The 111,972-nt window shown below is 69.2% G+C and carries 115 protein-coding genes, 1 tRNA gene, 3 pseudogenes and 1 riboswitch (2 of these 120 running past the window's edge); of the genes and pseudogenes, 69 read left to right on the top strand and 50 right to left on the bottom strand.

Going from position 1 to position 111,972, the window contains the following annotated elements:
- A protein-coding gene (locus PV396_RS26010) for a response regulator transcription factor (protein ID WP_319208558.1) crosses the window boundary here: on the bottom strand, positions 1–20 show its beginning. It extends 781 nt beyond the left edge of the window; only the first 20 of its 801 coding nucleotides appear in the window; its start codon is at positions 18–20; its stop codon lies beyond the left edge, outside the window.
- 260 nt (positions 21–280) lie between these two features.
- Between PV396_RS26010 and PV396_RS26015 the strand changes: the two genes are divergently transcribed.
- From PV396_RS26015 to PV396_RS26050, 9 genes are all read left to right on the top strand, one after another.
- Positions 281–1,183, top strand: a complete 903-nt coding sequence (locus PV396_RS26015) for an alpha/beta hydrolase (RefSeq protein ID WP_319208559.1) — start codon at positions 281–283, stop codon at positions 1,181–1,183.
- A gap of 72 nt (positions 1,184–1,255) precedes the next feature.
- A complete protein-coding gene (locus PV396_RS26020) occupies positions 1,256–1,510 on the top strand; it encodes a MoaD/ThiS family protein (protein WP_319208560.1) in 255 nt (84 codons plus the stop codon).
- 10 nt (positions 1,511–1,520) lie between these two features.
- On the top strand, positions 1,521–2,588 hold the full coding sequence (locus PV396_RS26025) for a hypothetical protein (protein ID WP_319208562.1): 1,068 nt from the start codon (positions 1,521–1,523) through the stop codon (positions 2,586–2,588).
- Positions 2,589–2,750: 162 nt separating this feature from the next.
- A complete protein-coding gene (locus PV396_RS26030; RefSeq protein ID WP_319208563.1) occupies positions 2,751–3,494 on the top strand; it encodes a DUF2993 domain-containing protein in 744 nt (247 codons plus the stop codon).
- 230 nt (positions 3,495–3,724) lie between these two features.
- The gene (locus tag PV396_RS45190) at positions 3,725–3,805 is read left to right on the top strand and encodes an Ms5788A family Cys-rich leader peptide (RefSeq protein ID WP_351335063.1); all 81 of its coding nucleotides are present in this window, start codon (positions 3,725–3,727) and stop codon (positions 3,803–3,805) included.
- A gap of 185 nt (positions 3,806–3,990) precedes the next feature.
- On the top strand, positions 3,991–4,830 hold the full coding sequence (locus tag PV396_RS26035) for a sulfurtransferase (protein WP_319208565.1): 840 nt from the start codon (positions 3,991–3,993) through the stop codon (positions 4,828–4,830).
- Between the two features lie 63 nt (positions 4,831–4,893).
- Positions 4,894–5,181, top strand: coding sequence for a DUF1416 domain-containing protein (locus PV396_RS26040; protein WP_319208566.1), 288 nt, complete (start codon positions 4,894–4,896; stop codon positions 5,179–5,181).
- Between the two features lie 95 nt (positions 5,182–5,276).
- Positions 5,277–5,534: a DUF3099 domain-containing protein gene (locus PV396_RS26045; RefSeq protein WP_319208567.1), complete on the top strand. Its 258-nt coding sequence runs from the start codon at positions 5,277–5,279 to the stop codon at positions 5,532–5,534.
- Positions 5,535–5,551: 17 nt separating this feature from the next.
- Positions 5,552–5,935: a VOC family protein gene (locus PV396_RS26050; RefSeq protein ID WP_319208569.1), complete on the top strand. Its 384-nt coding sequence runs from the start codon at positions 5,552–5,554 to the stop codon at positions 5,933–5,935.
- Between the two features lie 28 nt (positions 5,936–5,963).
- Here PV396_RS26050 and PV396_RS26055 read toward each other — a convergent pair whose 3' ends face one another.
- Entirely contained in the window at positions 5,964–6,359 is a 396-nt protein-coding gene (locus PV396_RS26055; RefSeq protein ID WP_319208570.1) for a hypothetical protein, read from the bottom strand.
- A 168-nt stretch (positions 6,360–6,527) separates the two neighbouring features.
- Here PV396_RS26055 and PV396_RS26060 point away from each other — a divergent pair, with 168 nt between their 5' ends.
- Both PV396_RS26060 and PV396_RS26065 read left to right on the top strand, forming a co-directional pair.
- Entirely contained in the window at positions 6,528–7,370 is an 843-nt protein-coding gene (locus tag PV396_RS26060; protein ID WP_319209302.1) for a helix-turn-helix transcriptional regulator, read from the top strand.
- Positions 7,352–7,633 (top strand): DUF397 domain-containing protein, encoded by a 282-nt coding sequence (locus PV396_RS26065; RefSeq protein ID WP_319208571.1) that lies wholly within the window; start codon positions 7,352–7,354, stop codon positions 7,631–7,633. The genes PV396_RS26060 and PV396_RS26065 overlap by 19 nt, the downstream gene beginning before the upstream one ends.
- Here PV396_RS26065 and PV396_RS26070 read toward each other — a convergent pair.
- Positions 7,630–7,992: a DsrE family protein gene (locus tag PV396_RS26070; RefSeq protein ID WP_319208573.1), complete on the bottom strand. Its 363-nt coding sequence runs from the start codon at positions 7,990–7,992 to the stop codon at positions 7,630–7,632. The two genes, PV396_RS26065 and PV396_RS26070, sit on opposite strands and share 4 nt — an antisense overlap.
- A gap of 113 nt (positions 7,993–8,105) precedes the next feature.
- Between PV396_RS26070 and PV396_RS26075 the strand changes: the two genes are divergently transcribed.
- The 6 genes from PV396_RS26075 (at position 8,106) to PV396_RS26100 (ending at position 13,213) form a co-directional block, all read left to right on the top strand.
- Complete coding sequence (locus tag PV396_RS26075) at positions 8,106–8,864, top strand: hypothetical protein (protein ID WP_319208574.1); 759 nt, start codon at positions 8,106–8,108, stop codon at positions 8,862–8,864.
- Positions 8,861–9,700, top strand: a complete 840-nt coding sequence (locus PV396_RS26080) for a hypothetical protein (protein ID WP_319208576.1) — start codon at positions 8,861–8,863, stop codon at positions 9,698–9,700. The genes PV396_RS26075 and PV396_RS26080 overlap by 4 nt, the downstream gene beginning before the upstream one ends.
- Positions 9,697–10,584: a hypothetical protein gene (locus PV396_RS26085; RefSeq protein WP_319208577.1), complete on the top strand. Its 888-nt coding sequence runs from the start codon at positions 9,697–9,699 to the stop codon at positions 10,582–10,584. Before PV396_RS26080 ends, PV396_RS26085 begins: the two co-directional genes overlap by 4 nt.
- 328 nt (positions 10,585–10,912) lie before the next feature.
- Positions 10,913–11,488, top strand: coding sequence for an FABP family protein (locus PV396_RS26090; protein WP_319208578.1), 576 nt, complete (start codon positions 10,913–10,915; stop codon positions 11,486–11,488).
- A 272-nt stretch (positions 11,489–11,760) separates the two neighbouring features.
- Positions 11,761–12,225 carry a Fur family transcriptional regulator gene (locus tag PV396_RS26095; protein WP_319208579.1) on the top strand — a complete coding sequence of 155 codons (465 nt, stop codon included), beginning with the start codon at positions 11,761–11,763 and terminating at the stop codon, positions 12,223–12,225.
- A gap of 22 nt (positions 12,226–12,247) precedes the next feature.
- Positions 12,248–13,213 carry a folate-binding protein gene (locus tag PV396_RS26100; RefSeq protein ID WP_319208580.1) on the top strand — a complete coding sequence of 322 codons (966 nt, stop codon included), beginning with the start codon at positions 12,248–12,250 and terminating at the stop codon, positions 13,211–13,213.
- Positions 13,214–13,262: 49 nt separating this feature from the next.
- On the opposite strand, the gene dtd is transcribed toward PV396_RS26100, so the two are convergent.
- On the bottom strand, positions 13,263–13,688 hold the full coding sequence (gene dtd, locus PV396_RS26105) for a D-aminoacyl-tRNA deacylase (protein ID WP_319208582.1): 426 nt from the start codon (positions 13,686–13,688) through the stop codon (positions 13,263–13,265).
- 147 nt (positions 13,689–13,835) lie between these two features.
- Here dtd and PV396_RS26110 point away from each other — a divergent pair, with 147 nt between their 5' ends.
- The 3 genes from PV396_RS26110 to PV396_RS26120 all read left to right on the top strand — a co-directional run bounded on the left by PV396_RS26110 (position 13,836) and on the right by PV396_RS26120 (position 16,882).
- Positions 13,836–14,447 carry an aerial mycelium formation protein gene (locus tag PV396_RS26110; RefSeq protein ID WP_319208583.1) on the top strand — a complete coding sequence of 204 codons (612 nt, stop codon included), beginning with the start codon at positions 13,836–13,838 and terminating at the stop codon, positions 14,445–14,447.
- 53 nt (positions 14,448–14,500) lie between these two features.
- Entirely contained in the window at positions 14,501–15,772 is a 1,272-nt protein-coding gene (locus PV396_RS26115; RefSeq protein WP_319208584.1) for a GNAT family N-acetyltransferase, read from the top strand.
- Positions 15,773–15,997: 225 nt separating this feature from the next.
- A complete protein-coding gene (locus tag PV396_RS26120) occupies positions 15,998–16,882 on the top strand; it encodes a winged helix-turn-helix domain-containing protein (RefSeq protein ID WP_319208586.1) in 885 nt (294 codons plus the stop codon).
- A gap of 31 nt (positions 16,883–16,913) precedes the next feature.
- On the opposite strand, the gene PV396_RS26125 is transcribed toward PV396_RS26120, so the two are convergent.
- Positions 16,914–17,102: a hypothetical protein gene (locus PV396_RS26125; protein ID WP_319208588.1), complete on the bottom strand. Its 189-nt coding sequence runs from the start codon at positions 17,100–17,102 to the stop codon at positions 16,914–16,916.
- Between the two features lie 178 nt (positions 17,103–17,280).
- Between PV396_RS26125 and PV396_RS26130 the strand changes: the two genes are divergently transcribed.
- Both PV396_RS26130 and PV396_RS26135 read left to right on the top strand, forming a co-directional pair.
- Positions 17,281–18,162, top strand: a complete 882-nt coding sequence (locus PV396_RS26130) for a FadR/GntR family transcriptional regulator (protein ID WP_319208589.1) — start codon at positions 17,281–17,283, stop codon at positions 18,160–18,162.
- Complete coding sequence (locus PV396_RS26135) at positions 18,162–18,938, top strand: HAD family hydrolase (RefSeq protein WP_319208590.1); 777 nt, start codon at positions 18,162–18,164, stop codon at positions 18,936–18,938. Before PV396_RS26130 ends, PV396_RS26135 begins: the two co-directional genes overlap by 1 nt.
- On the opposite strand, the gene PV396_RS26140 is transcribed toward PV396_RS26135, so the two are convergent.
- The gene (locus tag PV396_RS26140) at positions 18,929–19,111 is read right to left on the bottom strand and encodes a hypothetical protein (RefSeq protein ID WP_319208591.1); all 183 of its coding nucleotides are present in this window, start codon (positions 19,109–19,111) and stop codon (positions 18,929–18,931) included. The genes PV396_RS26135 and PV396_RS26140 overlap by 10 nt on opposite strands.
- Positions 19,112–19,285: 174 nt before the next feature.
- Here PV396_RS26140 and PV396_RS26145 point away from each other — a divergent pair, with 174 nt between their 5' ends.
- The 6 genes and pseudogenes from PV396_RS26145 (at position 19,286) to PV396_RS45195 (ending at position 26,520) form a co-directional block, all read left to right on the top strand.
- Positions 19,286–20,191 (top strand): winged helix-turn-helix domain-containing protein, encoded by a 906-nt coding sequence (locus tag PV396_RS26145; protein ID WP_319208592.1) that lies wholly within the window; start codon positions 19,286–19,288, stop codon positions 20,189–20,191.
- Between the two features lie 210 nt (positions 20,192–20,401).
- Positions 20,402–22,606: an aminoglycoside phosphotransferase family protein gene (locus PV396_RS26150; RefSeq protein WP_319208593.1), complete on the top strand. Its 2,205-nt coding sequence runs from the start codon at positions 20,402–20,404 to the stop codon at positions 22,604–22,606.
- Between the two features lie 50 nt (positions 22,607–22,656).
- The gene (locus PV396_RS26155) at positions 22,657–23,298 is read left to right on the top strand and encodes a TetR family transcriptional regulator (RefSeq protein ID WP_319208594.1); all 642 of its coding nucleotides are present in this window, start codon (positions 22,657–22,659) and stop codon (positions 23,296–23,298) included.
- Between the two features lie 40 nt (positions 23,299–23,338).
- The gene (locus tag PV396_RS26160; protein WP_319208595.1) at positions 23,339–25,435 is read left to right on the top strand and encodes an AAA family ATPase; all 2,097 of its coding nucleotides are present in this window, start codon (positions 23,339–23,341) and stop codon (positions 25,433–25,435) included.
- Positions 25,432–25,755, top strand: a pseudogene (locus tag PV396_RS26165) (hypothetical protein); the annotation flags it as partial. The gene PV396_RS26160 and the pseudogene PV396_RS26165, both read left to right, overlap by 4 nt.
- 321 nt (positions 25,756–26,076) lie before the next feature.
- Entirely contained in the window at positions 26,077–26,520 is a 444-nt protein-coding gene (locus tag PV396_RS45195) for a hypothetical protein (protein ID WP_416071492.1), read from the top strand.
- A 210-nt stretch (positions 26,521–26,730) separates the two neighbouring features.
- On the opposite strand, the gene PV396_RS26175 is transcribed toward PV396_RS45195, so the two are convergent.
- From PV396_RS26175 to PV396_RS26185, 3 genes are all read right to left on the bottom strand, one after another.
- Positions 26,731–29,139, bottom strand: coding sequence for an excinuclease ABC subunit UvrA (locus PV396_RS26175; RefSeq protein WP_319208597.1), 2,409 nt, complete (start codon positions 29,137–29,139; stop codon positions 26,731–26,733).
- Positions 29,140–29,214: 75 nt separating this feature from the next.
- A complete protein-coding gene (locus PV396_RS26180) occupies positions 29,215–29,625 on the bottom strand; it encodes a VOC family protein (protein ID WP_319208598.1) in 411 nt (136 codons plus the stop codon).
- A gap of 10 nt (positions 29,626–29,635) precedes the next feature.
- Positions 29,636–30,169 carry a helix-turn-helix transcriptional regulator gene (locus PV396_RS26185; protein ID WP_319208600.1) on the bottom strand — a complete coding sequence of 178 codons (534 nt, stop codon included), beginning with the start codon at positions 30,167–30,169 and terminating at the stop codon, positions 29,636–29,638.
- Between the two features lie 130 nt (positions 30,170–30,299).
- On the opposite strand from PV396_RS26185, the gene PV396_RS26190 reads away from it, so the two are divergent.
- Together PV396_RS26190 and PV396_RS26195 are read left to right on the top strand one after the other, a co-directional pair.
- Entirely contained in the window at positions 30,300–31,238 is a 939-nt protein-coding gene (locus tag PV396_RS26190) for a sigma-70 family RNA polymerase sigma factor (RefSeq protein WP_319208602.1), read from the top strand.
- A gap of 191 nt (positions 31,239–31,429) precedes the next feature.
- Positions 31,430–32,929, top strand: a complete 1,500-nt coding sequence (locus PV396_RS26195; RefSeq protein WP_319208603.1) for an FAD-dependent monooxygenase — start codon at positions 31,430–31,432, stop codon at positions 32,927–32,929.
- 15 nt (positions 32,930–32,944) lie between these two features.
- On the opposite strand, the gene PV396_RS26200 is transcribed toward PV396_RS26195, so the two are convergent.
- Positions 32,945–33,535: a TetR/AcrR family transcriptional regulator gene (locus PV396_RS26200; RefSeq protein ID WP_319208604.1), complete on the bottom strand. Its 591-nt coding sequence runs from the start codon at positions 33,533–33,535 to the stop codon at positions 32,945–32,947.
- 32 nt (positions 33,536–33,567) lie between these two features.
- Positions 33,568–34,008, bottom strand: a complete 441-nt coding sequence (locus PV396_RS26205) for a nuclear transport factor 2 family protein (RefSeq protein WP_319208605.1) — start codon at positions 34,006–34,008, stop codon at positions 33,568–33,570.
- A gap of 100 nt (positions 34,009–34,108) precedes the next feature.
- On the opposite strand from PV396_RS26205, the gene PV396_RS26210 reads away from it, so the two are divergent.
- Entirely contained in the window at positions 34,109–34,915 is an 807-nt protein-coding gene (locus PV396_RS26210) for an aminoglycoside phosphotransferase family protein (protein ID WP_319208607.1), read from the top strand.
- Positions 34,916–34,940: 25 nt separating this feature from the next.
- Here the strand turns inward: PV396_RS26210 and PV396_RS26215 are convergent, their stop codons facing one another.
- From PV396_RS26215 to PV396_RS26230, 4 genes are all read right to left on the bottom strand, one after another.
- Positions 34,941–35,429: an NUDIX hydrolase gene (locus tag PV396_RS26215; RefSeq protein ID WP_416071473.1), complete on the bottom strand. Its 489-nt coding sequence runs from the start codon at positions 35,427–35,429 to the stop codon at positions 34,941–34,943.
- A 23-nt stretch (positions 35,430–35,452) separates the two neighbouring features.
- Positions 35,453–35,671 (bottom strand): hypothetical protein, encoded by a 219-nt coding sequence (locus PV396_RS26220; RefSeq protein ID WP_319208608.1) that lies wholly within the window; start codon positions 35,669–35,671, stop codon positions 35,453–35,455.
- A gap of 72 nt (positions 35,672–35,743) precedes the next feature.
- On the bottom strand, positions 35,744–36,370 hold the full coding sequence (locus tag PV396_RS26225) for a histidine phosphatase family protein (protein ID WP_319208609.1): 627 nt from the start codon (positions 36,368–36,370) through the stop codon (positions 35,744–35,746).
- Positions 36,371–36,649: 279 nt separating this feature from the next.
- Positions 36,650–37,504 carry an alpha/beta fold hydrolase gene (locus PV396_RS26230; protein ID WP_319208611.1) on the bottom strand — a complete coding sequence of 285 codons (855 nt, stop codon included), beginning with the start codon at positions 37,502–37,504 and terminating at the stop codon, positions 36,650–36,652.
- Positions 37,505–38,061: 557 nt separating this feature from the next.
- On the opposite strand from PV396_RS26230, the gene PV396_RS26235 reads away from it, so the two are divergent.
- From PV396_RS26235 to PV396_RS26255, 5 genes are all read left to right on the top strand, one after another.
- On the top strand, positions 38,062–38,622 hold the full coding sequence (locus tag PV396_RS26235) for a hypothetical protein (protein WP_319208612.1): 561 nt from the start codon (positions 38,062–38,064) through the stop codon (positions 38,620–38,622).
- Positions 38,623–38,690: 68 nt separating this feature from the next.
- A complete protein-coding gene (locus tag PV396_RS26240; protein WP_319208614.1) occupies positions 38,691–38,963 on the top strand; it encodes a PQQ-binding-like beta-propeller repeat protein in 273 nt (90 codons plus the stop codon).
- Between the two features lie 272 nt (positions 38,964–39,235).
- On the top strand, positions 39,236–39,748 hold the full coding sequence (locus PV396_RS26245) for a helix-turn-helix transcriptional regulator (protein WP_319208615.1): 513 nt from the start codon (positions 39,236–39,238) through the stop codon (positions 39,746–39,748).
- A gap of 122 nt (positions 39,749–39,870) precedes the next feature.
- Positions 39,871–40,563 carry a hypothetical protein gene (locus PV396_RS26250; RefSeq protein ID WP_319208617.1) on the top strand — a complete coding sequence of 231 codons (693 nt, stop codon included), beginning with the start codon at positions 39,871–39,873 and terminating at the stop codon, positions 40,561–40,563.
- Between the two features lie 145 nt (positions 40,564–40,708).
- Positions 40,709–41,047: a DUF2516 family protein gene (locus tag PV396_RS26255; protein ID WP_189145653.1), complete on the top strand. Its 339-nt coding sequence runs from the start codon at positions 40,709–40,711 to the stop codon at positions 41,045–41,047.
- A gap of 90 nt (positions 41,048–41,137) precedes the next feature.
- Here the strand turns inward: PV396_RS26255 and PV396_RS26260 are convergent, their stop codons facing one another.
- The 3 genes from PV396_RS26260 to PV396_RS26270 form a co-directional block, all read right to left on the bottom strand.
- Complete coding sequence (locus PV396_RS26260; RefSeq protein WP_319208619.1) at positions 41,138–42,613, bottom strand: PP2C family protein-serine/threonine phosphatase; 1,476 nt, start codon at positions 42,611–42,613, stop codon at positions 41,138–41,140.
- A gap of 265 nt (positions 42,614–42,878) precedes the next feature.
- Positions 42,879–43,976, bottom strand: a complete 1,098-nt coding sequence (locus PV396_RS26265; RefSeq protein ID WP_319208620.1) for an NlpC/P60 family protein — start codon at positions 43,974–43,976, stop codon at positions 42,879–42,881.
- Positions 43,977–44,192: 216 nt separating this feature from the next.
- The gene (locus PV396_RS26270; RefSeq protein ID WP_319208622.1) at positions 44,193–45,005 is read right to left on the bottom strand and encodes a class I SAM-dependent methyltransferase; all 813 of its coding nucleotides are present in this window, start codon (positions 45,003–45,005) and stop codon (positions 44,193–44,195) included.
- Between the two features lie 146 nt (positions 45,006–45,151).
- Here PV396_RS26270 and mshA point away from each other — a divergent pair, with 146 nt between their 5' ends.
- Both mshA and PV396_RS26280 read left to right on the top strand, forming a co-directional pair.
- A complete protein-coding gene (gene mshA, locus PV396_RS26275; RefSeq protein WP_416071474.1) occupies positions 45,152–46,456 on the top strand; it encodes a D-inositol-3-phosphate glycosyltransferase in 1,305 nt (434 codons plus the stop codon).
- Complete coding sequence (locus tag PV396_RS26280; RefSeq protein WP_319208624.1) at positions 46,449–46,967, top strand: YbjN domain-containing protein; 519 nt, start codon at positions 46,449–46,451, stop codon at positions 46,965–46,967. Before mshA ends, PV396_RS26280 begins: the two co-directional genes overlap by 8 nt.
- On the opposite strand, the gene PV396_RS26285 is transcribed toward PV396_RS26280, so the two are convergent.
- Positions 46,942–47,817 carry an AraC family transcriptional regulator gene (locus PV396_RS26285; RefSeq protein WP_319209307.1) on the bottom strand — a complete coding sequence of 292 codons (876 nt, stop codon included), beginning with the start codon at positions 47,815–47,817 and terminating at the stop codon, positions 46,942–46,944. The two genes, PV396_RS26280 and PV396_RS26285, sit on opposite strands and share 26 nt — an antisense overlap.
- On the opposite strand from PV396_RS26285, the gene PV396_RS26290 reads away from it, so the two are divergent.
- Positions 47,816–48,250, top strand: coding sequence for a DUF2000 domain-containing protein (locus PV396_RS26290; protein WP_319208626.1), 435 nt, complete (start codon positions 47,816–47,818; stop codon positions 48,248–48,250). The two genes, PV396_RS26285 and PV396_RS26290, sit on opposite strands and share 2 nt — an antisense overlap.
- Here the strand turns inward: PV396_RS26290 and PV396_RS26295 are convergent.
- Entirely contained in the window at positions 48,225–49,538 is a 1,314-nt protein-coding gene (locus tag PV396_RS26295; RefSeq protein ID WP_319208628.1) for an MFS transporter, read from the bottom strand. The genes PV396_RS26290 and PV396_RS26295 overlap by 26 nt on opposite strands.
- Positions 49,539–49,699: 161 nt before the next feature.
- Between PV396_RS26295 and PV396_RS26300 the strand changes: the two genes are divergently transcribed.
- Positions 49,700–50,461 carry a phosphoglyceromutase gene (locus PV396_RS26300; RefSeq protein WP_319208630.1) on the top strand — a complete coding sequence of 254 codons (762 nt, stop codon included), beginning with the start codon at positions 49,700–49,702 and terminating at the stop codon, positions 50,459–50,461.
- A gap of 159 nt (positions 50,462–50,620) precedes the next feature.
- Here the strand turns inward: PV396_RS26300 and PV396_RS26305 are convergent.
- Positions 50,621–50,719 (bottom strand): annotated as a pseudogene (locus PV396_RS26305) (DNA-binding protein); the annotation flags it as partial.
- A gap of 287 nt (positions 50,720–51,006) precedes the next feature.
- On the opposite strand from PV396_RS26305, the gene PV396_RS26310 reads away from it, so the two are divergent.
- Complete coding sequence (locus PV396_RS26310) at positions 51,007–51,333, top strand: GYD domain-containing protein (protein WP_319209309.1); 327 nt, start codon at positions 51,007–51,009, stop codon at positions 51,331–51,333.
- Positions 51,334–51,362: 29 nt separating this feature from the next.
- Positions 51,363–52,088 carry a PIG-L deacetylase family protein gene (locus PV396_RS26315; protein WP_319208631.1) on the top strand — a complete coding sequence of 242 codons (726 nt, stop codon included), beginning with the start codon at positions 51,363–51,365 and terminating at the stop codon, positions 52,086–52,088.
- On the opposite strand, the gene PV396_RS26320 is transcribed toward PV396_RS26315, so the two are convergent.
- The 5 genes from PV396_RS26320 to phoU all read right to left on the bottom strand — a co-directional run bounded on the left by PV396_RS26320 (position 52,042) and on the right by phoU (position 56,198).
- Positions 52,042–52,809, bottom strand: coding sequence for a DUF2637 domain-containing protein (locus PV396_RS26320; protein ID WP_319208632.1), 768 nt, complete (start codon positions 52,807–52,809; stop codon positions 52,042–52,044). The genes PV396_RS26315 and PV396_RS26320 overlap by 47 nt on opposite strands.
- Before the next feature lie 623 nt (positions 52,810–53,432).
- The gene (locus PV396_RS26325) at positions 53,433–53,681 is read right to left on the bottom strand and encodes an SCO4226 family nickel-binding protein (protein ID WP_319208634.1); all 249 of its coding nucleotides are present in this window, start codon (positions 53,679–53,681) and stop codon (positions 53,433–53,435) included.
- 100 nt (positions 53,682–53,781) lie between these two features.
- A complete protein-coding gene (locus PV396_RS26330; protein WP_319208636.1) occupies positions 53,782–54,918 on the bottom strand; it encodes a sugar ABC transporter substrate-binding protein in 1,137 nt (378 codons plus the stop codon).
- A 313-nt stretch (positions 54,919–55,231) separates the two neighbouring features.
- Positions 55,232–55,384, bottom strand: coding sequence for a hypothetical protein (locus PV396_RS26335; RefSeq protein WP_319208637.1), 153 nt, complete (start codon positions 55,382–55,384; stop codon positions 55,232–55,234).
- A 124-nt stretch (positions 55,385–55,508) separates the two neighbouring features.
- Positions 55,509–56,198 carry a phosphate signaling complex protein PhoU gene (phoU, locus tag PV396_RS26340; protein WP_319208638.1) on the bottom strand — a complete coding sequence of 230 codons (690 nt, stop codon included), beginning with the start codon at positions 56,196–56,198 and terminating at the stop codon, positions 55,509–55,511.
- Between the two features lie 202 nt (positions 56,199–56,400).
- Here phoU and PV396_RS26345 point away from each other — a divergent pair, with 202 nt between their 5' ends.
- Together PV396_RS26345 and PV396_RS26350 are read left to right on the top strand one after the other, a co-directional pair.
- Positions 56,401–57,732, top strand: a complete 1,332-nt coding sequence (locus PV396_RS26345; RefSeq protein ID WP_319208639.1) for a sensor histidine kinase — start codon at positions 56,401–56,403, stop codon at positions 57,730–57,732.
- Entirely contained in the window at positions 57,729–58,409 is a 681-nt protein-coding gene (locus tag PV396_RS26350) for a response regulator transcription factor (RefSeq protein WP_319208640.1), read from the top strand. Before PV396_RS26345 ends, PV396_RS26350 begins: the two co-directional genes overlap by 4 nt.
- A 129-nt stretch (positions 58,410–58,538) precedes the next feature.
- Here the strand turns inward: PV396_RS26350 and PV396_RS26355 are convergent, their stop codons facing one another.
- A complete protein-coding gene (locus PV396_RS26355) occupies positions 58,539–59,231 on the bottom strand; it encodes a DUF461 domain-containing protein (RefSeq protein WP_319208641.1) in 693 nt (230 codons plus the stop codon).
- A gap of 657 nt (positions 59,232–59,888) precedes the next feature.
- On the opposite strand from PV396_RS26355, the gene PV396_RS26360 reads away from it, so the two are divergent.
- The 6 genes from PV396_RS26360 to PV396_RS26385 all read left to right on the top strand — a co-directional run bounded on the left by PV396_RS26360 (position 59,889) and on the right by PV396_RS26385 (position 66,373).
- Complete coding sequence (locus PV396_RS26360) at positions 59,889–60,371, top strand: CarD family transcriptional regulator (RefSeq protein WP_003953493.1); 483 nt, start codon at positions 59,889–59,891, stop codon at positions 60,369–60,371.
- A 357-nt stretch (positions 60,372–60,728) separates the two neighbouring features.
- Complete coding sequence (gene ispD / locus PV396_RS26365) at positions 60,729–61,481, top strand: 2-C-methyl-D-erythritol 4-phosphate cytidylyltransferase (RefSeq protein ID WP_319208643.1); 753 nt, start codon at positions 60,729–60,731, stop codon at positions 61,479–61,481.
- Positions 61,471–61,977, top strand: a complete 507-nt coding sequence (ispF, locus tag PV396_RS26370) for a 2-C-methyl-D-erythritol 2,4-cyclodiphosphate synthase (RefSeq protein ID WP_319208644.1) — start codon at positions 61,471–61,473, stop codon at positions 61,975–61,977. Before ispD ends, ispF begins: the two co-directional genes overlap by 11 nt.
- A 100-nt stretch (positions 61,978–62,077) precedes the next feature.
- The gene (gene cysS / locus PV396_RS26375) at positions 62,078–63,481 is read left to right on the top strand and encodes a cysteine--tRNA ligase (protein WP_319208645.1); all 1,404 of its coding nucleotides are present in this window, start codon (positions 62,078–62,080) and stop codon (positions 63,479–63,481) included.
- Positions 63,482–63,590: 109 nt separating this feature from the next.
- Complete coding sequence (gene rlmB / locus PV396_RS26380) at positions 63,591–64,532, top strand: 23S rRNA (guanosine(2251)-2'-O)-methyltransferase RlmB (protein ID WP_319208646.1); 942 nt, start codon at positions 63,591–63,593, stop codon at positions 64,530–64,532.
- A gap of 125 nt (positions 64,533–64,657) precedes the next feature.
- Positions 64,658–66,373 (top strand): DoxX family membrane protein, encoded by a 1,716-nt coding sequence (locus PV396_RS26385; protein ID WP_319209311.1) that lies wholly within the window; start codon positions 64,658–64,660, stop codon positions 66,371–66,373.
- A gap of 164 nt (positions 66,374–66,537) precedes the next feature.
- On the opposite strand, the gene PV396_RS26390 is transcribed toward PV396_RS26385, so the two are convergent.
- From PV396_RS26390 to PV396_RS26405, 4 genes are all read right to left on the bottom strand, one after another.
- Positions 66,538–67,269 (bottom strand): nucleotidyltransferase family protein, encoded by a 732-nt coding sequence (locus PV396_RS26390; RefSeq protein WP_319208648.1) that lies wholly within the window; start codon positions 67,267–67,269, stop codon positions 66,538–66,540.
- Between the two features lie 153 nt (positions 67,270–67,422).
- Positions 67,423–67,872, bottom strand: a complete 450-nt coding sequence (locus tag PV396_RS26395) for a hypothetical protein (protein ID WP_319208649.1) — start codon at positions 67,870–67,872, stop codon at positions 67,423–67,425.
- A 189-nt stretch (positions 67,873–68,061) separates the two neighbouring features.
- Positions 68,062–69,198 (bottom strand): sn-glycerol-3-phosphate ABC transporter ATP-binding protein UgpC, encoded by a 1,137-nt coding sequence (locus PV396_RS26400; protein ID WP_319208651.1) that lies wholly within the window; start codon positions 69,196–69,198, stop codon positions 68,062–68,064.
- 327 nt (positions 69,199–69,525) lie between these two features.
- Positions 69,526–70,941, bottom strand: coding sequence for an RNA-guided endonuclease TnpB family protein (locus PV396_RS26405; protein ID WP_319208652.1), 1,416 nt, complete (start codon positions 70,939–70,941; stop codon positions 69,526–69,528).
- A 179-nt stretch (positions 70,942–71,120) separates the two neighbouring features.
- Between PV396_RS26405 and PV396_RS26410 the strand changes: the two genes are divergently transcribed.
- Positions 71,121–71,194: transfer RNA gene (locus PV396_RS26410), tRNA-Thr, on the top strand.
- Positions 71,195–71,206: 12 nt separating this feature from the next.
- Here PV396_RS26410 and PV396_RS26415 read toward each other — a convergent pair.
- On the bottom strand, positions 71,207–72,127 hold the full coding sequence (locus tag PV396_RS26415) for an aminoglycoside phosphotransferase family protein (RefSeq protein WP_319208653.1): 921 nt from the start codon (positions 72,125–72,127) through the stop codon (positions 71,207–71,209).
- Between the two features lie 33 nt (positions 72,128–72,160).
- Between PV396_RS26415 and PV396_RS26420 the strand changes: the two genes are divergently transcribed.
- Positions 72,161–72,814: a rhomboid-like protein gene (locus PV396_RS26420; protein ID WP_319208654.1), complete on the top strand. Its 654-nt coding sequence runs from the start codon at positions 72,161–72,163 to the stop codon at positions 72,812–72,814.
- Positions 72,815–73,014: 200 nt separating this feature from the next.
- Here the strand turns inward: PV396_RS26420 and PV396_RS26430 are convergent, their stop codons facing one another.
- From PV396_RS26430 to PV396_RS26440, 3 genes are all read right to left on the bottom strand, one after another.
- A complete protein-coding gene (locus tag PV396_RS26430; protein ID WP_319208655.1) occupies positions 73,015–74,253 on the bottom strand; it encodes a transposase in 1,239 nt (412 codons plus the stop codon).
- Positions 74,254–74,564: 311 nt separating this feature from the next.
- Positions 74,565–75,545, bottom strand: coding sequence for a zinc-binding dehydrogenase (locus PV396_RS26435; protein WP_319208656.1), 981 nt, complete (start codon positions 75,543–75,545; stop codon positions 74,565–74,567).
- 101 nt (positions 75,546–75,646) lie between these two features.
- Complete coding sequence (locus PV396_RS26440; protein WP_319208658.1) at positions 75,647–76,858, bottom strand: NAD(P)-binding protein; 1,212 nt, start codon at positions 76,856–76,858, stop codon at positions 75,647–75,649.
- Positions 76,859–77,001: 143 nt separating this feature from the next.
- Between PV396_RS26440 and PV396_RS26445 the strand changes: the two genes are divergently transcribed.
- On the top strand, positions 77,002–77,700 hold the full coding sequence (locus PV396_RS26445; protein WP_319208660.1) for a pentapeptide repeat-containing protein: 699 nt from the start codon (positions 77,002–77,004) through the stop codon (positions 77,698–77,700).
- A gap of 150 nt (positions 77,701–77,850) precedes the next feature.
- On the opposite strand, the gene PV396_RS26450 is transcribed toward PV396_RS26445, so the two are convergent.
- The gene (locus PV396_RS26450) at positions 77,851–78,354 is read right to left on the bottom strand and encodes a hypothetical protein (RefSeq protein WP_319208661.1); all 504 of its coding nucleotides are present in this window, start codon (positions 78,352–78,354) and stop codon (positions 77,851–77,853) included.
- 259 nt (positions 78,355–78,613) lie between these two features.
- On the bottom strand, positions 78,614–79,189 hold the full coding sequence (locus PV396_RS26455) for a TerD family protein (protein WP_319208663.1): 576 nt from the start codon (positions 79,187–79,189) through the stop codon (positions 78,614–78,616).
- 186 nt (positions 79,190–79,375) lie between these two features.
- Between PV396_RS26455 and arfB the strand changes: the two genes are divergently transcribed.
- Positions 79,376–79,813 carry an alternative ribosome rescue aminoacyl-tRNA hydrolase ArfB gene (gene arfB / locus PV396_RS26460; protein ID WP_319208665.1) on the top strand — a complete coding sequence of 146 codons (438 nt, stop codon included), beginning with the start codon at positions 79,376–79,378 and terminating at the stop codon, positions 79,811–79,813.
- A 208-nt stretch (positions 79,814–80,021) separates the two neighbouring features.
- On the opposite strand, the gene PV396_RS26465 is transcribed toward arfB, so the two are convergent.
- Together PV396_RS26465 and PV396_RS26470 are read right to left on the bottom strand one after the other, a co-directional pair.
- On the bottom strand, positions 80,022–80,492 hold the full coding sequence (locus tag PV396_RS26465; protein ID WP_319208666.1) for a GNAT family N-acetyltransferase: 471 nt from the start codon (positions 80,490–80,492) through the stop codon (positions 80,022–80,024).
- Positions 80,493–80,553: 61 nt separating this feature from the next.
- Positions 80,554–81,051, bottom strand: a complete 498-nt coding sequence (locus tag PV396_RS26470; RefSeq protein WP_416071493.1) for a flavin reductase family protein — start codon at positions 81,049–81,051, stop codon at positions 80,554–80,556.
- A gap of 461 nt (positions 81,052–81,512) precedes the next feature.
- Here PV396_RS26470 and cdgB point away from each other — a divergent pair, with 461 nt between their 5' ends.
- From cdgB to PV396_RS26490, 4 genes are all read left to right on the top strand, one after another.
- Positions 81,513–83,243 carry a diguanylate cyclase CdgB gene (gene cdgB, locus PV396_RS26475; RefSeq protein WP_319208669.1) on the top strand — a complete coding sequence of 577 codons (1,731 nt, stop codon included), beginning with the start codon at positions 81,513–81,515 and terminating at the stop codon, positions 83,241–83,243.
- A 533-nt stretch (positions 83,244–83,776) separates the two neighbouring features.
- Positions 83,777–85,165, top strand: a complete 1,389-nt coding sequence (iscB, locus tag PV396_RS26480) for an RNA-guided endonuclease IscB (RefSeq protein ID WP_319208670.1) — start codon at positions 83,777–83,779, stop codon at positions 85,163–85,165.
- Positions 85,162–86,163 (top strand): CBM35 domain-containing protein, encoded by a 1,002-nt coding sequence (locus tag PV396_RS26485; protein ID WP_319208672.1) that lies wholly within the window; start codon positions 85,162–85,164, stop codon positions 86,161–86,163. Before iscB ends, PV396_RS26485 begins: the two co-directional genes overlap by 4 nt.
- Positions 86,164–87,016: 853 nt before the next feature.
- On the top strand, positions 87,017–87,154 hold the full coding sequence (locus tag PV396_RS26490) for a hypothetical protein (protein WP_319208673.1): 138 nt from the start codon (positions 87,017–87,019) through the stop codon (positions 87,152–87,154).
- 126 nt (positions 87,155–87,280) lie between these two features.
- Here the strand turns inward: PV396_RS26490 and PV396_RS26495 are convergent, their stop codons facing one another.
- The 5 genes from PV396_RS26495 to PV396_RS26510 form a co-directional block, all read right to left on the bottom strand.
- Positions 87,281–87,775 carry a hypothetical protein gene (locus tag PV396_RS26495; RefSeq protein ID WP_319208674.1) on the bottom strand — a complete coding sequence of 165 codons (495 nt, stop codon included), beginning with the start codon at positions 87,773–87,775 and terminating at the stop codon, positions 87,281–87,283.
- 214 nt (positions 87,776–87,989) lie between these two features.
- Positions 87,990–88,487: a lactococcin 972 family bacteriocin gene (locus tag PV396_RS45200; RefSeq protein WP_416071475.1), complete on the bottom strand. Its 498-nt coding sequence runs from the start codon at positions 88,485–88,487 to the stop codon at positions 87,990–87,992.
- Between the two features lie 877 nt (positions 88,488–89,364).
- The gene (locus PV396_RS26500) at positions 89,365–90,309 is read right to left on the bottom strand and encodes a 1-phosphofructokinase family hexose kinase (RefSeq protein ID WP_319208675.1); all 945 of its coding nucleotides are present in this window, start codon (positions 90,307–90,309) and stop codon (positions 89,365–89,367) included.
- Between the two features lie 31 nt (positions 90,310–90,340).
- A complete protein-coding gene (nagA, locus tag PV396_RS26505) occupies positions 90,341–91,471 on the bottom strand; it encodes an N-acetylglucosamine-6-phosphate deacetylase (RefSeq protein ID WP_319208676.1) in 1,131 nt (376 codons plus the stop codon).
- 119 nt (positions 91,472–91,590) lie between these two features.
- Entirely contained in the window at positions 91,591–92,532 is a 942-nt protein-coding gene (locus tag PV396_RS26510; RefSeq protein ID WP_319208677.1) for an ROK family protein, read from the bottom strand.
- A 354-nt stretch (positions 92,533–92,886) separates the two neighbouring features.
- Here PV396_RS26510 and PV396_RS26515 point away from each other — a divergent pair, with 354 nt between their 5' ends.
- The 4 genes and pseudogenes from PV396_RS26515 (at position 92,887) to otsB (ending at position 96,857) form a co-directional block, all read left to right on the top strand.
- Positions 92,887–94,518, top strand: coding sequence for an IS200/IS605 family accessory protein TnpB-related protein (locus PV396_RS26515; protein WP_319208678.1), 1,632 nt, complete (start codon positions 92,887–92,889; stop codon positions 94,516–94,518).
- 36 nt (positions 94,519–94,554) lie between these two features.
- Positions 94,555–95,630, top strand: a pseudogene (locus PV396_RS26520) (extracellular solute-binding protein).
- Between the two features lie 31 nt (positions 95,631–95,661).
- Entirely contained in the window at positions 95,662–95,910 is a 249-nt protein-coding gene (locus tag PV396_RS26525) for a DUF3263 domain-containing protein (protein ID WP_319208679.1), read from the top strand.
- A gap of 101 nt (positions 95,911–96,011) precedes the next feature.
- Positions 96,012–96,857 carry a trehalose-phosphatase gene (gene otsB / locus PV396_RS26530; protein WP_319208680.1) on the top strand — a complete coding sequence of 282 codons (846 nt, stop codon included), beginning with the start codon at positions 96,012–96,014 and terminating at the stop codon, positions 96,855–96,857.
- Here otsB and PV396_RS26535 read toward each other — a convergent pair.
- Together PV396_RS26535 and PV396_RS26540 are read right to left on the bottom strand one after the other, a co-directional pair.
- The gene (locus PV396_RS26535) at positions 96,847–98,298 is read right to left on the bottom strand and encodes an alpha,alpha-trehalose-phosphate synthase (UDP-forming) (RefSeq protein ID WP_416071476.1); all 1,452 of its coding nucleotides are present in this window, start codon (positions 98,296–98,298) and stop codon (positions 96,847–96,849) included. The two genes, otsB and PV396_RS26535, sit on opposite strands and share 11 nt — an antisense overlap.
- A 90-nt stretch (positions 98,299–98,388) precedes the next feature.
- Positions 98,389–99,360 carry a glucosyl-3-phosphoglycerate synthase gene (locus PV396_RS26540; RefSeq protein ID WP_319208682.1) on the bottom strand — a complete coding sequence of 324 codons (972 nt, stop codon included), beginning with the start codon at positions 99,358–99,360 and terminating at the stop codon, positions 98,389–98,391.
- 168 nt (positions 99,361–99,528) lie between these two features.
- Positions 99,529–99,680, top strand: a riboswitch (SAM riboswitch).
- Positions 99,681–99,694: 14 nt separating this feature from the next.
- On the opposite strand from PV396_RS26540, the gene thrC reads away from it, so the two are divergent.
- The 6 genes from thrC (at position 99,695) to PV396_RS26570 (ending at position 106,080) form a co-directional block, all read left to right on the top strand.
- On the top strand, positions 99,695–101,011 hold the full coding sequence (gene thrC, locus PV396_RS26545; RefSeq protein WP_319208684.1) for a threonine synthase: 1,317 nt from the start codon (positions 99,695–99,697) through the stop codon (positions 101,009–101,011).
- Positions 101,012–101,122: 111 nt separating this feature from the next.
- Positions 101,123–101,398 (top strand): MoaD/ThiS family protein, encoded by a 276-nt coding sequence (locus PV396_RS26550; RefSeq protein ID WP_175433254.1) that lies wholly within the window; start codon positions 101,123–101,125, stop codon positions 101,396–101,398.
- Positions 101,399–101,856: 458 nt separating this feature from the next.
- The gene (locus tag PV396_RS26555; protein WP_019057200.1) at positions 101,857–102,063 is read left to right on the top strand and encodes a cold-shock protein; all 207 of its coding nucleotides are present in this window, start codon (positions 101,857–101,859) and stop codon (positions 102,061–102,063) included.
- A 379-nt stretch (positions 102,064–102,442) separates the two neighbouring features.
- Positions 102,443–104,065 carry a chaperonin GroEL gene (gene groL / locus PV396_RS26560; protein ID WP_319208686.1) on the top strand — a complete coding sequence of 541 codons (1,623 nt, stop codon included), beginning with the start codon at positions 102,443–102,445 and terminating at the stop codon, positions 104,063–104,065.
- A 235-nt stretch (positions 104,066–104,300) separates the two neighbouring features.
- A complete protein-coding gene (locus PV396_RS26565) occupies positions 104,301–104,855 on the top strand; it encodes a hypothetical protein (RefSeq protein WP_319208687.1) in 555 nt (184 codons plus the stop codon).
- Positions 104,856–104,907: 52 nt separating this feature from the next.
- Positions 104,908–106,080, top strand: a complete 1,173-nt coding sequence (locus PV396_RS26570; RefSeq protein WP_416071477.1) for an NADH:flavin oxidoreductase — start codon at positions 104,908–104,910, stop codon at positions 106,078–106,080.
- A gap of 126 nt (positions 106,081–106,206) precedes the next feature.
- Here the strand turns inward: PV396_RS26570 and PV396_RS26575 are convergent, their stop codons facing one another.
- The 4 genes from PV396_RS26575 to PV396_RS26590 all read right to left on the bottom strand — a co-directional run bounded on the left by PV396_RS26575 (position 106,207) and on the right by PV396_RS26590 (position 109,744).
- Positions 106,207–107,394, bottom strand: coding sequence for an OmpA family protein (locus PV396_RS26575; RefSeq protein WP_319208689.1), 1,188 nt, complete (start codon positions 107,392–107,394; stop codon positions 106,207–106,209).
- Between the two features lie 291 nt (positions 107,395–107,685).
- Positions 107,686–108,534: a hypothetical protein gene (locus PV396_RS26580; protein WP_319208691.1), complete on the bottom strand. Its 849-nt coding sequence runs from the start codon at positions 108,532–108,534 to the stop codon at positions 107,686–107,688.
- A complete protein-coding gene (locus PV396_RS26585) occupies positions 108,531–108,977 on the bottom strand; it encodes a hypothetical protein (protein ID WP_319208692.1) in 447 nt (148 codons plus the stop codon). Before PV396_RS26585 ends, PV396_RS26580 begins: the two co-directional genes overlap by 4 nt.
- 62 nt (positions 108,978–109,039) lie before the next feature.
- Positions 109,040–109,744 carry a hypothetical protein gene (locus PV396_RS26590; protein WP_319208694.1) on the bottom strand — a complete coding sequence of 235 codons (705 nt, stop codon included), beginning with the start codon at positions 109,742–109,744 and terminating at the stop codon, positions 109,040–109,042.
- A 262-nt stretch (positions 109,745–110,006) separates the two neighbouring features.
- Between PV396_RS26590 and PV396_RS26595 the strand changes: the two genes are divergently transcribed.
- Positions 110,007–111,972 carry the 5' portion of a hypothetical protein gene (locus PV396_RS26595; RefSeq protein WP_319208696.1) on the top strand. It continues 92 nt past the right edge of the window, so 1,966 of the gene's 2,058 nt are visible here — the first part of the coding sequence; its start codon is at positions 110,007–110,009; the stop codon falls past the right edge of the window.

Consider the following 111,972-nt stretch of genomic DNA (forward strand, 5'->3'; position numbering starts at 1 on the left):
AGCAGGAGAAGTGAACTCATCGCGTCCCACCTACCCGGATCGTCGTCGCCACACGGTCGTGCATAGGGTCGTTCTCGGTTCGCTCGCCCATAACGTCTGGTTCCTCCTCGGTCCCTGCGAGGACGTCTGCGGCACTGCTGTGCGCTCCGGCCCGGCGTACACCTGCGGTTTCCCACAGCGTTCGGCTGCGTGTAACCCGCTTCGTATACAGCGGCCCCGAAAGCACAAAAGGACTCGGGGGCTGCGCTGCCCGAGTCCTCTGCCCAGCACAATAGCCCACATGAGCACTGGTCCGGCAGGTCATGTGACGCGATCTTTGACCGTCCCGAACTCTGAGACGGCCCGTCGAGCCCCTCTGCGCAGGTTTCTGACCACCGACGACGGGGTGACGATCGATGCCGTATACGAGCCGGGAGGCGTTGTATACGACGGATCCGGCGACGGATCCGACGCCTCGACGCCATCTTCCGATCATCTCCTGTTCGTCGTCGCCCACGGCTTCACCGGGGACGCGGACCGGCCGCACGTTCGACGGGTGGCGGAGGTGTTCGCGCAGTACGGGGCCGTGCTGACGTTCTCCTTCCGGGGGCACGGGGCGTCGGGCGGACGCTCGACGGTCGGCGACCGCGAGGTCCTCGATCTGGCCGCCGCCGTCCGCTGGGCACGTGAGCTCGGGCACACGCGGGTGGCGACGGTCGGATTCTCGATGGGCGGCTCGGTGGTCCTGCGCCATGCCGCGCTCCACGGCGGTCCCGGTCGGCGGGAGCGCAGGGGGCGCACGGAGGCGGCGTCGGACGTGGACGCGGTGGTCTCGGTGAGCGCGCCGGCCCGCTGGTACTACCGGGGTACGGCCCCCATGCGGCGCGTGCACTGGCTGGTGACCCGCCCCGAGGGCCGACTGGTGGGCCGCTACGGTCTCCGGACGCGGATCCACCACCGGGACTGGAACCCGGTGCCGCTGTCTCCCGTGGAAGCCGCGGCGCGGATAGCGCCGACCCCGCTGCTGATCGTGCACGGCGACCGGGACGGCTACTTCCCGGTGGACCACCCCCGGATGCTCGCCGCAGCGGCCGGGGACGCGGGCGAACTGTGGCTCGAGCCGGGAATGGGCCACGCGGAGCACGCGGCGGAGGACGGGCTGTTGCGCCGGATCGGGGACTGGGCGGTCTCCCGGGCGGGCTAGCCTTGGGCGGTGTCACAGGCAGTTGACTGCCGGTTGACGCCGATTGACCGCCGACCGATCGAGGAAGCAGAGATGGCAAAGGTCACGGTGCGCTACTGGGCCGCCGCGAAGGCCGCGGCCGGGACCGCCGAGGAGCCGTACGACGCGGCCACCCTCGCCGAGGCGCTCGATCAGGTCCGCGAGCGACACCCCGGCGAACTCGACCGCGTCCTGCGCCGATGCTCGTTCCTCATCGACGGTGACCCCGTGGGCACCCGCGAACATGAGACGGTACGGCTGGCCGAGGGCGGCACGGTCGAGGTGCTCCCACCGTTCGCAGGAGGGTGAGCGCAGCACTATGAGCAACCAGCAGCCGTATGGGCAGCAGTACGGCGGTCCGTACGAGGGCCAGGGGTACGACCCGTACCAGCAACAGCAACCCCCTGCCCAGCCGTGGCCGGGTCAGCAGCAGGCGCAGCCGTACGAGGACCCGCAGGAGCAGCAGCAGTACACGCAGCAGTGGCAGGGCCAGACCTGGGAGACCCAGATGCAGGCCCCGGTGACCACACCCCCGCCGGCCCCGGAGCCCCCGTACCTACCGCCCCAGGGAAGCCCTGCGGAGTCCCCGGACGCCGGATACGGTCCCGCCACCATCGCCGGCAACTCCCGGGTCACCGACGCGCAGCGGGCCCGGCTGGAGGGACGCTCGCCGATCATCGAGCCCGGCATCCAGCCCGCCGCCCTCACCGCGGTCCTGGGACTCCTGCTCTCCGGTACGGCGGCCATCGGGTCGTACACCCTTGTCGTGCCGCTGGTGATCCTGCAGGCGGTCACGGCGGCCGGCTGGTTCCGGCTGAACGGGATGTGGCCCGCCCGCCAGGGCATCGCCCTCGCCTTCGCGGGCGCGGTGACGGCCGACATCGCCCTGCTGGCGGCGGGCCGCGAGAACGCGCCGGCGGCGATACTGGGCACGCTCGGGGTCTGGGTACTGCTCACCCTCGTCCTGCAACTCCGCTCGCACGCGGACGCGGACACCCGGATGTCGGGCCTGATGGCGACGGTCGCCTCGGCGGCACTGGCGATCATCGCGACCGGCTACCTCGCGGCGGACCCGGACGCGGTGACGGTCGGGGCGGCGGCGGTCGCCGCGGCGGTCCTGGCCCGCGCACTCCCCTTGCCGACCCCGGCCTCGGTGGTGGTCGCCCTGCTGGCGGCGGCGGGGGCCGGAATCGCGACAGGCGGAATGACGGACCTGGGCACAGGGGGCGCGCTGCTCGGAGCGGCGGCTGGAGTCTGCGCCCTGATCGGACACCGGGTGGCGAGCTACGACTACCCGTCAAGGTTCGTCCACTTCACAGCGGGAGTGGCCCTACCGTTGGCGGCGGCGGCCCCGGCGGTGTACTTGGTGGGCCGGGCCCTGATCTGAGGGCGACACTTCTCAACCCCGGCCGGCACTCGCAGCCCGTCCGGCGTTTGAGGACAAGGCCCGTTCAGGGCCGTAGGGGGGTCTGGGGGCGCAGCCCCCAGGGATGGGACGGGTAGGGGCGGCGGGGGCGAGAACACAGCGACCCCGGGTACCGTCACGAACATGCGTGCACTCCGGATACTCCTCATAGTCGCCGTGACCCTCGGCGGCCTCTTCGTGATCGCCGACCGCCTCGCCGTCGGCTTCGCGGAGGACGAGGTCGCGGACCGCCTGAAGACCAGCGAGGGCCTGACGACCACCCCGGACGTCTCGATCAACGGCTTCCCCTTCCTCACCCAGGTCGCCGGCGGCGAACTGGACGACGTCAAGGTCGGCATCAAGGGCTACGAGGCCACCACGGGCACCTCCGGCCAGGGCATCCGCATCGACGACCTGAACGCCCAGATGCGCGACGTCGCGTTCACCGGCGACTACAGCTCCGCCACCGCGGCCACGGCCACCGGCAGCGCGACCATCACGTACCCCGAGCTGCTGAAGGCGGCCAAGTCGGCCGAGTCGGGGCCCGTGGAGGTGGTCCCCGGTGTGACCGCGTCGGTCGTGGGACTGTCGGACGGCGGCAACGGCAAGATCAAGGTGACCGTCGAGGCGACGGTGAACGGCGAGAAGCTGGCCCAGCCGGTGTCCGTCCTCGGCACGGTCTCGGTCGCGGGTGACACAGTGAAGGTGAGTGCGGACACACCGCCCAACTTCGGTGTTGAACTCGCCGACGGCACGACGCGGGTGGTGACGGATTTCGAACAGAAGATCGACGGCCTGCCGGGCGGTATCAAGCTGGACGCGGTAGAGGTGGCGAAGTCCGGCGTGGACATCCAGGTGAAGGGTTCGAACGTCGGCCTCGCGGGGTAGCTGGGAGCGGGGGACGGCCGGGCAGGCACCCGGGGGCGAGCAGGGCGTCCAACTGGCGAGACGGCATCGTCCGTACCGCAGATGGACCGCCGAACACACCCCGCCTTCCGGCCCACCGCCCCCCGCGCGCAACCACCTCCCCACCCCCCGATCTCACATCGCGGACGATCGCATCTCAGCATGCGACACGCCGGTGACATCCCCGGCGATCCGTCCCTACGATCGACGCTATGCAGCGACAGGCGGACCTCACGAAGCGGCGGGCAGTAGACCTGTGCCGCGTCGCCGCCATGCTCTGTCGCCCTTTCTGAGCGGGAGCGCGCGGCGTCCAGCAGCGCATCCCTCCCGCGTCCCCCCGGCGCCCTGTCCCCAGGGCCCTCGTGCGCGCGTCGTAGCAGGCCTGACCGCACACGACCGGGTACGACCGACACGTACGTACCCCTCTGCTCACGCACCACGCAGTACCCCGCCGCAACTGCCCCGGAGGAGAAACAGCATGAGCCGCAGCGACGTCCTGGTAGACGCCGACTGGGTCGAGGCCAACCTCGACAACGCCGACATCGCCATCGTCGAGGTGGACGAGGACACGTCCGCCTACGAGAAGAACCACATCCGCAACGCCATCCGGATCGACTGGACCAAGGACCTCCAGGACCCGGTCCGCCGTGACTTCATCGACCAGGAGGGCTTCGAGAAGCTCCTCTCGGCGAAGGGCATCGGCAACGACACCCTCGTGGTCCTGTACGGCGGCAACAACAACTGGTTCGCCTCGTACGCCTACTGGTACTTCAAGCTGTACGGCCACGACAGCGTCAAGCTGCTCGACGGCGGCCGCAAGAAGTGGGAGCTGGACGCCCGCGAGCTGGTGGAAGAGGTTCCCTCGCGTCCCGCCACCGACTACAAGGCCAAGCCGCAGAACAAGTCGATCCGCGCCTTCCGCGACGACGTCGTGGCGGCCATCGGCACGCAGAACCTGGTCGACGTGCGCTCGCCCGACGAGTTCAGCGGCAAGCTGCTCGCCCCTGCCCACCTCCCGCAGGAGCAGTCGCAGCGCCCGGGCCACGTCCCGTCCGCCCGCAACATCCCGTGGTCGAAGAACGCCAACGACGACGGCACGTTCAAGTCGGACGACGAGCTCAAGGAGCTCTACGCCGACGAGCAGGTCGACCTCGCCAAGGACACCATCGCGTACTGCCGCATCGGTGAGCGTTCCGCGCTCACCTGGTTCGTCCTGCACGAGCTGCTCGGTGTGGAGAACGTCAAGAACTACGACGGCTCCTGGACCGAGTACGGCAGCCTCGTCGGCGTTCCGATCGAGCTCGGCGCCAACAAGTAAGAGACCCCAGCCCAACCCGACCGGCCTTCCTTCCGGTCAGACCCTCTGAATCTGGAGAAAGACATGTGTGGAGCGAAGGCCGGCGGCCCGGACGCCTCGACGATCAAGCCCGGTGAGACCACGATCCAGGGTCAGGTGACCCGCGACGGCGAGCCGGTGGTCGGATACGTCCGCCTCCTCGACTCGACCGGCGAGTTCACCGCCGAGGTCCCGACCTCGGCGACCGGACAGTTCCGCTTCTACGCGGCCGAGGGCACCTGGACCGTCCGCGCCCTGGTCCCGGGCGGCACGGCGGACCGCACGGTCGTCGCGGAGACGGGCGGCCTCGCGGAGGTCGCGATCGCCGTCTGACGACGGGCACAGCTCGACGAAGGGCCGTGCTCCTGGGGTCACCTCAGGAGCACGGCCCTTCGCCGTGTGCGCACCTACGGATTTATCCTGGACGTATGTACGCACGTCGCCGGCACGTGTATTTCGCCATGATGGGCACCTGCATCACGCTCTTCGTCCTGGCCTGGGGAGTCGTACGCCTCTGGTCGATGCCGGTGGCGGTCGGGATGTGCGTGGTGGCGATGGTGATCCCGCCCCTGGCGGCGATCGTCGCCAACCGTCGAGGCCCGGACGACCGCTGGTGGGACGACCCGTCGGGCGACGCCAAGTCGGACGAGTGGTGGGACGAACTGGACGGCAAGAAGCGGCGGTAGCGGCAGAGGGGGTCCCCGTGGGACGTACGAGAGTGTCCGCCGTCACGGTGGACGCGCATGACGCGCACGAACTGGCCGGCTTCTTCCTCCGCCTCCTCGGCTACGAGATCCGCCGCGAGGAGCCCGACTGGGTCCTCATCGGCCCCCCGCCCGGCACGGAGGGCATCTCCCTCGCCTTCGAGACGGAACGGGCGTACGTCCCGCCGGTCTGGTTCACCCGGAACCCCGGGGACCAGCAGATGATGCTCCACCTGGACATCGAGGTCGACGACCTGGAGGGCGAGACGGCGAGGGCGGTGTCGGAAGGCGCACATCTCCACGAACACCAGCCGCAGGACGACGTACGAGTCCTGCTGGACCCGGCGGGCCACCCGTTCTGCCTGTGGACGGAAACGCACTGAACTCTCATCGCGCGGGCGGGGTCGCAGATCACGCTCCGTGCGCCGCCCGGTGGTGCCTGCGCATCAGGACGTCGGCGTCGGTCTCCGCGCTGGCGTCCGATGCCGCTTGCGCGGCCCTCCGCAGCGCGGCCACTTCGGCGCACGTCTCGCAGTCGGCCACTGGTACGGGTGGGCGGTCCAGCTCCGCGTAGCCCCAAGTGGCCCGCCCCGCACGTTCGTTGGCCGCGCGTACGCCGGCGCTGAGCCGCTGCTCGGGCGTGGCCACGCGGAGTGACGTCGGGGCCGCCTGCCACTCGCGGCCGCCGCCGACGGGGCGCAGCAGCGCGTACGGGCCGACGGTGGCCTGGTACTCGCCCACTCTGTCCGTCTCCGGGTCGTGGAGCAGCGCGCCGGGCTCGAAGGATGTCGTGGGCTCGGTTGTCATGAGACCCGTTCCTTTCATCCAACTTCTATACGGAATGCGGTGTTTGTACTACTCTGCGTATTCGGGTTCAGGGTGAGCATGGTCCATCCGCGCGGCCAAAACGCCGCTGACCGGCGGTTGTTCGGCGGCTGGAGGCGCAAGTTCCACAAATTCCACAGAAGGAGTGCGATGCCGTCGAGAAGGGTGATCACAGGGCGAAGCCAGGAGCCCAGGCGACGGTTCGCGGAGGAGCTGCGGTTACTCCGCCAGGAGCGGGGGGAGAGCCTGCGGCAGCTCGCGGAAACGCTGGGCTGGGACGCGTCGCTGTTCGGCAAGCTGGAGAGCGGGGCGACGCTGGGGAGTCCGGAGGTGGCTCAGGCGTTGGATCAGCATTATGGGACGGGCGGGTTGCTGCTCACCTTGTGGGAACTGGCGGTTGGGGACCCGACGCAGTTCAAGGAGCAGTATCGGCGGTACATGATGCTGGAGAGCGAGGCGGTGAGCCTGTGGCATTACGCCGTGAGCAGGCCGCCGGGCTTTCTCCAGACGGACGCATACGCCCGTGAGGCGCTCGCGGCAGGCGGCATCAAGGGGGAGGAGCTGGATCAGCAGGTCGAAGCGCGCGCAGGGCGACGGAAGTTGCTGGAAGGAGATGACTCTCCGCCGTTCCGCGTTGTTCTCTCCGAGGCGGTGCTGCGCACGTCACTGCGTGACTCACGTGAATGGCGGGAGCAGCTGGGGTTCCTGGCGGAGGCTGTGGATCATCCGAACATCACGCTTCATGTATTGCCGTTCAGCGCCGGTCCACACGGTCTGGTGAGCACAGACGTGATGTTTCTGCGGCTGTTGGACGGCCGTACCGTGGCCTACGCCGAGAACGACGTACGAGGTGAACTGATCGAGGAAACCAGCCGGGTTGAGCGTCTGCAACGGACATATGATGCGGTACGTGACCTGGCGCTGTCCCTGGCCGAGTCGCGGATATTCGTCCTGCGGATGTTGGAGGAAGTGCCGTGCGAGCCATCGACCTGAGCAGCGTGACATGGCGTAAGAGCAGCTACAGCAACTCGGACGGCGGCCAGTGCATCGAGGTCTCCGACGACTTCCTCAGCGCTGCCGCCTGGCGTAAGAGCAGCTACAGCAACTCAAACGGCGGCAACTGCATCGAGGTCGCCTCCAACCTCCCCGCCATCGTCCCCGTCCGGGACAGTAAGGACCCCGACCGTGGCGCCCTCCTCATCGAGGCCGGCGCCTGGTCGGTCTTCGTAGGTGGGGTCAAGGGCGGCCGGCTCTAGTAGACGAGCGCCTGCGTCCCCTCCGTCATCGCCTCCTGTACGAACACCTGCGCGCCGGCGATCCGTACGCCCTCGATGACGTCCTTCTCGGTGATGTCACGCCGGGCCGCGCACTGCGTGCACAGGGTGAGGCGCCCCGCGGCCAGCACCGAGTCGATCAGGTCGGGCAGCGGCGCCGCGTGCGGCAGCTCGAACTCGGCGGCCCGTCCGGGCAGCGCGAACCACGCCGACTCCCCGGTCAGCCACAACGACACCTCGACCCCGCTGGCCACGGCCACCGCCGCCACCGTGAACGCCTGCGAGCAGCGCTCGGGGGCGTCGGCCCCCGCGGTCACCTTGATCACGAGCTTCTTCGCCATGGCCGCATGGTAGGCCGGACGGTAGTCCGAATCGTAATCAACTCCCCTACAACTCTGTGTGTTGACCATGGGTCTCCTGTGCGCGCGGATACGGAATCCGTGCGTTGCGTTGTGTGGGGGACATCTTGGAAGTACCGCAGTTATCAGACGTACCCGCGCGTCGGCGTCGGCGCGGTGGTCGCACCGCTCTGCTGATCGCCTCGGCGGCCGTACTCGGCCTTATCGCCGGCATCTGTGCCGGTTACCTCGTACAGGCTGACCGCGAGCCCACCGCGCTGCCCCCGATCTCGCAGGACGTGCTCGCGCAGGCCGAGGGGGACGGGCCGGAGCCGTTGTCCGCGGCGCAGGACCGGCGGGTGAGGACCGACGGTGACCTGCGGAAGCTGCTGCTGAGGAAGCCGGCTGGGGCGAAGGAGTCCGACCGGCTGGAAGGCACCGACGGCTGGCTGGACATCGCCGCGTACTCCGAGGACTTCACCGAGCCAGGCGAGAAGTTCATCGACCTCGTCAACAAGGAGTTCCGCCGGGCGGCCGTCGTCGGTTGGGAGACCGGCGGCTCGCACAGAGTGGAGATCCGGCTGGTTCAGTTTCGGCAGGAGGACAGCAAGGCTGCCGCCGAGTCCAGCTCCAGCCATCAGGACTGGGCCGAAAGCGGTACCAGCACCGACAGTTGGGCCATCCCCGGCACCGGTGACGGAATGGCCTACGTCCACACCCGGCCGTACACCGAGCCCGGATACGTCACGCAGTACGCGGCCGAGGCACATGCCCGGCGCGGGGATGTCGCGATGGAGATCTGGGTCCACGACACCAAGCCGATCGCCGGGAAGACGATCCTGGATCTGGCGGAACGGCAGATGGAGCGGCTGTGAGCGACCACGAGATACAGGAGCACGACAAGCGCGAGGCCGATCCTCAAGCAGCGGAACCAGTCGCGCCGGTCGTCGTGCGGGCGGGGAAGCCGGCGCGTCGCGGGCGCGTCGCCGCCGTCACAGCCTGCGTGCTGCTGGCCGGGGCACTGGTCGCCGGGGTGGCCCACACGGTGGTGACCGTGCGGGGCGCAGACCGAGACGCGGGTGCTCCGACCTGGAAGTTCCCGCAGGTCAAGGCCGAGGAGGAGAAGGTGACCGCCCGGCCGGGGCTCGCGGGCGTGCTCGTGCCGTACAGCGGCGACAGCTGGTCCGAGGGCCCCGACCTCGCGGAGTTCGGCTCCGACGCGCAACTCGGCGGCGCCCAGGCCACCGCTCTGCGGAAGGAGGCGGTGAGCGGCCTGCCCCGAGCTCAGCGCAAGCAGTTGGAGAAGGCGATCGACCGCCAGCGCATCAAGGGCATGGCAATGCGCAGCTACTACAGCCAGGAGTCGAACGGGTACCGGAGCGACGGCATGTACTCCGTGAGCATCGTGCTCGCCCAGATGGAGAACAGGGCCGCCGTACGCGCGAGCTCGACAGCCCAGAACAGGTTCCTCGCCTCGCTGGACGTCTTCAGCGATGTCCCGAAGATCAAGGGCTACGAGAAGAACGCCGGATGCTACCGGCTGCCGGGGGACGACGAGGAAGCCCTCGACATGATGCTCTGCTCCGCCTACGTGGGCGACGTTCTGGTCACCGCCACGGCGTACGGTCCGAACCCCATGGTCACCGAGGGCGTCACGACACTGCTGCGCACTCAACTCGACCGCATCACTGAGCCGGGGGAAGCGGTATGACCGAGCAGCCGAACGTCATGGACATGGACAACCCGGGGCACGCTGAAAATGCTCCGGCCGTCGGCGAAGGACCACCCCTCGGCGCGGCACAGCCTGCCCCCGAGGCGCCGCCGGTGGGCAAGGACCGGCGGGTTCTGTCCGCCGTCCTGCGCTGGACCCTGGCTCTCGGCGTCTTCGCCGTGACCGCGACGGCGACGGCGTACGGGATCACCGGACTGGAACGTACGGACCTGCCGGGACTGGCCACCAAGTCCGACGGCCGCTGGATATTCCCCCGGCTCACCAAGCCGCCGCTGCCCTCCGGCAGCCCAGGGCCCTTCGCCGAGGGCAACGCCGTGGGCGCGCACTACGCCGATCTGCGAGCCCTCGTCGTGCCCGCGCCCGAGGGGGCGAAGGAGGACAAGGCACTGCGAGGCTCGGACGGCTGGCTGACGGCAAAGGAGTACCTGGCGGAATACCCGGTGAAGGAGGAGCGGGACGAGCTCGGGCAGAAACTCGTCGACACCGGTCTGCGGCACATCGCGGCCCGCGGCTGGACCACTCCGGACGGTACTCGGACCCGCGTCTATCTGCTCCAGTTCGATACGGCGAACGTCGTGGAGACGGAGTTCGCCAGCGACGCCGTCGCGTACACCAGCCCGCGCTACCAGGTGAAGGGTGCCACCGAAACCCTCTACGACGAGGACTTCCCCGAGGCGGCCTCCGTCGCGCAGGTCTCTCGCACGGCCTACGTCGAGGCGAAGCCGTACGGCGCCGAGCAGGACCGCCAGGCCTACCTCTCCGCGGGGGACGTCTACGCGGTGATCCTCCAGTCCAGGAAGGGCACGGCCGAGGCGGTCCCGTTCCAGCAGACGGTGGTCCTGCAGGGCCAGCTGCTCGGCTAGGCCGTCAAGGCCTCCGCCGAGGCCTCCGCCAGGTCCTTCACCAGGACCGCTGCCGGTCCGTCCCGACCTGGGCGAGAGCTCCGGGCCCCACCCGACTAGAGTGGGGCCCGGTCCCCGTACACAACCGGGCCCCGCGCCCACCCGATCGTCTCGTCCGAGGAGCACCCCGTGCTTGAGGCATTCTTCGAAGCCCTGCTTGTTCTGGTCGCCGTCGGCGTTCTCGCCTTTGCCGGTCTGACGGTCAAGAAGCTGTACCAGGGCCAGCGCTGACCACTGTCTCCAGGAATCAGCCGACCCCCGTCTCCAGGAATCACAGGAACCGTCGCTCATGATCGAGATCCCGTCCGACCTTCACAAGGACCTCGTGCCCCTCGTCTTCCTGCTCGGCAACTGGGCAGGCGCGGGTGTGCACGACTTCCCCGGGTCCGAGAAGTGCAACTTCGGGCAGGAGGTCAGCTTCACGCACGACGGACGCGACTTCCTGGAGTACCACTCCCACACGTGGGTGCTGGACGCCGAGGGCAACAAGGTCAGGCCGCTGGAGTCGGAGTCCGGCTACTGGCGGATCGACGCCGACCGCAAGGTCAAGGTCGTCATGGTCCGCCAGGACGGTGTCGTCGAGGTCTGGTACGGCGAGCTGGCCGCCAAGAAGCCGCAGATCGACATCGTGACCGACGCCGTGGCGCGGACGGCGGCCTCGGGGCCGTACAGCGGCGGCAAGCGCCTGTACGGGTACGTGAACAGCGACCTGATGTGGGTCGGCGAGAAGCAGACCCCGGACGTCGAGCTGCGCCCGTACATGTCGGCGCAGCTGAAGAAGGTCGTCACCCCGGAGGACGTCGAACGCTGGGCGAAGGCCCTGCCGGACGACATGCCGGACGACGGGATCGCGTTCTTCAAGTAGGCGTTGCTGGTTCACTTCTTCGATTGGCCCCGGCATCCCGATGCCGGGGCCAATCGCGTGCCGCGATGCGTGAAACGCAAAACCCCCGGCAGCACGTGAGTGCGGCCGGGGGTTTGAAAAGCTGTGCCCCGGGTGGCGTGCAACAGAGGCGAGCCCAGGGCGTTCGGTCTCTTTGTATCACGGTCAGTGACCGATCAGGGTGCACGAGGAGATCGCCCGGACTGGCTGCCGCGCTGTCCGTGATGGACGCCGACACTCCTACACTGGGGACTGTGGTGAGCACCGACTGGAAAAGTGATCTGCGGCAGCGCGGTTACCGGCTGACCCCGCAGCGACAGCTTGTCCTCGAAGCCGTGGACACCCTTGAGCACGCGACCCCCGACGATCTCCTCGTGGAAGTGCGGAAGACGGCCTCGGGGGTCAATATTTCCACGGTCTACAGGACCCTGGAGCTGCTGGAGGAGCTGGGGCTGGTCAGCCACGCCCATCTCGGCCACGGCGCCCCGACCTACCATCTCGCCGACCGGCATCATCACATCCATCTCGTCTGCCGCGACTGCGACAACGTGATCGAGACGGATGTGTCCGTCGCCGCGGACTTCACCGCCAAGCTTCGCGAGGACTTCGGGTTCGAGACCGACATGAAGCACTTCGCGATCTTCGGCCGCTGCAAGGACTGCTCGCTCAAGGCGCCCAGGGCCCTCAAGGAACTCAAGGGTTCAACTACCGACTCGTAGGCGTCGTCGTAGGCTTGTGTGCATGAAGAGCCCCCTGCTGTCCCTGCCCGGCGCCGTTCCCGCCGAGGGGGTGGACGAAGGCGTCGCCGCGCACTACGGCGAACTGTTCCGCGAACAGCGTGCCCTCGCCGAGGGTGTCGGCTTCGTCGACCTCTCCCACCGGGGCGTACTCACCGTCACCGGCGACGACCGGCTGAGCTGGCTGCACCTGCTGCTCACCCAGCACGTCAGCGACCTGCCCGTGGGCCAGGCCACCGAGGCGCTGGTGCTGTCCGCGCACGGTCACATCGAGCACGCGCTGTATCTCGTCGACGACGGCACGACCACCTGGGCCCATGTGGAGCCCGGAACCCAGGAGGCGCTGATCGCCTACCTGGAGTCGATGAAGTTCTTCTACCGGGTCGAAGTCGCCGACCGGACGGGCGAGTTCGCGGTCGTTCACCTGCCCGCGGGAGCCATCGCCGAGGTGCCGGCCGGTGTCGTCGTACGGGAGACGGCGTACGGGCGTGATCTGTTCCTGCCCCGCGCCGATCTGGAGTCGTACGCCGAGAAGGCCGGGCCCGCGGCGGGGCTGCTGGCGTACGAGGCGCTGCGGGTCGAGCAGCACCGGCCGCGCCTCGGCTTCGAGACCGACCACCGGACCATCCCGCACGAGCTGGGCTGGATCGGCACGGCGGTGCATCTGCAGAAGGGCTGCTACCGGGGCCAGGAGACGGTCGCCCGGGTCCAGAACCTGGGCAAGCCGCCGCGCCGGCTCGTGTTCCTGCACCTCGACGGCAGCGAGGTCCACCTGCCCCCGGCCGGCACGGAGATCCGCCTCGCGGACGACGGTCCCGACGGGCGGAAGATCGGGTTCATCACGACGTCCGTACGACACCACGAGCTGGGCCCGGTCGCGCTCGCGCTCGTGAAGCGGAACGTCGCGGTGGACGCGCGACTCGTCGCCGATACGACGGCTGCCGCACAGGAGGTCGTGGTCGAGCCGTAATTCCCGTACGCGGCGTTCACAGGGTCATGGGGTCACGGGGTCACGGCGTTCACATCTCGACGAGGACCGTGAACGGGCCGTCGTTCGTCAGGGTGACCCGCATCTGAGCGCCGAAGCGGCCCGTCGCCACCGTCGCGCCCAGGGAACGGAGTTGGGCGACCACCTCGTCCACGAGCGGCTCGGCGACGTCCCCGGGGGCGGCCGCGTTCCAGGTCGGGCGGCGGCCCTTGCGGGCGTCCCCGTACAGGGTGAACTGGCTGATGACCAGGAGTGGGGCGTCGATGTCGGAGCACGACTTCTCGTCCGCCAGCATGCGAATCGACCATAGTTTGCGGGCCAGTTGGGCCGCCTTCTCCTTCGTGTCCTCGTGCGTGACCCCGACGAGGACACACAGGCCCTCGCCCGTGATCTCTCCGGTCACCTCGCCGTCCACGACGACACTCGCGCCGTCCACTCGCTGCACCACCGCTCGCATACGCCCATCATGCCGTGCCGTCCGAGCAGGGATTCTTTTTGATCCTCAAAGACCATGTCTGGGGCCGTTCGGGGGGACTCGGTTACATAGCGGCCACTTGGGGTGGGACGATGCTTCCATTCGCCTGTCGAGGGGACATAGAGGCACATGAGCACACTGAGTACCGGGCGGCTTCACACGGCCGCCCGGCCGCCCGAACAGCGCAACACGGGCCCGGCCACTCCGGTCACATCGATCAGTTCGCTGCTGGCTCCCGTGCCGCCCGGCCACGAGCTCGCCGTGCTGCGCCTGTCCGAGCTGCGCGTGCTGCGCCGGGTCGCCCAGCGCGACGAGGCGGACCTCAGTTACGTACGGCGGCTGCTGCAGGGGCGCATCGACATCCTGCGGGCGGAGCTGGCGCGGCGCGGGCCCACGTCCGCGGTCGCGGTGGGGGAGGGGCCGGTCGTCGAGCGGCTGTCGGAGATCCTGACGGACGCGCCGGCCCGGCACCGGTCGTCGGCACGCCACGTGACGCTGGGCACGCCGCACAGCGAGGAGTACGGGCAGATGGCGGCAGAGATGCTCGCGGAGGTCGAGCTGTCGGACCTGGACGCGCGTACGGATGTGGAGCTGACGGCGGCGATGGGGCGCCTGGTGCGGTACGAGCAGCAGGTCTCGCTGCGGCGACAGGGATTGCAGCGGACGGCGGACGACTGCAGCGCGGAGATCACGCGGCGGTACCGGGAGGGCGAGGCGCAGGTGGAGGATCTGCTGATCTGAGGGGCGAGGAAAAGCCCGCGACACCTCGCCCACCACCCCCCTAGCCTGACCCCATGACCCCCCGCGCCGACATCGCCATACGTACTGTCACCGAGGACGGACTCCGGGAGTGGACCAGGGCCCTGAGCACCGGGTTTCTTCGGTCGCCCGAGGTCACCGACGTCGAGCTGGAGGCCCGCCGCGGGGGATTCCTGCCGGGCCGGAGCCTCGGCGCGTACGACGGCGAGCGCTGCGTCGCCACCTTCCGCTCGTTCCCCCAGGAACTGAGCGTCGGCGCCGGCACGACCGTCCCCGCCGACGCGATCTCGAACGTCACCGTGTCCCCCACCCACCGCCGCCGAGGCATCCTCACCCGCATGATGACCCAGGACCTCGCCGCCGCGAAGGAACGCGGGGACGTCGTCGCCACGCTGATCGCCGCCGAGTACCGGATCTACGGGCGGTACGGCTTCGGGCCCGCCACCTGGGCCTCCGAGTGGACGATCGACGTACCGCGCGCGGGCCTCGACCCCCGCTGGGCGGGTCCTGCGGACGGCGGCCGTATCGACCTCGTGGACGCGGCGGACGTACGCAAGCTGGGACCCGACCTGCACGCGCGGCTCGCACGGCGGCAGCCGGGTGCCGTCAGCCGTGACGAGCGCTGGTGGCAGGTCAACACCGGGCTGGTGCGGTTCGGGGAGTCGTGGGACGAGCCCTTCTACGCCGTCTACCGTTCCGCGGAGGGCGAGGTCGAGGGGCTGGTCTCGTACGAGGCCGACGACAAGTGGGACGCCAAGCAGCCGCAGGACACCGCCGACGTGAACTGGCTGATCGCCACGACGCCGGCCGCCGAGCGCGCCCTGTGGGAGTACCTCTGCTCGATCGACTGGATCACCAAGGTCAAGACCGGCTGGCGCGCCCCGGACGACCTGCTCCCCTTCTTCCTGCCGGACCCGCGCGCGGCCAGGATCGCCACGCACGCGGACTGGCTGTGGGTGCGGATCCTGGATGTCGTACGGGCTCTGGAGGCGCGTCCCTACGACGTCACGGCGGTCGGCGGCTGCCGTGGTCTTGTCCTGGAGGTCGTCGACGAGGCCGGGTTCGCCGGGGGGCGGTATCGGCTCGAGGTGTCAGAGGAAGGCGTCGGGTCCTGCACGGCCGGTGTCCGTGAGGCCGCTGACATCACCCTGGATGTAAGGGAGTTGGCGGCGCTGTGGCTCGGCGACGAGTCGGCGGTGCGGCTGGCGGCGCTGGGGAAGGTGCGGGAGGAACGAGCGGGCGCCGCCCGTACGGCCGACGCCCTGCTGCGTACGTCCAGGCGGCCTTGGTGCCCGGACATCTTCTGATGCGCTGGTGATTCGCTTTTGATCCGACCTCCTTTCCGGTCGTGGTGGTGGCCGGCGAGCTCCAGGCTCCCCTCCGGAGAAGAGTTCGCCGCCAACCACTTAAAGGTTTCACCATGTTGTTGAAGTTGGTCGCCAACTTCACTGTTCTTATCTCCACTTGGAGGCGTCTCATAACCACCTTCACTTGAACTCCACATAGATGGCGGGAAGTTGTAGGGTTCGGCTGTGGAGCCCCAGAGGTCACACCAGGCGGTGGCCGACGCCCTGCGCACCCGGATCAGGTCCGGTGAGCTGCGGCCGGGCCAGCGCATGCCCACCCAGGCCAGGCTGGCCCAGGAGTTCGGCGTCGAACGGGGTGCCGTGCGCAAGGCGCTGCGCATCCTGCACACCGAGCGGCTGCTGATCAACGTCAGCAAGGGCAGCCCGGCGACGGTCGCGCCCGATCCAGGGCCCGCGCCGACCGGCCCCGCCGCCCCGCCGCTGCCCACCACCGTCGCCCTCGCGCCGCGTATCGAGGCGGCCTTCGCGGCGCCCCACGTGAAGATCGACGCCCTGTGTCTGACGTCCGTGTCGCTCACCCTCGCCATCGGGGAGCCGCTGCGGCACATTCACGCCGGACGGCTGAATCCGGCCAGGATCGACGTCCGGGTGCTGCTGCCGAGCCGTGACATCGACCTCGCGTTCCCCTCGCCGGTGGAGTCGGCGGACGGCTCTCCCGCCGGGGCCTCGGCCACCGGCCGGCTGCAACGCCGCTGGCTGGCCCAGCGCAACGCCCAGGGCCAGGTGCTCCGGCACAATCTGCGTGCCCTGCGTACGTCCCACGGCATCGACGTACGGGTGACGTTCCGGGCCCTGCCGTTCACTCCGCCGGTGAAGCTGTACCTGCTCAACGAGGCGGAGGCGCTCTTCGCGTACTACACGCTGAAGAGGCGCGAGGCGGAGATCGACCACGAGCAGGTGGCGATGTACGACGCCGAGGGCGTCCGGTCGATGCTGTTCGCGTTCGAGCGGGGTGCCGGGCTGCGCGACACGACGTTCGTCGAGCAGTCGCGGCTGTGGTTCAACGCACTGTGGGAGACGATCAGTTCGGATCTGGTGCTGACCGGCTGATGTCTCCCACGGCTGGTCGCCGCCGTCATCGTCACAGGGTGGGGCCCGTGACCAGCAGGGCGAGTACGACCGCTCCGATGGAGCTGATGGTCGCGTTCCTGGCCTTGATGCCTATGGTGAGCAGCAGCAGTCCGACAACCCCGGAGGTTCCGTACTGCCAGCTGATGAACTGCTGGAAGCCGCTGATGAAGACGGCGGCGAGGAGTGCGATGGCGGGCATGGTGGTTCCTCCTTCAGGCTTTCGGGCTGCAGGCTCAGATTCAGTGACTACATGGCCGGTCAAGATGTTTGCCAACTTCGCTCAGTTGGCACCAACTCTGAGTAGGTTGTCCCCACTTGGCCACTACTCATAAACAACTTTCAAACAACTCCCCAAAGATGGATCGGAGTTGTAGCGTTTGGTTGTGACCCAGGAGAACGTGGCAGTGAACGGCAGCAGAAGACGGTCGCCCCAGGAGATCGCCGCCGCCCTGCGGGACCGCATCCGCACCGGCGACCTCAGGCCCGGCGACCGCCTGCCCACCCAGGCCGAGCTGTCCGAGGAGTTCGGCGTCGAGCGGGGTGCCGTACGGGAGGCGCTGCGCATCCTGCACGCCGAGCGGCTGTTGACCAACGTCAGCAAGGGCAGCCCGCCGCGCGTCGCGGAAGTGACCCCGCCCCGGGAGGGGCCCCAGCCGACGTTGGTGGGGCTGGCGCCGCGTCTGACGGACGCGTTCTCCGCGCCGCACGTCCGTGTCGACGCGGCCTGCCTCACCGCGGAGAGCCTGATGCTGGCGGTCGGTGAGCCGGTGCGGCTGATCCACGAGGGCCGTATCCGTCCCAAGTCGATCGACGTACGCATCCTGCTGCCGTCCCGGGACATCACGCTGGCCTTCCCGGTGCCTGTCGAGGGGCGCGGTGACGACGACCTGGTCCACCAGCGCTGGCTGGCCCAGCGCAACGCCCAGGGACATGTGCTCCGGCACAATCTGCTGGCCCTGCGCTCGTCCCACGGCATCGACGTACACGTGACGTTCCGCGCGCTGCCGTTCACCCCGCCGGTGAAGCTGTACCTGCTCAACGGGACGGAGGCGCTGATGGCGTACTACATGATCGCCCGCCGGGAGGAGCAGGCGGAGAGCGGAGCGCCACTGGACATGTACGACGCCCTGGGGAGGGAGTCGCTCCTCTTCTCGTTCGAGAAGGGTGCCGGGGAACGGGACACGGCGTTCGTCGAGCAATCCCAGAAGTGGTTCGACGCCCTCTGGGAAACCATCACGACGGACCTGACACTCTCCTAGTGACCTCTGATACGACACAGACCGAACTGGCGTCCGCCGTGACCGAGCCCGTGATCGACTCCGCGACCGAGGACCTGAGGGAACGGATCGCCCGAGCGCGTGTCGTGCTCTGGGACTTCGACGGGCCGATCTGCCGGCTGTTCGCGGGGCACTCGGCGGAACAGGTGGCCATCGAGCTGGTGGTCTGGCTCGAGCGGCAGGGGTTGCACGGCCTCCTCACGGTGGCCGAACGGGAATCCCCCGACCCGCATGTCGTCCTTCGCGCCGTCAACCTGCGCCACCCCGGCAGCGACCTGGTGGAGGAGCTGGAGGAACGTCTCACTCAGGAGGAACTGCGGGCGGTGCCCAGGGCGATGCCCACGGCGTACGCAGACGTTCTGATACAGACCTGGCAGGCGGTCGGCGCCCGCCTCGCGATCACCACGAACAACTCCGCGAGAACGGTGCGCAGTTATCTCCAGGAGCGCAAGGTGACGAGGTGCTTCTCCCCGCACATCTATGGCCGTACCCAGAACCTCCATCTGCTCAAGCCGGACCCGTACTGCCTCAACCTCGCCCTGGAGAGGATGGGCGCGGCTCCGTCGACCGCCCTGATGATCGGCGACAGCCCGGCGGACTACAGGGCGGCGTGCCGGGCCGGAGTGCCATTCCTGGGCTACGCGCGTAACGAGCGCAAGGAGAAGGAACTCAGAGCCGTGGGCGCACAGACGATCGTGGATTCGTTCGAGCCGGTACTGGGTGTGGTCCGTGGCCTGTCGGGAACAGGTCAGGCCTGAATCATCAACAGGGTGAACACCATCGCCGCACCGACGGCCAGCCCGGTGTGGCGGGCGCGCACGCCCACGGCGACCGCGGCGATGAGCAGCAGGCCCAGCACTCCGAGTTCCTGCTGGGCCAGTCGTCCCAGGAGGAACTCGCAGAGCGCTCGGGCCGCTTGGAGCATGAGCATGTCCCCCACCCACCCCTTCCACTGTGCGAAAAGCATTCAACTGGCCGTCCAATTTGACTGGTTGGCCTGAGAGTGGTCTGCCCGGCCTGATTGATCCCTTAACCGGCCTGATAGTTGATGGTTCAGTTGACTGGAATCTGTTTGGTTGTGGACCGGGAGCGGTACGGTCGAAGTGTGGAAAATGAGGAAGGGCGGCAGGCCGCCGACGGGGGCGGCAGGGCGTTCGACCGGGTGGCCGACGCCCTGCGGCACCGGATCGCGGAGGGGGTGTACCCCCTGCGCTCCCAGCTGCCCCCACAGCGAGCGCTCGCCGACGAGTTCGCGGTGTCCCGGGACACCGTGCAGCGTGTGTTGAGGGAGCTGCGCAACGAGGGCTGGATCGAGTCCCGGCAGGGCAGCGGATCCCGGGTCGTCAAGGCGCGGGCGGTGCGATCCTCGACCGTCCCGGCCGCCGCGTCGCCTCTGACGGTGACCCTGGGCCCGCTCATCAGCGAAGCCTTCGAACAGCCCGAGGTCGACCTGGACGTCTACGCCCTGACGTCGGAGTCACTGGCCACACACATCCAGCTCCAGCTGGAACGGATCAGAGCCGGCCTGATCAGGCCCTCGCGCATCACCCTGCGCCTGCTCCTGCCCACCGAGGAGGTCGACCTGCCCTATCTGCGGGGGGCCGACCCCAAGGACACTCCGCGGCTGAGGAGGCGTCTCGTCGACCTCACGCTCCGGCATGTGGAGGCCTCGTGGCGAACTCTGCGAGAACTGCGCGCCGAAGGGCTGGTGCCGGTGGCCGAGTTCCATGTCCGCAGCGTGCCGATCGCCCCGACCTGGAAGCTGTACCTCATCAACGGGGTCGAGGCGCTGCACGGCCTGTACGTCCCGATACGGCGGCCGGTCGTCCTGGACAGCGGTGACGAGATCCAGGCGCTCGACGTGTTGGGCCTCGGAGCCCCGCTGACCCGCTTCGTCCGGGACGCCGACCCGAACTCGCGGGGGTCGCTCTTCGTCGAGGGCGCACAGGGCTGGTTCGACGCCACATGGGATCAACTGGGCCTGGAGCAGGGCTGGAGTTCCGTCCGGTAGCATGCCCGCACCAAGTGAGCAACCGCTCCCGTCCTTGCGTATGAGAAGGCGAACACGCCTGCCTCGGACGATCTGATGCAGATGAGTGGCAAACCCACTCGTTGTGGCCAATGAGCCCGGGCTCCGGTCGTGCTGGACGCACCCTGTGCATAGCGTTTGCCCAGCTGTGCGTTCTCTTCTCCACCTCGCGCGAGCAATCAGGAGCGGCCAGTGGGCGCACCCCCTGTTCCCCGGCCCCCCCGGCGGGAACGGTCCACCGGCGCGCGGCCCGACGTCGTGTCCGCGTTCGTGCGGCAGGCCCCGGAGCTGGGAGTGGAGCGCGGTGGGCACCACAACCGCAACCATGTTCTCCCGCTGCCCGAGACCGTGGCGCGTGTGGTCCCCGGCGAGGCGGGTTCGCCGGTACTCGTGCGGGTCCGCCGGGCGGACGCGCTGCCCGTGGTGATCCGGACCTGGGAGCGTGAGTCGGCGATCCTGCACGCCGTCCAAGGAGTCGTGCCCCGGGCGCCGAAGTGTCTCGTCTCCCGCCCCGGCTTTGCGATCCACAGCTATGTGGACGGCGTACCGCTCTCCGAGGTGTCCGAGAACGGCAAGCCGGTCGGCGCTCCGGTGGTCAAGGCGCTCGCGGAACTGATGTCCCAGGTGTCCCAGGTCCGCAAGGAGTCGTTGCCGAGCAGTCTCCCGCGCAACGAGAAGGACGGCCAGAGCTTCCTGCGGATGCTCGCGCACCGTGCTGATCGTGACATCCGGCAGTCCAATTGGGCTGTCTACGGCGGGCTGTTCGTCGCCCTGGGGGTTCCGGCGGACGCGCTGACCCGGCTGGCCCAGCGGGTGCCCGTGATGGCCCGCCGGCCCTACAGCCTGCTGCACGCGGACCTGCACCGGGACAACGTGATCGTCACCTGCCACAACGATCCTTCTTCCCTGGCCTCCGTCGACTGGGAGCTGGCCACCTACGGTGACCCCCTGCACGACCTCGCCATCCACCTCGTACGCATGAAGTACCCGGACTTCCAGTGGGACGAGGTGGTGGGCGCCTGGGCCGAGGCGATGCAGGCGACCAGGCCCGGTGCCGTCAACGGTCTGGAGCGGGACCTGCCGCGCTATGTGGCCTTCGAGCGGGCACAGTCCGTGTTTCCCGACGTCATGCGGGCAGCGCGCTCACTGGAAAAAACGTTCGACCAGGAGTCCCTCGCCGAGGCCACGTCCGCGGTGAGCGCGGCGCTCGAAGAGGCGGCCGAGCCGCTGGGACTGGCCGATGTGCCGAGCGTGGCGGCGATCGAACAGGTCCTGTACCGCTGGCAGATGTCGTCGTCCCGGGAGGGTGACGGCGAGGGGGAGGGTGAGGGCGGCGGGGGGCGTCCGTCCATCTGCTGGACACCGGACAGGCGGGTCCCGGAGCGCCCCGAGTTTCCGCACGCCGCTGTGCGCCGCGCGCTGCTCGCCGAGGGTGCGGCACCGGCCGACCGGGTGTTCAAGGGGACCGCGCACCTCAACTCGGTGGTCCGGGTCGAGGGTGTCGACTTTCCCGTGGTGGTCCGGCGGGAGGTGGCGGCGAAGGCCAGTCGGCTCGAGCCGAGCTTCCTGAGCGAGCACGCAGTGCTCCAGGCCATCGAGAAGTCGGGCGCCCAGGTGGCGGCGCCACGGGTTCTCGCCCTGGGCACCAGCTATCGCGGGGAGAGCTTCGCCGTCCACACGTATGCCGGCCGACGGGACCTCGAACAGGCCCCCGGCCATCCGGTGGGCGGCCTGCTTCCGCACGAGGCGGACGCGCTCGTCGACCAGCTCGCCGCCCTGACAGGGGTCGACTACAAGGGACTCGACCCGATGGCGGGCGGGGGGCACTTCTACCCCTGGCTGAGCGAGCAACTCGTCGTCCTCGTGGGCTCGTTGCCGCGCGAGTCGCAGCAACTGGCCAGGCTCCTCGGTCTGCCCGACGCCGACCGGCTCAGGGAGATCCTGGGCCGACACGTGGTCAGCCACCGTGAACCTTCCTTGCTGCACGGCGACTTGAACCCCTGGAACCTCGTACGCCGGGACGACCGGATGGCGCTGACCATCATCGACTGGGAGATGGCGGTGGTCGGCGACCCGCTCTACGACCTGGTCCGCCACATGCACCTCACGCCGACCCGCTCGGAGATCCGCGAGCGCATGTTCAGCAGATGGTCGCGGACGCTGACCCCCGAGTACACCGACAACTGGCAACGGGACTGGCGCGTGTACCGGGACATCGAGATCGTACGATCCGCCTACATCGACCTGGACCGGCTGGTCACCGGCGCGGGACTGGACGCCCCCAACGTCCGCCGGGCGGTCGAGTCGTACGCGATGACGCTGGCCTCGGCCACGGCCGCGCTCGGCCTGCCGACCCGTTCCCCGGAGAATCCGTACCTGGCGCGGGCGTTGGCGTAGCGGGACGGCGGTGCGGGCGCACGGGTCGCGGCAGTGCGTACCCTCGCCCCATGGCAGGAACAGGGCTGCGCGAGCGCAAGAAGCAGCAGACATACCAGAACGTGTCCGACGTCGCGATCCGGCTCTTCCTCGAGAAGGGCTTCGACGCGGTGTCCGTCGCGGAGATCGCCGCCGCCGCCGGGATCTCCAAGCCGACGCTGTTCCGGTACTTCCCGGCCAAGGAGGACCTCGTCCTGTACCGCTTCGCGGATCACGAGGACGAGGCGGCGCGGGTGGTGCGGGCGGCCGGTGCGGGGGTGTCGCCGGTCGAGGCGCTGCGGCGGCACTTCCTCGACGGGCTGAGCCGCGAGGACCCGGTCACCGGCCTCAACGGCGCCCCCGGGGTGCTCGCCTTCCACCGGCTGCTCTACGGCACCCCCTCGCTGGTCGCACGGGCGTACGAGTACCAGCAGCGCTCGGAGGCCGTACTCGCCGTCGCCCTCGGTGACACCCTGGCGGCCCGGCTCGCGGCCGGCCAGATCATCGCCGTACTGCGGATCCTCGCGCAGGAGAACTGGCGGCGGATCGCGGCGGGGGAGGCGGTGGAGGCGGTCCGGGGCGATGCGGTCGCGGCGGCGGAGGAGGCGTTCCGGCAGCTGGAGGCCGGGTTGCCCTGGCTTCGGTCGGGTGGCGTGAGTAACGCTACCGGGTAAAATATGTAACTCGGTTACGTTTTCCGGGTAGGCTACGGCAATGACGTCACCGCTCCGCGATTCCCTGCGCCGTGAGCGCGCCCATCACGACATCTGCCGCGCCGCCCTCGCCGCGATGATCGACGGCGCCCGGGAACACGTCGTCACCGGCGAGGACGTCTCCGCCTCCGGGGCCGACGCGGAAGTGCTCGGGTACCAGTTGCGCAGCAAGGCGAAGGCGCTGGGTGAACTGCCCGAAGGGCCCCTGTTCTTCGGCCGGTTGGACTTCGACGGCGGCGACCGGGGCGGCGAGCACCGCGGCGAGAGCTATCACATCGGGCGCCTGCGGATCAGCGAGCACCCGACCCGCCCGCCCCTCGTCGTGGACTGGCGGGCCCCCGTCTCCCGGGCCTTCTACCAGGCGAGCGCACGCGACCCGCAGGGCGTGGCGGTACGGCGCCGGTTCGGTTGGGCACCCGGCAGCAGGGGCGACTCCGCCGACCTGACCGGCCTGGAGGACGAGCACCTGGACGAGGACTCGGGGGAAAGGGGCGTGGAGGAAGGGGGCGCGGGGGAAGGGGGCGCGGGAGAGGGGGAGTTGGCGGGTCTGGCAGGCGGCGCGGACGGGCTGGTCGCCCGGGAGATCGCGCGGCCCCGGGTCGGGCCCATGCGGGACATCGCGGCGACGATCCAGCCCGAACAGGACGACCTCGTACGGGCGGGCCTCGGTGTCTCCGTGTGCGTGCAGGGCGCCCCCGGCACCGGAAAGACGGCCGTAGGGCTGCACCGGGCCGCCTACCTCCTCTACACGCACCCCGGGCGCGTCCAGCGCGGCGGCCTGTTGATCCTCGGCCCCAACCGCACGTTCCTCTCGTACATCTCCGAGGTCCTGCCCGCCCTCGGCGAGACGGGCGTGAGGCAGTCGACGGTCTCGGACGAGATCGCGGGCCATCCGGTGCGCGGGGAGGACGACGAACGGGCCGCCGTCGTGAAGCACGACGCGCGGATGGCGGAGGTGCTGCGCCGGGCACTGTACGCACGCGTGCGGGTCGAGGGGTACGCCAACTCCCTTGAGGTGCCCGACGGTTCGTACCGCTGGCGGATCTCCGCGGCGGAACTGGCGCGGATCGTGGCCGGCGTACGGGCGGAGGAGCCGCCGTACGCCGTGGGGCGTGAGCGCGTACGGACGCGGGTCGTGAACCGTATCCAGCGGGAGGCGGAACGGCGGGCCGGCCCGCAGCCGAACGCCTGGGTACGGCGGATCGAGCGGGCGCGGCCGGTCGGGGCGTACGTCGAGGCGGTGTGGCCGCGGGTGCGTCCGGAGGAGGTGGTGGCCGAACTCCTGTCAGACGCCGGGGCGTTGGCGCGGGCGGCCGAGGGACTCCTGGCGGCGGACGAGCAGCGGGCGGTGTGCTGGGCGCGTCCGCCGAGATCGTGGAAGTCGGCGCGCTGGTCGGCCGCCGATCTGGCCCTCCTCGACGAGGTCGCCGGGCTGATCGAGCACCCCGAGGGATACGGCCATGTCGTGATCGACGAGGCCCAGGACCTCTCCCCGATGGAGTGCCGGGCCATCGCGCGCCGGGTGCCGTACGGCTCGGTGACGGTCCTGGGCGACCTGGCCCAGGGCACCACGCCGTGGGCGGCACGGGAATGGGGGCCCTTGCTGGGCCACCTGGGCAAACCGGACGCCACGGTGATCCCGCTGACGGTCGGGTTCCGGGTGCCGAAGACGGTGGTCGCCTTCGCCAACCGACTGCTGGCCCGCCTGGACGTAGCGGTGCCGCCGGCCCGATCCCTGCGGGGCGACGGGGAGTTGAGGGTCGTGGCGGCGACCGACATCGCCGGTGAGGTGCTGGCGGCGGTACGCCGGGCGCTGGCCGGGGAGGGGTCGGTGGGGGTCGTCGCGGCGGACGGGGAGGTGGCGGCCGTACGGGAGGCGCTGGATGCTGCGGGGGTGACGGTGAGCGGAGGACGGGTCGCGGTGATGCCGGCGACGGCGGTGAAGGGGCTGGAGTGGGACCACGTGGTCGTGGTGGAACCGGCGGCGATCGTGGAGGGCGAGGGCGCGACAGGGCGCGGTCTGCACCGGCTGTACGTGGTGCTGACCCGGGCGGTGTCCCGGCTGGAGGTCGTGCATGGGAGGGCGTTGCCGTTCTGAACGTCCCTCTCGTGTTTCTGGATGTCGACGGGCCGCTGATCCCGTTCGGCGGCACACCGGAGCAGTATCCGGACGGCTACCCGACGTACCGGCCGGCCCGCCCGCTGCCACTCCCGGCGGGGGAGACCAACCCCCTCCTGCCCCGGATCAACCCCGCCCTCGGCCCTCGACTGGCCACGTCGGCCTGCGAGTTGGTGTGGGCGACGACGTGGATGGACGAGGCGAACGTGACCGTCTCCCCGTGGCTGGGCCTGCCCGCCCTGCCGGTGGTGAACTGGCCGGACCCGGACGCGGATGACCCGCCTGGCGGCCCCGGTGGACTTGCCAGCTCCGCTGCGCCTGGCGGCCCATGCGGCCCTGGCGGCCCTGGCGGCCCATGCGGCCCTGGCGGCCCGAGCGCGCCCGGCTGTTCTGGCGGACCCGGAGGACCCGGCGGACCCGGAGGACCCGGAGGACATGGCGGACCCGGCGGACCCGGCGGACCCGGCGGACATGGCGGGCTCAGCGTGTCTGGCGGGGCAAGCACGTTTGGCGGCCCATGCGGCCCTGGCGGCCCGAGCGCGCCCGGCTGTTCTGGCGGACCCGGAGGACCCGGAGGACCCGGAGGACATGGCGGGCTCAGCGTGTCTGGCGGGGCAAGCATGTTTGGCGGCCCATGCGGCCCATGCGGCCCATGCGGCCCATGCGGCCCATGCGGCCCATGCGGCCCATGCGGCCCATGCGGCCCATGCGGCCCATGCGGCCCATGCGGCCCTGGCGGCTCGAGCGCGCCTGGCGGGCCGAGCGCGCCTTGCTGCCCTGGCGGGCCCGCCGCGTCTGGCGGGTCCAGCGCGCCGGGCGTGCCGGGCGGACCCAGCGCGCCCGCCAGGCCCACCGCGCCCAACGTGCACTGGAAGACCCGCCCGCTCGTCGATTTCGCCGCCGGGCGGGACTTCGTGTGGCTCGACGACGAGGTGACCGATGCCGACCGGCGGTGGGTGGCCCAACACCACCCCGGCCGCGCCCTGTTGCATCGCGTCGACCCACGACACGGCCTGCGGGATGCGGACTTCGCGGTCGTCGAGGAGTGGCTCCGAGAGTTGTGAGGGCGGCGGGCGCGATTCGCGAAGCCCCCCGGGTCGCTGCCGGGGCGACGGCCCCCGGCCCCTCCCCTCCCCGCCGGGCCGGCCGGAGCGCGAGCCCGGCACGCTCGGCCTCGGACCGCGCGCCGGAGCTGACCGGGATGCCCAGCCATCCGGCCGAGGCGGGTGGTGCGGTCGGGCAAGCAGCAGGGCCCAGTCCTGCTTGCCCCCGACTCAGGCCCCCACGTACCCCGCCAAGTGCTCCCCCGTGAGCGTGCTGCGGGATGCCACCAGGTCTGCCGGGGTGCCCTCGAAGACGATGCGGCCGCCGTCGTGGCCCGCGCCGGGGCCCAGGTCGATGATCCAGTCCGCGTGGGCCATGACCGCCTGGTGGTGCTCGACGACGATGACCGACTTGCCGGAGTCCACGATCCGGTCGAGCAGGCCGAGCAGGTGTTCGACGTCGGCGAGGTGGAGGCCGGTCGTCGGCTCGTCGAGGACATACACGCCACCCTTCTCCCCCATGTGCGTGGCCAGCTTGAGACGCTGACGTTCGCCGCCGGACAGGGTGGTGAGGGGCTGGCCGAGGCTGAGGTAGCCGAGGCCGACGTCGGCGAGCCGGTCCAGGACGCGGTGCGCGGCCGGCGTACGCGCCTCGCCCGCGCCGAAGAACTCCTCCGCCTCCGTCACCGACATCGCGAGCACCTCCGCGATGTCCCGGCCGCCGAGACGGTACTCGAGCACCGCCGCCTGGAACCGCTTCCCCTCACAGTCCTCGCAGGTCGTGGCCACCCCGGCCATCATCGCCAGGTCGGTGTAGATGACCCCGGCGCCGTTGCAGGTGGGGCACGCGCCCTCGGAGTTGGCGCTGAAGAGGGCCGGCTTGACCCCGTTGGCCTTGGCGAACGCCGTACGGATCGGGTCGAGCAGCCCGGTGTACGTCGCCGGATTGCTGCGCCGGGAGCCACGGATCGGCGTCTGGTCGACCGCCACCACACCCTCGCCGACGGCACCCCGCGTCTCGACCAGCGACCCGTGGATGAGCGAGCTCTTGCCCGACCCGGCGACCCCGGTCACCACGCACAGCACCCCGAGCGGGATGTCCACGTCGACGCCCTGGAGGTTGTGCTTCGTCGCGCCGCGGATGGGCAGCGTGCCGGTGGGCCTGCGCAGCGACTCCGCCGCCTTCAGCGCGGAACGGTCGTCGAAGTGGCGGCCGGTGACCGTACCGCCGGTCCGCAGCCCCTCCACGGTCCCCTCGAAACAGACGGTGCCGCCCTCCGTACCCGCGCCGGGACCCAGGTCGACGACGTGGTCCGCGATCGCGATCACCTCGGGCTTGTGCTCCACCACGAGCACGGTGTTGCCCTTGTCGCGCAGCCGCAGCAGCAGGTCGTTCATGCGCTGGATGTCGTGCGGGTGCAGGCCGATCGTCGGTTCGTCGAACACGTACGTGATGTCGGTGAGGGCGGAACCGAGATGGCGGATCATCTTCACGCGCTGCGCCTCGCCGCCCGACAGGGTGCCCGAGGCGCGGTCGAGCGCGAGATAACCGAGGCCGATCTCCACGAACGAGTCCAGCGTGTGCTGGAGCGCGGTGAGCAGCGGCGCGACCGAGGGTTCGTCGAGGTCGCGGACCCACTCCGCCAGGTCCCGGATCTCCATCGCGCAGGCGTCGGCGATGCTGATCTTTCCGATCCTCGACGACCTGGCCCCCTCGCTGAGCCGGCTGCCCTCGCACTCGGGACAGGTGGTGAAGGTGACCGCCCGTTCCACGAACGCCCGGATGTGCGGCTGCAGCGCCTCCTTGTCCTTGGACAGGAAAGACTTCTGGATCTTGGGGATCAGGCCCTCGTAGGTGAGGTTGACGCCGTTGACCTTGACTTTCGTCGGCTCGCCGTAGAGGAAGTCGTGCATCTCCTTCTTGGTGAACCGGCGGATCGGCTTGTTCGGGTCGAGGAAGCCGGACTGGGCGTAGAGCCCCACCGTCCACTGGCTGTCCGACTTCCACCCCGGGATGGTGAACGCGCCCTCCGCGATCGACTTGGAGTCGTCGTACAGCTGTGTGAGGTCGATGTCGGAGACCGCGCCCCGGCCCTCGCAGCGCGTGCACATACCGCCGGTGCGGTTGTAGGTCGCCTTCACCGCCTTCTTGTTGCCGACCGCGATCGCCCCGCTGCTGCGGACGGACGCGGTGTTGAAGGAGTACGCGCTGGGCGGCCCGATGTGCGGATCCCCCAGCCGGCTGAAGAGGATGCGCAGCATCGCGTTGGCGTCGGTGGCGGTGCCGACCGTGGAGCGCGGGTCGGCGCCCAGCCGCTGCTGGTCGACGATTATCGCGGTCGTCAGCCCCTCGAGCACGTCGACCTCGGGGCGCGCCAGCGTCGGCATGAACCCCTGGACGAACGCGCTGTACGTCTCGTTGATCAGCCGCTGCGACTCCGCGGCGATCGTGTCGAACACCAGCGAGCTCTTGCCCGAACCGGAGACCCCGGTGAACACCGTCAGCCGACGCTTCGGCAGCTCGATACTGACGTCCTTGAGGTTGTTCTCGCGCGCACCGTACACACGGATCAGATCGTGACTGTCGGCACCGTGCGCCGCGTCGGCCGCCTGCGAGTCCGTCCTCGTGGTCCTGCTCATCGGGTCTCCGTCTCGTCCGTCTCGTCCGGTTTTCCTACTGGTGCTGGTGGTGCTCGGCGGGGTGTGAGGTGACCCCTAACCCTTCGGCTTCTGCGAGATCCGCACCAGGTTGCCCGAGGGGTCGCGGAACGCGCAGTCGCGCGGGCCCCACGCCTGGTCCATGGGCTCCTGGAGCACCTCGGCGCCGGAGGCCCGTACCTTCTCGAACAGGGCGTCGAGGTCGTCGGTACGGAAGACGAACATGGGCATGACGCCCTTGGTGAGCAGTTCCTGCAGGGCGTCCCCGTCGGCCTGGGAGCGGCCCGCGTGCGGCTGGGAGAGTACGAGTTCGAGGTCCGGTTGCGCGGAGCTGCCGAGGGTGACCCAGCGGTGTTCGCCGGATGCGACGTCGTTGCGGACCTCGAAGCCGAGGGCGTCACGGTAGAAGCCGAGCGCCTCGTCGGGGTCGTTGACTGTGATGTGGCAGTACTGCAGTGCGATGTCCATGCCGACCACGCTAGGCGGCGGCCGTACGGCCCGCTTCTCGAATCCTGCTCGGTACGTTTTTGATGTCCGCGGGGGCGGCGGGCTTGCCGGTGCTTGGCGCGTCCGTGGCAACCGGCGCCTCCGTAACCGGCCCGTCTGCGGTCGGCGGGTTTCTGCTCGGCCGGGTCTGTACCTTCGCCACACAGGCCGGCATCGCCGTCACCGCCTCGTGCTCCCGGCTCCGATACGCGCTCGGCGTCTCGCCGACGATCTCGGTGAACCGCGAGCTGAACGAGCCCAGCGAGGTACATCCGACGGTCATGCACGCGTCGGTGACACTCATCCCGGCGCGGAGCAGCGTCATCGCCCGCTCGATCCGCCGGGTCATGAGATAGCTGTACGGCGTCTCGCCGTAGGCGGCCCGGAACCGCCGCGAGAAGTGCGCGGGGGACATCAGCGCGCGCTGGGCCATCGTCGGCACGTCGAGCGGACGCGCGTACTCCCGGTCGATCAGATCCCGTGCCCGACGCAGATGCGCGAGGTTGGCGAGTTCCTGCGGGTCCATTCCGCGACCGTACCACCGGCCCTCGGCGCCGGTCCTGATCTCGACGGATGCCCGGAATAGGATCCAGCCGTACCCGCGTGGAAACGGCGGCGGTGGCGGCGGTGGCTGCGAAGACGGAGGCATCGGCATCATGGACGAGCCGCACGGTCTGACTGATCCGCACGGTCTGGACGATCCGGACGAGCTGGACGAAGCGGCGGACGTGTTCCAGCGGCTGCGTCCGCGCCTGTTCGGCATCGCCTACCGCGTCCTCGGAAGTGTGTCCGAGGCCGAGGACGTCGTCCAGGACGCGTGGGTACGGTGGCAGGGCACCGAACGCGCGGGGGTGCTGGATCCCGGAGCGTTCCTGGCGAGGACCACCACCCGCCTGGCGATCAACGTGGCCCAGTCGGCGCGGGTACGACGCGAGGCGTACGTGGGTCCGTGGCTCCCGGAGTTCGTGGACACCCGTACGGATCCACAGGTCGGCGCGGAGCGCGGCGAGGCGCTCGAGCTGGCCGTACTGCTGGTCCTGCAGAAGTTGAACCCCGTGGAACGGGCGGCCTATGTGCTGCGGGAGGCCTTCGACTATCCGTACGACGAGATCGCGGCCATGCTGCAACTGGGCCAGGCCAACACCCGGCAGCTCGTCAGCCGGGCCCGCAAACGTCTGTCGGCCGAGCGCCGGGATCCCGTCGACGCGACCAAGCACCGGCGACTGCTGGAAGCCTTCGTGGCGGCGGCTCGGGACGGTGACGTCGCCGCGCTGGAGAACATGCTGTCCGCCGACGTCGTCGCCTACGCGGACGGCAACGGCATGCGAGGCGTGGCCCGCCTGGACGTCGTGGGCGCCGGACGCGTGGCCAGGATCAGCGCCTTCGCCAGGAAGTTCTTCCCGGGGGCCGACTACGCCGTGGTCGAGGCCAATGGCAGCCCCGCCATGCTGATCGCCAAGGAGGGCCGAGCCGTCGCCCTGATGAGCGCCACCGTGGGAGCGGACGGTATCGACGGGCTGTACTGGATCCTGACACCCGAGAAGCTGCGGGCGTACGAGCGCTCGGCGCACAGGCTCACAACCGGTCGGCGCTGACGCGGGTACACGCACACAGAGGCACACGCACACGCACATCCCCCGCCACTCTCAAGCTATAGCGCAGTGGGGGGCTTGCGACAAGACCCCCGTGGTGCCGCAGAATCGTCGGCCGAGGCAGCCCGGGCCCGTTGAAATTGCGGGTGCCGCGGGGATCGCGGTAAATGAGGGCTGCCGATGATGGGGGTTTCATGATTGACGTGATCGTTGTCGGCGGCGGACCCACCGGCATGATGCTGGCGGCCGAACTGCGGCTGCACGGCGTGCACGTGGTCGTACTGGAAAGGGAGGCGGAGCCCACGCCGGTCGTTCGTTCGCTCGGTCTGCACGTGCGCAGCATCGAGGTGATGGACCAGCGCGGTCTGCTGGAGCGGTTCCTCGAGCACGGCAAGCAGTACCCGGTCAGCGGCGGTTTCTTCGCCGCCATCGACAAGCCCGCGCCCGAACGCCTGGACACCGCGCATCCGTACGTACTCGGCATCCCGCAGCCCGTCACCGAGCGCCTGCTGACCGAGCGCGCCGTCGAACTCGGCGCCGAGATCCGGCGCTCCTGCGAGCTGGTCGGACTGAGCCAGGACGAGACGGGGGTGACCGCGGAACTCGCCGACGGCACCCGGCTGCGCGCGCGCCATCTCGTCGGCTGCGACGGCGGCCGCAGCACGGTACGCAAGCTGCTCGGCGTCGGTTTCCCCGGCGAACCCACCCGCGTCCAGGCCCTGTTGGGCGAGATGCAGGTGGGCGTACCGCAGGAGACGGTGGCCTCCGTGGTGGTCGAGGTGCGCAAGACCGAGAAGTGGTTCGGCCTCGGGCCCATGGGCGGCGAGGGGGTCTACCGGGTCGTCGTACCCGCCGACGGGGTGACCGAGGACCGCTCGGCCCCGACCCTGGACGAGGTCAAGAAGCAACTGCGCGCGTACGCCGGTACCGACTTCGGTGTGCACTCGCCGCGCTGGATCTCCCGCTTCGGCGACGCCACCAGGCAGGCCGAGCGCTACCGCGTCGGCCGGGTGCTGCTGGCCGGCGACGCGGCGCACGTCCATCCGCCGGTCGGCGGACAGGGGCTCAACCTCGGCATCCAGGACGCGTTCAACCTCGGCTGGAAACTGGCCGCCGAACTCTCCGGCCGGGCACCGGAGGGCCTGCTCGACAGCTACCACGCCGAACGCCACCCGGTGGCCGCCGACGTACTCGACAACACCCGCGCGCAGACGCTGCTGATGTCCGCCGACCCGAACCTCCAGCCGATGCGCCGACTGCTGTCGGAACTGATGGACTTCGAGGACGTCAAGCGCCACCTGATCGAGAAACTGACCGGAATCGGCATTCGCTACGACTTCGGTGACGGCGACGGTGACGGCGAGGGCGAGGGCGAGGGCGAGGGGAAGGAGGGCGGTGGCGGCCCGGGCCATGAACTGCTCGGCCGTCGCCTCAGGGACGTGACGCTGAAGAGGGGCCGGCTGTACGAGCAGACGCACGCCGGTCGAGGCCTGCTCCTCGACCAGACCGGGCGCCTCTCGGTGTCGGGCTGGGAGGACAGGGTGGACCACGTCGTCGACAGCAGCGACGAACTGGCCGAACTCGACCTGCCCGCCGCGCTGTTGCGGCCCGACGGTTACGTGGCCTGGGTCGGCGGGGACCAAGGGGGCCTGCTCGACGCGCTGCCGAAGTGGTTCGGCGCTGCGGTGAGTTGAGGATGCCCTATGGCGTCAGGGGGTGCCGTCGGGTGGGGAGGCGAGGGCGAGGATCCAGCCGCCCCATTCCGCGTCGGCGCGGCGGTCGGGCAGTTCGAGCAGCATGGACACGGTGAACACCAGCCCCGTGGCGAAGAACGTGCGCACCCGCATGGCGTCCGCGCCCGTCAAGTGGCCGATGGTGTCCTGGAGTTGGAGCTGCCGCTGCCTGACCGCCGCCCGTACGGTGTCGTCGGCCGCCGCGGCGTAGCCCTGCAGCATCACGAGGCCGATGGTGTGCTCGCTCTGCAGCAGGCGCCGGTAGGCGTCGCCGAGCCCGGTCAGGGTGGGCTCGGCGACGGCGAATGCGGCCTCGATCCGGTCGAAGGTGGCGTGCACGACCTCGAGGAACAGGGCGTGCTTGGAGCCGAACATCTGGACGATGCGCGGGTGGGAGACACCGACCCGCGCGGCGATGGCTTCCAGCCGGGTCCCCGCCAGGCCGTTCGCGGCGAACTCGGCCTCGGCGGCCTCCATGATCTCCGCGCGCCGCTGGGCCGCGGGTTTGCGCACGGCTACGGGTTTGCGCACGGCGACGGGTTCGCTCATGCCGACGGGTTCGCTCATGCCGACAGGCTTGCTGATGCCGACAGGCTTGCTCATGCCGGGGCCGGCGCGGCCTGGATCTGCTCCAGCACGCCCTTGTAGTCGTACAGGCACCGGTAGGCGTGCACGAGCCCGTCCTCGCCGAGCTCCACACGGTCGTCCCCGTGGAACTCGACACGGTGCCCGGTACCGGCGAGGGTTCCGCTGAAGCGCCAGGCCACGAGTACGGCGCGGCGGGTCACTTCGCCGTACAGCCCCATCCGGGTGAAGGAGTAGTCGGGGAACATGCCGGCCATGTCCGTCACGAACTGGCGGATGGGCTCGGTCCCGTGCGCGGTCCGGCCGAGGGCGGGTTCGTCGTAGACGAGGTGCTCGGCACAGAGCGCGGCGACCGCGTCACCGTCGTGGTCGTTCCATGCCTTCTCCCATCGGGCGCAGAAGTCCTCGACGGCGGGGGTGTCGGTGGCGGCCGGGTCGGCCATGCTGATGGTCATACTTCTAACTTACAAGTTAGTAAGAAGTGGATGCAAGATGCAGGCATGGGGTATGTACGGGCGGCGCCGACCCATTACTCGTGGCGATAGCGTGATCGTCATGACGGCTGAGGGTGAAGCGCTGGTCGGCGGTATGGCGAACGGGGGGGCGATCTTCCGTCGTGGTGCGCTGGTGGAGCGCCCGGCGCCGCGCAACGCGTACGCCCTGCACGCGTACCTCCTCGCCCTGAAGGAGCACGGCTTCGACGCGGCGCCGACCCCTGTCGGCCTCACCGAGGACGGCCGCGAACAGCTCACCTTCATCCCCGGAGACGTGGCGCTGCCGCCGTTCGCGGACTGGGCGATGACGAAGACGGCCCTGGAATCGGTGGGGAGTCTGCTGCGGCGCCTGCATGAGACCAGCGCGGCCGTCGAGATCGACACCGGTGCCTGGTGGCCGGGGGACCTGGCCGACCCGGAGGGGGGAACGATGCTGTGCCACAACGACGTGTGCCCGGAGAACGTCGTCTTCCGCGACGGCAGTGCCGCTGCCCTGATCGATTTCGACCTGGCAGCCCCGGGCCGCCCCCTCTGGGACGTCGCCATGACCGCCCGATATTGGATCCCCCTGCTCGACCCGGCGTCCGCGGCGGCCTACTACCCCTCCTCCTCCGGGCTGGACGCGCCCGTCCGGCTGCGGATCCTTGCCGACAGCTACGGCCTTTCGCCGCAGGACCGCGCCGAGTTGCCCGACGCCATCGAGCAGGCCACCGAGGTCTGCCGGGCCTTCGTCGCCCGCCGAGTGGCTGACGGCGACCTGGTCTACCTCCAGGCGCTGGCCGAGCGAGGCGGATGGGAACGCTGGGACCGCATCCAGACCTGGCTGAGGGAGCGCCGCGAGATGTTCACGGAAGCGCTGGTGGACTGACCGCCTGGAGGGTCAGGGCTGGGCACTACTCAACTGCGAGATACCGACTGAAAGCTTCGTGGCTGTCGGGAGTGAAGCGCCACTCGAGCAGGGCCGAGCGAAGCTCCGGCTCGGTCAGCCAGCCGTGCCAGGCGACCTCGTCGGGATCGGGGACCACGGCATCCGGCATCACGGCTTCGTGCACGCCGAGCCAGTGAGGGCTGAGGCCGGCGCGGTTGACGAACGTGAACAGCAGGCGTGGCTGCACCCGAATGCCCAGTTCTTCGGTCAACTCCCGCGCGGCGGCCTGCTCATAGGACTCGCCGACATTCACCGCACCACCGACCAGGACCTCATGGAACCCGGGGAAGCGCGAAAGGTGTTCCGCCCGCCGGTGGACAAGAACCCGCCCGAGCCCGTCACGACACACGGTCACGGCGACCCGATGCAGCCAACGTTCCCGGACGGCCTGCCGACGGCTGACCACCCCCACCACATGATCGCGACCGTCGACCCGCTCGACCAGTTCATCCACGCAGTACACCGGCTCCTGAGATGTCACTTGTAGGGCGGCAGGTTGTAGGTCGGGTTTCCGGGACTCCAGTCCATGTGGGTAACGAGGACGGTCAGGACGAGCACCACCGCGATCACGACGAGCACCCCCACCCAGAAACTGTCCGCAGGCACCGGACGGTGCGGATCCGGTGAGCTGTCCGGCCGGTCACCCTCACCTTCACCGGCAGGGCCCCCGGCGTCACCGTACCCATCGGGTCCCATGGCACCTCCTCCGCCAAGGCCATGGCACCGCACGGCGGGGCGGGCGTCAAGACCGCCCGCAGCGCCTGGACTTCAGACCTGGAGTTCGGGCGGGAAGCCGGTCCAGCGCAGTTCCGGGGGCAGGTGCCGCATGTCGTTGTAGAAGAGCACGGAAGACGGCCTGCCGGGTGCGTAGCGGATGACCGTCAGGGCCGCGTTGCCGTGGTTGAGGCTCATCCAGCGCCACTCGGGGGCGTCGAGGGCGGCTCGGACCAGCCATCCGACGAGGAAGTTGTGTGTGACGACCAGTTCGTGGCGAGGGCGATCACCGTCGACCGGGCCTGTGAACGCCGCGAGAGCTTCCCGGGCCAGAGCTGGACCACCGTTGCGCTCCTCTTCCGGAACCTGAGCGAGGAAGCCGAGCATGGCGTCGGCCGAATCCGGCGGCAGCTCGTCCTTTGTGGGCAGGTAGGGGATGTAGTCGCCGGCCAGTTCCGTCTGGTGCAGCGGGACGGCGTCGTCAAGTTGTGCGCTGATCAGCCGGGCCGTTTGCTGCGCCCGAGGCAGTGGCCCATGGTGTATCGCCAGAAGCGGGGTGCTCTTGAGCCGTTCACCGAGCAGAACGGCTTGGCGCCGGCCGCTCTCCGTCAGGGTCGTCTCATCCGCTGATGCTTCACCGTGCCGGGCGAGGTAGAGGTACCGCGTGGCTGTGTCTGTCATGTGCCGGGCTCCGTCGCTATCCGTGATCTTGTGTGTCAGGGATGGACGCTGAGCTGTTTGTACGTAGTTCCGTCGCGGCTGTCCCGGCTCGGATCATCTGCTGTCCTGTCTCAGATGACTGTGGGCATGGTGGGGCTTTGACCTGCGGTGCTTACGATTGACTGGGACGAGTGGGCTCCTCCTGTCCCGCTCAACCATGGGCAGCCGCCTCTGGGGGGGGTGCATCGGGAAACCGGCCCCGCGCACCTGCTGCAGCACTGCCAAGCGCCTGGTGGAGTGTCAGCGCGCCGCGAGGTTTGCGAGCAGCTCGGCGGCGGGCTTCGGGTGGACGAGCCAGTGCAGGTGGCTCCCCTCGAGTGTCCGGACGTCGAAGGGGTTGTCGGGTGTGAGCGCGTCGGCTTCGCGAATCATGCGGTCCTGCATGGCGAGCGGAATGCTGGCATCGGCGGCCAGGCGCACATACGTCTTGGGAATCCGGCCCCAGCTCATGGCCTGTGCCCGGTCAGCGGACGTACCGGCGTCGAGGTTCTCATCGGGCTGGAAGGTGTTCAGGAAGGTCCGGAACTCGTCATCGGTGAGGTCGGCGGCGAACGCTCGCTTGAACGCGGCGAGCGCCGCTTGCTCGGCGGTGCGGAAGTTGGTGCGGAGCAGACCGAGTTCGGCCGGGTTCCCGACGAGCATGGCAGCGAAGGCTCCAGCGTCGACATTCGCCATCTCCGGCTGGGCGTAGTAGTCGCTCACGTCTAGATCGACGGGGCACCAGGCGGAGACGTAAACGATCCGGTCGATCAGCTCGGGCCGTGCGTTGGCGACGGCGGTGGCCGTGATGCCGCCCCTGCTGTGGGCGACGAGGATGGTGGGCCCGTTCCGCTTGGCCCGCTCGAGGACTTCGATCACGCGGGCGGCGTTGTCGGCGAGCGTGACTCCCTTGATGCTCCCTGGTTCTGCGGCGAGGGCGTCAAGATCCTGGGGGGCCTGGTAGGTCGCAGGGAAGGTCGCCTCAAATCCGTGCCCCGGAAGGTCGACCGCGACCGAACGGTGCCCGAGTAAGGCGAGCTCGGCCTGTAGCGGCGCGAACGAGAACGAATTTGCGAAGGCCCCATGAACAAGAACGAAGGTCGGCAGCTTCTGCATGCCTCAGCCTCCAACAAAACGATCTCCGGAGCAAGATCAAGGGTTCAGGAGGACTTCGCGACCGCCGTACCCACGCAAGGTCGGAACTTTCCAGAACTTGCCTGCCCTGTGCTGCCTCGCGCTCGGCAGCGAACTCGACGAGGAGCTCGAACAGGACCTTGATCGCATGTTGTTCGTCCTCAGGCGGGAGGTTCCAGATGTTGTCCCAGCCGTTCGGGAGGGCGATGTGGAGGACCTGGCCGGGCCAGACGTGGTTGCAGTCGCGTCCGCGACGGGCGATGAGCCAGTCGTGCCAGCCGGTGAGCCCGTGCCCACCGTGCCGAAGAGCATGCTGGTCATACCCGGTCAGGAACGCGGTCAGCATGCGCTCAGACTGGGGCGCCGTCCGGCAGGGGTCGATCGGTGCCGAGGAGTTGGCTGCCCCCGCGGAACCGGTTCTCCAGGCGGACCACAGTGTGGAGGCCCGCCGGTTCCTCGCGGGCCTCGCGGCCTCGGCCGGTCGGCAGTGGTCCCTACGTCGACGGGTGTGGGCTGTCGAAGGTACGGAGGACGGCCGCGTGCTGGCCGCTCTGGACGGGGTGCTGGCGGAATCGTGGCTGCCATCCGGAGACCTGCAATGGGCGGTCGAGGACGAGGAGGGCGGCCGACAGTTGGTTCTGGCCTCCGACGGCACATGGGTGTGGACCAACGCCGAACGCCGCGTTCGCCACAAGGGAGGACACTGGGAGAGGTCTGCACCCCGGCTGGCCCGAATCTCTGTCGACACAGGGCAGGTGCTGGAGACCCTGAGCCCAGGCGTGTTCGCGGTTCTCGTCGCAGGCGACCACAGGACGATTCTTAGGCCGTTGGACGGCCGTCGCAAGCGTCCTGAACGGCTGCTGATGTTCGACCTCGACGGTCCGGTAGACGGTCCGGAAGTCAGCCGCTTCGACCTGTTCAACCATCCGTTCGCCGTCCGTCGCGCGAGCCGCCCGTACATCTTGGTCGGCACTGACCCGGACAAGCCGCACAGGGACAAGTGGGTCACCGCCCTGGACGCCGATGGGACGTTGCGGAGGCTCTTCCCACACTCCTGGGTACCGGAGGAGCATCATTTCGGGGCCCGGCGGTCGAAATAGGGCAGTCCCTGGTCTATGCCGGCGCCGTCCACCACGGTCAGGGGCTCCAACCCGGTGGCGCCTACGTCGTGCGGCGATCCCTGAACGGCTCAGTGCAGTGGCAGTACCGCACCGATCATCCTGCCACTGCCCTCGACACCGACGGGGACACCGTCTACGTGGCCTACAACTCCGGCACCCTGACAGCACTGCACGCCAACGACGGCTCGGTGCGATGGCACCCCGAGCTCAAGGTCGATGGAGTACCGACCACGGCACTGTCCCTCGCTGTGACGCCTCAAGGGCACTTGCTCATGGGGACCGTCGACGGCCGGATCCTGGAGTGCCCGGCTCGGCCGTGACCCGGCACTGTCCACGTACGACGACCGTAGACAGCCAAGCGTGGCACCGGCTCAGAAAGAGCGAGACGGAACCGCAGATGGCCAAGGTTGACTGAGATGCACAGCCAGATGGCTCTGATAGACCGAGATTGGCCCGCCTTCAGCGAGACAGGTCAACATCTACTGAGAACGGAAACCGCCTCATCAACTGCCGCGCCCAGCGCCAAGTGGCGTGGCGCACTTTTGCAAGCAGGCGCTTGCAATAGTTAGCAAGGGTGCGGCAGAGTAGAGGCATGGCATCGCTCAACGTCGGCAGTCTTGGTGAGTACCTGCGTGAACAGCGGCGCACCGCGCAGCTGTCCCTCAGGCAGCTTGCCGATGCCGCCGGGGTGTCGAATCCGTATCTGAGCCAGATCGAGCGCGGGCTGCGCAAGCCGAGCGCGGAGGTGTTGCAGCAGGTCGCCAAGGCGCTGCGGATCTCCGCCGAGACGTTGTATGTGCGGGCCGGGATCCTGGATGCCGAGCGGGACGGGGAGGAGCGGCGGCGGGAGGACACGACGAGAGCCGTCATCCTTGCCGATCCCACGCTCAGCGAACGGCAGAAGCAGGTGCTGTTGCAGATCTACGAGTCCTTCCGTAAGGAGAACGGGTTCGCAGTCGCCGACCCTGAGCCCGACCCCGATCTCGACCTCGACGGCGCCCTCGCCGCGACGGACGTTCCTGTGCCGGACGTTCCGAGCGGTGCTCTCAGAGACACGGACATAGGCACCGGCAGCGACGCCGACCCGCAGCAGACGGCCAGTTGACGCAACGAATGCGACGAATGCCCCGAACATAGGACGCATCAGACGCGCCAGTCGCGACCGGCCCCACCCACGTCGTAACCCAAAAAACCCTCAGCTCCAAGCAACCCGGGAGGACCATCACCATGGCCATCACCGAAGACCTGCGTAAGACCTTCAGCGACCCCACCCCCCTCTACTTCGCCGCCGGCACCGCCGACCTCGCCCTTCAGCAGGCCAAGAAGGTTCCCGGCCTGGTCGAGCAGCTGCGCGCCGAGGCGCCGGCCCGGATCGAGGCCGTACGCGCCACCGACCCGAAGTCGGTTCAGGAGAAGGCCGCCGCTCGCGCCAAGGAGGCGCAGGAGAAGGCCGCCGCCCGTGCCAAGGAGGCCCAGGAGACCCTCCAGGCCAAGGTCGGCGAGTTCATCAGCACGCTGGACGGCGACTTCAAGAAGCTCGGCTCCACCATCGACGCCGACCTGAAGAAGCTCGGCGAGAGCGCCCAGGACCTCGCCCTGCGCGGTGTCGGCGTCGCCGCCGAGTACGCCGTGAAGGCGCGCGAGACGTACGAGAAGGTCGCCGAGCACGGCGAGCAGGCCGTGAAGACCTGGCGCGGCGAGGCCGCCGAGGGCATCGAGGAACTGGCCATCGCCGTCGAGCCGAACGTCGAGCCGGTCGAGGACAAGGTGACAGAGATCAAGGTGACCGAGACGAAGGCTGCCGCCCCGGCCCCCGTCGAGGCCAAGGCCGCGCCCGCGCCGGCCCGGAAGCCCGCCGCCAAGAAGGCCCCGGCCGCCCGCAAGCCCGCCGCCAAGAAGACGACTCCGCCCGCCAAGTAGGAACAGGCGCAGGAGGAGCGAAGAGATACGAGAACGGGCCGGGCACTCCATGAGTGCCCGGCCCGTTCTTCGGGTAGCGGACGCGGATGCGGGTACGGTGACCGCAAATACGAACTGACCGAGCTTGGTGGTGGACGTTGTGCTGATGCAGGGGTTCGCGGGGTTCATGTGGCTGTTGAGCGTGGCCCTGATCGTTTTCAGTGGCTTCGCGCTGATCGACGCCGCCGTGCGCCGCGAGGACGCCTACCGGGCGGCGGACAAGAAGACCAAGCCGTTCTGGCTGATCATCCTCGGGCTCGCCTTCGTGGTGAACCTGATCTTCAACATCCTGTCGTTTCTGCCGATCATCGGCCTGGTCGCGACGATCGTGTACATGGTCGACGTACGTCCGGCACTGCGGGGTCTCCCGGGCGGTGGCCGCAGCCGCAGAGGCGGCGGCTCCAGCAGCGACGGTCCGTACGGGCCCTACAACGGCGGTCGCTGAACCGACCCGAAGGCCGAAGGCCCGAAGATCCGAAGGCCCGAAGAACCGACCCCGGCTACCGAATCCGCCCTGCCCGGTTCCCGACGCGCCCTACGCCCCGCGGTCCAGCAGCAGTACCGCCAAGTCGTCCGTCAGCTCTCCGCCGTTCAGTTCGCGCACCTCGCTCACGGCCGCCCGCAGCAGTTTCTCGCCGCGCAGGCCCTGTGCCAGCTGGCGGCGGATCATCGCCACCATGCCGTCCTGGCCGAGCCGTTCCCGGCCCTCGCCGATATGGCCCTCGATCAGGCCGTCCGTGTAGAGCATCAGGGTCCACTCGGCGCCCAACTGCACCTGCGTACGAGGCCAGCGGGCCCCCGGCAGCAGGCCCAGCGCCGGGCCGTTGTTGTCGTACGGCAGCAGCTCGGCCACGACAGGGGAATCGACCGGGGAATCGGCGGGCCCGGAGTGTCCGGCCACTCCGGCCAGTCCGGAGTGTGCGGAGGCCGGGCGGACCAGCAGCGGGGCCGGGTGGCCGGCCAGGCACAGGCCCGCGCTACGGCCGTCCGGCGCGATGTCGACCGTGCAGAGCGTCGCGAAGATCTCGTCGTTCTCGCGTTCGTGCTCGAGGACCTGCTGGAGCGTGCCCAGCAGCGCGTCGCCGCACAGGCCCGCCAGGGTCAGCGCCCGCCACGCGATGCGCAGCTCCACGCCGAGCGCCGCCTCGTCGGGGCCGTGCCCGCAGACGTCGCCGATCATCGCGTGGACCGTGCCGTCGGGCGTACGGACCGTGTCGTAGAAGTCGCCGCCGAGCAGCGCGCGGGAGCGGCCGGGGCGGTAGCGGGCGGCGAAGCGCAGCGAGGAGCCGTCGAGGAGCGGGGTGGGGAGCAGACCGCGTTCCAGGCGGGCGTTCTCCTGGGCCCGCAGCCGGGACTCGGTGAGGCGGCGTTCGGCCTTGTCGGAACGCTTCCGCTCCACCGCGTAACGGATCGCGCGGCTCAGCAGCCGGCCGTCCAGCTCGTCGCGGAAGAGATAGTCCTGGGCGCCGACCCGCACCGCTTCCGAGCCGCGCTCGGCGTCGCCGGAGGCGGTGAGCGCGAGGACGGCGTGCCGGGGCGCGAGCCGCAGTACGTGCTTGAGCACCGCCAGTTCGTCGTCGTTGCCGTCCTCGGCGTGGGCGGGCACGGGCAGCGCGAGGTCCAGCAGGATGCAGTGGACGTCGTCGGTGAGCAGTCGCGCGGCCTCGGTGAGGTTGCGGGCCGTGCGGACCCGGATCGGCTTGCCGGCGGCGTCGAGCAGATCGGGTACGACGGGGGAGCCGCCGGGGTCGTCCTGGATCAGCAGCAGCGTCAGATGCGTGCCGGGGGCAGTACCGGGGGCGGTACTGGGGGTCGTGCCGGAGGAGGCCGCGGTGGCGGCGGCGTTCGCGGCGGCCTCGGCGGCGTCCATGCCGGCCGTCGGCTGCCTGCGCGCGGCCGCCTCGCCGGAGGAGGAGCCGCCTGCGGAAGTCCCTGAGGGCATGGCAGAGCCCGGCGCCTGACCGTTCTCCACGGCCGGGATCGCTCTCTGCCGCGGTATGGGTACGGGCATCGTCGTGGGTTCCTTCCCTCCCCCCGAGGGCACGATGGCGAGGGGTCTCGATCCACCGAGCGGGACCATAGCGGTTGACGGGCCCGCAGCGGAATGGTCGACGGTACGACCACGGGGCGGCGGCAGTGCCATATGCCGTGTGCCGTAACGCACTTGGGCACGGGGTTGCCCATCCGGGGATGACGAATGTCACGTCCTCGGGAGGGTTGGCGGGGGCCGGTGGGTGCGGTGGGTCACGTGGGGCCGGTCACGCGCCGTCCAAGCCTCACGCCCCTGGCCGGACCACCCCGAGTATCGGCATCGACCCCGCCCCCGCGGTCGTCACCGTCCGCCCCGGACGCGGGGCGTGCACCATCGTGCCGTCGCCCACGTACATGGCTATGTGACTCGCGTCGTCGAAGTAGACGATCAGGTCGCCGGGACGCATGTCCTTGACGTCGACGTGCGGAAGCTTGGCCCACTGCTCCTGCGAGGTGCGCGGGATCCTGACGCCGGCCGCCGCCCAGGCCGCCTGTGTCATGCCCGAGCAGTCGAAGGTGTCCGGGCCCTCGGCGCCCCACTCGTACGGCTTGCCCATCTGGGCCGTCGCGAACTCCACGGCCTTCTTGCCCTGTGCCGTGGCGCTGCCGTCGATGTCCTTGAGGATGCCGGAGCCGAGCCAGGACGTCTGGGCCCTGGCGGCGGCCTCGCGCTCCAGCTCCGCGAGGCGTTCCTTCTCCTTCTTCTCGAGCTGGGACTCCAGCTTCTCGGCCGCCGCGACCTGCTCCTTGATCTTCGTCTGTGCGGCTGCCTTGGCCTTCCGGCTCGCCTCCAGCTTCGTCCACTGGGCCGAGGCGTCCTGCGCGTACTGCTCCAAGTCCTGCTGGGTGCGCGTCATTTCGGCCAGCAGGCCCTTGGTGGCCTTCTGTCCCTGCCGGACCCGGCTGACGCCCTCCAGCCACGCCTGCGGATCATCGCTGAGCCACAGTCGCGCCTCCGGCGGCAGGCCGCCCGAGCGGTACTGGGCGCGGGCCGCGGCACCCGCGCGGTCCTTCAACTCGGCGAGCCGCTGCTGCCCCTTGACGATCTCCCGGGCCAGTTCGACGATCTCGGCGGACTGCCGTTCGGTCTGCTCCTCCGCCGCGTTGTACGCGTCCGTGGCCACCGCCGCGTCGTGGTAGAGCGCGTCCAGCCTCTTGCGTACGGCTTCGAGGTCCTTGTTGGGCGGCAGCGTCACGCGCGGAGTCGGTGCGGGCGTGGGGGTGGGCTTCGGGGCCGGTGTCGGGGCGGGGCTCGCGAACGCGGTGCCCGCACCGCCGAGGACGGTGATCGCACAGACCAGTCCCACGGCCGCCGCGACCAGACTCCGCTTGCCGGCTCCCATTCCCCGCACCCCCGTACCTTTCGCCCACTTGATTAACCGTCAGTAACTTCCGGACGCCTGGGGGATGGTGCCATGTCGTCGCGGAAAGCAACAGGCCTCCCGCGAGGTGCCTGCCCTTTCCCTGCCCCCTGCATGTGTGACGAACGGCGCACGATGATCGTTGCCCGCGATCTGCAAGCAATTCGAGGCATCTGGGAACCGCCTGGGAACCGTCGCTCAACCCCGAGGCGCCAACGCCCCCCACGCCACGGTCACTTCCCCCTGCCGCCACCGCGCCGCCCCGTCCGCCACCGGCCAGTCCGCCGTCAGGTCCCGCACCGCGCGGATCCAGCGCTGGCGTGCCCCGTACGAGGCGTAGGGCGCCGCCGCCGCCCAGGCGCGGTCGAAGTCGCGCAGGAACGCGTGTACGGGTTCGCCGGGGACGTTGCGGTGGATGAGGGCCTTCGGGAGGCGTTCGGCGAGGTCGGAGGGGCGGTCGAGGGAGCCGAGCCGGGCCGCGAAGGTGACCGTGCGCGGCCCCTCGGGCCCGAGGGCGACCCACACATGCCGGCGCCCGATCTCGTCGCACGTCCCCTCGACGAGCAGCCCGCCCCCGGGGACGTCCGTGGCCGGCGCGAGCCGGGCGCAGAGGCGGGCCCAGACGCCGGCGACCTCGGCCTCCTCGTACTGTCGCAGCACGTTCGCCGCGCGGATGAGCGCCGGCCGCTCCGGCACCGGGATCTCGAACCCGCCGTGCCGGAAGACGAGCCCCTCGCGCTCGTACGGTTTCGCCGCCGCGACCCGGGCCGGTTCGATCTCGACGCCCAGCACGCGCGCGCGTGGCGCGACGGTACGCAGCCGCGCGAGCAGCTCGACGGCTGTCCACGGCGCGGCGCCGTAGCCGAGGTCGACCGCGACGGGGGAGTGGGCGCGGCGCAGGGCGGCGCCGTGCGTGGCCGCGATCCAGCGGTCCATGCGGCGCAGCCGGTTGGGGTTGGTCGTCCCGCGCGTCACCGTTCCGACGGGCCGGGCGGAAGCGCGGGGAGTCATGGGTACGAGGGTAAGGGCGTTGGTAAGGGGCGACGTCTTATCGAACGGTTGAGCGGAATTCGGCAATGATTGGGCAAAGAGGAAATGAGGCGCCTCCTCCTGGTGTTGACCCTTCGGAGATCTGTGGAGAGAAGGAGGAACGCCACGTGAGCCAGTACATCGGCCGACTGGGCCGCCGCCGCAGGCCCCGCCGTGTAGCCATGCTCTCCGTGCACACCTCCCCCCTCCACCAGCCCGGCACGGGCGACGCCGGCGGTATGAACGTCTACATCGTCGAGCTCGCGCAGCGCCTCGCCGCGATCAACATCGAGGTCGAGATCTTCACCCGCGCCACCACGGCCGCCCTCCCCCCTACGGTCGAGCTGGCCCCCGGCGTCCTGGTGCGCCACATCGACGCGGGCCCCTACGAGGGCCTCCCCAAGGAGGACCTGCCGGCCCAGCTGTGCGCCTTCACGCACGGCGTCATGCAGGCCTGGGCCGGCCACCGCCCCGGCCACTACGACCTCGTGCACTCGCACTACTGGCTCTCCGGCCACGTCGGCTGGCTCGCCGCCGAACGCTGGGGCGCCCCCCTCGTACACGCCATGCACACGATGGCCAAGGTCAAGAACGCCTCCCTGGCCGAGGGCGACAACCCCGAACCCGCCGCGCGCGTGATCGGCGAAATGCAGGTCGTGGCCGCTGCCGACCGCCTCATCGCCAACACCGCCGAAGAGGCGGACGAACTCGTACGCCACTACGACGCCGACCCCGGCCGGGTCGCCGTCGTCCACCCGGGCGTCAACCTCGACCGCTTCTCCCCGGGCGACGGCCGCGCCGCCGCCCGCGCCCGCCTCGGCCTCCCGCAGGACGCCCTGATCCCGCTCTTCGCGGGCCGCATCCAGCCCCTGAAGGCCCCTGACGTGCTGCTCCGCGCGGTCGCCGTCCTCCTGGACGAGCGCCCCGAGCTGCGCGCCAACATCGTCGTGCCGATAGTCGGCGGCCCCAGCGGCAGCGGTCTGGCCAAGCCGGAGGGCCTGCAGAAGCTGGCCGCCCGCCTGGGCATCGCGGACGTCGTACGGTTCCGCCCGCCGGTCGGCCAGGAACAGCTGGCGGACTGGTTCCGGGCGGCCTCCGTCCTTGTCATGCCCTCCTACAGCGAATCGTTCGGCCTGGTCGCCATCGAGGCGCAGGCGGCGGGTACGCCGGTGCTGGCGGCGGCGGTGGGCGGCCTCCCGGTGGCCGTCGACGAAGGGCGTACGGGATTCCTCGTACAGGGCCACGATCCGGCCGCGTACGCGCGCGTGCTGCGCGAATTCGCCGACAACGAGACCCTGACCGCCCGCATGGGCGCGACGGCGGCCCGCCATGCGCGCCGCTTCGGCTGGGATGCCTCGGCCGCCGCCACCGGCGACGTCTACACGGCCGCGATGCACGCCCACAGGCGTCGCGTACGCTCGCTGCATGGCTGATTCGGCGTCGATCATCGAGCAGGTCCTCACCGAGGCCGACCTGGACTGGGAGAGCCCGAACCCCGGCAACTACGTCGTGAAACTCCCGGGCACCCGCAAACTCTCGACGACGGTCTCGCTCCTCGTCGGCAAGCACTCCCTCTCCCTGAACGCGTTCGTGATCCGCCACCCCGACGAGAACGAGGCGGGCGTCCACCGCTGGCTCCTGGAACGCAACCTCAAGCTGTACGGCGTGAGTTACGCGGTGGACCGCCTGGGCGATGTCTACGTGACCGCCAAGCTGCCCCTGTCGACGATCACCCCCGACGAGATCGACCGCCTCCTCGGCTCGGTCCTCGAGGCGGCCGACGGCGGCTTCAACACCCTTCTGGAGCTGGGTTTCGCGTCGGCGATCCGCAAGGAGTACGCCTGGCGGGTGTCCCGGGGCGAGTCGACCCGCAACCTCGACGCGTTCGCCCACCTGACCCAGCGCCCTACGACGAGCCCTACGACGAGCCCGACGACCGACTGACGTCCGAGCTCAGCCGGTACCGGCCGGGCGGCACGCCCACCAACTTCCTGAAGTGCCGCGTGAGATGGGCCTGGTCGTAGAACCCGGTGGCCGTGGCGACCGCCCCGGGCGACTGCCCGTCGAGGAGCAGCCGCCGGGCGCGCTCGACCCGCCGGGCCGTCAGATACTGGTGCGGCGGCATCCCGAAGGCCGCGCTGAACGCCCGTACGAGATGCGCGGGATGCGCGTGCACGAGCCGCGCGGCCTCCTCGAGCGCGATCCCCTCGACGAGCCGCTCGTCGAGCAGCTCGCGCAACCGCCGGGCGAGCGGCGGATCGACCCGCGCCGGACGGCGTACGTCCGTCGCCGCCCGCAACCGTGTACGCAGCCGCTCCGCGACGAGCGCCAGCCGGCTCGCGGCCTCCAACTCCTCCCCGGACCGCACGAGCGCGCCGTGCAACTGCCCCACGCGCAGCCGCAGCAGGGGATCGCGCAGATCGGGCCGGTCGACGGCGGCCCCGATCAACTCGTCGCCGAGATGGGTGGAGTCGAGGTAGAGCACCCGCTTGCGGAATCCGCCCGGAGTCGCGGGCGACCCGTTGTGCGGCACATGCGGCGGCAACAGGGTCACGGTGTCGTGCGGGGTGCCCCGCTCGTGCCGGTCGAGGTCGTACCGTACGGCGCCGTCGTCGACGATGAGCAGCGTCCAGACGTCGTGTACGTGCATCGGGTAGGCGTACTCGGTGAAGTGGGCGTGGAAGACCTCGACGACGCCCGCCACGGCCGGTCGCCAGGCGGAGACTTCCTGCCGGGTGGACACGCAAAAAACGTACAAGACGGGGGCGTACGACGCTTGGCAGTCTCGACGCATGAACACCGAACCGACCGAACCGATCCGCTTCGACACGAAGATCGCCGTCCTGCTGCGCGAGGACCTGGAACCCTGGCAGCGCCTGAACGTGACCGCGTTCCTGGTCAGCGGCCTGGGGACGACGGTCCCCGAGGTGATCGGCGAGCCGTACGAGGACGCGGACGGCACCCCGTACCTGCCCATGTTCCGTCAGCCGGTCCTCGTCTTCGAGGCGACGAAGGAAACGCTGAAGGCGGCACACGGCCGGGCGGTGTCACGCGCCCTGCCGTGCTCCGTGTTCACGTCCGACCTGTTCGCCACGGGCAACGACCGCGACAACCGGGCGGCGGTACGGGCCGTGGGGGCGGGGGAGCTGGATGTGGTGGGGCTGGCGGTGTACGGGCCGAAGAACCCGGTGGACAAGGTGATCAAGGGGTCGCGGATGCACCCCTGACGGCATCGGCGGCACCCGTGACGGCCTCGACGGCGAGAACCGCGTCCACGGGAGCGGGCTCCTTGACCGGTTCCTCGACCGGTTCCTCCTCCGGAACCCGCCCCATCAGCGCCCAGTACCCCACCCCCGCCACCGTCCCGATGACCGCGCACAGCCCCCACAGCCACTCCGCGCCGAAGTGGTCGATGACGAAGCCGGACATCAGCGGGGCGACCAGCCCGGCCACCGACCAGGACATCGTGTACATGCCCTGATAGCGACCGCGCCCGTGCACCGGCGACAGCCGCACGACCAGCCCCGTCTGCGTGGGCGCGTTGACGATCTCGGCCAGCGTCCACACGCACACCGTGAGGACGAAGACGCCGACCGACCCGGCGAACGCGGTGAGCCCGAACCCGTACCCGGCGAGGAGGGACGAGGCCACGAGCAGCTTGCGGGTGTCCCGGTGCTCGATGAAACGGGTCACCGGGATCTGCAGCGCGACGATCAGTACGCCGTTGACGGCGACGACCATCCCGAAGTCCGCCGGGGTGAACCCGGCCTCGCCCATCGCGATCGGCAGCCCGACCGCGCCCTGCTGGAAGATGAGCGCGACGAGGAAGCACAGCCCGACGACGGTCATGAACCGCCCGTCGCGCAGGACCGTCCCGAGCCCGACGGAGGCCTCCGCCTGCTCCTCCTTCGTGGCGTGCGTCGGCCGTGACTCGGGCAGCTTGACGAAGATGACGACCGCGCAGGCCAGCGTCATACCGGCCTCCACGAGGAACCCGGCGACGTAACTGACCTCGGCGATGAAGCCGGCGCCCGCCGACGAGACGGCGAAGCCGAGGTTGATCGCCCAGTAGTTCAGGGAGAACGCGCGGACGCGGTCCTCGGGCCGCACGATGTCCGCCATCATCGCCTGCACGGCCGGCCGCGAGGCGTTGCTCGCCATGCCGACGAGAAAGGCGACGGCCGCGATGGCGACGGGATCGTGCACGAAGCCGAGCAGCGCGACGGAGAAGGCCGTTGCCGACTGCGCGATGAGGAGTGTGGGGCGCCGCCCGAGCCGGTCGGTCATGACACCGCCGCCGATCGACGACACGACCCCGCCGAGCCCGTGCAGCGCGACGACCAGACCGGCGTACGAGGCGGAGTAGCCGCGGTCGAGGGTCAGATAGATCGCCATGAACGTGGCGACGAACGCCCCGAGCCGGTTGACGAGGGTGCTGGTCCACAGCCACCAGAACTCGCGGGGCAGCCCGGAGACGGATTCGCGGGCAGCGCGTTTCAGGGCGGCGACTGACACAGGTATCCCCCACGGACGTAAGCAGCTCAAACGGTGATGACAACTTACGAGCGGCTCACGAGGGGGAGCCAGTGAATTAACAGATCCCGTCAACCGTCCCCCCACCGTCCGGTGGCCGGGCAGCCGTACAACCGATCCGGACGTTCTATTACGCTCGGGGCATGGCCGACGCACCGTACAAGCTGATCCTCCTCCGCCACGGCGAGAGCGAATGGAACGCGAAGAACCTGTTCACCGGTTGGGTGGACGTCAACCTCAACGAGAAGGGCGAGAAGGAGGCGGTCCGCGGCGGTGAGCTGCTCAAGGACGCCGGCCTGCTCCCCGACGTGGTCCACACGTCCCTCCAGAAGCGCGCGATCCGCACGGCCCAGCTCGCCCTGGAGTCCGCGGACCGCCACTGGATCCCCGTCCACCGCAGCTGGCGCCTCAACGAGCGCCACTACGGCGCCCTCCAGGGCAAGGACAAGGCCCAGACGCTCGCCGAGTTCGGCGAGGAGCAGTTCATGCTCTGGCGCCGCTCGTACGACACCCCGCCCCCGCCCCTCGAGGACGGCACGGAGTTCTCCCAGTCGGCCGATCCCCGCTACGCGGCGATCCCCCCGGAGCTGCGCCCCCGCACGGAGTGCCTGAAGGACGTCGTCGTCCGCATGCTCCCGTACTGGTACGACGGCATCGTCCCCGACCTTCTGGCCGGCCGTACGGTCCTGGTGGCGGCCCACGGCAACAGCCTCCGAGGCCTGGTCAAGCACCTGGACGGCATCTCCGACGAGGCGATCTCCGGCCTGAACATCCCGACGGGCATCCCGCTGGCGTACGAACTGGACGCCGACTTCAAGCCGGTGAAGCCGGGGGGGACCTACCTCGACCCGGACGCGGCCGCGGCGGCGATCGAGGCGGTCAAGAACCAGGGCAAGAAGAAGTAAGCGTTACTGATCAAGCCCCCTGCCTGCGGGTTCTTTGCCGGTAGGGGGCTTTTTGGTGGGCCTGGACCGTCCCTGGGACCTCAGCCGGTTGATCGGCCGGCGGGCGGTACTGCCCGCGCCGGGGAAGCTCCTGGGCTTCTCCGTACCGCCTGGGCCTACGACCGTCTCGACGCTGGGTAGCTCGAACATTTCCACCAGGTCGTCAGGTGTCAGGTACTGCGAGGGCGTGGCGCGCGGTTCGGTGGCCACGTCGGCCAGGGCGAGGCGTCGGACCGAGCGGGAAACAGCGGGGAATCACGGGGGAACGCAGTCACGCCCGACGAGGCCACCCCTTAGCCGTTCGCCCAGGTCAGCACCCGAACGAGCCTCGAATGATCGCAGCTTCCCAAGCCGAGGGTTTCGATGCCGTAGTTCCGATGCGGGCGGCGTCGCTCACGGCAGTGGCCATGCCGGTCATCATCCCGGCCATTCGGGGGAGATACGCGCGGCCTCGGGGACGTATCTCCCTGCGGGGGCATCCCTTGCTGGGACGAAAGGGAGACATGATGCCGCTCTATCTATCAAGGTTCAGCTACACGCCGGAGACCTGGGCGAGACTCATCGGCCACCCCGAGGACCGTGCAAAGGCCGCTCAGGCGTACATCGAGTCCGTCGGCGGCAAGCTACACGGCTTCTGGTATGCGTTCGGCACCCGCGACGGCTACAACTTGTGGGAGGCCCCCGACAACGTCTCCATGGCCGCGGTCGCCCTGGCGATCAGCGGAGGCGGCGCACTCAGCTCGTTTGAGACGACTGTTCTCCTGAGCATCGACGAAACCATGGATGCCCTGCGCAAAGCCGGGCAAGTCCAGTACCGGGCCCCCGGCACGTAGCGGTCCAGGTGGCCGGGTGTGACGGACTCATGGGCCCCGCATCAGACGGTGACACGCCTCGGCTGGCCGAACTGCGCGCGAGTGCGAAGGCACTCGGCGTCCATCGCGTCGTCCATCTGGGCTACGCGGACAGCGGCCACGGCGCGATCCTCCATCCCGAACCCCCGGACCGCACGCGCTTCGGCCGTGCGGAAACTGAGGATGCCTCCGAGCGGCTGGCCGTGATCCTGCGCGAGGAGAAGGTGGCTCTCCTGCTCAGTTATGACGCCAACGGCGGTTACGGTCATCGCGACCATGTCAGAGTGCGCGAGGTCGGCAAACGCGCCGCCCGGTTGGCGGGCGTCCCACGAGTGCTGGAGGCGACGTTGCCGCGCGAGCCGATCGCCAAAGTCGTGAGTGCACTCCGGCTGATGGGTGTCCTATGCCGCTATGACTCCCGAGCGATGCGGGCTGCATATACCCCTTGCGCGGCCATCACGCACCGGATCAATGTGCGGAAGTTCGCCCGGCAGAAGCAAGCAGCGCCGGCCGCGCACCGTTCTCAGATCGATGAGCCAGGCAGGGCAGCCCCCGTGATGAGAATCCTGACTCGTCCACCGGTTCCCGTTTTCAGCCTGTTGATGCCGCAATACCCGGCACCCCGTCTCGTATTCAGCTCAGGCGGCGCACGGGCGGGCCGGATCCGGTGCAGGACTCACCCGACTTCAACTACTGACGGTGTCGGGGGGTCTTCCGTGGTGGCAGCGTCAATGTGATTTGTCGGACCAGTTGCTGGAAGCACGCCAGGGACGCGACGGCGGGTAGGGCAGCTCCGGCCATAGCGGTCACGGTCCGGTCGGCCTGTGCTACGCACAGCATGATGGCGACGAAGGAAAACAGCAGAACAATGAACCATGAGTGCAAGGCTCGGCGCCGATGCAAAGCAGTTCGCAGGATCGAGAGCGACGCCACCATCCAGGGGCCATACACCAGAAGAGGCCATTGAGGAATCATTTCGCTCTTTGTGCCGGTTGCAATATTCTGCAGAGGCCCGTAAGCCGCCATGCCACCGAAGACGCTGACCATCGCCACGATGACGGCAACGAAGGCGACGATAACGAAGCTGCCAGTCTGCAACCATGCGAGTCGGAGGTTTCCGGCTCCCATTTTCCGATGCCCGGCAGAAGATCGCCGGATGGGAGGAAGCTGAGCGGTGATCTGCGCCAGGTTCTTCATGGGTTCGGCGAAGTTGACGTCGGATGACGGCTCGCTGTGAGGCGGCGGCACCACAGACACCTGCTCCGCTGGAACGGCCTCCTGCAAGAGATAGGCAAGTTCCTCGACCGGGTCCCAGGCCGAGTCGGGGGGTGTCAACGGAACCCCGGAGTGCAGGGAATCGTCAGGACTACCGTGCCGGTCAGCACCGGACCCGTATGAGTATGTGCTGGGTTGCCATTCACGGCTCACAAAGGAGGGATTCGCATAGTCGCGATTCATGGAAATCCGCCCCCCGTCACGCGCGGTCCGTGTAAGAGCCTGACTTTTCCTGATCGTTCCACCGTTGATCAAGCTCCTCCTGGGCCGCCTGCAGTAGCGCGAGGAACTCGCGGAGCATGGACTGAACACTTGGGAGTTCGGCCAGCGCGCCCCCTCCGCCCAAGCGGCCGCACGACTCGAGGACCGAGCGCGCCAGCCCGGGCACGTAATTATATTTCCTCGCTGTCGCATCGCCGATCGCAGGCAAGCCCTTCCCCGTGCTGCGGTGGGGCAAGCCGTGAAACCTTGGTTTCGTCATATCCCGCTAACGCGCTCCATCTCTCCCGGATGCGCGGCAAACGAGTGACCCTGACCCAGGGGAATCGTTAGGGAGAGCGTTTCTTAATTAATGTCATCCGCACCTCCGCATGTTATGGGTCGAGCTGCTTGTCTTCTCGATTCTTTTTGAGTAGAAAATAGGATTTTCGCGCGCCAGATGGCGGTGAGACTCACGGGGAGCTAGGGGGAATCGGTCGCGGATTCCCAGGATGGAGCGGTGGCGTCAGGGCCGACGGCGTCGGCAGCACCCGGCGCGGGTGGGCTCGCCGAAGACCTGGTGAGCACGCCCGCGCAGGCGCTGGCCCTCACACCGTCAGCGGCACCGGATGGATCTCGTCCGCCCGATGCCCGGCACGTTCGTGGATCCGCTGGACCGCTTCCGCCGAGGGGGCTTCCGAGAGGCAGTAGACCGTGCCGGAGGCGGGGTCCGCCCAGGCCTTCTCGAAGTGGACCGCCTCGTCCTTCTCGATGTCCAGGTCGGCCTGGTGGGCCTGGTGCAGCTGGTCGGCGGTGATGCCTTCCATGCCGTGGTGGACGTCCATGAACTGGGGCATGGCGTCGCACCTCCTATCCCTGATCCGGGTCGCACTCCTGTGTCGTACGGCCTGCCTGCTCTCCATCTTCAGCCCGTACGCCCGCCCCGGCGAGCGCTGCCTACTTCAGTCCGATCTCCGCGCAGTCCGCCGCGAACTCCGGAGTGCAGATGTCCTGGATCGTGTAGACGCCGTCCTGGATCACGGTGTCCTTGATGTTGTCCTTCGTGAGGGCCACCACCGGCACCAGCATCGAGGGGATGTCCTTCTGCGTCGGGCTGTCGACCTTGTCGCGGGTCAGCGCGTCGAACTCGATCGAGCGGCCCTGGACCTTGGCCACCGCCATGGACGCGGCGTTGTTGGCCTCCAGGATGAACGACTTGTAGACGCTCATGTACTGCTCGCCGGAAACGATCCGCTGGACCGCCGCGAGGTCCGCGTCCTGCCCGGTCACCGGCGGGATCTTGGAGGCGCCCGCCTCCTTCAGCGCGTCGATGACCGCGCCGGCCATGCCGTCGTTCGCCGAGTAGACGGCGGCGATGTTGTTCAGCCCGACGGTCCTGATCGCCGTCTCCATGTTGGTCTTGGCGACCTCGGGCAGCCAGTCCTTGGTGTTGTAGGACGCCGCGATCTGGACCTTGCCCTTGAGCTCGTCCATCGCGCCGGTCTGGAACCGGGCCGTGTTCGGGTCCGTGAGCGAGCCGTTGATCATGACGATCTTGCTGCTGGTGGCCTTCGTGCCGAGGGCCTCGAGGATCGAGCGGCCCTGTACCTCGCCGACGAGTTCGTTGTCGTGGGAGACGTACGCGTCGATCGGGCCCTCCGCGAGCCGGTCGTACGCGATGACCGGTATGCCCGCGTCCTTGGCCTTCTCGATCGACGGCGCGATGGTCTTGGAGTCGATCGCGTCCACCACGAGGACGTCCACCTTCTCGGAGATCATCTCCTCGAGCTGCCTGCTCTGCTTGGCCTCGTCCGCCTCGGCGTTGGCGTAGAGGACCTTGCCCTTGCCGTTGGTGAGGGTGGTGACCTGCTTCTTGAAGAGCGGGTAGTCGAACTTCTCGAAGCGCTTGGTCTTCTTGTCGGGCAGGAGGAGCCCCACCGTGATGTCGTCGCCCTTCTTGGGCGTCGCGGAGCCGCTGCTTCCGCCGGTGCCGTCCAGGACGCCGCACGCGGCGAGCGAGAGGGCCGAGGCAGCCGCCGTCACCGCGATGGCGATACGGCGTGCGGCGGTCCGACGGGGGGTGCGAGCGTTCACGGGAGGTGCCTTCCAGGCGGGGAACAGCATGACGAACCCAGATGCAGAACAGATAAGGAAGCCAACGCGGCGGCAGCACGTGACGTCAAGAAGTGCTGGTTAACGAGATGGCAACAGGGTGTCTGTTGTGCATGGACGACGTCTGAGCGTCAACTGGTGTGAAGTGTATGCCTGTTCGAACGTGAACGAGGTCGACTTCCGCCGCTCGGAAAGGGGGCGAAGGCCTCGGCGCACACAAACCCCACACAAAGGGACCCTGCCTCCGCGACGGGAGACAGGGTCCACAGGCGATGCCGTGTCTACGGGCGGCGCGTCAACCGCACTGGCAGGGATTGCCCGACTGGCAGCCGCACCCGCACCCGGAGCCGCAGCCGCAGGCGCCGAACAGGGGCAGCTTCTTGATCTCGGCGGGATGCTGCGTCTCGCGTTCCCGCGTCGGGTCGGGCGTGCTGGGGGTCTCGGCCATGGGGCCCTCCTGGAGAGCTGGTCCTGGAGACGGGCGCCCTCTCGGGCTCCTGTGCTCTTGTGCCTTCTCCCCATTGCACCCCCGGCCCGCCGGGCGCATCAACGGCGCACGGAGGCTCGCGGGGTTACGCGCCCTCGACGCCCGTCGGCGGCTGTACGTCCTGCTGCAGCTCGTCCGCGTGCTCACCCGTCACCAGGAACACCACACGCTTGGCGACCGACACCGCGTGGTCCGCGAACCGCTCGTAGTAACGGCCGAGGAGCGTGACGTCGACCGCCGTCTCGATGCCGTGCTTCCAGCGCTCGTCGATCAGGTGCCGGAAGAGCGTGCGGTGCAGGAGGTCCATCTCGTCGTCGTCCGTCTCCAGTTGCATCGCCAGATCGACGTCCTTGGTGATGATGACCTCGGCCGCCTTCGCCATCAGGCGCTGCGCGAGCTGGCCCATCTCCAGGATCGTGGCGTGCAGGTCACGCGGGACCGCGCGGTCCGGGAAGCGTAGCCGGGCCAGCTTGGCGACGTGCTGGGCCAGGTCGCCCGACCGCTCGAGGTCGGCGCTCATCCGCAGCGACGTCACGACGATCCGCAGGTCGGTGGCGACCGGCTGCTGGCGGGCGAGCAGCGCTATGGCCCGGCCTTCCAGGTCGTGCTGGAGTTCGTCGACCTTGGCGTCCGCCTCGATGACGCTTTCGGCCAGTTTCAGGTCGGCGTCGAGGATCGCCGTCGTGGCACGCCCGATCGCCGACCCGACAAGTCGGGCCATTTCGACCAGACTATCGCCGATCGAGTCAAGTTCCTCGTGGTACGCGTCACGCATCAGGTTCCCTCTCTTGACGTCCGTTCGGGGGCGAACAGCGGGCCCCGTGACCCCCACGCTCCCACGTTCGGCCCTGTACGAGTCGATTTCCGCCCCGACAAATGAATCAATACTGGCTCCAAGGTGAACTCTGGGCGACGAGTGTTCGAGGACGCACGTTGATGGCTGTGGCCAGGTCGTGCCCCATGCCTAACCTGGACGCATGGACGTGAACGCGGCAGTCGCCGCAGCGGCAGCGATCGCCGGGGTGCTCACCGGTGTCATCGCCATGCTGGCGTTCCGCTGGAGCGAGCGCGACCAGAAGCGCCCCACCCGCAGCTCCCTGCACACCGACCCCGTGCTGCCGCCCGGCGTCGACACCGTGCTGTCCGTGCTGCGGTCCTCGGCCGTCGTACTCGACGAGGCGGACGCCGTCGTCAAGGCCAGCTCGGCGGCGTACGCCCTCGGGCTCGTCCGTGGCGGAAAGCTTTCCGTGGAGCCGATGCTCCAGATGGCCCGCGACACCCGGCGCGACGGCGAGATACGCCAGGTCGAACTGGACCTCCCCAGACGCGGCACCGGCCGCGGCGAGGCCCTCGCCGTCTCCGCCCGCGTCGCCCCCCTCGGCTCACGCCTGGTCCTCCTGCTCGTCGAGGACCTCACCGAGGCCCGGCGCATCGAGGCCGTACGCCGCGACTTCGTCGCCAACGTCAGCCACGAGCTGAAGACCCCCACCGGCGCGCTCTCCCTCCTCTCCGAGGCCGTCATGGGCGCCTCGGACGACCCGGAGGCCGTCGAGCGCTTCGCCGGCCGGATGCAGATCGAGGCGACCCGCCTCACCAGCCTCGTCCAGGAACTCATCGACCTCTCCCGGGTGCAGAACGACGACCCGCTGGAGGACGCCGAGCCCGTCCGCGTGGACGAACTCGTCGCCGAGGCCGTCGACCGCTGCCGCCACCAGGCCGGTACCAAGCACATCACCATGGCCGCCGGAGGCACCGCCGACCTGCGCGTCTGGGGCAACCGCGGCCAGCTCGCCGCAGCCCTCGGCAACCTCGTCGAGAACGCCGTCAACTACTCGCCCGCCGCCACCCGCGTCGGCATAGCGGCCCGCCGGGTGAACGCCCCGGGCGGCGACCTCATCGAGGTCGCCGTCACCGACCAGGGCATCGGCATCTCCGACAAGGACAAGGAGCGCATCTTCGAGCGCTTCTACCGCGTCGACCCCGCCCGCTCCCGCGCCACCGGCGGTACGGGCCTCGGGCTGGCGATCGTCAAACACGTGGCCGCCTCGCACGGCGGCGAGGTCACGGTGTGGAGCTCCGAGGGCCAGGGCTCCACGTTCACCCTGCGGCTGCCGGAGGCGGGCACCGGCCGCCGATCCCGAGCGAACCGGCCGCACCTGTACGACCATGACTCCCACCCCGAGTCACTCCCAGACTCCGACCCCGACCCACACGCCGGGGCCGGACCGTCCGACCCCGGCGAAGAGGCCGACCGGACCACCGGCACATCCCCTTACGATCCGCTCCACGCCCCGGAGGTCCTTCCGTGACCCGAGTGCTCGTCGTCGAGGACGAGGAGTCCTTCTCCGACGCCCTTTCCTACATGCTCCGCAAGGAGGGTTTCGAGGTCGCCATCGCGGCCACCGGGCCCGACGGACTCGACGAGTTCGAGCGCAACGGCGCCGACCTCGTCCTCCTCGACCTGATGCTGCCGGGCCTGCCCGGCACGGAGGTCTGCCGTCAGCTGCGCGTCAAGTCCAACGTCCCGGTGATCATGGTCACCGCCAAGGACAGCGAGATCGACAAGGTCGTCGGCCTGGAGATAGGGGCCGACGACTACGTCACCAAGCCCTTCTCCTCCCGCGAACTGGTCGCCCGCATCCGCGCCGTCCTGCGCCGCCGAGGCGAGCCCGAGGAGGTCACCCCGGCCGCGCTGGAGGCCGGCCCGGTCCGCATGGACGTCGACCGCCATGTGGTCACCGTCGCAGGCGGCAAGGTCGACCTCCCGCTCAAGGAGTTCGACCTGCTGGAGATGCTGCTGCGCAACGCCGGCCGCGTGCTGACCCGTATGCAGCTCATCGACCGGGTGTGGGGCGCCGACTACGTGGGTGACACCAAGACCCTCGACGTCCACGTCAAGCGCCTGCGCGCCAAGATCGAGCCGGACCCGGGCGCCCCCAGATACCTGGTCACGGTCCGCGGCCTCGGATACAAGTTCGAGCCGTAAACCGGCCCGGACACCCGGCAGCGACCCGCGTCCGTACGCCGAAGGGCGGGACCTCTCCCAGGAGGCCCCGCCCTTCGGCGTACGTAGTGCTCGGGTACGACGGTCCAGTGGCCGCCGACCCGGCGCCGGTTACTGACCGGCGACCGCGGCGCCCGTGGCCGTCGACGACGTGCTCGGGGTGGCCCCGGCCTCGCCCGCCGCGCCGGCCCCCGTCGGGGTCGCGCTCGGGGAACCGGTCGCCGCGGGCGCGCCGGAGACGGCGGCGGAGGCGGATGGCGAGGGGCTGGTGGCGCCGCCCGGGACCTCAGGAGCCGCGGTCGGGCCCCACGAGGCGTAGAACTGCTCCGCCGGGACGACGAACGCGCGCAGGCTCACGTCACCGGTCTTGCTGAAGGTGAAGGTGATCTTCTGCGCGTTGCCGTCCTGGACCGACTCACGGCTGCTCGGCAGCACGGCCGACGCGTTGTTCGCGCCGCCGATGACGAGCGAGCCGCCGGCCGGGATGCTCAGGTTCTTGCCCTTGGCGGGCTTCAGCTCCGCGGTCTTGCCGGTGCCGGGGACGGTGATCGACTCCAGCGTCTGGGCGGTGATGCCGCTGTTGAACACGGTCGCCGAGACGGCGGCGGGGCCGGTCGACTCCAGCTCCGACGGGGTGATGACGACGACGTTCTGCAGCTTGATGGCCCCCACGGTGGTGGCCGCGTTGTCGGGCTTGATCTCCAGCGTCTGGGCGTTGTTTCCGGCTGCGCACCCGGCGAGCGTGGCGACCGAGAACGCGAGGGCGGATGCGGCGAGGGCGCCGCGTCGAAGGCTGCTGCTCACGGCGGCGGCAACTCCTTGGAACGCACGGGCAGCTCCTTATAAAGCCGCCCTAAGTGACTGTCAGCGGCCTTAGGTTACCGAGCCGTTCCCGCGCCACCGCACCCGACCCGCCTCTACGGGGGAGCAGCGGCGCCGACACGGGAGAACGCGGGCGCCTCAGGAGTCGTTTTGACCCCTTCTCGGGGGCGGCGGTCCGCCATTCACATAAGTGCCGTCGGCAAAGAGAAGAGCATGCGGGGAAAATTCTGGTGAAGGAATGAAGGGCATCCAGAAATTGATCACTCATGGATCATCCGCTCGGCCATCCGCCGGATCATCCACTGGATCATCGGCCGCCGTGATCAATTCCCGATTCGGCTCCGGTCGGACTCCGCTCATCGAACGGAGTAACGGAAGTAGCACAGTTGGAAGCGGACATAAGGGGATGTTTGGTCGCCCGGCGGGGTCTCCGGGTGCGTGTAACGCCCGGGTTTCACTTGCTTCGGAGAGCCGCTCCGACCTGCGAATACCCTCCCCTTCTTCGCCTCCGGGGCCCTTCCGAAGCACGTTCCTGTTGCAGTTGTCAAGCCCCGAGATATGCCCTGACCTGCGAAAACGCCATTCAGAAGCTGCCGTTTCCGTGTTACCCTGGATAGCCACGGAAGGGGTACCTGTCACATGACGTTCAAGGTTGGCGACACCGTGGTCTATCCCCATCACGGGGCCGCGCTGATCGAGGCCATCGAAACTCGCCAGATCAAAGGCGTGGACAAGACCTACTTGGTGCTGAAGGTCGCCCAGGGTGACCTGACTGTACGTGTGCCAGCGGACAATGCGGAGTTCGTCGGCGTACGTGATGTGGTCGGTCAGGACGGACTGGACCGGGTCTTCGAGGTCCTGCGCGCTCCGTATGCCGAGGAGCCCACGAACTGGTCGCGTCGTTACAAGGCAAATCTGGAGAAGCTCGCCTCCGGCGATGTCATCAAGGTCGCGGAAGTCGTGCGTGACCTGTGGCGTCGTGAGCGTGAGCGCGGACTGTCCGCCGGTGAGAAGCGCATGCTCGCCAAGGCTCGCCAGATTCTGGTGAGCGAGCTCGCGCTCGCGGAGAACACGAACGAGGACAAGGCCGAGGCGCTGCTCGACGAGGTGCTCGCGTCCTGAAACTGACGGGGAACGGGCAGCACTGAAAGCCCGCTCACCCAGCTCAGCAGCACAATGAAATGCCGCGGTGCCCGATGACGTATCCAATGTCGCCGGGCGCTGCGGCATGTTCGTGCCCGGATGTTCTGCTGTTCTGCCGCGCATCCGAGGCACCACTGGCGCCATCAGCGAATTCCCCTACCGGCAACTGCCGGTAGTACCGAATGACGTACTGAAACGCTGCAGTACCGATACTTGGTGCGCCGGGCCCGGAGACGACTCGACCGGATGTCACGGAAGGGTCCGATCGAGGCTCGCGCCCGGCACTCTTCCAGGCCATACCCACGAGGGCTCGGCACACAAACCTGACAGGAACCGATGTCTGACGAATCGCGCCCCACACCGCCCGGGGCACGTACGGCCGCGGTGATTCCGGCCGCCGGCCGGGGCGTACGCCTCGGCCCGGGCGCTCCCAAAGCGCTTCGCGCGCTGAACGGCACGCCCATGCTCGTCCACGCCGTCCGCGCGATGGCCGCCTCCCGTGCCGTCTCGCTCGTCGTCGTCGTGGCCCCGCCGGACGGCGCCGCCGAGGTCAGGACCCTTCTCGACGCCCACGCGCTGCCCGAACGCACGGACTTCGTCGTCGTCCCCGGCGGCGAGTCCAGGCAGGAGTCGGTGAAACTCGGCCTGGACGCTCTGCCGGCCGGCATCGACATCGTCCTCGTCCACGACGCGGCCCGCCCCCTCGTACCGGTGGACACCGTCGACGCCGTGATCGAGGCCGTACGGGAGGGCGCGCAGGCCGTGGTTCCCGCGCTGCCGCTCGCGGACACCGTCAAGGAGGTCGAGCCGGCCGCCGTCCACGGCGAACCCGAACCCGTACTGGCGACACCCGAGCGGGCGCGCCTCCGCGCGGTCCAGACACCGCAGGGGTTCGCCGTCGACACCCTCGTACGGGCCCACAAGACGGTGACCGAGAACGTCACCGACGACGCGAGCATGGTGGAACAGCTGGGCCTGCCGGTCGTCGTCGTGCCCGGCCACGAGGAGGCGTTCAAGGTGACGAGACCGCTGGATCTGGTGCTCGCGGAAGCGGTACTCGCCCGCAGGAGGCTGAACCATGGCTTCTGAGCCCGCCGCGCCGGGGCCGCTGCTGCCCCAGGTCGGCATCGGTACCGACATTCACGCTTTCGAGGAGGGCCGGGAGCTGTGGTGCGCCGGCCTGAAGTGGGAGGGCGAGGGGCCGGGGCTCGCGGGTCACTCCGACGCGGACGTCGTCGCGCACGCCGCGTGCAACGCGCTGTTCTCGGCGGCCGGCCTCGGTGACCTCGGACAGCACTTCGGCACCGGGCGTCCGGAGTGGTCCGGGGCGTCCGGGGTGACGCTGCTGACGGAGGCCGCGCGGATCGTACGGGCGGCCGGGTTCACCATCGGCAACGTCGCCGTGCAGGTCGTGGGACCGCGGCCGAAGATCGGCAAGCGGCGCGAGGAAGCGCAGAAGGTGCTGTCCGAGGCGGTCGGGGCGCCGGTGTCGGTCTCCGGCGCCACCACGGACGGGCTCGGCTTTCCGGGACGGGAAGAAGGCCTGATGGCGGTGGCGACGGCACTGGTGGCCCGTACGGGCTGAGACCGCAACGCGGCGGCACCGTGGGCGGCTATGTCACGAATATATGGCCCTTGTGGTCAAGGGGCGTGGGGCACCCGGTATCGGCCACTACCCTGGACCCGTGACCATTCGCCTGTACGACACCAGCGCCCGGCAGATCCGTGACTTCGCCCCGCTCACACCGGGTTGTGTCTCGATCTACCTCTGTGGCGCCACCGTGCAGGCCGCCCCGCACATCGGGCACATCCGGTCCGGGCTCAACTTCGACATCCTGCGCCGCTGGTTCACCTACCGCGGCTACGACGTCACCTTCATCCGCAACGTCACCGACATCGACGACAAGATCATCAACAAGGCCGCCGAACAGGGGCGGCCCTGGTGGTCCATCGGTTTCGAGAACGAGCGGGCCTTCAACGACGGTTACACCGCCCTCGGCTGCCTCCCCCCGACCTACGAGCCGCGTGCAACCGGGCACGTCACCGAGATGGTCGAGATGATGCGCGGCCTCATCGAACGCGGACACGCCTACGAGGCCGACGGCAACGTCTACTTCGACGTGCGCTCCTTCCCCGGCTACCTGCAGCTGTCCAACCAGGAGCTCGACAACCTGCTCCAGCCCTCCTCGGACGGCGAGACCGGCAAGCGCGACTCCCGTGACTTCGCCATGTGGAAGGCCGTCAAGCCGGGCGAGCCGAGCTGGGAGACACCCTGGGGGCGCGGACGGCCCGGCTGGCACCTCGAGTGCTCCGCCATGGCCCACAAGTACCTCGGCTCCGCCTTCGACATCCACGGCGGCGGCCTCGACCTGATCTTCCCGCACCACGAGAACGAGATCGCCCAGGCCAAGGCCTTCGGCGACGACTTCGCCGCCTACTGGCTGCACAACGCCTGGGTCACCATGAGCGGCGAGAAGATGTCGAAGTCCCTCGGCAACTCCGTCCTCGTCAGCGAGATGGTCAAGGCCTGGCGGCCCATCGTCCTGCGCTACTACCTCGGCACCCCGCACTACCGGTCGATGATCGAATACAGCGAAGAGGCCCTGCGCGAGGCCGAGTCGGCGTTCGCCCGGATCGAGGGTTTCGTGCAGCGCGTCATCGAGAAGGCCGGCGGCGTCGTCGAACCCTCCGCCGAGGTGCCGCCCGCCTTCGCCGAGGCCATGGACGACGACCTCGGTGTGCCCCAGGCCCTGGCCGTCATCCACACCACCGTCAGGCAGGGCAACTCCGCCCTCGCCGCCGACGACAAGGAAGCCGCCGTCGCCCGCCTCGCCGAGGTGCGCGCCATGCTCGGCGTCCTCGGCCTCGACCCCCTCGACCCGCACTGGGTCGGCGAGGGCGCCGACCGGGGCGAGGACCTGCACGGCGTCGTCGACAGCCTCGTACGACTCGTCCTCGACCAGCGCGAGGCCGCGCGCGGACGCAAGGACTGGGGCACCGCCGACGCCATCCGCGACCAGCTCAACCAGTCGGGCCTCGTCATCGAGGACAGTCCGCAGGGGCCGCGCTGGACCCTCGGCCCGCGCTGACCAAATCACCACAAACACGTGCATCTTCTTGATCGATTGTGCCGCCCGGGTCTCCGGGCGGCACACTCATAGACGTACACACGCACGTCACCACACAGACAGGTAGGTCATGGCCGCTAACAACCGCCGCATGTCCGGCAAGAAGGGCGCGCAGGTCGGCAGTGGCGGCCAGCGGCGCCGGGGGCTCGAGGGCAAGGGCCCGACCCCGCCCGCCGAGATGCGCAAGGGACACAAGAAGAACCGTATTGCCGGCGCCAAGGCCAAGCAGCTCCAGCGACGGCCCGCACCCAAGGGGCGCGGCGGGAAGGCCTCCTCCGAACTCGTCGTCGGGCGCAACTCCGTCGTCGAGGCGCTCCGCGAGGGCGTCCCGGCCTCCACGCTCTACGTCCAGCAGTTCATCGACAACGACGAGCGCGTGCGCGAGGCCCTCCAGCTGGTCGGCGAGCGCGGCGGGATCCACCTCATGGAGGCCCCCCGCCCCGAACTCGACCGCATGACCAACGGCCTCAACCACCAGGGCCTCGTCCTCCAGGTCCCGCCGTACGAGTACGCGCACCCCGAGGACCTCGCCAACGCCGCCTACGACAACGGCCAGGACCCCCTCATCGTCGCCCTCGACGGCGTCACCGACCCGCGCAACCTCGGCGCCGTCGTCCGCTCCGTCTCCGCCTTCGGCGGCCACGGCGTCGTCGTGCCCGAGCGGCGCGCCGCCGGTATGACCGCCGGCGCCTGGAAGACGTCCGCCGGCGCCGCCGCCCGTACGCCCGTCGCCCGCGCCACCAATCTGACGCGCGCCCTGGAGGCGTACCAGAAGGCCGGCATCGTCGTCGTCGGTCTCGCCGCCGACGGCGACGCCGAGCTCGGTGACCTCACCGCCCTCGGCGGGCCCGTCGTCATCGTCGTCGGCAGCGAGGGCAAGGGGCTGTCCCGGCTGGTCGGGGAGACCTGCGACCACCTCGTCCGGATCCCGATGCCCGGTGGCACCGAGTCCCTCAACGCCGGCGTCGCGGCCGGGATCGTGCTCTACGAAGCGGCCCGCCGACGCGCCTGAACACCCGTGCACGCCGTCACCCGTACGGGGGGGAATCCGGGCGAGTGACGTGACCTTGACGCGGCCCGGACACATCCGCCGAGTCAAAGCAGTGTCCTAACGTCACGTCACTCGGTTAGATGAGTGTGGACACCAGAACACCCCGCACACCCACGGGGGACCGCTCGTCGGGATACGACGACGCTCCCGCGCTGAGCATGGTGAAGGTGCCGAGCGATCCGGCGCAGGTCATCGTCAACCATGCGAGTTTCCGCGTGCAGTTGGGGGCCTCGACGCGGCTGGCGGCACCGTCGTCCCGCGTCGCCCGGCACCTCGGCGCCTCCGAGGACACGGCGCGCATCCCCGTCTTTGGCGCCGGTGGCGCCACAGCCGGCCGACGCCGGGCGCCCGTCGTCTGGAGTGGCAAGTCGGCGCCCGACGACACCGGCGCACACCGCCTGCTCCAGGCCGCACGGGGCTCCAGCGTGCGCCACGGCGAACAGCCGCCGACCGCCGACGCCGGAGCGACCCAGGTCATCCCCCGAATCGACGGCGACCTCGACTACGCCGGCAGCACCCTCGACCAGTCCATCGAGAACCCGATCGTCGGCAGCCAGCGCACCCACGGCTCCGACACCGGCCGCCTCCTCCCCAACATGCGCACCACCGGCAGCGCATACGAGGAGGCCGGATACGTCGACTCCGGATACGGCCAACATGGCGACGGAGACGACGAGTTCCGCTACGACGCCGACGAAGCCCACGACCGGGACGCCGACGGGCGAAGCAAACGCCACGCCAACGACCCCGTACGGCACGCCTATTACCCCGGCCGCCGCATGAGCCTCGGCGTCGTCCTCCTCCCGCTGCGCATCTTCCTCGGCTTCATCTCCATCTACGCCGGCATGGGCAAACTCTGCGACCCCGTCTACTTCGACGGCGGCAAACGCGGCTCCATGATGAAGTGGCTCAACACCCTGCACCCCTGGGAAGCCGCCGAGCCACTACGGCAGTTCGCCCTCCAGCACCCCGTCGGCTCCGGACTCGTCATCGCCTTCCTCCAGGTCGTCGTGGGAGTCCTCACGGTCCTCGGCCTGTGGCAGCGGGTCGCCGCGGTCGGCGGCGCCCTGCTCTCCGGCGCGCTGCTCGTCACCGTCAGCTGGAAGAGCGTCCCCGTCTACGACGCCCCCGACATCATCTACCTGGCCGCCTGGTCACCACTGATCATCGCCGGCGCCCCCGTCTACTCCATCGACGGCCGCCTCGCAGGCAGCGCCTGGCGCCGACTCGGTCCCCGAACCGACATCTGGGAACTGCGCAGCTACGTCCTGCGCCGCGGGGCCCTCGTCACCGCCCTCGTCATCGGACTCACGCTCCTCATCGGCTCGCTCCTCGGCGGCGCCGTCCGCGACGCCGACCGTGTGGTCGTCCCCGGCCCCGGGGAGGCCCCGCGCAACGAACTCCCCGGCTCCCCGCTCCCGGAGAAGTCCGGCGAACGCCACGCCTCGAAGAGCCCCTCGGCGGCCACCAAGTCGCCGACCCAGAGCGCCACTTCGGCCGCCCCCACCAGCGGCGACGTCGCGACCACCCCGGAGGAGGCCCGCGAGAGCGGCAGCGTCACCGGAAGCCGGCCCACCCAGACCCAGGGCACCGTCGGCCAGGCCCCGCCGCAACAGACCACCCCGGCCCAGCAGGCGCCCAGCACCAGCACCGGACCGTCCTCGTCGGGCGGCGGCAGCACGGGCACCCCCGGCGGCACCAACGGCGGCTCCACGGGCGGCAGCACCGGCAGCACCGGCGAAGGCAGCACCGGCGGCTCCTCCACGGGCCAGCCGGGACTGGTCGGCGGGCTCCTGGGCTAGTAACAACCCGCCTGGGTAAGGCGGTTACATGAATGGGGCCCCGCGCTGTGACAGCGCGGGGCCCCATTTCACGTATGTACGAAGGTCGTTGGGAAGGCGATTGGGAAGGTGGTTGAGGAGGTGGTTGAGGAGGTGGTTGAGGGAGTCGTTGGCGAACCGGCAGCTCAACGCCCCAGCGCCGCAAGCTCCTTCGCCGCCTCCGTGAGGTCCTTCGCGGTGTCGATGGCACGCCAGTACGCACCGTGCGGGATCGGGAAACCCGCCAGGCGCAGTTCGCGGGCCAGATGGGGAAACGTCGTACGTTCGTGGTCGCCGCGCTCCGGGAGCAGGGCGGCGAACTCGGAGGAGAAGACGTACACGCCCGCGTTGATCTCGAACGTCGACGGAGGGGACTCTATGAAGTCCGTGATGTGACCGAAGCCGTCCGTCTGCACGGCGCCCCACGGCAGCCGCGGCCGGGCCAGCGCGAGAGTCGCCACGGCGTCCCGCTCCGCGTGGAAGTCGGCCATCTCGCGCAGCGAGAAACGGGTCCAGATGTCACCGTTGGTGGCATACCAGGGCTGGTCCGGAGCGGGCAGATGCGCGGCGGCGTACTTGAGGCCACCGCCACGACCGAGGGGCTCCGTCTCGACGACCGTCGTGACGTTCAGCGGCAGATCAGCGGACTCGAGCCACTTCTGCAACACCTCGGCGAGATGCCCACAGCTGACGACGACGTCCGTCACGCCCTCCTCGGCGAGCCAGACGAGCTGATGGCCGATGATCGGCGTCCCCGTGCCGGGGATCTCGACCATCGGCTTGGGCCGGTCATCGGTGTACGGGCGGAGCCGGGAGCCTTGGCCGCCGGCGAGGACCACGGCCTGGGTGGGGCGCGTCGTGGCGTTCGGATCGCTCATGAATCGAACTGTACGGGGCGCTCCGCGGGTTTGGCGGGGGAGGTTGGGGGGTGGGGCTGTGCGTGGGGATCTGCGGCTCGGTGGGGGCTGAGCGCGCAGTTCCCCGCGCCCCTGGAGGCTGCCCCTGCGGGGCGCCTCCAGGGGCTTTTGCGGCTAGCTGTGGGCCGCTGCCACTCCTGTGGCGAAAGACGTGTCGCAGACCGGGCGGGCGTAGGACTGGGCGCGCGACGGGCCGTACATGTGGACCGCCGCTCGGCCCAGGGCGCGGGCGATCGAGGTGCAGTGCCTCGCCAGGGCCGGCTTGCCGTTCACTGCCTGTTGGAGGTGGGTGAGGGCGGTCCCGGGGTCCTTGTCCTGGAGCTCCAGGAGGAGCTGGTCGCGCAGGACGTCCTGCGGTTCGGGGGCCGCTGCGGCTCGGGCGGCCAAGTCCTCGGAGGATGCCGTGAGCACCGAGTCCGAGGGGTTCCCCGACCAGTTGACCCGGGTGACCGCGAGGGTCCCGGACAGCACCAGGACGACGGGCAGGACAAGGGCGAGGCTACGGCCGATCCGGCGGGCGGGGCCACGGCCACTTCGCGTCAGTTGGTTAGTGGAGTGCTTCACGCGAGTGAGGGTAGCGCTCAGTGCTGACATGGCGACATTCAGTCACCCGATCGGGGGATGGATTGGTGCCGTTTTCTGGGTAGGGCGTTGACGCACGCGCCCGTGAAGGCACATGCGAAGGCGCATGCGAAGGGCCCCGCGGCAAGCCGCGGGGCCCTTCAGCGTTCAGATCGAGATCGAGATCGCGTCTCAGTCGGTGAGGCGCTCGCCCGTCGAGGTCGAGAACACGTGGGTCTCGCCCGGACGCGGCACGACGTGCAGCGTGGCGCCCTTGTCCGGGACGGCACGGCCGCTGACACGCACGACCAGGTCCTTGAGGTCGTCGCCGACCTTGGCGCTGCCGTAGACGTAACCGTCGGCGCCGAGCTCCTCGACGACGTTCACCGTGACGGCGAGACCGGCCGGCGCGTCCGCGGAGTCCTTGGACAGCGCGCTGGCGGCGGCACCGTTGTGCTCGACGATGTCGAAGTGCTCGGGGCGGACGCCGACCGTGACGGTGGTGTCACCCTTGTCGGCGGCGGCCTTGAGGGCCTCGCGGTTGACCGGGACGACCGAGTTGCCGAACTTCACGCCGCCGTCGGTGATCGGGACCTCGACCAGGTTCATGGCCGGGGAGCCGATGAAGCCGGCCACGAAGAGGTTCGCGGGACGGTCGTACATGTTGCGCGGGGAGTCGACCTGCTGGAGCAGACCGTCCTTCAGCACGGCCACGCGGTCACCCATGGTCATGGCCTCGACCTGGTCGTGGGTGACGTACACCGTGGTGATGCCGAGACGGCGCTGCAGCGACGCGATCTGCGTACGCGTCGACACACGGAGCTTGGCGTCGAGGTTCGACAGCGGCTCGTCCATGAGGAACACCTGGGGCTCACGCACGATGGCGCGACCCATGGCGACACGCTGGCGCTGACCACCGGAGAGCGCCTTCGGCTTACGGCTGAGGTAGTCCGTGAGGTCGAGGATCTTCGCCGCGTCCTCCACCTTCTGGCGGATCTCGGCCTTGTTGACGCCGGCGATCTTGAGCGCGAAGCCCATGTTGTCGGCGACGGTCATGTGCGGGTACAGCGCGTAGTTCTGGAACACCATCGCGATGTCCCGGTCCTTCGGCGGCAGGTGCGTGACGTCGCGGTCACCGATGCGGATGGCACCGGCGTTCACGTCCTCGAGCCCGGCGAGCATGCGGAGCGAGGTGGACTTGCCGCAACCGGACGGACCGACGAGAACGAGGAACTCGCCGTCCCCGACCTCGATCTCCAGACCATCGACGGCGGGCTTCTCGGTGCCCGGGTAGATGCGGGTCGCCTTGTCGAACGAAACAGTGGCCATGGGTACTAGGCCCCCTTCACCGGCAGGAACGTGCCGGACGATCCGTAGTGGAAGGTGGTGTAGTCCACGTATGCGGACTGAACCAGGACGGTACCTGGGGTTTCGACTTCTGTCAGTAGGTGGAGGAGTGTGAACTTCGCGGAAATTTTCGAGCCGGAAACATACGAGCAGGCAGAGCAGCGCACTTTTGACCTTGCCGTGAGGCTTCCTGCTTCATCACCCACCGCCGACGCACCCAGTCCTCGTGAACTGCGCCCGAACGGTCTTACACGCGCTCCACAGGCATTCCGGCCGACGGCCCGTCGGTCCGTACCGCTCCGGCCGCTGCTAGGCGGCCAGCAGGCAACCCTCCAGGTCCGACGCCCTGATCACCGCCGGCACCTCCTTCGTAGGCGGCAGCCCCGCCGCCACCAGCCAATACAGCCGCAACCCCTCATCCCGAAGGTTCACAGCCGCATTCACATCCCGGTCATGAACGACCCCGCACTCGCCACACGTCCACTCACGCACCGAGACATCCAACTTCGGACCCTTGGTGTGACAGGCAGAACAACGCCGCGTCGACGGGAAGAACCGGTCGACGATCACCAACGTCCGCCCATACCACTCGCACTTGTACCGCAACTGCCGCAACAACTCGGCCCACCCGGCATCGATGATCGCCTCGTTCAGCTTCGCCTTCCGCCGACGACCCTTGCCACGCGCCGGACGCAACAGGTTCCCAATGGCCAGATCCTCCACCACGAGCACTTGGTTCTCGCGCACCAGGCGGGTCGTGAACTGGTCCAACATGTCCCTGCGAACGTCACCGATGAGCGCGTAAAGACGCGCGATCTTCCGCCGCACCTTGTCCCGGTTCGCCGAACCCCTCACCTTCCTGTGCAGCTCCCGCTGCAACCGCGCCAACCTCTCCGCGTACCGCCTCAACAGACGAGGATGATCAACCTTCGTCCCGTCGTCCAGAGTGACGAGCGACGCCAGCCCCAGATCCAGCCCCACCGCCTTCGGCGCCCGCGAACCCGACACAAAGGCAGCGGGGAGAGGACTGATCCGCTCCTCCATGAGCGTCGAGACGAAATAGCGCCCGGCCCGATCCCGCGTCACCGACAAACGCACCGGAACGACCCCCACAGGCAGCGCCCGCGACCAACGAACATCCAGAGGCCCCGACTGCTTCGCCAACGTGATCGACCCCGTCCCCGGCCGCTCCGGATCCTCGACCCACCTGAACCCCGTCCGCACATACGTCGCCGAATCCCGCGACCGCCCCTTCCGCTTCCGCTGCGGATACTTCCCCGACCCCTTGAAGAACCGCCCAAACGCCTGATCGAGATGCCGCAACGACTGCTGAAGCACGACCGACGACACCTCCCCGAGCCACACCATCCCCTCCGCCCGCTTCCACCCCGTCAACGCCCGGCAGGACTCCGCGAACCCCACATTCACCCGATGCCGCTCCCAGGCACCGGACCGAAGCGCCAGCCCCTCGTTGTAGACCCACCGACAGGCACCGAACGTCTTCGCCAGCTGCTCCGCCTGCTCGGCGGTCGGATAGAAGCGGAAGCGGTACAGACGGTGCTGCGTATCAGGTTCCTTGGCGTGTGCCTTCAGCGGCGTCGCCGCGCGCTGGTGGTGCTTGCGGCGGTCGCCGATACCGAGGTCTTCGCGCTTGATCCTCTCGGCTTCCTCGCCGGTCACCGCTTCCAGCCTCGGCTTGTCCACCGACTCCCCCGGCTTGCCCATGAGCCCCTCCCCGACGACTGATCTTCGGAGCAGCACGTCAGAGCGATCAACGAACGGATGCTCGGATGGTTACGTTTGGTTTTCGAGACCGAGGTCAGACGCGAACTACGTGGCTCGGAGGATCGCGCTCTGTGTACAGTGGAGCCGCCTTCGCGTACGGCGTTTTGGGTGCGCGCGGTGCCTCCTTAGCTCAGCTGGAACGAGCAGCTCACTTGTAATGAGCAGGTCATCGGTTCGAATCCGATAGGGGGCTCGACAGCCCAGGTCAGCTCCCCGCTGACCTGGGCTTCTTGTTTGTGGGGTGGCGTAGGAGGCGGGCGATTTCCAGGTCCTGGTCGTCCAGGGGGTCGCCGTCCTTGATGGTCCACAGGGCGTTCTGGAGTACTCGGGCGAGGGTCCACGCGCGTGCGCGTTCGCGGTCGAGGGACAGGGTGGCTGTGAGGGCTTCGAAGCGCCAGGGGATGTCGTCGGTGTCGAAGCGGTTGTTCAGGGCCGGCCAGAGATCGAAGCCGGGGTCTCCTGCCAGGGGTTTCGGGTCGATGGCCAGCCAGGGGGCGCGGTGGGCGGCGAGGACGTTCTCGTCGTGGAGGTCCCAGTGGAGGAGGCGGTCGCCGGGGTCGGGGGCCACTTCGCGCAGGGCTGAGGCGCAGTCCTGGAGGAGGGTGCGGGTCTCGGGGGCCGCCGGGAGGCGGCGTAGGGCCTGTGGTGTCTCGGCCAGCATGCGTGTCGCGATGTCGCCGAGGGTGCGGATGCCCGGTGGGGCCGGTACGGACGTGAGGTGGGCGAGGAGGTCGGCGATGACCTGGGTGGCCTCGTGGGCGTCGGGGTGGTGGGACAGCATCCGGGTGTGGTCGAGGCGTTCCAGGAGCAGCGTGCCCGTGGTGGGGTCGTGGTCCAGGAGGCGTACTGCGTGGTCGCCGTTCCAGAGGCGGAGGGCGGTTGGTTCGCCTTCGCTCTCGGCATCGAGGAGCTGGAGTTTCAGGGCGGCCGGGGTGTTGTCCGCGCGGACGACGGGGAGGACGAGGGCTGTCACGCCGTGCATGGCCGGGCCGTCGACGCGTAGGTTCCAGTGGTCGAGGAAGTCGGCTGTGCGGGCGGGAAGTGTGGTGATGAAGGCGCGGCCCGCCTCCCCGTTGTACTTGAGCTGTGTGGCGGCAAGTTCGTCGGGGACGCGGATGCGGGTCACGTGGCGACTGTATGTGCGTGCGTAAATTGGGGCATGCGATTTTCGGCGGGTCCGCGCGGGGTGTGGGCTTACGTTCGTAGTGCTCCGGGGACGTACGTGTGGCTGCTCGTCCTGTTTTTCACGACGGTGGCTGTGCATCTCATGTCGGCGGAGTTCCAGGAGGAGTTCCTGCGGCAGCGTTCGACGAACATCAATGAATTGTCGGACCATCCGGTGCGGGTGTTGATCTCCAGTGCGATGTGGATCGACGGGTGGTGGACTCCGTATCTCGTGCTGTATTCGGTGTTTCACGCGCAGGTCGAGCGGTGGTTGGGGACCGTGCGGTGGCTGGTGGTGTGTGTGAGCGCGCATGTGCTGGCGACGTTGGTGAGCCAGGGTGCGGTGTGGCGGGCGATCCGGGACGGTTCGGCGCCGGCGTCGGCGGCGGACACGATGGATTTCGGGGTGAGTTACGGGCTGGCGGGGGTGGTGGCCGTACTGACGTACCGGCTCACCCGGCCGTGGCGGTACGTGTACGCGGTGGGGGTTCTTGTCGTGTACGGGGTGCCGTTGTCCGTCTCGCGGACGTTCACGGATCTGGGGCACTTCACCGCGGCGCTGATCGGCTTCGCCTGCTGGCCGTTGACGCGTCTCAGGGGTCGTGAGGTGCGGAATCCGAAGGAGACACTGGGGGCGTTGAGGCGTTAACGTCCGGCGCTATGAGCAGCGCGAATGGCGGTTCGGGTGTGGGTGCTGGGGCCGTCAACGGCCGGGTTTCCTTCTGGTACGCGCAGGACGGTCTGCAGGAGATGCGGGCGCGTCTCGACGGGGACGCGACGGCGGATGTCGTGATCGTCGGGGGCGGCTACACGGGGTTGTGGTCGGCCTATTACGTCAACGACCCGGGACTAAAGTCCCGGGCTTGCACGGCGGGCGCCACTGGCTGTGGTGCTGCGCTTGCGTCCTGGCCCGCCCTCGGGTGTCGGGGGTGGGTCTGGGGCGGTTGACTGCGCCCCGCGTCGCCACAACTCTTCCGCGCGGGCGCGGATGTTGCGGGAGCTGTTTCGGTCTGCGTGATCAACGAATCCGCAGGACCGGCATGCGAACCAGGCCTGGGAGACCCGGTTCGCCCTGTCGATGTGGCCGCATTCGGCGCAGGTGCGGGAGGTGTACGCCGGATCGACGTACACCACCGGGACGCCGGCCTTCTTGGCCTTGTACGCGATGAACTGCCCCAGCTGGGCAAAGCTCCAGCTGGAGTGGGTGGCCCGTTGGGGTTTGCGTAGCCGTACCCGTTCGCGGATGCCCGTCAGTTCTTCGAGGGCGATTCCGCGTCCGGTGCGTTCTGCCGCGGCCACCACATGTTTCGCGATCTTGTGGTTGATGTCCTTCGCCCGCCGTGCTTCCTTGCGCCTGCGTTTCTTCAAACGGCGCTTGGCGGACGGGGTGTTCTTCTTCTGCAGTTTGGTGCGCAGGGTGCGTTCGCGCAGCCGTCCCCGGTTCAGCGCACGCCCGGCCATGATTTGGCCGTCGCTCGGGGTGGCGATGTTGACGATCCCCAGGTCGATACCGAGGAACCCGTCCGGACCGGTGTTCAGGGGTGCTTCGGGGATTTCGCAGGTGGCTTGCAGAAACCACATCCCGTCGCGGTGGAGCAGGTCGGACTCACCCCTGCGGTACAGGGCCAGGCGGGCGAGCTGTTCCGGGGAGGCGGTGAACGCCACCTGCTTCATTCGCCCGGACAGGGTCCAGAGGGAGACGGTCCGGTCGGGGATCTGCCACGACAGCATCCGGTCGTCATAGGGCTGCGCGCCCTCAGGCCGGAAGACGACCGGTTTGCCCACCGCCCGCCGGTACCGCTTCGACCACGGCCTGCCCAGGTTCCCGGCCTTCAGGTTTGCCGCCAGCGTCCGGTAGGCGTCACAGGTCTTCTTGATGGTGTGCTGGGCGGCCTGCGCACCCAGCCCCCACCGCTGCCTGATCTCGGAGTAGGTGTGCTCGCGCAGCGCGAAGTTCCGCTTCACATCCTTCTCGAAGGCGACCTCGGACACCCAGGTGGCGGCCTCGTTGCAGGCGTGCAGGGTCGCCTCAAGCGCCGCCGCCTGTACGGGCGTCGGCAACAGCTTGACCTGCACCACCAGCTTCATGACGCTCGAACCTACACAGCCGTCCGTACAGACACATGGCTTCCGCACATCAGTCCCATCATTCAGCGACCCGTCGACCATGTGTTCGGCATTGTCCGGCTACGCCGGACAGCCCTACGCGTGCTCCGCGCCCGAACTCCCGCACACCGCGACGCTCCGCGTCGCCACCACACGAGGCGATTCCTCCCCATTTGCGGGGCCACCAAGAAGGTATTGGGGGGCGGCTGCGACGCCCCCCTCGGTGGCTGGGCTGGGCTGGGGGTGGGCTGTTGGGCCGGTGGTAGGTGGGGGTGCGGGCCCCGGGCGGTCTGTTACGGCTCCAGGATTACCTTGCCGGTTGTGCCTCGGTTTTCCAGGGCTCGGTGGGCGGCGGCTGCTTCTGTGAGGGGGAAGCGGTGTACCGCGGGGGTCAGGCGGCCGGTTGCGGCTTCGGTGAGGGCGCGTAGTTCCAGGGTGCGCAGGGGGTTCGGGCCGCCTGCCTTCGCCAGCATTTCCGGGCCGAGGACCTGTTGGGAGAGGCCCTCGATGAGGAGGGGGCCGCCGGTGTGGATGCCGGCTGCGGACCAGCCGAAGACGAGGTGTTGTCCGGTGGGGGAGAGGAGTGCGGTGGCCTCGCGGGCGATGTCGCCGCCGACGCCGTCGAAGACGACGGTTGCGGGCCTGCCGCCGAGATACGCGCGTACCTTGTCCGGCCAGGCGGGATCCGCGTAGTCGACGGCGAGGTCGGCGCCGTTCGCCGCGACGAGGGCCGTTTTCGCCGGGCCGCCGGCGAGGCCGATCACGGTGGCGCCGGTGTGTCGGGCGTACTGCACGAGCAGGGTGCCGATGCCGCCGGCGGCGGCCGGGACGACGGCCACGGAGTCGGGGCCGAGGTCGGTGAACTGCAGGATGCCCATGGCCGTACGCCCTGTGCCGATCATGGCGACGGCCTGGGCGAAGTCGAGGCCGGCCGGGATTTCGTGCAGGCGTTCCATGCCGGTGACGGCGAGTTCGGCGTATCCGCCGGGCTGGAAGCCGAGGTGGGCTACGACGCGTTTGCCGAGCCACAGTCGCGGGGTGCCCTCGCCCAGGGCGTCGACGGTGCCGGCGACCTCGCGGCCGGGGATGGTCGGGAGTCGGGCGGGCTCCGGTGCCGGGCCTGTCATGCCCTCGCGCAGGGCGGCGTCGAGGAGGTGTACGCCGGCTGCGGCGACGGCGATGCGAACCTCGCCGGGGCCGGGGATCGGGTCGTCCACCTGTTCGTGGACGAGGTTTTCGGCGGGGCCGAAGGTGTGCAGGCGGATGGCGTGCATGAGGGGTCCTCAGGTGTGGTGGCGGGAGGCGTGGTGGTGAGAGGCGTGGTGTCGCGGCGTTCGGTTTCGTGCTGTGCCTCGGGAGTTGCCACTCTTCAACCTCAAGCATGCTTCAGGTCAAGGGGGTTGGGGCGGCCGTGGATGCGTCGGTTGCCCAGGGCCAGTGATACGGCGGTCAGCGCGCTGTTGAAGGAGACCTCCGCGAGGACGCCGGGGGCCGCCACCTGGTCGCCCGTCAGGTAGACGTTGTCGCCGCGTTCGATCGCGGGCCGGTCGCGCCAGCTCGTACCCGGCAGGTCGACCGCGCCGGTACGGCCGTTCGCGGTGGCCTCGCGGCGCCAGGTGACGCGTTCGCGCCAGCCGTCGAAGGCCAGGTCGAGGAGTTCCTCGGCGTGGGCGACGCCCTCGGCGCGGGAGGCGTGCGGGGCGATCGGGAACTGGCCCTGGAGGAGCTGCTCGCCGGCGGGGGCGAGGGTGCGGTCCTGTGCGGTGAAGCGTTCCAGCCAGCCGGGTGCGTCCAGGTCGGAGACGACGAAGGGGTCGCCGCGCCGGGTGCGTACGGCGAGGTCGAGGAGGACCGTACGCGCGCCGGTCCAGGTGAGGGTGTCGTCGCCCAGGAGGCGCCGGGCGGCGTCGAGGGAGGTGGCGACGATGACGGGTGTGTCGGTGGGGAGCGTGTCGACGCGGGACAGGGTCTCGACCCGTACGCCCAGGTTCCAGGCGCGGGCGGCCATCCGGTCGATCACGCTGGCCCAGCCGCCGCGCGGGTAGTGGGCCTCGGGCGGGAGGGCGGCGGCGCGGCGCAGCCGTTCCTGTACGAAGGCCGCGGACAGGGAGCCGGGGTCGTGGTGGAAGAGGGCGACGGCGGAGTAGTGCGCGGCGGCGACGGCGCCCTTCTCGCCTGCCTGGTCGGTGGCCCAGGTCATGAAGTCGATGTCCTGGGGCGCCTGTTGGGCGCTGCGGCGCAGCAGCTTGAGCATGGCGAGGGGTGGGGTGCGGCGCAGGGCGCCCTGGTGGCGGAAGTGGAATCGGGCGGCTTCCAGGGGTGGGAGCGGGGCCAGCGGTCCGATCAGGTCGCGGCGCGTGAGCCAGGTCCAGTGCGGGCCGCCGCTGTAGAGGGCGTGCGGGCCGTCGTTCGTACGGTACGGCCCCTCGGCGGTGCGGCCCCGGCCGCCGAGGGTGTGGTGGGCCTCGTACACGGTGACCTTGGCGCCTGCCTCGGCGGCGGCGATGGCGGCGGTGAGGCCGGCGAAGCCGCCGCCGATGACGGTGAGGGGGGTGCGGGGGCGGGGGCGGGCGGGGGTGTGGTGCATGTCCTGGGTCTCCCTCTGGTGGGTGCCTTTCTGCTGTGCGTCAGTACGACTGGTTGAAGGGAGTGGAATGTGACATGGGGGTGGTCGAAGGGGTGTTTTCGCAGGTCGGGCCAGTTGTCAGTGGTGGGGTGCAGGATGGGGGCATGGTGAGGCGAGCGGTGGGTGGCGTGGGCGGTACGGGGGGTTCCGCGGACGGGGTCAAGGGAGCTCGGCGGCCTGAGGTGCGGTTGCCTGCGCTGGAGCCGTTCGGGGGTGGGGAGTTGGCGGTTGACGGGGACTACGACGGGCTCGCGTTCCGGGAGGCCGACTTCGCCGGGCAGGACGGCGGGGGCGCCCGGTTCATGGACTGTGCGCTGACGGGGTGCGTGCTGGACGAGACAGGGCTGCATCACGCCCGCTTGCTCGACTCGGTCCTCACGGGCATTCGGGGCGTCGGCACGAACCTCGCCGAGTCGACGCTGCGTGATGTGGAGCTGGTCGATGCCCGGCTGGGCGGGGTGCAGTTGCACGGGGCCGTGCTGGAGCGGGTGCTGGTGCGGGGCGGGAAGATCGACTATCTGAACCTGAGGAAGGCGAAGCTGAAGGATGTCGTCTTCGAGGGGTGCGTGCTGGTGGAGCCGGACTTCGGGGGTGCGGTGCTGGAGCGGGTGGAGTTCGTGGACTGTTCGCTGAAGGGGGCGGACTTCAGTGCGGCGAGTCTTCGGGATGTGGATTTCCGGCGGGCTGCGGAGTTGGGGTTCGCGCGGGGGGTGGATCGGTTGGCGGGGGCGGTGATCAGTCCTGTGCAGTTGCTTGAGCTTGCGGGGGTGTTTGCGGCGGAGTTGGGGGTGCGGGTGGGGTAGTTGGGGGGTTTCCCACCCACCCGCCCGTCTCGGTTTGTTTGCCGGGTGCCCTCGAGAGGCGGCTCGTTCGGCTTGTCCGGGGCGCGATAGGTAACGCCGGTTTCAGACCAGGTCGGGTTTCCCACCCGCCCACCCGTTCGCCCTTTGTGTTCAGTTTGGGAGTCTTGGGAAGCGGGCCTGCAGTGTCCAGATCGCCGGGTTTTCGCCCAGCGCCTCGTGGAGGTCGATCAGGTCGGCCAGGACGTCGTGGAGGAAGTCCCTCGCCTCTCTGCGCAGCTCCGCGTGGGAGAAGGTGAGCGGCGGTTCCTCCGCCGGCATCCAGTCGGACTCGATGTCCACCCATCCGAAGCGGCGCTCGAAGAGCATGCGGTCGGTGGACTCGGTGAAGTCCAGTTCCGCGTACTGGGGGCGGGAGGCGCGGGAACCCGCGGGGTCCTGGTCCAGCTGCTCCACGATGTCGCACAGCGCCCACGCGAAGTCGAGCACCGGCACCCATCCCCAGGCTGTGGACAGTTCCCGGTCCGCCTTGGTGTCGGCGAGGTAGACGTCTCCGCAGAAGAGGTCGTGGCGCAGGGTGTGGACGTCCGCGCGGCGGTAGTCGGTCTGCGGGGGGTCCGGGAAGCGGTTGGAGAGGGCGTAGCCGATATCGAGCACGGTGGTGATGGTGTCATGACGTCAACCAATGGCGGTCGCCCCGGCCGCCCCCCGGCTCTCCCGGCCGTCCCCACACCCTCGGCCGCCCCGGCACCTGCCGGCCCCGGCCCCGGGCCTCGCCCTCCTGGGCCGGCCTCCTCCCGGCCCCCCACCCCTCCCGATGTGCGCGCGGACGCGTGAAAGCCCCCGGTCCGAGCGCTGCCTCGCGCTCGGACCGGGGGCTTCCCGGCCGGCCGCCGGGTGCGGCTTCGCCGCCGACTCAGACGTTGACGCCGAAGTCCTGGGCGATGCCCACGAGGCCCGAGGCGTAGCCCTGGCCGACCGCGCGGAACTTCCACTCGGCGCCGTTGCGGTACAGCTCGCCGAAGACCATCGCCGTCTCCGTCGCCGCGTCCTCCGAGAGGTCGTAGCGGGCGATCTCGGCGCCGCCGGCCTCGTTCAGGATGCGGATGTACGCGTTGCGGACCTGGCCGAAGTTCTGCGAGCGGTTCTCCGCGTCGTAGATCGAGACCGGGAAGACGATCTTGTCGATGTCGGCGGGGAGGCCGGCGAGGTTGACCTTGATCGCCTCGTCGTCGCCCGCGCCCTCGCCCGTGCGGTTGTCGCCGGTGTGGACGATCGTGCTGTCCGGGGTCTGCTTGTTGTTGAAGAACACGAAGTGGCCGTCCGAGTAGACCTTGCCCTGCGTGTTGACCGCGATCGCCGAGGCGTCGAGGTCGAAGTCCGTGCCGGTGGTGGTGCGGACGTCCCAGCCGAGGCCCACGGTGACGGCGGTCAGGCCCGGAGCCTCCTTGGTGAGCGAGACGTTGCCACCCTTGGACAGGCTTACAGCCATTGTTGGGAGTCCTTCCCTCGTTTGACAGACGTGCGTACGGGCGTGCGGTGCGGGAGCCCCGTACGGGGACGAAGCTACCGTCACCCCCATGAACGCCGACGGGGGTACCAAAGGTTCCACGCGTCTTTACTTTCTTTACCCGGCGTGTCGAAAACGGGGTGACGTGGACCGGACAGCCGCGCGACCATGGTGGGCATGGCCGGTCCCTACCTCATCCGCGGCTCCGTCTCGCTTCCCGAGGCCGAGCTCATGTGGCGTTTCTCGCGGTCCGGTGGTCCGGGCGGGCAGCACGTCAACACCAGTGACTCCAGGGTCGAGCTGAGCCTCGACCTCGCTAGGACCGAGGCGCTGCCCGAGGTCTGGAAGCAGCGCGCGCTGGAGCGCCTCGCCGGTCGGCTCGTCGACGGTGTCGTCACCGTCCGTTCGTCCGAGCACCGTTCGCAGTGGCGCAACCGCGAGGCGGCGGCCGTACGCCTGACCGCTCTTCTCGCCGAGGCGACCGCGCCGCCGCCCAAGCCCCGCACCCCGACCCGTATCCCGCGCGGAATCAATGAACGCCGGCTGCGTCAGAAGAAGGCACGCGCGGACGTGAAGCGCGGCCGTACGGGACGGGACTGGGGCTGATAACCGCATCGTCGGTCTGTTTCTGACCGTCGGCGGCACGGAATGCGGACGCATTGCGTACGGATAGCGGACGGACTGCGGCTGTGGATGAACGATCGTGAATTTCCGAGTGGGCGGGAAAAGAGCCGTCGAACGGCCCCAGGAATGAATTTCCCGCCGTGCGAAAACCCGGTATTCACGTTCGTACACGAAAAGGTGGCGGTGGAAACTAGGCCAGGTCGAGGACCCCGACCGTCTGGCCGCCGCTCGTCTCGCCGGTGGGGCGGAAGCCCAGGGCCAGGTAGAAGGGCTCGGGGCCGGTCGGGCCGGGGTGCCAGGTGACGTAGAGGGCGGTGCCGCCGCGGCGGCGGATCTCGGCGGCCACGGATTCGACGGCGAAGCGGCCGTAACCCCTGCCCTGTTCGTCGGCCGCGATGTTCAGGCGCCACAGGCCGGAGCGCAGGTCGGCGCCGGTGTCGTCCCAGGCGATGTCGAAGAAGGCCATGAGGAAACCGACGGGCCGGTCTCCGTCGAGGATCAGCCGGGGCCAGGCGGCACGCGCGTGGACGTACGCCTCGGCCAGGGACTTCATGACCGGCGAGACCGCGTGCTCCTGGTCGGGCCTCACCCGTACGGCGACGGCGGCTTCGAAGTTGTCGGGGGTGATCCGCTCCAGCCGGAGCGCGTCGTCGCTTGCCATAGGGGCAAGTTATGTCGTCAAGTACCCGCGTGACCAGCGGGTTTTCCGTCAGCTAGCCGGGTCAGCCCAGTTGTCGGTAGCGGCCCCGGAAGTACGCGAGCGGGCCCTCGTCCGCACTCTGTGTGGTCGTGGTCGCCGTCAGGACGCGGCCGATCACCAGGGTGTGGTCACCGGCCGGCACCCGCTGTTCCGTGCGGCACTCCAGGGTCGCCAGGGCGCCGCCGATCAGGGGGGCGCCGGACGCCTCGCCCCTCGTACGGGGGAGGTCCTCGAAGAGCAGGCGGTCGCTGATGCGGCCCTTCATCGCGAAGCGGCCCGCGATGTGCCGCTGGCTCTCGGAGAGGACGGAGACCGCCCACAGGGGCTGTTCGTCGAGCAGGTCGTCCATCCGGGAGCCCTCGCGCACACTGACCATGACCAGGGGCGGATCCAGGGAGACCGACAGGAAGGCCGTCGCCGTCATGCCGACGTCCTCACCGGCGGGCGCGTGCGGGTCGTCCGGGTCGAGCGGCGGCTCCTGCGCGGTCACCAGGACCACGCCCGAGGCCAGGCGGGACATGGCGGCGCGGAAGTCGTCGTGGGTCACTCCCCCAGGATGCCCGGAGGGAGGGGGTGAGGAGAGGGGAGGGGTAGTGGTGGCGTGAGGGACGCGCGGGACGCGTGAGGCGGGTACTGCGGGGGAGGTCGGCACACGGAAAAACTATTTCGCCGTTGCCCGCCGCCGCATCGGACCAGCGCCCGAACCCGGACCTAGGACTCCCGACCGACTCCCGACCGACACCCAATGATCGGGAACGGCCACGCCGACTTCTTCTCCGCCGTATCCTCGCTCGTAGTGTCCGCACGGATACAAAGATTGCGTTCAGTAAACGCACAGGGAGAACTCAGAAACTCCACTCAATTGCTCATCTTTGGTTGTGACTTGAGTCACAGGTGACCCTTTTTGTTGACCCTGTGTACCGAGTGGGCAGCGCACTGTGATTCAGTGGCTGGAAGGTGAGACAGGCGGAAGGGGGGCGAATGGAGACCGACCAGGAGCCGTATGTCCGTCTCGCGACCTTGCGGCAGCTGCATCAGGTCATGGCGGACATGAACACCGCGCGCAGTCTGGCGGACACCCTCCAGACCGTCGCCGACGGCGTCGTCAACGGCCTCGGGTACGAGCTGGCGTGCGTCAACCTCGTCCGCCCCGACGGCGATCTCGTCGTCGCCGCCTTCGCCGGGAACTCCGCCGCCGAGGCGCTCATCACCGGCCGGGTCGGCTCACGCGAGTCCTGGGAGCGCCGGCTCGGCATGGGCGAGGCCTGGGGCGACCTGGTGTTCATACCGCACACCGAGGGCTGGGTCCTCGACGACGACGACGTCCCGCAGTGGTACACCGACGGCCCCGCCCCGCGCTTCGAGGACGAGTGGCACCCCTCCGACCGGCTCTTCGCGCCGATGTGCACCCCGGGCGTGCCCGGCGGCTCGTGCGGCGAGCTGATCGGCGTGCTGTCCGTGGACCGGCCGCGAAACGGTCGCCGACCGGGCGCCTGGGGCAAGGAAGCGCTCCAGATGTACGCGTTCCAGGCCGCCATCGCGATCAGCAACGCGCGTCTACGCGCGAATATGCAGCGGGCACTGGTCAGACTCGAACGCGAGCAGCAGGCGCTGAGGGCCAGTGAGGAAAGCTTCCGCCAGGCCTTCGAGTACGCCCCCTCCGGCATGGCCATCGCCGAGCTGGGCGGCGACCAGCACGGGCGAATACTCCGCACCAACGACGCCCTGTGCCGCCTCCTGGGCCGCCCGGCCTCCGCGATGCGCCGCTACTCCTTCTCCGACCTCGTGCACCCCGAGGACATCGGCACCCTGCTGCGCACCTCCGCCGAGGGCGGGCGCACCGAGCTCCGGCTCTGTCGCCGTGACGGCTCGTACCTGTGGGTGTCGCTGCGCAACTCCGTCGTCGCGGACGCCACCGACGGCCCGCGCTTCCTGCTCACCCACGTCGAGGACATCGAGGAGCGCAAGCGCCGCGAGCTCCAGCTCGCCCACCGCGCCTCCCACGACTCCCTCACCGGCCTGCCCAACTCCGCCGAACTGCGCGCCCGGCTCAGCTCCCGCCTCTGCCAGCGCCCGCAGACGGCGGCCCCCGGCCTCGTCGAGTCGGTCGACGCGGCGTACGGCCACGGCCAGCCGGACCCCTACGGCACGCACGACCAGTACTCGACGGCGCCGGCCCCGGTGCCGGACGGCGGACTCCAGCCGTACGACGTCAACGGCCACCAGTTCGACTTCCGTGCCAGTTCCGACGCGTACGGGGCGTACGACCACCATGTCCACACCGTCGCCCCCGAGGGCGAGCAGGACGACGGGACGAAGGGGCTCGCGGTCCTCTTCTGCGACCTCGACGGCTTCAAGTCGATCAACGACCGCTTCGGGCACAACTCCGGCGACGCGGTACTGATCGAGGTGGCCCGGCGGCTGAGCGGCGCCGTCCGGGACGGTGACACGGTGGCCCGGCTCGGCGGCGACGAGTTCGTGGTCCTCGCCGACGGCCTCGGCCGCGCCGACGCCCAGGACCTCGCCGTACGGCTGCGCAACGAGATCATCCAGCCCATCCGGGTCGACGGCCGCGCGATGCGGGTCGGTGCGAGCTTCGGCATCGGGTGGGCCCACTGCGGCATGACGGCGGACGAAGTCCTGAAGTCCGCCGACGAGCGGATGTACATCGAGAAACGATCTCGTCCCAGACAGCACCGCCGGGCGGGATAAACCGCTGGTCAACAGCCTTGTGGCGCCGGAACGGCCCTCCGGTGTCACTGCCAACGGGTAGGCTCTTCCGCATTGAGGAGACCTAGGGGTCACTCGCCCCACGGTCAACTGACCGAAACCGTCGCACATCAATACGGCGGTTCTGAGTGACCAGCCCGAGCCGTCGCCGACAAGGGGGTGACCTTGATGGCTACGTTCCGTGCGGGTGCGCCGACCCACCAGGCCGTGCTTCCTCAGCGGCCTGCTCTGGAACCTGTACCCGCAGACACCTCCGGGGGCTGAGACGAAACGGGGTACAGGCCCTTGCCCGATTGGGCGAGGAAGCCGGTACGGAACATGGGCGAGGGGATACCCGCACGCGATCACCTTTGCGACGGGAGTCACACGGCACTCAACCTTGGCGCTGGGTGCTGGAGAATCCGCTGTCGGTGACGGCAGCATCATCAGCGAGGACCACGATGTACGACGACGAGGCGCAGGACATACCAAGGCTGTGTGAGCAGCGGCCAGAACCCGGTTCAGGAGCGCCCCGGGTGTTCGTTCTGGACCGCAGAGGGCGCCCCCTGATGCCTTGTCACCCTGCCCGAGCCCGTGAACTACTGCACAAGGGCCGGGCCGCCGTTGCCCGGTACACGCCCTTCACCATCCGCATCAAAGACCGTCTTCTGGAGACTTCGGAAGTGGACGGTGTTGCTGTTCGAATCGACCCGGGGTCGAAGGCGACCGGTATCGCAGTGACAGACGATGTCGCTCGGAGATCGGCCACCACGGGCGAAGTCATCGTGCTTCGGCGTGGACTGTATGCGGTCGAGCTACTGCATCGTGGCCACGCGGTCCGGAAGAGCATGGAACAGCGTGCGGGTTACCGAAGGCGTCGTCGGGTGGCCAACACCCGTTACCGCGCGCCTCGGTTCGACAACCGGTACCGTCGCAGCGGCTGGCTGCCGCCTTCCCTGCAACATCGAGTCGACACGACTTGGTCCCAGGTGGAACGTCTTGCGCGATTGGTTCCCCTGACCGAGATCCATGTCGAGCGCGTCTCATTTGACACGCATGCGTTGTCGGCGGGTCGGGAGTTGGCAGGTGCCGAATACCAGCAGGGAACCCTTGCCGGGTACGAGTTGCGCAATTTCCTCCTTGAGAAGTGGGGGCGTCGTTGTGCCTACTGCGGCAACAGCGGTGTCCCCTTGCAAGTCGAGCACATTCAGCCGAGGGCCAGTGGCGGATCGAACCGGGTTTCGAACCTCACGTTGTCCTGCGCCTCCTGCAACCAGACCAAGGCATCCCGCCCGGTCGGGGATTTCCTGAAGGACAGCCCTGCGGTTGCCGCGAGGCTCGCCCAGCAGGCCAAGGCTCCTCTGCGGGATGCGGCAGCGATGAACGCCACCCGTTATCGACTCGCCGACAGGCTTCATGACCTTGAGCGTCCGGTCTCCTGCTGGTCCGGAGGCAGAACGAAGTACAACCGAGTGAGGTGTCGACTGGCCAAGTCGCACACCCTGGACGCGCTGGCGGTCGGCGAGATCAAATCTGGATGCCGCATCGTCCGTTACCCGTCCCATGTGCTGGTTGCCACCGCTACCGGCCGTGGCAGTTACGCGCGTACCCGACCTGACAGGTACGGCTTCCCGCGTCTCGCGCTGTCTCGGACCAAAGCCCACCACGGGTTCCAAACAGGAGACCTTGTGCGGGCGGTTGTGCCGGTGGGGAAGAAGGCTGGTACCTACGTGGGCCGGGTTGCCGTCCGGGCATCGGGACGTTTCAACATCCGCACCCAGCGCGGCGTGGTGCAAGGCATCGGACATCAGCACGTGTGCCTGCTCCAGCGCGCAGATGGCTATGGCTATGCCATACGTGAAGAAGTAGAGAAAGCCCAGCCCCCGGCCCAAGGCGCCGGTGTCCATGCAGGAGGAGTTCGATGACGCCCGGCAACAACGGCGCGAGCACGCCCGAGGACGATGATCCGTTCGGCTACCTGTACGAGGACGGGCGGGCCGCCGGTGCCCAGCCGCCCAGCAGCGGCTACGGCTACCCGAACTCGGTCGGCCGGACGCGGTCGGTCGGCGAGCGTCAGTACAGCGGCAAGCCGCAGGGCCAGCAGCAGCCGACGTACGGCCAGACCGCGCCGACCGCCCAGACCGCGCAGTACGGCCAGGCGATCCCGCAGCAGCAGGGGGCGTATGCCAGCCCGAACGCCCACTACCAGGCGCCTGAGGCATTCGGCGGCGGCCCCACCCCTCCCCAGCAGCACGCGTACAGCGGTGGCAACGGCGGCGGCCGGGGTGGCAGGGGCGGCGGTCCCAACACCAAGGGTCTGCTGATCGGCGCCATCGCGGTGGTCGCCGCGGTCGTCATCGGTATCGCCGTGGCGATGATGGGCGGCGACGGCGACAAGAAGGAGGCGGGCGGCGCGAGCACGACCCCCTCGACGCAGCAGAGCGCCGATCCGTCCCCCACGGCCAGCAAGTCGTCGGCGGCGACGGAGGAAGACCTGCCGGCCATCGACGCGAAGGCCCTGCAACTCGGAGGCGGCGCCACGACGGCATCGGACATCGAGGGCGCGAAGGCGGCCGGCGGGGTCTATGTGACCAACTTCAACAACCAGGGCGCGTCCGTCACTTGGAACGTGAGCGACATTCCGGCGGACGGCAAGTACACGCTGTATGTCGGTTACGGCGTCCCGGGGAAGGACGCCAACGCCACGCTCACGCTCAACGGCACGGCCTCCACGAGCCCGGTCGGAATGAAGAACTACGCGAAGGCAGCCGAGGGCGACTACGCGAAGGGCTGGACGCAGACCTACAACTACGTCGAGCTCAACAAGGGCACGAACACCATCAAGATCTCGTGCGAGCAGGGAAACCAGTGCGACGCCAACCTCGACCAGCTGTGGCTGGTCGAGGGCTGGGTCGGGCAGTAGTACCCGTTACCTCACCGTGTGCTGAGGGCGCGTAATGGAGTGCCCCTGGGGTGAGTTACGCCTTCACCCAGGGGGCTGTGCAGGAGTTCAACTGTGAGTTTCCCTCGAAGTTCGCGACTTGGACCGTCCAGGCAAACATGCCGCCTTGGGCGCTGGCGCGAGTAGTCCACCGCTTATAGTTCGGTGCACCGTCGTAATTGTGATGGTAGGACCAATATGTAACGTTTCCATTGTAATCTTTGGTTACGAAACGCACTGCTGGATGGTGTCCATCCTGAGTGGTGTCCTTTACGCCTAGCTCAAGGGGATCCACCAGAGTCGGGTCCACGGGGTGGCCTGTCCAGTAGCCCGCAGCCCCGCTAGTCGCGCAGCTGGAAGTGCTGGCCGCTTGAGCGGGAGTTGCGACGGCGATGGTCAGAAGGAGAGCCGCCGGGCCCATGGCGAGCGCGAAGCGTCCTTTTTCTGATGTCATGGTCATGTCGTAATGCTGGCTTGAGGGTGAACCGGAGTCAATGGGATATGTAGGTTTCAGGCCACCCCCTATGCGCGGTAGCGGCGGTGAATAGATCCAGTGCGCCCCCAACGCCGGCCTTTCGGCGGCGGCTGTGAAGGAGGATTTCCCGGCCATCGACGAGGAGGCTCCGGGCTCCTGTGCTGATGAGTTGAGACACCGAACACCTCTCTCACTGGCACAGGAGCCTTGTGCGTTGTGAAGGGTCACCCCGTCGCCCGACCGGTAGCCACTCTGAAAACGCTCACTGACTGGAACGCGCGCAGTGGGGATCCGTGAGGTGATGGGGCACTGTACGAGGAAACGACTTCGCCAGGGCGTTCCCTGCGCGGCCGTCCTGCAGTGTCCCGAGCGATATCCACCTCGCGCAGCCTCGCCGTCAGCGCCCTGCGGCTGGTCGGCGCGACCAACATCGCTGCCGCACTGCGGCACAACGCCCGCAACGCGAACAGCCCGCTTGCCCTACTCGGGATCAATTGATCACGAAACTGACGCCCGCCGACTATGTCGAAGCCTTGCGTCAGCGTAAGCCCTCCGCCATCGGGATGCCTCACCCCTCCGACATAGCGCAGCCACGACCCCACGTAACTCGCACCCTTAAAATCTCTAGCTAACGCCCACCCCGGCGGAACGAAGACGGCGAGATCTCCACCAACCCCAGACAGCGTGACCCACCAGAGCGACCGCAACGGCAAGAGCCGTGAACCGAATGGTGGTCCAGGTACCCAGCACAACCTGACTCGGCCCGCGCGATTCTGTCTCCAGACGCATAGAAGTCTCATAAAAAGCCACCAGGGGAATAAGCAGCCGGAAGAACAGGCCACCGATGCCCGGCACCTGAGCGAGGTTCCCCAGCAGCCCAAGGGGTGCTCCGAAGAAGAATGCCAGCACACCCCAGAGGGCAATTCCGGATGACCCCGCGCCTGAGGAATCCAGTCCGTCCAGGGAGGCCAGGCTTGCCTTAGTCAGGTAGTAGGTCACGACACCGATAGTCAGTCCCAGAGGTGCGAGAACAATCGATTCGATTTTAGACCGACGAAAATAACCCACCAGAAACGCGTAACAGGCCCACGGCCATCCACCGGTGAAAACGGCGCCCACGGCCGCACCTGGACGACCGCCCCAATGCTCAACGGTAGGCCCTATCACGCCAAGTAACAGGCCAATCCCGAGTGGCACTGCAAACGACGTGGCCCGGGCACCCCAAAAGTTCATTCTCTCCCCTTTCGGTCCTAATGCGGCATTACTCCGAGCCCCTGTGGGCCCGGAGTAATGCCCACCCGAGGGAGATCAACCCTCATCGCAGCGGACACATTTATGCATTATCGTAGTATGCATAGCAGGTCCATGCCGCACCTTGTGTTGAGTTGGCGTAGGAAGTCTCTCCCTTCGCCGCCCAGCCACTTCCATGGTCTACATTCTGGACCCTGACCGTTGTCCTGTGTTTCACACTCGCGATGTAGTTTGAATAGCATTTCTTTCCAGCCGACACCAGGTCGTATCCATAGCACCACGTGCCATGAGTCACATCCTGGCAGGTATTCCCTCTCAGCTGAGCGGCCGAATCTTTGATTTCTAGCTTTACCACGCCCCACTCGGACGGATTACCTAACTCCGCTGGCGGGTTGACGCCGTCACCCCTCTTGTGGATGACGGGCTGCCCAGGTATGAGGCTGTCGCTGGCCTCAACCGCGGTATCGGCGGGACCGGTTCCGCTCTGAGGGCCGTAGGCTGTCGCCGGGGTGGCAAAGCTGGAAGCCGCAAGCGCGATGCCCAAAATGCCGAAAAGTATTGACTTTCCAAATTTTTTCACGTTCCCCCTATCTCCGCTCCCCCGTTATCGAGGGCTCGAAGGGATCTTCCACGAGGGCGCTGTGGCGGTCAAGGCTTGGCCGATTTACGGCCCCGACGCGACCTGAAACCGTTGATGGGCGGCGGTATTCACGGGCGGGGCCATGAACGCGCGGTCACGGCACGCGTGTTCTCGGCGCCCATAACACCCCCGCCGTCCGGCCACCGTCCGCGACCTGATCCGCGGTGCTCTTAAGCTGGCCGAACGCGTCGACATCACCTTCGCCCGACGCGCCCCCACCTCACCAATATCAAGGCCTCACCACCCTCTACGGCATCACAAGATCACCATGAACTGGGCATCCAGGCGAGAACGCCGAGGCCTTGGACGCTGGCGGACTGACGTGAAGAGCCTCAGGCTAGGCGATTCGGCCGATCGTTATGCACCTGTCCGCAACCCGGCGCTTCTGCCCCCATCTCAAGGGTGTCCCAAGTGTTGTAAGTCTCATTCTTGCTGGTGCACCGATGGGAACCGTATGTGACGCGACCGGTGAATTTAGAATCCCAGCAAGGGATTCCGTCCGGACTTCGGTATCCATTTTTACCCCGGGGTATTACAGTCGAAGTTGTTGATGTGACCGTGCGGAGATTCCAGTCGACTCCGCCATCTGTGCCTCCTGCGGAAGCTTGCGGGGGTGTGATGGTGGCAATGGGTGGCGAAGCTGCCAGCGCGCCCGGGATTTCCGCTACGTGCATAATTGTGCGTATCGAAAATCTCTGCTTTCATTGCATTCGCCGCCGGTCAGTGCGGTGAATTTTTAGTCAGTGTTTCTTCTAAGTCGAGGTGGGATGACATCTGCTTTTCGGTCAGTTCCAGTCGAAGAAGGGTGGAGATTACTCTATGCCGCCGTCCCCTCGGCCGTCACCCTCACCCGGGGCATCAGCTTCTCGTACGTCGCGCGGTCGAACTCGCCCGCCACCGGGGACAGTACGGTCGCCGCTGACAGGGCCACCGCTCTGGTCAGGCGGTCGGGCCAGGGGAGTTGCTCGACCAGGCCCGACAGGAGGCCTGCCACCGCCGAGTCGCCCGCTCCCGTCGGGTTGCCTCTGACGTGGGTCGGCGGGGTTGCCCGCCAGGTGCCCTCCGGGGTCATCGCCAGCATTCCGGCCGGGCCCAGTGAGGCCACCACCGCCCGTGCGCCGCGCCTGCGGGCGTCCCTGGTCGCCGTCAACGGATCGTGGGAACCGGTGAGTTCGGCGAGTTCCCCGGCGTTCGGTTTGACCAAATCGGGGCGGGCCGCGATCCCGCGGCGCAACGGCTCTCCGCTGGTGTCCAGGAGGACCGGTACGCCGGCCGCGCGTGCCGTGCGGACGAGGTCGGCGTACGCGCCCACCGGCGCCCCCGGTGGCAGGCTGCCGCACAGGGCCACCGCGGAGACGGACGGGAGGAGGTCCCCGTACACGTCCTGGAAGGTGGACCACTCGCCGGGGGTGATCTGCGGGCCCGGCTCGTTGAGTTGGGTCGCGTCCGTGGGCCGGGCCGCACCGGCCGTTTCGTCGATCACCGCTATCGTGCGGCGGGTTGAACCAGAGACCGGTACTAGCGCGTCCAACACGCCCGGTGTGGCGGCCAGTTGCTCCTGTACGGTCCGTCCGGTCGGGCCGCCCGTGAAGCCGGTGACCGTCACCTGGTGGCCGAGGGCAGCCAGGACGCGGGCCACGTTCACGCCCTTGCCGCCGGGGCGTTCGGTCACCGAGGTGACCCGGTGGGAGGCGTAGGGGCGTAACTCCCTTACGCGGTACGTGATGGCCAGCGCGGTGTTCAGCGTGACCGTGAGGATCATCCCGTCGGCCTCCCCCCTCCGGGCCCAGCAATCAGGGCAGTTGGGGCTTGACTACCCAACTCCCCTTGCGCATCACTCCCTTGAGTACGAAGTCCGCGTCCAGCAGTACCAGGTCCGCGTCCTTGCCCGGTTCCAGGGAGCCCACCCTGTCGTACATCCCCAGCAGCCGGGCCGGGTTGGCGGACAGGGCGGCGACCACGTCCGTGACCGGGAGCCGGTCAACGGTGACCGCCCGCCGGAACGCGCGGTCCTGAGTGAGTGTCGAGCCCGCGATCGAACCCCCCTCGACCAGCCGCGCCACGCCCTCGCTGACCTCGACCTCCAGTGGGCCGAGCAGATAGCGGCCGTCGCCGAAGCCGGCCGCGTCCATCGCGTCGGTGATGAACGCCACCCGGTCGGCGCCCGCGTGATGGAACGCGAGTTGGAGGGCCGCGGGGTGCAGATGCGTGCCGTCGTTGATGAGTTCGACGGTGACGCGCTCGTCCTCCAGGAGGGCGGCGATCGGGCCGGGCTCGCGGTGACCGAGGGTGGGCATCGCGTTGAAGAGGTGCGTGGCGACGGTGGCGCCCGCGTCGATGGCCCGCACCGTCTGCTCGTACGTCGCGTCCGTGTGCCCGATCGCCGCGAGGACGCCGTGTTCGACGAGCAGCCGTACGGAGTCCAGGCCGCCGGGGAGTTCGGTGGCGAGGGTGAGCATCCTGGCCTGGCCGCGCGCCGCGTCGATCAGCTTGCGTACCTCCGCCGGGTCGGGGTGGCGGAGCAGCGGTTCGGAGTGGGCGCCCTTGCGGCACGGCGAGATGAAGGGGCCCTCGAAGTGCACGCCGGCGATGTCGCCCTGCTCGGCGAACTCGGAGAGGAGGCCGGCCTGGGCGGTGAGGGTGTCCATGTCGCCGGTGACGGTGGAGGCGACGAGGGTGGTCGTGCCGTGGGTCCGGTGGGTGTGGATGCCCTTGAGGATGTCCTCGGAAGTGCCGGAGGTGAAGGAGGCTCCGCCGCCGCCGTGGTTGTGGAGGTCCACGAAACCGGGGACCACCCAGTGGTCGCGGACGTCGATCTCCTGGGCGTTTTCGTGGGGGTGCGCGGCGAACTTGGTGCCCTCGATGGTTAGTTGGGTGCCGGGGGTGATTCCTGTGGGGAGTACTGCGCGGGCGCCGCTGAGCAACAGGCTGTGTGCACGCTGTCGGCCGGTGGGGGCTTGTCGCGCAGTTCCCCGCGCCCCTGGGTGGGTTGCCGGTAGGGGGTTTTCTTGCGCAGTTCCCCGCTGCCCTTGGTCGGATGCCATCAGGGCGTTGCCTCCGTGAGGTTGGGTGTGGTTAGGAGATCCCAGGCGAGTAGGCCTGCGCCCAGGCAGCCTGCCGTGTCTCCCAGGGCTGCGGGGGAGATGGACGGAAGCTTCTGGAAAGTGATCCGTTGCCGTACGGCTGTGCGCAGCGGTGTGAACAGCGTGTCGCCGGCCTCCGCCAGGCCGCCGCCGATGATCAGGGTGCGGGGGTCGAGCAGGGTGAGGGCGGTGACCAGGCCGTCGGCGAGGGCGTCGACCGCCTCCTGCCACACCAGGTGGGCGCGCGGGTCGCCCGAGACGACGGCTGCGGCGCAGTCCGCCGCGTCCGCACCGGGGTCGCCCGACGCCGTGGCCCACGCCTCGCTCACCGCCGACGCCGACGCGTACCGTTCCAGACAGCCGCGCTGACCGCACGGGCACGGGGTCCCGCCCGGCCGTACGACGATGTGGCCGATCTCGCCCGCGAAGCCGTGCGCGCCCGCCTCCACCCGGCCGTCGACGCCGATGGCGCCCGCGATTCCGGTGCCGAGGGCGATGAAGAAGAAGCGGTCGGCTCCCTGGCCTGCCCCGATGCGTCCCTCCGCGAGCCCGCCCGTCCGTACGTCGTGTCCGAGGGCGACCGGCAGGCCCAGCCGCCCGGTGAGCAGCTCGCGCAGGGGTACGTCGAGCCAGCCGAGGTTCGCCGCGTAGACGGCGATGCCCTGGTCGGCGTCGACGATGCCGGGGACGGAGACTCCGGCCGCGGCGGCGCTCTCGCCGAGGTGGGCGACGCCGTGGGCGTGCAGGTCGGCGGCGAAGTCGAGGATCGCCTCGACCACGGCGTCGGGGCCGCGCTCGCGGCCGGTCGCCCGGCGCGCCTGGTGGAGGAGCGCGCCGTCCGGCCCGATGAGGGCGGCTTTCATCGCGGTGCCGCCCACGTCGAGGGCGATGACATGTCTCACGGGAACAGTGTGGCCCGTCGACCCTGAAGAGGTCTAGTCCACTTACGTGGTGTAGACCTTATGGGGTAAGAAAATGAACGTACCAATGAATACCTATGTGAATGATCGAAGGCGGGTCAGTGATGATCTGTGCCGATCGGTAGGGGGTTGGAGCTGCTGCAGCTGGAGTGCGTTCAAGGGCGTTCTGGTGAGCGGGTGTGAGTGCTGCTGGTCTCGGTTGTGTTGCCTGCCTCGCTCGTGGGGCCGATTTCAGTGGGGAACTTACGTTCTTGCGTCGAATGCGTGACCTTTGCGGGTGGTGCTCGTTTCCCATCGCGACGGGATCTTCGAGTGGGGCCGGGCGGGGGTGGCGGGGTGGGTGAGCTGCGGAGCATCGCGGTGCCGTTCGTCGTGTCCGGTCCGATTGGTGTGGCCGTCCGGACCCGTCTCAAGCAGCTGACGCCCGGCGATGAGAAGGTGCTGCGGCTGGTGGGCGCCCATTTGGGCTCGTTGGCTTCGAGGGATCTCAGGGCGCGTTGCCGGGACGGTCTGGAGCATTCCGGTGAGGCGTGGGCGGTGCGGAAGCGGGCGCTGACACCTGCCTCGTCGTCGCGGTGGGCCGGGTCGATCACCAAGGCCACGCATGACCAGTGGGCGCTGGCCCGCCGCTGCCAGCTGGCGCACCTCCACAACCTGGAAGCCGGTATCCGCACGATCGAAGCCCGGCTGGGGTTGCCGGTCGGGCAGAAGGGGACGAAGAAGGCGCCGGGAGGTTACCGGTCCAGGCGGGAGTGGCATGCGAAGTCGCGGCGGCTGCGGGTACTTCAGGACCGGCTGGCTGCCGCGCGGGCGGACCGTGAGGCCGGTGTGGTGCACGTCGTGCGGGGCGGCAAGCGGCTGGCCCGGACCCGGCACCACCTTGACGCCGCCCAGCTCACGGAGTCGCAGTGGCGTGGGCGTTGGGAGGCGGAGCGCTGGTTCTGCCACGCGGACGGGGAGTCCGGAAAGCGGTACGGCAACGAGACGATCCGCGTCAGCCCCGACGGCGAGGCCAGCATAAAACTCCCTGCGCCGCTCGCGTATCTGGCCAACGCCGCGCACGGCCGGTACATCCTGGCCTGCCGGGTGACGTTCGCGCACCGGGGCGGCGAGTGGGCGGATCGTGTCGCGGCGAACCGGGCCATCGCCTACCGTATCCACCGCGATACGGTCCGGGAGCGCTGGTATCTGACGGCGTCCTGGCAGATCCCGCCCATCCCGAGCATTCCGATCGAGGCGGCGCTCGCCCACGGCGTGATCGGCGTCGACATGAACGCCGATCACCTCGCCGCCTGGCTCCTGGACACCCACGGCAACCCGACCGGCACTCCGCGCCGGTTCTTCTACGACCTGACCGGCGCTGCCGAGCATCGTGACGCGCAGGTCCGCCACGCCCTCACCCGCCTCCTGCACTGGGCCCGAACCTGCGGCGTGAAGGCGATCGCGGTCGAGGACCTGGACTTCGCCGCCGAGAAGACCCGGGAGAAGCACGGCCGCAGGAAACGCTTCCGGCAGCTGATCTCCGGCATGCCCACCGGCAAACTCCGCGCCCGGCTGGCCTCGATGGCCGACCAGACGGGTATCACGGTCATCGCCGTGGACCCGGCCTACACCTCGAAGTGGGGCGCGCAGCACTGGCAGAAACCCCTCACCACCACAACCCGTAGGACCACTCGCCACGACGCTGCCGCCGTGGCGATCGGAAGGCGCGCCCAGGGACACCCGATCCGGCGACGGACGGCACCGCCCCCACACGACCGGAGTGATCGTGCGGGGCATCGGACCGTCCAGGCCAGACCGGTTGTTCCTGGGCGTGAGGGAACCCGCCCCCGCATTCCCGGACCACGGACACGATCCGTAGGCGCCGGACGCGGAGCGAACGCGGGCAACCAGAACGCCCAACACCGTCCGGGGCGTTCGGCCGAGCACGAGACCTGGCAACAGGACTCACTCCCGCTCAGTCTTTAGGAACGGTTCAGAGCAGTGCGACGGCGTAGGGTACGGATGATCGCGGCGGTGTCCGCACTCGGCATGACGGCAGCGCTCGGGGGCTGCGGAACCACCGGCTTGGGTGAGGTCACCCCAAAGCTGGTCGCCGCCGACTACGGCGACTCCGAAGCCAACAGCTCCCAGAAGTACTGGGACGACCTGGCCAAGGAGTACGAGGACACGCACCCCGATGTGAAGGTCGACGTCAGCGTGTACTCCTGGAACGACGTCGTCAACCGCACCCGGTACGGCGTGCCCTTCGCCGCCTCCACCCGCCTCCTCTTCTACAACAAGAAGCTCTTCACCGCGGCCGGCCTCACCCCGCCCACCACCTGGAACGAGCTGGCCGCCGACGCCGCCGCGCTGAAGGACGAGGGCGTGAAGTACCCGTACGCCCTTCCGCTCGGCCCCGAGGAGGCACAGGCCGAGACCATGCAGTGGCTGCTCAGCGGCGGCGACGGCTACACCAGCGCCGTCGGCACGTACGGCATCGACTCCCCGCAGAACATCAGGACGTTCACCTGGCTCAAGGACGAACTCGTCGACAAGGGACTCACCGGCCCCGTCGCCCCCGGCAAGCTCAACCGGGCCGCCGCCTTCGCCGCCTTCGCGCGCGGTGAGGTGGGCATGCTCAACGGGCACCCCTCGCTGATGAAGATCGCGGCGGCCAAGGGAGTGGATGTCGGCATGGTGCCGATGCCCGGTGAGGAGAGTTCGACGCGGTCCGCGATGGGAGTCGCCGACTGGATGATGGCCTTCAAGGAGAACGGCCACGGCAGCCAGGCCGGCGACTTCCTCGACCTCGTCTACGACGAGAAGAACGTGCTCGCCTTCTCCCGCGAGTACGACCTTCTGCCGGTCACCACCTCCGCCTCACAGACGATGGCCACCGCCACCCGGGACAAGGACCTCGCCCCCTTCCTCGCGGAGCTCCCGACCGCCCAGCTCTACCCGGTCGGCAAGACGCCTGGGCACAGGTCAGAGCGGACATCAAGCAGCGGATCGGTACGGCGTTCGCGGCGGGCGGGAGTCCGGCGGGGGTGCTCACGGAGCTGCAGACGCAGGCCAATGCGGAGGAGAACGCCGAGTAGGCCGGGGGCGGCCGAGTAGTAGGTTCGGCGTATGAGCGAGGGTGCGGGCGGGGCGCGGGAGCTGGAGCGGCGGGAACTGGAGATTCTCGCGCTCGAGCGGCGGGGGTTCTCTGGGCCTGGGGCCAAGGAGCGGGCGATCCGTGAGGAGTTGGGGCTGGCGCCGGTTCGGTACTACCAGTTGCTCAACGCGCTGATTGATGACGAGCGGGCGTTGGCGTGTGATCCGGTGACGGTGAACAGGTTGCGGAGGGTGCGGGAGGGACGGCGGGGTGAGCGGTAGGCTCACCCCGTTCCTGGGGGCTGCGCCCCCAGACTCCCCTCCCCCCTGAACGGGCCTTGTCCTCAAACGCCGGACGGGCTGGCAGAGGTTAGGGTCGGGGCATGGATTCCCTGCCATCGCCCCTGACGCAGGCCGGTCGTGACGGGCTGGATGCCATTCTTGGTCGGCCCCGTGGGGCCGTCGTCGTTCTCGACTTCGACGGGACCCTTGCTCCGATCGTCGCCGACCCCGAGCAGGCCCGCGCTCACCCCGACGCCCTTTCCGCCCTCTCCGTCCTCGCCCCCGAGATCGCCTCCGTCGCCGTCCTCACCGGTCGGCCCGCCGGGGTCGCCGTGCGCCACGGCGGTTTCGCCGGTGTGTCCGGGCTGGAACACCTCGTCGTCCTGGGGCACTACGGAACGGAACGCTGGGACGCCGCCACCGGCAAGGTCAGTGCCCCCGCCCCGCATCCCGGCGTCGCCGCCGTCCGTGCCGAACTGCCCGGGTTCCTCGAGCGGTTCGGGGCCTGGCAGGGCACCTGGATCGAGGAGAAGGGCCGGGCCGTCGCCGTGCACACGCGGCGGGCGACGGATCCGCAGGCCGCGTTCGAGGCGCTGCGCGAGCCCCTCGCCGACCTGGCGACCCGGCACGGCCTGATCGTCGAACCCGGGCGGCTCGTGCTGGAGCTGCGCCCGCCCGGCATGGACAAGGGCGTCGCCCTCGAGGAGTACGTCCGCGAGATCGGCGCCACCTCCGTCCTCTACGCCGGTGACGACCTCGGCGACCTCCCGGCGTTCGCGGCGGTGGAGAAGCTCCGGCAACAGGGAATCCCGGGTCTGCTGGTGTGCAGCGGCAACAGCACCGAGGCCGTGACGGAACTGGCCGAACGCGCCGACCTCGTCGTCGACGGCCCCGCCGGAGTCGTACGCCTGCTCCAGGCCCTTGGACGAACCATCATCAGTCGCTGAGCGCGTTCAGCTGGTCCAGGAACCACTGGGCCGGGGGCAGCGCCGTCGCCGCCGCGGCCAGGCGTTTCGTGCGTTCCGCACGTTCGCCGGCCGGCATGTTCAGCGCGTCCTCCAGGGCCCGCGCCGTCTGCGTGACGTCGTACGGGTTCACCACCAGCGCCTCCTCGCCCAGCTCCTCGTACGCTCCCGCCTCCCGCGACAGCACCAGCGCGCAGCCCTCGTCGGAGACCACCGGGATCTCCTTGGCGACGAGGTTCATGCCGTCGCGGATGGGGTTGACGAGGGCAACGTCGGCGAGGCGGTAGGCGGCCAGGGAGCGGGCGAAGTCGTCCTTGACGTGGAGGACGACTGGGGTCCAAGCGGGGGTTCCGTAGGTGGAGTTGATGTCGTCCGCCAGGCGTTGCACCTCGGCCGTGTAGTCGCGGTAGACCGCCAGGTCCTGGCGGGAGGGGTACGCGAACGCCACATGCACGACCCGCTCGCGCCACTGCGGGCGGTCCTCCAGCAGCTGCCGGTACGCCAGCAGTCCCCGCACGATGTTCTTCGACAGTTCGGTGCGGTCCACGCGGACGATTGTCTTGCGGTCGCCGGTCCCGCCGATCTCCGTCCGCAGGGCGGCCATCCGCTCCTCGACGTCCGGCTCGTGCGCGCGCCGGCGCAGGAAGTCCGCGTCCGCTCCCAGGCCGTGTACGCCGATCCGGGTGTCGCCGAGGCCGCCGACCAGGTCCGTACAGCAGGCGGTGAACGCGTCCGCCCAGCGGCGGGTGAGGAAGCCGAGGCGGTCCGCGCCGAGCATCCCGCGCAGGAGCTGCTCGGAGATGTCGTACGGCAGCATCCGGAAGTAGTCCGCCGGTGCCCACGGAGTGTGCGAGAAGTGACCGATGCGCAGGTCGGGGCGCAGCTCGCGCAGCATGCCCGGGACCAGGCACAGGTGGTAGTCCTGGACCACCACCGACGCACCCTCGGCCGCCTCCGCCGCCAGCGCCTCGGCGAACGCCCGGTTGTAGGCCTCGTACGACGCCCACTGGCGCCGGAACTCCGCGTCGAAGACCGGCTCCAGCGGGGTCTGGTACAGCATGTGGTTGACGAACCACAGCACCGAGTTGGCGATGCCGTTGTACGCGTCGGCGTGCACGTCGGCCGGGATCGCGAGCATCCGCACCCCGGGCTCGCCCGTTCCCCGCCGGACCGCCTCGCGGTCGCCGTCGGCGAGGGCCGAGCAGACCCACAGGGCGTTCGCGTCCGGCCCGATCGCCGACAGCCCGGAGACCAGCCCGCCGCCGCCGCGCCTGGCGTGCAGCGAGCCGTCCTCCTGGATCTCGTAGGTGATCGGGCCGCGGTTGGACGCGACCAGCACGCGGTATCCGCCCGCCCGCGCTTCCTGTACGTCCGCCACACCCGGCACGCCTTGCACTTCCTGCTCACCCTGCGTCGAAGCCATACGCCTGAACCTAGCCCGGGCCGGAAACGCTCAAACGTACACACGTACGTACCGGCCGTATACAAGCCGCACGGGTGGTGTGACGCCGGGCTACGCGACCTTCCTTCTCGCGTACTCCGCGATCTCCGCCATCGGCGGGCGTTCCTCCGTGTCCACCGAGTACGTACGCGGCTCGAAGCCGTCCTCTCCGCGCTCGAACTGGGTGAGCGAGGGGCGGATCAGCTGGCCCCGGGCGAGCCGGAGCTGGGCGGTGCGGTAGATCGCGGCGGCCATCCGGCCCAGGGCCTGTCCGTCCTGGTGGCGGTGTTTGCGCACGCCCACATCGACCTGCGCGAGCGCGTCCAGGCCGACCAGGTGCAGGGCGTCGATCAGCATGCCCAGTTCCACGCCGTAGCCGACGGGGAACGGCAGCTGTTCGAGGAGCGAGCGGCGGGCCGCGTACTCGCCGCCGAGCGGCTGGACGAAGCCGGCCAGCTGCGGCCAGTGCATGTTGAGCAGGGGGCGGGCCATGAGTTCGGTCACTCGGCCGCCCTGGCCGGCGGTCCTGCCGGAGGCGGGCGAATCCAGCTCGGTGCCGAGCGGGCGGTCGTACATCGCCTTGACGAGGTCGACACCCGGGTCCGTGAGCAGGGGGCCCACGATCCCGGAGACGAACTCCGACGAGAACTCCTTCAGGTCCGCGTCGACGAAGCAGACGATGTCCCCGCTGGTCACGAGCAGTGAGCGCCACAGGACCTCGCCCTTGCCCGGCACCGCCGGGATGCGCGGCAGGATGTCGTCGCGGTGCACCACCCGGGCGCCCGCCGCGGCGGCCACCTCGGAGGTACGGTCGGTGGATCCCGAGTCGACGACCACGATCTCGTCGACCAGCGGGACCCGCAGCATCAGGTCACGGCGGATGACGGCGACGATCTCGCCGACCGTCTCCTCCTCGTTGAGCGCGGGCAGGACGACACTCACCGTGGCGTTCGAGGAACGCTTCGCGGCGATCAGCTTCTTGAGCGGGCGGTCGCGGGCGGCCCAGGAGCGCGTGCTCAGCCAGCGCTCGACGTCTTCCAGCACGTGCGGCTCTCCCTTACGTTCGTGGGGGGAAGCGCGATCTTGTATCTCGCGGTTCGGACGGCTCCCACCACCATCCAAGCCTTCGGTTACAGTCTTGAACAACGCGGGTGACCATCGCATGTCCGAGGGCAGCGGCGTTCACAAGCTCACAACCTGACAACTTCATACCGCTCATCCAGAGGGGCAGAGGGATACGGCCCGATGAAGCCCCGGCAACCCTCCAGTCGGCACTCGTGATCCGGTAACGGTCAGCGAGGCTCCCGGCTCGGGAAGGTGCCAAATCCGTCTCACGGCGAAACGCGTCGTGAGAAAGATGAGGAAGGGTTTCGCCTCCATGGCTGCGCAAACTGCCGAGAGCACCACGACCGGCTCCGTCACCTCCGCCGTTCCCCCCGTCGATCTCGGTCCCGCGACCGCGCTCTCCTGTCGCGAATGCGGCCACCGGGTCCCCCTGGGTCCTGTGTTCGCCTGCGAGGAGTGTTTCGGCCCGCTGGAGATCGCTTACGACTTCGCCGTCAACTCGGCCGCCGACACCGAGGAACTCCGCAAGCGCATCGAAGCGGGACCCGCGAACATCTGGCGTTACGCGCCCCTGCTGCCCGTCCCCGCGAACGTCGCCGAGAAGCCGAACATCAACCCTGGCTGGACCAAGCTCGTCAAGGCCGACAACCTCGCTCGCGAGCTGGGCGTCGACGCCGGCAAGCTCTTCGTCAAGGACGACTCCGGCAACCCGACCCACTCCTTCAAGGACCGGGTCGTCGCCCAGGCCCTGGAGGCCGCCCGCGCCTTCGGCTTCACCACGCTCTCCTGCTCCTCCACGGGCAACCTGGCCGGTGCCGTCGGCGCCGCCGCCGCCCGCGCCGGGTTCCGGTCCTGCGTGTTCATCCCGCACGACCTGGAGCAGGGCAAGGTCGTCATGGCCGCGGTGTACGGCGGCGAGCTCGTCGGCATCGAGGGCAACTACGACGACGTGAACCGCTTCTGCTCCGAGCTGATCGGCGACCCGGCCGGCGAGGGCTGGGGCTTCGTCAACGTCAACCTGCGCCCGTACTACGCGGAGGGCAGCAAGACCCTGGCGTACGAGATCTGCGAGCAGCTCGGCTGGCAGCTGCCGGACCAGCTCGTCGTGCCCATCGCCTCCGGGTCGCAGCTCACGAAGATCGACAAGGGCCTGCAGGAGCTGATCAAGCTCGGGCTGGTCGAGGACAAGCCGTACAAGATCTTCGGCGCCCAGGCGGAGGGCTGCTCGCCGGTGTCCGTGGCCTACAAGGCCGGGCACGACGTCGTACGGCCGCAGAAGCCCAACACGATCGCCAAGTCGCTGGCCATCGGCAACCCGGCGGACGGGCCGTACGTGCTGGACATCGCGCGGCGGACCGGGGGTGCGGTGGAGGACGTGAACGACGAGCAGGTGGTCGACGCGATCCGGTTGCTCGCGCGCACGGAGGGGATCTTCGCGGAGACCGCCGGGGGTGTGACGGTGGGCGTGACGAAGAAGCTGATCGAGAGCGGGTTGTTGGATCCGACGCTCACGACTGTCGTGCTGAACACCGGGGACGGTCTGAAGACGCTGGACGCGGTTGCCGATGTTGGTCTGACCGCGACGATTCGGCCCAGCCTTGAGTCGTTCCGTGAGTCGGGGCTCGTTTAGCCGTTTGTTGTCTGCGGGCCGTGGGGGCTGGTCGCGCCCACGCGGCGGTAGCCGCAAATTCAGCACAGCCCCGCGCCCCTATGGGGCGCGTCATCTGACCGGAGGTTCATCGTGAGCGTTTCTGTTCGTATCCCCACCATCCTTCGTACCTACACCGGTGGGCAGGCCGAGGTGAGTGCCGAAGGGGGGACCCTCGGGGAGGTCATCGCCGATCTGGAGAAGAACCACACGGGGATCGCCGCCCGGGTGCTCGACGACCAGGGGAAGCTGCGGCGGTTCGTCAACGTGTACGTCAATGACGACGACGTCCGCTTCGAGCAGGGGCTGGAGACGGCGACGCCGGACGGCGCGGGTGTGTCGATCATTCCGGCCGTCGCCGGAGGCTGAGCCGCGGGGCTGTTGATACCCGTCAGTAGTAACCATCGGTAACATCGATTACCGAGAGTTCATCGAATTGCCCCCTCCGTGAGAGAAGCGGAGGGGGCAATTCTGTATGGTTGAGCGCGGTACAGTTGGGGAAGCCGCACCTTCTCGCTCGCCGCACGCGTATTAATTCCTGCCGCGCACCCAACGAGAAGTAGCCAAAGTGTGCAGGCCTTTTGCGTTTTTTGTTCTCTTTGTGGGGCCCGGCTTGCCCTGAATCCGCGTGAATTCTCCGCATATTTCCTGACCTGGCGTGCGCGGATTTCTCGTCCGATTGACCTGTTGCAGAGGGCAGTTGGACAGATACATTCGGCCGCGGTCGACGCGTTCCGGCGCACACCTCCACCGGTTGGGGGGGTGAGGTCTGACCCGGATCCGCGAAGTGCGGATCCGTGCAAGGGCCAGTAATAGGGGAGTTAGGCATGGCTCAGGGCACCGTCAAGTGGTTCAACGCGGAGAAGGGGTACGGCTTCATCGCGGTCGACGGTGGTGCGGATGTTTTCGTCCACTACAGCGCGATTCAGATGGACGGCTACCGCACCCTCGAGGAAGGTCAGCGGGTCGATTTCGAGATCTCGCAGGGCCAGAAGGGGCCGCAGGCGGACATGGTCCGTCTGGCGACCAGCTGAAGCAACGCGCCGGCGCACCGCAAGCGACGTTCTTCTTCCTTCGTTGAAGGATTCGATGGGCTCGTACCTCGTGGGACCTCACGGGGTACGGGCCCATCGGCGTGCCCGTCGACGTGTCCGTCCATGTGCCCGACGGCATGCCTACCGGCGCGTAGGTATCCGCCGTTCACCTGGGGATCTTCGAGAGCCGCTTGCACTCGGCAGGGGCGAGTGCTAATCATTGGCGTTAGCACTCTGAAGGTGAGAGTGATAACGAAGGACCGGGTGGGTGAGGCCCGCAGGCCAGGTGGTGCAAGGAACCACAGGGCAGGCAGGCCGTCCGTCGCGGGCGCCAGCGCGGTCCGGAGCAATCCACCCCAGTCCGGGAGGACCACTTCACATGGCCAAGATCATCGCGTTCGACGAGGAGGCACGGCGCGGTCTCGAGCGCGGGATGAACCAGCTCGCCGACGCCGTCAAGGTCACCCTCGGCCCCAAGGGCCGGAACGTCGTCCTCGAGAAGAAGTGGGGCGCCCCCACGATCACCAACGATGGTGTGTCCATCGCCAAGGAGATCGAGCTCGAGGACCCGTACGAGAAGATCGGCGCCGAGCTGGTCAAGGAAGTCGCGAAGAAGACGGACGACGTAGCCGGTGACGGCACGACGACCGCGACCGTCCTGGCCCAGGCGCTGGTCCGCGAAGGACTGCGCAACGTCGCCGCGGGTGCCAACCCGATGGCGCTGAAGCGCGGTATCGAGAAGGCCGTCGAGGCCGTCTCCGGTGCGCTGCTCGACCAGGCGAAGGAGGTCGAGACCAAGGAGCAGATCGCTTCGACCGCCTCCATCTCCGCCGCCGACACGCAGATCGGCGAGCTCATCGCCGAGGCGATGGACAAGGTCGGCAAGGAAGGCGTCATCACCGTCGAGGAGTCCCAGACCTTCGGTCTGGAGCTGGAGCTCACCGAGGGTATGCGCTTCGACAAGGGCTACATCTCGGCGTACTTCGCGACCGACGTGGAGCGCATGGAGGCGTCGCTCGAGGACCCCTACATCCTCATCGCCAACTCCAAGATCTCCTCGGTCAAGGACCTGCTCCCGCTCCTCGAGAAGGTCATGCAGTCGGGCAAGCCGCTGCTGATCATCGCCGAGGACGTGGAGGGCGAGGCCCTCTCGACCCTGGTCGTCAACAAGATCCGCGGGACCTTCAAGTCCGTCGCGGTCAAGGCCCCGGGCTTCGGCGACCGCCGCAAGGCGATGCTGAACGACATCGCGATCCTCACGGGTGGCGAGGTCATCTCCGAGGAGGTCGGTCTCAAGCTCGAGAACACCTCCCTGGACCTCCTGGGCCGCGCGCGCAAGGTCGTCATCACCAAGGACGAGACCACGATCGTCGACGGCGGCGGCTCCGCCGACCAGGTCGCGGGCCGGGTCAGCCAGATCCGCGCCGAGATCGAGAACTCGGACAGCGACTACGACCGCGAGAAGCTGCAGGAGCGCCTGGCGAAGCTCGCCGGCGGTGTCGCGGTCATCAAGGCCGGCGCCGCGACCGAGGTCGAGCTCAAGGAGCGCAAGCACCGCATCGAGGACGCCGTTCGCAACGCGAAGGCGGCCGTCGAGGAGGGCATCGTCGCCGGTGGTGGCGTGGCCCTGCTCCAGGCCTCCTCGGTGTTCGAGAAGCTGGAGCTCGAAGGTGACGAGGCGACCGGCGCCAACGCCGTGCGGCTCGCGCTGGAGGCCCCGCTCAAGCAGATCGCCGTCAACGGCGGTCTCGAGGGTGGCGTCATCGTCGAGAAGGTGCGCAACCTTCCCGTCGGCCACGGCCTCAACGCCGCGACCGGTGAGTACGTCGACATGATCGCCGAGGGCATCATCGACCCGGCGAAGGTGACGCGCTCCGCGCTGCAGAACGCCGCGTCGATCGCCGCGCTGTTCCTCACCACCGAGGCCGTCATCGCCGACAAGCCGGAGAAGGCGTCCGCGCCGGCCGGCGGCGGTATGCCGGGCGGTGACATGGACTTCTGATCCCTCGAGGATCGGCAGTTCATCGCGTACGAGTTCGAGGGCGGCACCCTTCTTCAAGAAGGGTGCCGCCCTCGGGCGTTTGCGGGACCATTGGGGCGTGCTGTTCGGGGGATCAGGCGGGAGACGCGGCGGTCGGACCACTGGGGGACCAGGGGACTCGGGTCAGCCGGGGCCGCCGCCTGAACCGCCGCCCGACTCGTCGATGCCGGAGCGGACGCCGCTGAAGGGGCGCGGGGTGCATTCGGCGTATGTGTACGTCGGGGCCGGGCTGTTCGTGGCGTCCGTGCTGGTGGTGGGGGCGATTCCCGCGCTGCTGGCGGCGGGGGGTGGGACGGGAGACGGGGGTGACAGGTGGTCGTCAACCACCTGGACCCTGTCGGTGCCCGACCCGACGTACGAGGTCCAGAAACCGAACGCCTTGGGTGAGCTCCTGCGGCGCGTGGACATCGGATCGGTGTCGGCGGTCGACGTCGATCGGACGCCTCCCGGGGCCGGCGAATCGTGGGATGTAGCCGTACAGGCGTACAGGAACGGCAAGGACGTCGCCAGGCTGGTGGGGCGGACCCTGGTGAAGGCGCCGGCCGGCATGGTCGTCTCGTCGCCGGACACGTGCGCCAAGTTGCTCGGCGACATCGACAGCCGCGCGAAGCTCGTACCGGTGTCGCCGGACGACACCGTCTGTCTCCGTACCGACGAAGGGCGCGTCGCCAGTGTCGTCGTCACGGCTGTGGGGCGTGGTGGCGGGGTGGAGGCCGAGGTGACCGTGTGGAAGTGGCTCGGATCACAGTGAGTCGGGCTCGGGTGCGGAATGAGCCGACACCCGGCGGAGTTGATGCACATGCATGCATGTTCCTTCCGCTCACTTCCGTCCCCTTCCGAGGAGCCCCCACGTGACAGCCCCCGCCCAGACCTCCCGCGCCGCCCAGGTCCTCTCGCGCCCCCTGACGGTGAACGGCCTGACCGTGCCGAACCGGATCGTGATGGCGCCGATGACGCGCGAGTTCTCGCCCGGTGGCATCCCTGGCGAGAACGTGGCCTCGTACTACTCGCGCCGCGCGGGCGCCGGCGTCGGTCTGATCGTCACCGAGGGCACGTACGTCGGACACGACTCCGCCGGTGCCAGCGACAACGTCCCCCGTTTCCACGGCGAGGAGCAGCTCGCCGGGTGGGCGAAGGTCGCCGAGGCCGTGCACGCGGCCGGCGGGAAGATCGTGCCGCAGCTGTGGCACATCGGCATGACCAGGGAGGCCGGGCAGCCCCCGTACACCGACGCCCCGCCGGTCGGGCCCTCCGGGCTGCGGCTTGACGGCACCGCCGGTGGCGGCAAGGAGATGACGCAGGAGGACCTGGACGACGTCATCGACGCGTTCGTCGCGGCCGCGGTGGCCGCCGAGCGCATCGGCTTCGACGGCATCGAACTGCACGGCGCCCACGGCTACCTGATCGACCAGTTCCTGTGGGCGGGCACCAACCGCCGCACGGACGCGTACGGGGGTGACCCGGTCGCCCGTGCGAAGTTCGCGACGGAGATCGTGGCCGCCGTAAGGGAGGCCGTGTCCGCGTCCTTCCCGATCATCTTCCGGTACTCGCAGTGGAAGGGGGGCGCCTTCGACGCGCGCCTCGGTGAGACCCCCGAGGAGCTGGAGTCGATCCTGACCCCGCTCGCGGCGGCCGGCGTCGACGCCTTCCACGCCTCCACGCGCCGCTACTGGCTCCCGGAGTTCGACGGTTCGGACCTCAACCTGGCCGGCTGGACGAAGAAGCTCACCGGCAAGCCGACGATCACGGTCGGCTCGGTCGGCCTCGACGGCGACTTCATCAAGGGGTTCGCGGGCGAGGGCTCCCCGCTCAAGAGCATCGACGACCTCCTGGACCGCCTGGAGAACGAGGAGTTCGACCTCGTCGCGGTCGGCCGCGCGCTGCTCCAGGACCCGGAGTGGGCGGCGAAGGTGCTCGAGGGCAGGACGGGTGAGCTGAAGGCGTACGACGCGGCGGCGCTGCGGTCGTTGAGCTGACCTGACCTCAACGCGGTGTACGCCCTCATTCTGATCACCTCGGTGATCAAGTTCTTCGACACGGAACTGCCGTGACAGCACGAGGCCCCGGGCGATAATGCCCGGGGCCTCTCAGTGCACTTCGTGTCAGCAGGTGAGCGTGAGGATGACGGAGCGGTTGTGCTCGGCGGGTCCCGGGAGCAGGGTGCCGTCGGCACGGTCCATGACGTAGCCGGGCCAGTTGATGCCGACGCCGCGGACGGTGATGCGGTCGGCCGGCACGCCCAGGTCGACGAGCAGGGTACGAACCGCCTCGGCGCGCTGGAGGGAAAGCCGTGTGCGGCCCGCTTCCGTTCCGGCGGACGCGGTCGTGCCGGTGAGCCGGACCTTCGCGTCGTGGGTCGTGGCCCAGCCTGCGAGCTCCCGCAGCGCCGTCCTGGCCGCTTCGGGGTCGCGCAGGACCGCCAGGTCGGGCTTGAAGCCGACGCTGCCGTCGTTACGCAGCACATGGTCGCCGCAGCCGGCGGTATACGTCTCCACCGCGGGGACGGGAACACGGGAGACCGCCGGAGTGTCCGGGAGGGAATGTCCCTGGCGGGGAGTCGTGTCCACGGAGACGCAGGCGGCCTTCGCCTTTTGGGCGATCGCCTGCCAGATGGCCACCAGGTTCCCCTGCCGACGAAGGGGCAGCGACTCCTGAGGAACGGCCGTGTCCCCGATGCCGTTCAGCACCACGTTGATTCCGGTGAGCTGCGGCAGCGACGCGTTCCGGGCCAGGAATGCGGCGACGTCGCCCGGTTCCGCGTCGAGCACACCGCTCTCCCGGAAGTCGAGCGGCGCGACGGTCTGGAGTCCCGAGTCGACGATGGCCACGGTGCCGCCAGGACCGACGGCCCGGGCGGCGAGGGCGAGTGCGGTCAGTGGATCGGCCTCGGGGCGTTCCGCTTTGGTACTGCGCAGCACAGCCTTGACCCGCTTGATGTAGGCCTTGCGGTCAGCGGCTCGAGCGGGGTCGTTCTGCCCGTTGGTGCGGAACGCCTCCGAGAAGACCGTCTCGGGCGAGCCGTCGACCCGTACGACCACGACGGGCGCCTTCGCGTCCACCGCGGCGTCGAGCAGAGTGTTCACGTACCGGGACGGCTGCGGAGCGGGGCTGTTGGCGTGGGCGCCCAGCACCAGCGCGAGAGCCTTGGTCTCGGCGGCCGGACATCCGGAGGCGGGCGGCGGGGCGCTCCTTGCCCCCGCAGTGTCACAGCCGACGGCGGTCGTGACGACGAGGCCCAGCATCGCGGTTGTCCGCGCGAGGCCGGCGAGGGTACGGAGAGAGGCGGGCATTCTCATTTTCGGCACTCCAGGTCGTGAGGTCGGGTCGGTGGAGCCCGGAAGGGGCTCAGGGGTGAGATCAGGGACGAGGTCAAGGACGAGGTCAAGGACGAGGTCAAGGGCTGGTCCAGTGCCGTCCGCAGGCCGGGCAGCGCAGCCCGAGACGGCAGTTCTGGCAGGAACCGCCGCGGTCGGCCGGGCCTGTCGGGCAGGTCGGGCAGACGCGGAGCTCCCTGCCGCAGTGCGGGCAGAAGTCGGGCCGGGGCGGGGGCGGTCCCATCGGGTACCGCCCCGCAGCCGGGCTCACGCCGCCTTCTCCGGCGGCGGGGCCGAGTGCAGGCCCGGCCCCGCCGGCGACGGCTTCACCAGCCGGGCGCCGGAGTCGGTGAGACCGTCCGTGGCGGCCGGGTCGCCGAGGTGAGCAGCCATCAGGTGACGTGCGTAGTGCTTCAACTCCTCGGCCCAGGCCAGACGTTCTGCCGTGGCCGACTCCCAGCGCCGACGGTCGCGCTCCCGCTCCGCCAGCTCCTGCTCGTACCGGTGGGTGGCGCGCACCTGACGCGGGGCCAGCCGCTCCACCTCGCCCCGGGCCTCCGCGTGGCCGCGGAGTGCTCGGGCGTACGACTCGGCCACCGGATTGTGGGAAAGGTACGAGGTGGCGCCCGCGATCAGACCGCCCGCCAGGAAGAGCCCGAGGAAGAGCAGGGCCCCGCCCACGTCGTGACCGGCGGCGACGCTCTGTGCCGACGAGTCGGCGACAGGAGTGTCGAACGAGTCGCCGCCGGCCTCTCCGGTCGACATGTGGGTGACCCGGACGTAGAAGCAGCCCGCGCCCATGAACAGCCAGAGGAGAGTCGTGATCGCTGCGAGCAGGCCCGCCGGGGGCAGATGCCTCTCGACGAACCGACGGGCCGTCATGCCGATGATGTGGGTCAGGCCCAGGGACAGGACGGTGAAGCCGGCGACCAGCAGCCAGACCGTCCAGGACTGCTGCTGGGACATCAGCAGGGCGACGACCTGGTAGAACGCGGCCGCGTCGGCGACTGCGGCGACCAGCAACAGGGCATACGTGCGGTGGTTGCCGGAGTCGCCGCTCAGCCGGTCGGCGTCCGCGAACGGACGCCGGCGGCCCGGGGGAGGGGTTCGGGTCATGAGTGGGTCCTCCAGGTGTCTTCGTCGGGGGTGAGGCGGTCGCGTTGCGCGGCAACGTCGTCCTCGTACCGGCGGAGGTCGTCCTCCGCGTGGCGGAGAGCCGTCTGTGTGGCCGAGAGCTCCTCCGCGGCCACCCCGACCAGGTGGTCGCAGACGGCCTCGCGCATCGTGTGTTCGGCGTCCAGCCGGGCGATCCACTGCGCTGCCCAGGCGTCGACGAGGTGGTCCAGCGCCGCGCCGGTCCCGGCGTCGATGCCGTCCGGGGCCAGCTCGCCGACGAGCTGACGCAGCGTTTCGCGCGCGGTGCCCAGATCGGCGGAGGGCGCCATGCGGTAGAGGGCGGGGATGGTCCAGCTCGGGTCGCCGTCGACCACCGTGGAGACCATCGGCTCGGGGTGCTCCGGCCGGGCTTTCGGCCTGCGGCGCAGGAAGGGGAGGGACACGGGGCTTCCTCTCGGTGCGGCGGGGAGTCGTGGGAGGGGGTCGTCGTAGGCGGGGCGACGGGTCAGCGCAGGTCCGAGCGGGTCCGGACGGCCCAGTCGGGCAGTTCGGGGCCACCTTCCTTGAGCTGCGCGTTGATCCGGGCTCCGTCCGGGTGCCGCCGGACCAGCTGCCGGTAGTAGGCGACGACCCGGCGCAGGGTCTGCTGGTGGATGTGGACCGCGCGGGCCCCGGCGAGTTCCTCCCGTACGGCGATACGGGCCTCGGCCTGGCGTGCCTGGATGCTCAGCGCCGCCGTCCGCGCGGCTGCCTCTGCCGCGGCGGCGCGGGCCGCCGTGAGGCGACGCGACCGCTCTCGGGCGCGGCGGGTGCGGACGACGGACTCGTCGGTCCGGTCCTCCCCGCCACGGCGCCGGGTCAGGTCCTTCTCGGTCGCGGGCTCGGCCAGTTCACGGGCGGCTGTCTCAGCCTGGGCCGAGGCTCGTTCCGCCTCCGTCAGGCGGGACCTGACGACCTCGGCCTCGGCACGCAGTTCGGCGCAGTCCTCCTGGCACCGGATCCACTCGCGCTGTTGGAGAGCGGCGGCATACCGGCCGAGGTACTCCGGCGTGGGCGTGTCGACAGCGCCGTTCTCGTCGACCGCGGGCAGTCCGGCGGAGGCGTCGCGGTTGGCGTGGTGCCGGTCGGCCATGCGCAGGTGGAAGGAGTAGCGCCAGGGCACGGGCGGCTCGGAGGGGCGCTGGGTGCGGCCGGTGCGGCGTCGGAGCATTCGGGCCTCCAGTGGCTCGGCGGCCACCACGGGAGTGGTGGGCGCAGGCGGCAGGACATCCCGGAGGTGGGGCTCCAAGAGCTTCGGGCTAAAGAGTCTCTTGTAACTCCACTAGCGTCAACTATCTTAGTGACTTTTTCTCCTCCAAAAGTGAACACACCTTTGCCAGGTAAAATCCCTCAAGTGGTCTACATCCTACTGAGAGGTAGTACTCTCATGGAGGTCCCAGAACTGCCGACGGGGAGAAGAAAGGGTTTTCGAAGTGATCCTCAAGGCCCAGATCCCGGCCATCCCGGAGAGCCGGTTGCAGCAGATGCCGGCGCGGCTCGCCCGGAAGGTCGGCCCGCTCTTCGGCGTCCCCTGGGACGGCGCCCCCGGCGGCATGCGCTCCTGGTGTTGCGACTACTCCCAGCTCACACTCGCGGAGATCATGCGCGGCGCCCCCCGGCTGGCGAAGGCATCCGAGCTGGGAGGGTACGAGGACCGGGGCGTCCACGACGACGTGGTGAAGAAGGGACACGCCGTTATCGCCAACGCGACCGCGGCGCGGTTCGGCCCGGACACCAAGGCCGCCTTCGTACTGGTCGGCGCGAACGTCCTGCTGCGGCCGGTCACCGACGCCTTGTGCAAGGCACTGCGCGAAGTACCGGTGGACGACCCGCAGTTGTTGATCGGCGCGTACGCCTACTGCCTGATCGAGGTCTTCCGGTCGGAGCCGATCCTGCTCATCGCCGCCCTCCAGGCCCAGGGCGTCCAGCGGGCCCTGGGTGCCGTGGTCGTGCCCGTGCGGACGGCGGACGTGACGGGCCTGGCCTCGCACGAGTTCGGGCCGGACCGGGTGGGGTACGACCGGGAGAACGCGCCCATGAGCCTCGAACTGGTCGAACGACTGGCCGAGGTCCTGTGCGACCGACTGGAGCCCCGTGAGCGAGTCGACGTGGACGCCTCCGAGTCCATCCCGGGGGGCAACGCACAAGAGCGGCTGCGCCGCACGGTCGTGGGCATGGCCCAGGCCACCCTGTTCGACATGACCGCAGGTGCCGTCGACGCGACCGTGCGGGTCGTGGACACGGCCGAGGGCCGTTCGGGGGAGGTGCTCCTGATGACCTCGGCACGAATGCAGCGCTTCGCGCATGCCGTCTCGGTGCACGTGCAGTTTCCCGAGGGCGCGACGGAAAGCCTGATGGCGGACAAGCTGAGCGTGCTCGGTGACATCACCGAGGGCATCCCCCTCGGATCGGACATCGACTGCCGTGCCGCGCTGACGGTCCGTCGAGGCCTGCTGACGGCGGCACTGGCCCTGTTCCAGAACCGGGACGAATCCAGCCGCTACCTTCGCGGCCGGATGATCGAAGCGCTCACCGAGCGTGTCCGTGAGCAGTTCGGCGAGGACTCGGCTGACTACCGGCTGGAGCGTGTGAAGACACTCGCCGACCTCATCCACTTCCCGGCGGCGGGGGACGAGGACCCCCGGGACCCACACGTCGTCACCCGGCGCGCCCAGTGGCTGGACGAGGCCCTCCCCCGGGCGCACGAACTCCTGGCGGCGACCGCCGAGGGCCGGATCGACGCCGGTCACCTTGCCGAGCGGCTTCCCGACCTGCTGGTCGCCGTCAACCAGATCCGAAGGGAGGTGCATCGGGCACCGGTCGAGGGCCTGCCGGACGCGCGGGAGCTCACCCGGCGTCTCCTGCCGCTCTGGGACGGGTACCGGAAAGTACTGGCGTCCTTCTTCGGCGAGGAGAGCCGCCAGTACCAGTACCGGCAGCACAACTACAGCGCCTTCCTCGTCGGGCAGGGGTCCCCGCCCGACCTGCGCGCGCGGGGACTCGCGCTGTTCGACGAGCAGGTGATCCCGATGCGCAGGGAAGCGGTGGCCGAAGGTGCCCTGTTCGTCACACTGCGCGGCCCCCTTCAGGTCGCCACTCGCGGCCATGTCGCCTTCGCCCGGGAACACGACGATCCAGCGACGCGCCGCGCCCACCTCGCCACTGCCCGGTCGTACGCCCGCGAAGTGCTGGAGAAGAAGGAGGAGACCCGCCGGCTCCTCGGGGAAACCGGCGCCACGACCACCAGCGGGTTCATCATGGCGACCGCCCTCGCCGAATGCTTCCTCTACTCGGCCGAGTTCGCCTCGTCCGCCGAGGAAGAAGCGGACCGCGCCGACTGGATCACCCTGGCCGCGGACCTGCTGCGCCTGGCCGCACCCTACGTCTCGGGGGATTCCG

The organism is Streptomyces sp. ME02-8801-2C, assembly GCF_033793965.1.
Lineage (GTDB): Bacteria > Actinomycetota > Actinomycetes > Streptomycetales > Streptomycetaceae > Streptomyces.

Coding starts and splice junctions, on each gene's coding strand:
- PV396_RS26525 (WP_319208679.1), top strand. CDS start 95,662: ATGAGCGAGGGTGCGGGCGGGGCGCGGGAGCTGGAGCGGCGGGAACTG.
- PV396_RS26025 (WP_319208562.1), top strand. CDS start 1,521: ATGAGCAACCAGCAGCCGTATGGGCAGCAGTACGGCGGTCCGTACGAG.
- PV396_RS26465 (WP_319208666.1), bottom strand. CDS start 80,492: ATGGCAAGCGACGACGCGCTCCGGCTGGAGCGGATCACCCCCGACAAC.
- PV396_RS26020 (WP_319208560.1), top strand. CDS start 1,256: ATGGCAAAGGTCACGGTGCGCTACTGGGCCGCCGCGAAGGCCGCGGCC.
- PV396_RS26070 (WP_319208573.1), bottom strand. CDS start 7,992: ATGGCGAAGAAGCTCGTGATCAAGGTGACCGCGGGGGCCGACGCCCCC.
- thrC (WP_319208684.1), top strand. CDS start 99,695: ATGGCTGCGCAAACTGCCGAGAGCACCACGACCGGCTCCGTCACCTCC.
- PV396_RS26320 (WP_319208632.1), bottom strand. CDS start 52,809: ATGAATCGCGACTATGCGAATCCCTCCTTTGTGAGCCGTGAATGGCAA.
- PV396_RS26155 (WP_319208594.1), top strand. CDS start 22,657: ATGGCAGGAACAGGGCTGCGCGAGCGCAAGAAGCAGCAGACATACCAG.
- groL (WP_319208686.1), top strand. CDS start 102,443: ATGGCCAAGATCATCGCGTTCGACGAGGAGGCACGGCGCGGTCTCGAG.
- PV396_RS26160 (WP_319208595.1), top strand. CDS start 23,339: ATGACGTCACCGCTCCGCGATTCCCTGCGCCGTGAGCGCGCCCATCAC.
- PV396_RS26290 (WP_319208626.1), top strand. CDS start 47,816: ATGAACACCGAACCGACCGAACCGATCCGCTTCGACACGAAGATCGCC.
- PV396_RS26310 (WP_319209309.1), top strand. CDS start 51,007: ATGCCGCTCTATCTATCAAGGTTCAGCTACACGCCGGAGACCTGGGCG.
- PV396_RS26045 (WP_319208567.1), top strand. CDS start 5,277: ATGTACGCACGTCGCCGGCACGTGTATTTCGCCATGATGGGCACCTGC.
- PV396_RS26580 (WP_319208691.1), bottom strand. CDS start 108,534: ATGACCCGAACCCCTCCCCCGGGCCGCCGGCGTCCGTTCGCGGACGCC.
- PV396_RS26590 (WP_319208694.1), bottom strand. CDS start 109,744: ATGCTCCGACGCCGCACCGGCCGCACCCAGCGCCCCTCCGAGCCGCCC.
- PV396_RS26285 (WP_319209307.1), bottom strand. CDS start 47,817: ATGCGTCGAGACTGCCAAGCGTCGTACGCCCCCGTCTTGTACGTTTTT.
- PV396_RS26570 (WP_416071477.1), top strand. CDS start 104,908: ATGCATGTTCCTTCCGCTCACTTCCGTCCCCTTCCGAGGAGCCCCCAC.
- PV396_RS26205 (WP_319208605.1), bottom strand. CDS start 34,008: ATGACCATCAGCATGGCCGACCCGGCCGCCACCGACACCCCCGCCGTC.
- PV396_RS26175 (WP_319208597.1), bottom strand. CDS start 29,139: ATGAGCAGGACCACGAGGACGGACTCGCAGGCGGCCGACGCGGCGCAC.
- PV396_RS26015 (WP_319208559.1), top strand. CDS start 281: ATGAGCACTGGTCCGGCAGGTCATGTGACGCGATCTTTGACCGTCCCG.
- PV396_RS26485 (WP_319208672.1), top strand. CDS start 85,162: ATGACGCCCGGCAACAACGGCGCGAGCACGCCCGAGGACGATGATCCG.
- PV396_RS26030 (WP_319208563.1), top strand. CDS start 2,751: ATGCGTGCACTCCGGATACTCCTCATAGTCGCCGTGACCCTCGGCGGC.
- PV396_RS26090 (WP_319208578.1), top strand. CDS start 10,913: ATGATCGAGATCCCGTCCGACCTTCACAAGGACCTCGTGCCCCTCGTC.
- otsB (WP_319208680.1), top strand. CDS start 96,012: ATGGATTCCCTGCCATCGCCCCTGACGCAGGCCGGTCGTGACGGGCTG.
- PV396_RS26300 (WP_319208630.1), top strand. CDS start 49,700: ATGGCCGACGCACCGTACAAGCTGATCCTCCTCCGCCACGGCGAGAGC.
- PV396_RS26500 (WP_319208675.1), bottom strand. CDS start 90,309: ATGATCCTCACGGTCACGCTGAACACCGCGCTGGCCATCACGTACCGC.
- PV396_RS26125 (WP_319208588.1), bottom strand. CDS start 17,102: ATGCCCGCCATCGCACTCCTCGCCGCCGTCTTCATCAGCGGCTTCCAG.
- PV396_RS26085 (WP_319208577.1), top strand. CDS start 9,697: ATGACCGAGCAGCCGAACGTCATGGACATGGACAACCCGGGGCACGCT.
- ispF (WP_319208644.1), top strand. CDS start 61,471: ATGGCTTCTGAGCCCGCCGCGCCGGGGCCGCTGCTGCCCCAGGTCGGC.
- PV396_RS26420 (WP_319208654.1), top strand. CDS start 72,161: ATGCGATTTTCGGCGGGTCCGCGCGGGGTGTGGGCTTACGTTCGTAGT.
- cdgB (WP_319208669.1), top strand. CDS start 81,513: ATGGAGACCGACCAGGAGCCGTATGTCCGTCTCGCGACCTTGCGGCAG.
- PV396_RS26430 (WP_319208655.1), bottom strand. CDS start 74,253: ATGAAGCTGGTGGTGCAGGTCAAGCTGTTGCCGACGCCCGTACAGGCG.
- PV396_RS26335 (WP_319208637.1), bottom strand. CDS start 55,384: ATGGCCGAGACCCCCAGCACGCCCGACCCGACGCGGGAACGCGAGACG.
- PV396_RS26440 (WP_319208658.1), bottom strand. CDS start 76,858: ATGCACCACACCCCCGCCCGCCCCCGCCCCCGCACCCCCCTCACCGTC.
- PV396_RS26445 (WP_319208660.1), top strand. CDS start 77,002: ATGGTGAGGCGAGCGGTGGGTGGCGTGGGCGGTACGGGGGGTTCCGCG.
- ispD (WP_319208643.1), top strand. CDS start 60,729: ATGTCTGACGAATCGCGCCCCACACCGCCCGGGGCACGTACGGCCGCG.
- arfB (WP_319208665.1), top strand. CDS start 79,376: ATGGTGGGCATGGCCGGTCCCTACCTCATCCGCGGCTCCGTCTCGCTT.
- PV396_RS26220 (WP_319208608.1), bottom strand. CDS start 35,671: ATGGGACCCGATGGGTACGGTGACGCCGGGGGCCCTGCCGGTGAAGGT.
- PV396_RS26180 (WP_319208598.1), bottom strand. CDS start 29,625: ATGGACATCGCACTGCAGTACTGCCACATCACAGTCAACGACCCCGAC.
- rlmB (WP_319208646.1), top strand. CDS start 63,591: ATGGCCGCTAACAACCGCCGCATGTCCGGCAAGAAGGGCGCGCAGGTC.
- PV396_RS26360 (WP_003953493.1), top strand. CDS start 59,889: ATGACGTTCAAGGTTGGCGACACCGTGGTCTATCCCCATCACGGGGCC.
- PV396_RS26555 (WP_019057200.1), top strand. CDS start 101,857: ATGGCTCAGGGCACCGTCAAGTGGTTCAACGCGGAGAAGGGGTACGGC.
- PV396_RS26230 (WP_319208611.1), bottom strand. CDS start 37,504: ATGCAGAAGCTGCCGACCTTCGTTCTTGTTCATGGGGCCTTCGCAAAT.
- PV396_RS26455 (WP_319208663.1), bottom strand. CDS start 79,189: ATGGCTGTAAGCCTGTCCAAGGGTGGCAACGTCTCGCTCACCAAGGAG.
- PV396_RS26345 (WP_319208639.1), top strand. CDS start 56,401: ATGGACGTGAACGCGGCAGTCGCCGCAGCGGCAGCGATCGCCGGGGTG.
- PV396_RS26265 (WP_319208620.1), bottom strand. CDS start 43,976: ATGGGAGCCGGCAAGCGGAGTCTGGTCGCGGCGGCCGTGGGACTGGTC.
- PV396_RS26390 (WP_319208648.1), bottom strand. CDS start 67,269: ATGAGCGATCCGAACGCCACGACGCGCCCCACCCAGGCCGTGGTCCTC.
- PV396_RS26575 (WP_319208689.1), bottom strand. CDS start 107,394: ATGCCCGCCTCTCTCCGTACCCTCGCCGGCCTCGCGCGGACAACCGCG.
- PV396_RS26115 (WP_319208584.1), top strand. CDS start 14,501: ATGACCCCCCGCGCCGACATCGCCATACGTACTGTCACCGAGGACGGA.
- PV396_RS26245 (WP_319208615.1), top strand. CDS start 39,236: ATGGCATCGCTCAACGTCGGCAGTCTTGGTGAGTACCTGCGTGAACAG.
- PV396_RS26405 (WP_319208652.1), bottom strand. CDS start 70,941: ATGGGCAAGCCGGGGGAGTCGGTGGACAAGCCGAGGCTGGAAGCGGTG.
- PV396_RS26210 (WP_319208607.1), top strand. CDS start 34,109: ATGACGGCTGAGGGTGAAGCGCTGGTCGGCGGTATGGCGAACGGGGGG.
- PV396_RS26040 (WP_319208566.1), top strand. CDS start 4,894: ATGTGTGGAGCGAAGGCCGGCGGCCCGGACGCCTCGACGATCAAGCCC.
- PV396_RS45190 (WP_351335063.1), top strand. CDS start 3,725: ATGCAGCGACAGGCGGACCTCACGAAGCGGCGGGCAGTAGACCTGTGC.
- PV396_RS26190 (WP_319208602.1), top strand. CDS start 30,300: ATGGACGAGCCGCACGGTCTGACTGATCCGCACGGTCTGGACGATCCG.
- PV396_RS26035 (WP_319208565.1), top strand. CDS start 3,991: ATGAGCCGCAGCGACGTCCTGGTAGACGCCGACTGGGTCGAGGCCAAC.
- PV396_RS26055 (WP_319208570.1), bottom strand. CDS start 6,359: ATGACAACCGAGCCCACGACATCCTTCGAGCCCGGCGCGCTGCTCCAC.
- phoU (WP_319208638.1), bottom strand. CDS start 56,198: ATGCGTGACGCGTACCACGAGGAACTTGACTCGATCGGCGATAGTCTG.
- PV396_RS26470 (WP_416071493.1), bottom strand. CDS start 81,051: ATGTCCCGCCTGGCCTCGGGCGTGGTCCTGGTGACCGCGCAGGAGCCG.
- PV396_RS26535 (WP_416071476.1), bottom strand. CDS start 98,298: ATGGCTTCGACGCAGGGTGAGCAGGAAGTGCAAGGCGTGCCGGGTGTG.
- PV396_RS26110 (WP_319208583.1), top strand. CDS start 13,836: ATGAGCACACTGAGTACCGGGCGGCTTCACACGGCCGCCCGGCCGCCC.
- PV396_RS26325 (WP_319208634.1), bottom strand. CDS start 53,681: ATGCCCCAGTTCATGGACGTCCACCACGGCATGGAAGGCATCACCGCC.
- PV396_RS26315 (WP_319208631.1), top strand. CDS start 51,363: ATGGGCCCCGCATCAGACGGTGACACGCCTCGGCTGGCCGAACTGCGC.
- PV396_RS26250 (WP_319208617.1), top strand. CDS start 39,871: ATGGCCATCACCGAAGACCTGCGTAAGACCTTCAGCGACCCCACCCCC.
- PV396_RS26255 (WP_189145653.1), top strand. CDS start 40,709: ATGCAGGGGTTCGCGGGGTTCATGTGGCTGTTGAGCGTGGCCCTGATC.
- PV396_RS26100 (WP_319208580.1), top strand. CDS start 12,248: ATGAAGAGCCCCCTGCTGTCCCTGCCCGGCGCCGTTCCCGCCGAGGGG.
- PV396_RS26260 (WP_319208619.1), bottom strand. CDS start 42,613: ATGCCCGTACCCATACCGCGGCAGAGAGCGATCCCGGCCGTGGAGAAC.
- PV396_RS45195 (WP_416071492.1), top strand. CDS start 26,077: ATGTTTGGCGGCCCATGCGGCCCATGCGGCCCATGCGGCCCATGCGGC.
- PV396_RS26225 (WP_319208609.1), bottom strand. CDS start 36,370: ATGACAGACACAGCCACGCGGTACCTCTACCTCGCCCGGCACGGTGAA.
- PV396_RS26060 (WP_319209302.1), top strand. CDS start 6,528: ATGCCGTCGAGAAGGGTGATCACAGGGCGAAGCCAGGAGCCCAGGCGA.
- PV396_RS26185 (WP_319208600.1), bottom strand. CDS start 30,169: ATGGACCCGCAGGAACTCGCCAACCTCGCGCATCTGCGTCGGGCACGG.
- dtd (WP_319208582.1), bottom strand. CDS start 13,688: ATGCGAGCGGTGGTGCAGCGAGTGGACGGCGCGAGTGTCGTCGTGGAC.
- PV396_RS26200 (WP_319208604.1), bottom strand. CDS start 33,535: ATGAGCGAACCCGTCGGCATGAGCGAACCCGTCGCCGTGCGCAAACCC.
- PV396_RS26400 (WP_319208651.1), bottom strand. CDS start 69,198: ATGGCCACTGTTTCGTTCGACAAGGCGACCCGCATCTACCCGGGCACC.
- PV396_RS26435 (WP_319208656.1), bottom strand. CDS start 75,545: ATGCACGCCATCCGCCTGCACACCTTCGGCCCCGCCGAAAACCTCGTC.
- PV396_RS26270 (WP_319208622.1), bottom strand. CDS start 45,005: ATGACTCCCCGCGCTTCCGCCCGGCCCGTCGGAACGGTGACGCGCGGG.
- PV396_RS26195 (WP_319208603.1), top strand. CDS start 31,430: ATGATTGACGTGATCGTTGTCGGCGGCGGACCCACCGGCATGATGCTG.
- PV396_RS26140 (WP_319208591.1), bottom strand. CDS start 19,111: ATGCTCATGCTCCAAGCGGCCCGAGCGCTCTGCGAGTTCCTCCTGGGA.
- PV396_RS26280 (WP_319208624.1), top strand. CDS start 46,449: ATGGCTGATTCGGCGTCGATCATCGAGCAGGTCCTCACCGAGGCCGAC.